Consider the following 115343-nt stretch of genomic DNA (forward strand, 5'->3'; position numbering starts at 1 on the left):
GCGCCGACGATGGCGAAACCCTATCCTCGACTCGTGGACGAAGCCTTCGACCTGGTTCGCCAGGAAATCATGACCCGTGCGGCCGAGTACGACATCGACCCCACCCTCTCCCGCGTCCAGCGCGTCCTCGAGATGCTCGGCGACCCGCAGAAGGCCTACCGCACCATCCACATCACGGGGACCAACGGCAAGTCCTCCACGGCGCGGATGACCGAGCGGCTGGTCCGCGAGCACGGCCTCCGCACCGGCCGGTTCACGTCCCCGCACCTGACCAGCGTCACGGAGCGCATCGCCGTCGACGGCGAGCCGCTCAGCCCCGAGCGCTTCGTCGAGGTCTGGGAGGACGTGGCCCCGTACGTGGGCGTCGCCGACCGCGAGTCGGAGGAGGCGGGCGGCCCCCGGCTCAGCTTCTTCGAGGTCCTCACCGTCATGGCGTACGCGGCGTTCGCGGACGCGCCGGTCGACGTCGCGATCGTTGAGGTCGGCCTGGGCGGCACGTGGGACTCCACGAACGTGGTCGACGGCGACGTCGCCGTTATCACCCCGGTCGCCGCGGACCACGAGCGCTGGCTCGGCTCCACCATCACCGAGATCGCCACCGAGAAGGCCGGCATCATCAAGGAGGGCGCCACCGCGGTCGTCGCGAGCCAGCGCGAGGACGCCGAGGTGGCGATCGTCGAGCGTGCCGCGAAGGTGGGCGCGCGCCTGATCCGTGAGGACTACGAGCTCGAGGTCGCGGGCCGTCGCGTCGCGGTGGGCGGCCAGATGATGGACCTGCGCACGCCCGCGGGCCTCTACACCGAGATCTACCTGCCCCTGCACGGAGAGCACCAGGCGCACAACGCGCTGCTGGCGCTCGCGGCGACGGAGGCCATGATCAGCGGCGGTGCCGCGCTGAGCGGGGAGATCGTCGAGGCGGCATTCGGGGACGTGACGTCGCCAGGCCGGCTGGAGGTCGTGCGGTCGAGCCCCACGGTGCTGGTCGACGCCGCGCACAACGTGCACGGAGCGGAGGCGCTCGTGGCGGGTCTGGACGAGGCGTTCGACTTCCACCGGCTCGTGGGAGTCGTCGCCATCATGGGTGACAAGGACGTGGAGGGCCTGCTCGCCACCATCGAGCCGGTGCTCGCCGAGATCGTCGTGACGCGGAACTCGTCGGAGCGCAGCGCGGACCCGCTGGACGTCGCCGAGGTGGCGCGGGAGATCTTCGGCGAGGAGCGGGTGCACACCACGGAGCGGCTCGACGAGGCGCTCCAGGTCGCGGCCGACCTGGCCGAGTCGGGGGACACCGTGGGTGTCGGCACGGGCACGGGAGTGCTCGTGACGGGTTCGGTGATCACCGTCGCGGACGCCCGGATCCTCCTGGGCCGCCCCGCGCGGTAGTTCTGCGGCACGGACGCCGGAAGGGTTCTGCGATCCGCTCTCGTGGTGTTGTATGGAGTCTCATGAGGCCGGCGCACGCGTCCAGCAACGGGGCTGACCGCCGACGCCTGCCGCTGAGGAGATGTCTGCCGTGAAGAAGCTGCTGAACAACCCCGCGGACGCTGTCGCCGACTCTCTGGCGGGCTTCGCTCTCGCGCACGCCGACCTGGTCGACGTCCACCGTGACCCGGTGTACGTCTCCCGCAAGGACGGCGCCGTCAACGGCAAGGTCGGCCTCGTGAGCGGGGGTGGTTCGGGTCACGAGCCGCTGCACGCGGGCTTCGTCGGCGACGGGATGCTCGACGCCGCGGTGCCCGGCGCCGTGTTCACCTCGCCCACCCCGGACCAGATCCTGCCCGCGCTGCAGGCGGCCGACGGCGGCGCGGGCGTCCTCGCGATCGTCAAGAACTACACGGGCGACGTCCTCAACTTCGAGACGGCCGTGGAGCTCGCCGAGGCGGAGGACCTCCAGGTCGAGAGCGTCCTGGTGAACGACGACGTCGCGGTCGAGGACTCCCTGTACACGGCGGGCCGTCGTGGCGTGGCGGGCACCCTTGCGGTCGAGAAGATCGCCGGCGCCGCCGCGGCCCGCGGAGCCGACCTCGCGGCCGTGGCGGACGTGGCGCGCAAGGTGGTCGCGAACGTGCGCTCCATGGGTGTGGCGCTCGCTGCCTGCACGGTGCCGCACTCCGGGCGTCCCAGCTTCGACCTGGCCGACGACGAGATCGAGATCGGCATCGGCATCCACGGGGAGCCAGGCCGCCACCGCGTCCCGATGGCCTCGGCCGACGAGATCACGCAGGCGCTCCTCGACCCGGTGGCCGACGACCTGACGCTGGTCCCGGGCGACCGAGTGTTGCTGTTCGTCAACGGTATGGGCGGATCGCCCTTGTCGGAGCTCTACGTGGTCTATGGTCGGGCGCGTCGTCTCCTCGAGGGGCGTGGTGTGACGGTGTCGCGCTCGCTCGTCGGCAGCTATGTGACGTCGCTCGAGATGCAAGGCGCGTCGATCACCGTCCTGCGGCTGGACGACGAGCTCGAGGCGTTGTGGGACGCGCCCGTGCACACGGCCGCCCTGCGGTGGTGACTGCGGCAGCACGCCGCGCCGGAGGTACATGAGCAAGGAAGGTTCCGCGACATGACGTTGGACGCCGACTGGGCCGAGCGCTGGGTGCGCCGGACCGCCGAGGCCGTCGAGGCCGCGAAGGACGAGCTCACCGAGCTGGACCGGCAGATCGGCGACGGTGACCACGGGGAGAACCTCCACCGCGGGTTCCAGGCGGTCGTGGCCCGGCTCGACGCGGCGGCGGTCGAGGTCTCGGGCCTCGACACCTCGGACCGTCCGGTCGGTGACGTGCTGAAGATCGTCGCGACCACCCTCATGTCGACCGTCGGTGGCGCCTCCGGCCCGCTCTACGGGACGGCGTTCCTCCGTGCGTCGAAGGTGTCCGGGCGCCCGCAGCTCGATCCGTCGTCCGTGGTGGCGCTCCTGGAGGCTGCCCTCGAGGGCGTCGCGTCGCGGGGCAAGGCCCAGGTGGGGGAGAAGACGATGGTGGACGCCTGGCAGCCCGCCGTCGACGCCGCCGAGCGCGCGGCCCAGGACGGCGGCGACGAGATCGCGGTGCTCCGGGCCGCAGCCGAGGCCGCCGACAAGGCCGCCCACGACACCATCCCGCTCGTCGCCACCAAGGGCCGCGCCTCCTACCTCGGTGAGCGCAGTGCCGGGCACGAGGACCCGGGCGCGCGCTCGACGGCGCTGCTTCTCGGCGCGGCCATGGCCGCGGCCCTCGCAGGTCCGGACGGCGGCGCCGACGGGGCTGCCGCATGAGCGCGCCGGTCGCGCTCGTCCTTGTCTCCCACTCCACCGACCTCGCCCGAGGCGTTGCCGAGCTCGCCGGGCAGATGGCGCCCGACGTGGTGATCCGCACCGCCGCGGGCGGCCCCGACGGCGGTCTGGGCACCTCTGTCGAGGTGGTCCAGGAGGCCATCCGAGCGGCGCTGGACGACGCCGGCCGCGCCGGGGTCGTGGTGCTCGCCGACCTGGGATCGTCGATCCTCACCGTCGAGACGGTGCTCGAGCTCGACGAGGACCTGGCCGACGTGGTGCGCCTCGCGAGCGCGCCGTTCGTCGAGGGCGCGGTCGCCGCTGCGGTCACCGCACACGGCGGGGCGTCCCTGGCGGCGGTGCTGGGTTCGGCGGAGGACGCGGCCCGTTCGTTCGCCGGTTCAGGACGTGAGCCGGGGTCCGGTCGTGAGCCAGGGTCGACGGCGTCCGCCGCCCAGGGGAGCGCGGGAGCCGGGAACGCGCCGGGAGAGTCGACCACACCGCCGCCCTGGCCTCACGCCGGTCCGGGCATCGCTGCGGACCGGCGTGGGGACCCCGGGCAGTCGGCCACCGTGACCGGGCGGGTGATCGTGCGCAACCCGCTGGGACTGCACGCGCGGCCCGCCGCGCTCGTGTCCCGCAAGGTGGCCGAGCTGGGCGCCCGCGTCAGGGTCGACGGCGTGGACGCCTCGAGCGTGCTGCAGCTCATGGCCCTCGGCGCAACGGAGGGGCGCGAGCTCCTCGTGGAGGCCGAGGGGCCGGGCGCCGACGAGGCGGTCCGGGCCGTGGTGGGGATGATCGAGGGCGGCTTCGGCGAGGTCTGAGACAGGCATCACACAATATTGCACTTGATGGAAAAATTCATCGAATGCAAGATTGATGGATGACCCTCCCCGTGCCAGCTGATGCTCCCGACCCCGACGACGTCGGGCTTCGGGAACGCAAGAAGCGGGCGCGGCGCGCTCTCCTCGTCGACACCGCACAGCGCCTCGTCGCCGACCATGGCCTGGACGCCGTCACCGTCGAGCTGATCGGCGCGGAGGCGGGCGTCTCCACCCGCACCTTCTTCAACTACTTCGAGTCCAAGGACGACGCCGTGCTCGGCGTCGAGGACTCGGGGATCGACCCAGCGGTCGCGCAGGCCTTCTCCGCCGGCGGGCCCTCCGGCCTCCTGCTCACCGACCTGCAGGTTCTCGTCGCAGCCCTGCTGCAGCGGTTCGCGGCCAACCGTGAGCGCACCGTCCGGGCGCTCCGCCTCATGGAGGCAGAGCCGCGGCTGCTGCAGCGGCACCTGGTCTGGATGGACCGGCACAAGTCCGAGCTGCACGCGCTCTTCGACGGGCGGCGCCCCGTGGCGCCCTTCAGCGCCGACAACGAGCTCCTCACGATGCTCGTCCTCACCCTCGTCCGGACCGCCATCACGGCCTGGGAGCGGTCCGGCTACCACGGCGACGTGGACGCCCACCTCTCCGAGGCCGTCGCCCAGCTGATCCACGTCGTCGCCTCGGACATCGCGCCCTCCGGCGTCGGCCCTTCCGACGCCACCTCCGCAGAAAGGTTCCACGCATGAGCCACGCCGACCCCACGGCGCCCGACAAGCCGTTGGTGGTGCTGACCCAGCGCACCGTCTGGCTGATCTTCGGCGCGCTGATGGCCAGCATGTTCCTGTCGTCGCTCGACCAGACGATCGTGGGCACCGCGATGCCGACCATCGTGGGCGAGCTGCACGGCGTGGAGCACCAGGGGTGGGTGATCACCGCCTACATCCTCGCGATCGCGGTGGCGATGCCGCTCTACGGCAAGTTCGGTGACCTCTGGGGCCGCCGCTGGCCGTTCCTCGTCGCCGTCACGCTGTTCACCGTCGCGTCGGCGGGCGCCGGGTTCGCGCAGTCGTTCGAGGCGCTCGTCGCCTGGCGTGCCGTGCAGGGCCTGGGCGGCGGCGGCCTGATGATCCTCTCGCAGGCGATCATCGCCGACATCGTGCCCGCCAAGGAGCGCGGCAAGTACATGGGCCCCATGGGTGCGCTGTTCGGTCTCTCGGCCGTGATCGGGCCGCTGATGGGCGGCTGGCTCACCGAGGGCCCGGGCTGGCGCTGGACCTTCTGGGTGAACGTGCCCGTCGGCATCGCGGCGATCCTCGTGGCGTGGTTCGCCCTGCGTCTGCCCAACCACCGCTCGAACCGACCGGTGGACTGGTTCGGCATCCTCTTCATGATGCTCGGCACCTCAGGCATCGTGCTGCTCACGTCGTGGGAGTCGCTCGGCAACGACGGCTACGACTGGTCCGACCCGAGCCTCCTCGGCCTCGCGGCCGGGACCGCTGCCGCCGTCGGGGCGTTCGTCGTGACCGAGAACCTGGTGGCGGAGCCGCTGATCCCGCTGCGCCTGTTCAAGAACCGGACGTTCACCATCACGACGCTCATCGGCCTGGTGCTCGGCATGGGCATGTTCTCGGCGATGGCGATGCTGCCCACGTTCCTGCAGATGTCGACGGGCGCGGGAGTCACCGAGTCCGGCTACCTCATGCTCCCGATGATGGCCGGCGTCATGCTGACGTCGATCGGGTCCGGTATCGCCATCACGAAGAACGGCCGCTACCGGATCTACCCGATCGCCGGTCTCGCGGTCACGGCCCTCGGGATGATGTGGCTGACGACCATCACCAGCGGGATGTCGATGTGGCTCTTCGGCGCCATGATCTTCGTCCTCGGTGCAGGCATGGGCCTCGTGATGCAGACGATCGTGCTCGCCGTGCAGAACTCGGTGGACCCGCACGAGCTCGGCACCGCGACGTCGTCGAACAACTTCTTCCGCGAGATCGGCGCGGCCGTGGGTACGGCGCTCTTCACCACGATCTTCACGTCGCGGCTCACCGACAACTTCACGGAGTTCGCCGCCTCCAGCGGCGCGCAGGGCGGCGGGACGCCCGCGTTCGAGGGCGCGAGCCTCACCCCGGACGCCGTCCAGGCCCTGCCCGAGCCGTTCCGGACGGGTGTGGTCGACGCGTTCACCGACGCCCTCGCCCCCGCCTTCTGGTACCTGGTCCCGCTCGTCCTCGTCGGATTCGTGCTCGCCCTGTTCCTCAAGGAGATCAAGCTCTCCGGTGAGGCCGGCATGGTCGCGCGCGGCGAGGCGGTGGCGGCGCCGTCGACGGGCGAGACCCTGGTGGTGCCTGATGACGCGTCCGACCTCACCGACTCGACCGGTGAACCAGATATCGTGAAGCGGTGAGCAAGGACCAGCCCCAGCCCGGCGACAGCATCAAGCCCCGCAAACCAGCCATCGTGCAGTTCACCTCGACGGTGCTGACGTGCGAGTCGCTCCTCGTCGTGTTCGCCACGCTCGTGGCGTTCGGGCTGCGTGACTCGCCCTACGGGCGCGGCCCGCTCCAGTTCGACTCGGCCGTCGCGATCTGGGTCGCGGGCGGCACGCTCGCCCTGGTGCTGCTCGTCCTCTCCCGGATGACGAGCGGCACGGGCGGGTACGTCGCGGGCTCGGTGGCGCAGCTGCCCGTGCTGGGACTCGGCCTCGTGGTGCCGATGATGTTCTTCGTCGGAGGTGTGTTCGTGGTGCTGTGGATCGCCGCGCTGCGGCTCGGCCGCAGGATCGACCGGGAGCGTGCGGAGTACGACGCGGCGCACCCCGAGACGGCCCCGAACATCGAGTAGCAGGGCCGCCCCGGGGGCCGGGCGTCCGGCCGCCGTCATGCGCACGGCTAGGCTTGTGAGCATGACCGACGTCGCAGAGAAGACCCTGCCCGCCGACCCGACGACCCTCCCGGTGCTCGAGCGCACGCTCGTCCTGGTGAAGCCTGACGGCGTGCGCCGCGGCCTGTCCGGCGAGATCCTGCGCCGCATCGAGGCCAAGGGCTACACGCTGCGGGCCGTCCGGCTGATGGACGCCACGCCGGAGCTGCTCGCGGCGCACTACGCCGAGCACGAGGGCAAGCCCTTCTTCCAGCCCCTCGTGGACTTCATGCTCTCGGGCCCGGTCCTTGCCGTGGTGGCCGAGGGCCAGAACGTGATCGCGGGCTTCCGCTCGCTCGCCGGCGCCACGGACCCGACGGTCGCGGCGCCCGGCACCATCCGCGGTGACCTGGGCCGCGACTGGGGCACCAAGGTGGTGCAGAACCTGGTGCACGGCTCGGACTCGACCGAGTCGTCCGCCCGCGAGATCGGGCTCTGGTTCCCCGAGCTCTGACCTCGCTGGGCCGGAGAGTCCGCTTCGAGAACGTCATCAGGTGCCGCTACCACGCCGGTAGCGGCACCTGATGACGTTCTCGAAGCGGACCGGGAGCGGCCGAACAGCCCGCAGGGTCCCGCGAGAACGGCGTGGCGCCGGTTAGGCTCTCCCGGTGCACCTCAAGACGCTCACGCTCCGGGGCTTCAAGTCCTTCGCGTCGGCGACCACCCTGAACTTCGAGCCTGGCATCACCTGCGTGGTGGGCCCCAACGGCTCGGGCAAGTCGAACGTGGTCGACGCGCTCTCCTGGGTCATGGGCGAGCAGGGAGCGAAGTCGCTGCGCGGCGGCAAGATGGACGACGTCATCTTCGCCGGCACCTCCGGGCGTGCCCCCCTCGGTCGCGCCGAGGTCTCGCTGACGATCGACAACACCGACGGTGCGCTGCCGATCGACTACACCGAGGTGACGATCAGCCGCACGCTCTTCCGCAGCGGCGGGTCCGAGTACGCGATCAACGGCAACAACTGCCGCCTGCTCGACATCCAGGAGCTCCTGTCCGACTCCGGCATCGGCCGCGAGATGCACGTCGTCGTCGGCCAGGGCCAGCTCGACGCGGTGCTCCGGGCCACGCCCGAGGAACGCCGCGGCTTCATCGAGGAGGCCGCGGGCGTCCTCAAGCACCGCAAGCGCAAGGAGAAGGCGCTCCGCAAGCTCGACTCGATGCAGGGCAACCTCGCGCGCCTCGCGGACCTCACCGCAGAGCTGCGCCGCCAGCTCGGCCCTCTGGGCCGGCAGGCCGAGGCGGCCCGCAAGGCCCAGACGGTGCAGCGCGACCTGCGCGACGCGAAGGCACGCCTCCTCGCCGACGACCTGGCCCAGCTCCAGGCGCAGATGGAGCAGGAGCGCGCCGACGAGGCGGGCCTGCGCCGTCGCCAGGCGGAGGCCGAGGCGGCGCTGGCCGAGGCCCGCGGCGCGCTGGCCCGGCTCGAGGCCGAGGCCACCGCCGCGTCCAGCCAGCTCTCCCGCGCCGGTGACACCTGGTTCGCCCTGTCCCAGACGCGCGAGCGGCTGCGCAGCCTCCAGTCCCTGGCCGACGAGCGGGCACGGCTCCTCGGCACCGCCGAGCCGCAGCACCGTGGGCAGGACCCCGACGACCTCGACGCCCAGGCGGCACGCGCCCGCGCGAGCGAGGAGGAGCTCGCCTCCGAGGTGGAGATCGCCCGCGAGCTGGTCGAGACGGCCGTCGAGATGCGCTCCGAGGCGGAGGCAGCCGCGCAGGCGGCCGAGCGCTCCCACGCGTCGCTGCTCCGGGCCGCCGCCGACCGCCGGGAGGGCCTCGCGCGCCTGGCCGGTCAGGTCGCGGCGCGCCGCAGCAAGGTCGAGGCGGCCGAGGCGGAGCTGGACCGGCTCCGGGAGGCGGTCCTCGACGCGGAGCACCGCGCCGAGGAGTCGTCGCGCGAGTTCGTCGCGCTGGAGACGCAGGTGGTGGGGGTCCGCGAGGGCGAGGAGGGCCTGGACGCGGCGCACGAGGCCGCCGTCGAGGAGCTGCAGCTCGCGCGCCTCGCCGTGCAGGCGCTCGACGAGCGGCAGTCCCTGGCCGAGCGCGACCGCTCCGCGGCGGTCGCGCGGGTGGAGACCCTCCAGCTGAGCCTGGACCGCAAGGACGGTGCGGGCACGCTCCTGGCGGCGAACCAGCCGGGCGTGCTCGGCTCCGTCGCGGCGCTGCTGGGCATCGAGCCGGGCTTCGAGGACGCGGTGGCCGCGGCCCTCGGCCCGCTCGCGGACGCGGTGGCGGTCGCGGGTCTCGACGAGGCCGTCGACGCCCTGCGCCTCCTCCGCGACGAGGACGCGGGCCGCGCGAGCCTGGTGGTGGGCAGCGAGGGCGGCGGCGGCGCGCGCCCCGCGGGCGCACCGGACCGGCTCCCGGCCGGGGCCCGGTGGGCGACGGACGTGCTCACGGTGTCGGGCCCGGCGGCGGGCCCGCTGCGTTCGATCCTGAGCGACGTCGTCGTGGTGGACGATCTGGCCCACGCGCGCGCCCTGGTGCGCGAGCACCCGGGCATCGTGGCTGCGACCCGCGCGGGCGACCTGCTGGGCGGACGGCGGGCCTGGGGCGGCTCGGCCGCCGCGCCGAGCGTGCTGCACCTGCAGGCGGCCCTGGACGCGGCGCGCGCGGCGCTCGAGGACGCGGATGGCCGCCTCACGCAGACGGCGGCCGAGCTCGTGACGGCTCGCGAGAAGCTTCAGCAGGCGCAGGCCCGCAACGACGAGACGCTCGAGCAGCTCAACGCCAACGACGCGGCCCTGTCGGCCGTGGCCGAGCAGCTCGGCAGCCTGGGCGCGTCCGCCCGGGCGGCCCGGGCCGAGGCCGACCGGCACCGTGCCGCCCTGGAGCAGGCGGAGTCGCGGCGCGAGGAGGACGAGCTCGAGCTTGCTGCGCTGGTGGAGCGGCTGGACTACGCCGAGGAGGAGCCGGAGCAGGCGCAGGACGCCCTGGACCAGGTCCAGGCGGAGCGGGACGAGGCGATGGCAGCGGCGAGCGCCGCCCGCGGCCGCGAGACCGAGGCCCGGCTCGCCCTGCGCACGGCGGAGGAGCGGGCGCGTGCCGTGTCCGGCCGGGCGCAGTCCCTGGCCCGGGCGGCCGCGCAGGAGCGCGAGGCGCGCGCGCAGGCGGCGGCCCGGGAGGAGTCCCGCCGACGGGACGCCGAGCGTGCGGTCCTGGTGCGCCAGGGCGCCGCGATGGCGCTGGAGGCCATCGCCCGCTCGCTGGACCGGGCGGCCGCGGAGAAGTCCGAGTGGGAGGAGACGCGCGCTGCCGGCAACGAGCAGCTCACCGCGGTGCGCGCGTCCGTGGAGACGCTCGCCCAGGAGCTGCGCGACCTGACCGACGTGGCCCACCGCGACGAGGTGGCGCGGGCCCAGCAGCAGCTGCGCCTCGAGCAGCTTCAGGCCCGCGCCGTCGAGGAGCTGCGGATCGACCCGGAGGTGCTGGTCGAGGAGTACGGTCCGCACCAGCCCGTGCCGGTCTACGACGCGGAGGCCGCCCCGCCGGTCCGGCCGCTGCGCAAGGTCCTCAAGCGCGACGACGAGGGCAACCCGATCGAGTGGGAGCCCGACCCGGAGGCGCCGGAGGGCGCGGACGCAGCGGCGGGCGAGGACGCAGCCGAGGGCGCGGAGGCGACGCCGGGTACCCCGGCCGTCCCGGCCCCCTCGCGGGTCGGCCAGTGGCAGGACGCCCCCGCGACGACCGTGCCGTACGTGCGCGACGAGCAGGAGAAGCGTCTCCGGCAGGCCGAGCGGGCGCTGTCCCGCCTGGGCGCCGTGAACCCGCTCGCGCTCGAGGAGTTCGCGGCCCTGGAGGAGCGGCACACGTTCCTGGTGGAGCAGCTGGCCGACCTGAAGAAGTCCCGCCAGGACCTGCTCGGGATCGTCAAGGACATCGACGACCGCGTGGAGCAGGTCTTCGCCGAGGCGTTCCGCGACACGGCCGACAAGTTCCTCGAGGTCTTCCCGCGGCTCTTCCCCGGCGGCGAGGGCAAGTTGGTGCTCACCGACCCGTCGGACCTGCTGACCACGGGCATCGAGGTCGAGGCGCGTCCGGCGGGCAAGAAGGTGAAGCGGCTGTCGCTGCTGTCCGGCGGGGAGCGGTCGCTCACGGCGGTCGCGTTCCTGGTGTCGATCTTCAAGGCGCGGCCCAGCCCGTTCTACGTCATGGACGAGGTCGAGGCCGCCCTCGACGACGTGAACCTCGGCCGCCTGATCGAGATCTTCAAGGAGCTCCAGCGCGACTCGCAGCTCATCGTCATCACGCACCAGAAGCGCACCATGGAGGTCGCGGACGCGTTGTACGGGGTCACGATGCGTGGCGACGGCGTGACGACGGTGATCAGCCAGCGGCTCGGGGAGCGCGAGACCGCCGAGGTCTGAGCGGTGCCACGGGTGATCTTGCGCACAGTGCAACGCATCCTGTCCCTGTATGCGGCTTATGTACCGCGCGTCACCGAACCTGCCTCGGCGTGTCGTTGCGGTTTTCCCAGGCGTTCCGGGGGTTGCCACGGGACAATCGCTGCATGCTTTGGTCTCTCGTCCTCCTTGTGGTCTGCCTCCTCCTCGCCGCCTCTGTCTTCCTCGTCGCGGGTGTCATGGCCAACCCTGGCGGCGTGACCACCGTGGCGTCGCCCCGGGAACGGATCCGTGCCGGGCTGCGGCACCTCCGGGCGCAACGCGAGGCCCGGATCCCCGGTCGCGGCCGTGCCACCGCCGTGGCGCACCACGCCGTCGGGGCGCCCACCGTCTGGGTGGGCCGTCAGGCGTCGCCCGCGGGCCACAACCCGCGGCCTGCGGCTCCCGCCAGGCCGCCCCGGGCGTCCCGGACGTCCGAGCGCCCGGTGGACATGGACATGGAGGCGTTCTTCGCCGCGACCATCGAGGCCAAGCCCGCCTACGTGGATCCCGCGGAGCTGACGGACGCGCTCCAGCGCGCCCGCGCCCAGGCCTCGCGCACGCTCCACGTGCCCCTCGGCACGATCTCCCGCCCGCGCTGACCTCGTTCTGACCCCGCTCTGCCGGCGCGGGAGCGTCTGGGAGAATCCTTCTCGTGAACGACATCCCCTGGATCGAGATCATCACCGGCCTCGTGGTCGCCGCGGGCGGCGGCGGCGCGGTCGCATACCTCCGCGCCCGACGCCGGTCGCGCACGCCCGGCGACGAGGGCGCAGGCACGCGGCCCACCGCGGGCGGGGGCGCCGGCACCATCGAGGCCGAGCGCCCGGAGGCGCCCGCGGAGGCCGAGGCCGGGCCGACGGCGCCGGGAGAGGTCACCGCTCCGCCGCCCTCACCCCACGATGCGTCCTCGCTGCGCTCCGACGCCTCGCAGGGACCCCGAGGTTCGGGCACCCTCGCCCCCGAGGTGGAGCGGCCGGAGCCGGCCGCCGGACGGATGGTGCGCCTGCGCGACCGTCTGGCGCGATCCGGATCGCCCCTGGGGGCGCGGCTGCTGTCGGTCCTGTCGCGGGACACGCTCACGGAAGACGACTGGGACGAGATCGAGGAGGTCCTGCTCCTCGCCGACGTGGGCCCCGGGCCCACCACCGAGCTGCTGGACGCGCTGCGCACGCGGGTGCGTGTCCTCGGCGTGCGGGAGCCCGGCGCGGTCCGCGACCTGGTCCGCGAGGAGCTGGTGCGGCTCGTCGACCCCACGCTGGACCGCTCGCTGCACGTCGGACCGCGGACGGCGGAGGACGGCACGCCGCTTCCCGCCGTGGTGCTCGTCGTGGGCGTGAACGGCACCGGGAAGACCACGACGGTCGGCAAGCTGGCGCGCGTCCTGGTGGCGGAGGGGCGCACGGTGGTCCTGGGCGCGGCCGACACGTTCCGCGCCGCCGCCGCCGACCAGCTCCAGACGTGGGGCGCCCGCGTGGGCGTGCCCACGGTGCGGTCGGACCGGGACGGGGCGGACCCGGCGTCGGTGGCGTTCGAGGCGGTCTCGCGCGGCCGCGACGAGGGTACGGACGTGGTCCTGGTGGACACCGCCGGCCGGCTGCAGAACAAGGCTGGCCTCATGGACGAGCTCGGCAAGATCGTGCGCGTGTCGAGCAAGGTCGCCGCGCCCAGCGAGGTGCTGCTCGTCCTCGACGCGACCACGGGGCAGAACGGGCTCACGCAGGCCCGGGTCTTCGGCGAGGTGGCGGGGGTGACCGGTATCGTCCTGACCAAGCTGGACGGCACCGCCAAGGGCGGCATCGTGGTGCAGGTCCAGCGTCAGCTCGGGGTGCCCGTGAAGCTCGTGGGCCTGGGCGAGGGGCCGGACGACCTGGCGCCGTTCGACGCGGAGCAGTTCGTCGACGGGATCCTCGGCTGAGCCGGAGGTGCAGTGCAGGGTGGGGGCCGAGGGACGAGGCACGCGCCCGGAGCGGAGCCGCAGGCTTGGCAGAGCAAGGACATCGGCTGAGCCGGAGGTGCAGCGCAGGGTGGGGGCCGAGGGACGAGGCACGCGCCCGGAGCGGAGCCGCAGGCTCGGCCGAGCAAGGGCATCGGCTGAGCCGGAGGCTCGTGTAACCCTGTCCCGAATTGCCCGGGATGGACGCTTCGTGACGGCGGAGCGAAAAGCATGTGAAGTTACACCCGGGTCGCGGCACGGCAACGATCGGGTCACGATGCGAGATGACATTTCACCCAACGGTGACATGAAACGCAAGGTTTACATGCTTACGCCCTACGTCACACGTCCGTAACATCAGGGCATGCCCAGCGTAACGGCGCGCCGCGAACGTTGACCCGGGCCAGCCGCAGTGGCAGGTCCGGGGAGAGAGGCAATCAGGATGGAAGAGTTCGCACTGGACAGTGGCAACACTGCCTGGATGCTCATGGCCTCCTCGCTCGTGCTGCTGATGACGCCGGGCCTGGCGTTCTTCTACGGCGGCATGGTGCGTGGCAAGAGCGTCCTCAACATGATGATGATGAGCTTCAGCTCGATCGGCATCGCCGGTCTCATCTGGGCCCTCTACGGATACTCGATGACGTTCGGCGCCGACATCGGCGGCATCATCGGCAACCCGCTCGACTACTTCGGTCTGGCCATGGACGACTCCGAGTCGCTCATGGCGGCGACCGGCGTCCCCGCCCTCGTGGCGGCCGGGTTCCAGGGCACGTTCGCGATCATCACCGTCGCGCTCATCTCGGGTGCCATCGCGGACCGTGCCAAGTTCGGCACGTGGGTCGTCTTCGCGATCATCTGGGTCACGCTGGTCTACATCCCCATGGCGCACATGGTCTGGGGCGGCGGCCTCCTGGGCCCCGAGGGCATCACGAGCGGCCTGTCGGCACCGATCGACTTCGCCGGCGGCACCGTGGTCCACATCAACGCCGGCGCTGCCGCTCTCGCGCTGGTGCTGGTGCTCGGCAAGCGCAAGGGCTTCGGCAAGGAGCCGATGCGCCCGCACAACCTGCCGTTCGTGATGCTCGGCGCCGCGCTCCTGTGGTTCGGCTGGTTCGGCTTCAACGCGGGCTCCGAGTTCGCCGCCGACGGCACCGCCGGCCGCGCGTGGATCAACACGACCGTGGCGACCTGCGTCGCGCTGCTCGCCTGGATCGCCACCGAGAAGTTCCGCGACGGTGCGGCCACCTCCCTGGGTGCCGCCTCCGGCGTGGTTGCCGGCCTGGTCGCCATCACGCCCGCGGCCGCCTCGGTCGACGTCTACGGCTCCATCGCGATCGGCCTCGTCGCCGGCGTGCTGTGCTCGCTCGCCGTGGGTCTCAAGTTCAAGTTCGGCTACGACGACTCGCTCGACGTCGTGGGCGTGCACCTGGTCGGCGGCCTCGTCGGCACGGTCCTCATCGGCTTCTTCGCCACCGACCAGTACAACACCTGGTGGGCGGACGGCGGCATGGAGGGCCTCTTCTACGGTGGCGGCTTCACCCAGCTCATCACCCAGGTCGTGGTCGCGGTCGTCGCCGTCGCCTTCTCGTTCATCGTCACCTACCTGATCGCCCTGCTGCTCAAGGCGACCATGGGCTGGCGCGTCACGGAGGAGCAGGAGGTCGGCGGCATCGACCTGGCCGTCCACGGCGAGTCCGCGTACGAGGGCCTCGGGTCCACCGGTTCCACCATCACCGAGGTGCGCTGACCCTCGTGGTGGCGCCCGACTGTAAGGAGGTACGCGCATGAAGCTCGTCACTGGGGTCATTCAGCCCCACCGTCTGGACGACGTGAAGTCGGCTCTGGAGGCTGCCGGCGTCCGTGGGATGACCGTCAGCGAGGCCAGCGGCTACGGCCGGCAGAAGGGCCACACCGAGGTGTACCGCGGTGCGGAGTACACGGTCGACCTGGTCCCGAAGGTCCGCATCGAGGTTCTCGTGGCCGACGCCGACGCCGGCACGGTCACGGAGGCCATCATCGGCGCCGCGCAGACCGGCAAGATCGGTGACGGCAAGGTGTGGGTCGTGCCGGTCGAGGACGTGGCACGCGTCCGCACCGGCGAGCACGGCGATGCCGCGCTGTAGCCAGAGGGCATGACCGACCACCCGCTGCCTGACGGCGCGGGGGACGGCTCGAAGGCCCCGCACCCCACCCCTGGGGTGCGGGGCCTTCGTGACGACCTCCTCGCGACCGCGGCAGGACTCACCGGCCCCGGGCGCTCCGGCGTGGCCCGCCGCTCGACGCTGGCGTCGCTGGCGATCGAGCGCCTCGGCGTGCTGTACGCCGAGGCCACCGACGGCGTCGACCCGCAGGGCATCGCGCTGGCCGCCGTCGGCAGCCTCGGCCGGGGCGAGCTCGGGCCGCTGAGCGACCTCGACCTCGTCCTGGTGCACGACGGCCGCACCCACCGTCCCGAGGAGCTCCAGGCGGTCGCCGAGCGGCTCTGGTACCCGATCTGGGACGCGGGCCTGGACCTCGACCACGCAGTGCGCTCCCTGAGCCAGGCGCGCCAGGTCGCCACGAAGGACCTCCCGGCGGCGATCGGCTGGCTGGCGGTCCGGCCGGTGGCGGGGGACGCCGTCGTCGTGCACCGTGCCGCCTCGGCGGTGCTCACGGACTGGCGGGCCGCGGCGCGCCGTCGGCTGCCGGAGCTGCTGTCGTCGACCCGGGAGCGGGCCGCCCGCTCGGGCGAGCTCGCCTACCTGATCGAGCCCGACCTCAAGGAGGCCCGCGGGGGCATCCGCGACGCCGTGGTGCTCTCCGCGCTGGCGGCGACCTGGCTCACGGACCGCCCGCACGGGCGCGTCGACCAGGCCTACAGCCACCTGCTCGACGTCCGTGACACCCTCCACGTGGTGACCCGCCGTCGCTCCACCCGGCTGCTGCTCGCCGACCTCGACGAGGTGGCGGTGCAGTGCGGCCACGACGACCCGGACGAGCTCCTCGCGGCGCTCGCCGAGTCCGGCCGCGAGATCTCGTACGCGCTGGACATGACGGTGCGCCGCGCCCGGCAGGCCCTCCAGCGTCCGCTGACGTCCGGGCGGCCGCTCCTCGTGCGGGGTCGCCGCACGCCGCCACGGCTGCGGTCGGTGGGGGAGGGCCTCGTGGAGCACGACGGCGAGCTGGTGCTCGGCGTGGGCGCCCGGCCCGCCGACGACCCGCTGCTCTCCCTCCGCGCCGCCGCGACGGCCGCCCGCACCGGCCTGGCGCTCTCGCCCGTGACGATCCACAGCCTGGCGGAGTGCCCGCCGCTGCCCGAGCCGTGGCCGCCCGCGGCCCGCGCGCACCTGCTCGCCCTCCTCGGCTCGGGGGCCGCGCAGGTGCCGGTCTGGGAGGCGCTCGATCTCGCGGGCGTCGTCACGACCTGGATCCCGGAGTGGGCGGGGGTGCGCAACCGGCCGCAGCGCGCGGCGATCCACCGCCACACCGTGGACCGGCACCTCGTGGAGACGGCGTCGCGCGCGTCGCGCCTGCGCCGGGTGGCCGCACGGGAGAGCCCCGTAGGGGCCGACCTGCTCCTGCTCGCCTCGATCCTGCACGACATCGGCAAGGTCCGCGGGGCCGCCGACCACTCCGCCGAGGGCGCGCGCATCGCCCCGGTGGTGCTGCGGCGCATGGGCTTCGACCGCTCGGTGGTCGACGACGTCACGCGCCTGGTGCGCCACCACCTCACCCTCGCGGCGCTCGCGGTGGGGAAGGACCCCGCGGACCCTGCCACGCTCGCGACCCTGCTGGACGCGGTGGACCGGCGGCGGGACCTGCTCGAGGTGCTGCGGGTCCTGACCGAGGCGGACTCGAGCTCGCTGGGGCCCACGGGCTGGACCGCGTGGCGGGCACGGCTCGTGGACGACCTCACAGAGCGGGCGCGGGCAGCCCTCTCGTAGCCTCGACTACGCTTGACCCGTGTTCAACTCCCTGTCGGACCGGCTCACCTCGACGTTCAAGAACCTGCGCAGCAGGGGGCGGCTCTCCGAGGCGGACATCGATGCCACCGTGCGCGAGATCCGCCGCGCGCTGCTCGACGCCGACGTGGCGGTCTCCGTGGTCCGCGAGTTCACCGCCGCGGTGCGCGAGCGCGCGCTGTCGGCGGAGGTCTCGGCTGCCCTGAACCCTGCCCAGCAGGTCGTCAAGATCGTCAACGACGAGCTGGTCGAGATCCTGGGCGGCCAGACGCGCCCGCTCACGCTGGCCAAGGTGCCGCCCACGGTCATCATGCTCGCGGGCCTCCAGGGCGCCGGAAAGACCACGCTCGCCGGCAAGCTCGCGCTCGCCCTGCGCGAGCAGGGGCACACGCCGCTCCTCGTCGCCGCCGACCTGCAGCGACCCAACGCCGTCAACCAGCTGTCGGTCGTGGCCGACCGCGCCGGTGTGCCGGTGTTCGCGCCGCACCCCGGCAACACGAGCGAGGCTGACGACCCCGCGGCCGACGCCGTCCTGGTCGGCGACCCGGTCGCCGTGGCCCGCGACGGCGTGGCCGCCGCGAAGGCCCGCCAGCACGACGTCGTGATCGTCGACACCGCCGGCCGCCTCGGTATCGACGAGGTCCTCATGCGCCAGGCGGGCGACATCCGCGCGGCGATCCAGCCGGACGAGGTCCTCTTCGTCATCGACGCGATGATCGGCCAGGACGCCGTGAACACGGCCAAGGCGTTCGCCGACGGCGTCGACTTCACCGGCGTGGTGCTCTCCAAGCTCGACGGTGACGCCCGCGGTGGCGCGGCGCTGTCGGTCGCGAAGGTGACCGGGCGTCCCATCATGTTCGCGTCCACCGGCGAGAAGCTGACGGACTTCGAGGTCTTCCATCCCGACCGCATGGCCTCCCGCATCCTCGACATGGGTGACGTGCTCACCTTGATCGAGCAGGCGGAGCGCGCGTTCGACTCCGACGAGGCCGCGAAGATGGCCGAGAAGGTGGCCTCCGGCCAGGACTTCACGCTGGCCGACTTCCTCGTGCAGATGCAGCAGCTCAAGAACATGGGCTCGATGAAGAAGATGCTCGGCATGCTGCCGGGCATGGGTCAGATGCGCGAGGCGATCGACCAGTTCGACGAGCGCGAGGTCGACCGCATCGAGGCCGTCATCAGGTCCATGACGCCGGCCGAGCGCGACAACCCGAAGATCATCAACGGCTCCCGCCGTGCGCGCATCGCCAAGGGTTCCGGCACCACGACCACCGCGGTGAACCAGCTCCTCGAGCGGTTCGACAACGCGCAGAAGATGATGCGTCAGATGTCGCGCGGCGGCGGCCCAGGCGGCATGCCCGCCATGCCCGGCATGCCGGGGATGGGCGTGGGCAAGAAGTCCCGCGGCAAGCAGGCGCCCGTCAAGAAGGTCAAGGGCAAGTCGGGCAACCCGGCCAAGCGCGCGGCGCAGGAGCGCGAGGCGCTCCAGAAGGCGCTGGGCGGCCCGGCGGACGGTCCGACGTCGGCCCCCGGCTCGGCTTTCGGCGGCCTCGGCGCTGCCGCGAAGCCCGACGAGGCGCCCGACCTGAGCACCCTCGAGCTGCCCCCGGGCCTCGAGAAGTTCCTGGGCCGGTAAGGTCCGATCGCCGGCAGCAGGTATCTTCCTGGGCATCCGGGAAGATGAAGGAGAGGCATTGTCCGCGCTCGAAGGTCCGTCCGTGCATGTCCGCGGCCACATCCTGCTGGGCGACGACCGTGAGGTGGGTGAGCTCTGGGTCCGCGAGGGCAGGGTGAGCCTCACCCGGCCGTCTGCCCAGGGCACCTACATGCGCGTGCTCGACGGCTGGGTGCTCCCCGGCCTCGTGGACGTCCACTGCCACATCGGGCTCGACGCCGACGGCGCCGTCGGGCCCGAGGTCGCCCAGAAGCAGGCCGAGGCCGACCGGGACTCCGGCGTGCTCCTCGTGCGCGACGCGGGCTCGCCCGCAGACACCGGCTGGGTCCAGCAGCGCGGCGACCTGCCGCACCTCTTGCGCGCCGGGGCGCACCTGGCCCTGCCCAAGCGCTACCTGCGGAACTACGGCCTCGAGCTGGAGGACCCGTCGCAGCTTCCCGCCGCCGTGCGGGAGCAGGCTCGCCGGGGCGACGGCTGGGTCAAGCTCGTGGGCGACTGGATCGACCGGTCCCTCGGGGCGGACGGCGACCTGCGGCCGCTGTGGCCGGACGACGTGCTGGCCGAGGCGGTGGCGGTGGCGCACGCCGAGGCCGCCCGGGTCACGGTGCACGCGTTCGCGGAGGAGACGATCCCCGGGCTGCTCGCCGCCGGGGTGGACTGCATCGAGCACGGCACCGGCATGACCGCGGAGCACATGGCCCAGGCCGCCGCCGCGGGCGTGCCCGTGACGCCCACCCTGCTCCAGGTGGACCAGTTCGAGGCGATCGCCGCGCAGGCCGAGGGCAAGTACCCCCGGTACGCGGCGCGGATGCGGCGCATGCACGCCCGCCGCCACGAGCACGTCCGGAACCTGTTCGACGCCGGCGTCCCGCTCCTCGTGGGCACGGACGCCGGCGGCACCATCGCGCACGGCCGCGTCGCCGACGAGTGCGCCGAGCTGGTCGCAGCCGGGATCCCGGCCGCGGACGTGGTCGCGATGGCGTCGTGGCGGGCGCGGGACTACCTCGGGTTCGGGGGAGTGGTCGAGGGGTCGTCGGCCGACTTCGTGGTGTACCCGGCGGACCCGCGCGAGGACATCGGCGTCCTGCGGCACCCGAGCGCCGTGGTGCTCCGCGGCGAGGTCTACGACTAGTCGCTCCGGAGCCGCCGGGCTCAGCCGCTGCGGGCGCTCGTTCCTCGCGTCCTCGCGTCTTCGCACCGTTCCGGCGGCCCGGGACCGGTTGCCTCCCGGTGTGAGGTATCACTGGTTGGTGGGGCGTCGGGGCGTCTGGCACAATAGCCGGGTACTCGGCGTGCCCAGGCCCCTCTCTCCTGCGTTCGCCGTGTCCTGACCCCATCCACCTGCCCAACCCCACGGGCCTGGTGTGCGGGTCGCCAAACCAAGAACCAGGAGAGACCACCCAAGTGGCCACCAAGATTCGTCTCAAGCGCCTCGGCAAGATCCGCGCGCCGTACTACCGCATCGTCGTCGCCGACTCGCGCACCAAGCGCGACGGCCGCGTGATCGAGGAGATCGGCAAGTACCACCCCACTGAGGAGCCCTCGTTCATCGAGATCACCTCGGAGCGCGCCCAGTACTGGCTCGGTGTCGGCGCGCAGCCCACCGAGCAGGTGCTGAACCTCCTCAAGATCACCGGTGACTGGCAGAAGTTCAAGGGCCTGCCGGGCGCCGAGGGCACCCTGCGCGTCAAGGGCGAGAAGGTCGACACGGCGTCCGCCGTCGAGGCCGTCGCGCTCGAGGCCGAGAAGGTCAAGGCCAGGGCTGCCGAGAAGGCTGCTGCTGCTCCCGCCGAGCAGCCGGCCGCCGAGGGCGACGAGGCCTGATGCTCGCGGACGCCCTCGAGCACCTGGTGCGCGGCATCGTCGACCACCCGGACGACGTCCGGGTGGCCGGCAAGACGCTGCGCAGGGGAGACCTGCTCGAGGTCCGCGTGCACCCCGAGGACCTGGGCCGAGTCATCGGCCGAGGTGGTCGGACGGCACGTGCTCTGCGCACCGTCGTCGGTGCGCTGGCGACGGACGGCCCCGTGCGGATCGACGTCGTGGACGTCGACCGGCGCTGAGCCGAGGCGACACACACTGAGGCGAGGCCCGGTCCGCGACGGACCGGGCCTCGCTCGCTCACCGAGGAGAGACATGCAGCTCACCGTGGCCCGCGTGGGCAAGCCGCACGGTCTCAAGGGCGAGATCGCCCTGGACCTGCGCACGGACGACCCCGAGACCCGCCTGGCGGTGGGGGAGGTCCTGGCGACCGAACCTCCCGGTGCCGGGCCGCTCACGGTGACCCGCACACGCGTGCACCAGGGCCGCTGGCTCGTCACGTTCGCCGAGGTCGTGGGCCGCGAGGCGGCCGAGGCCCTGCGCGGCGTGGAGCTCGTCATCGAGGCTGACGCCTCCGACGAGGAGGACGCCTGGTACCCGCACGAGCTCGCGGGGCTGCGCGCGGAGCTGACGGACGGGACGGTGGTGGGCACCGTCGTGGCGCTCGAGCACATGCCCGCGCACGACGCGCTGCTGATCAAGGAGACCGGCGGCGAGCGCACGCTCGTGCCCTTCGTCCGGGCGATGGTGCCCGTGGTCGACGTCGCCGGCGGCCGGGTCGTCCTCGACCCGCCCGGAGGCCTGCTGGCCCGGGACGCGGAGAACGCGATCATCGACCACCCGGAGCCCTCGCCCTCGCCGGGGCCTGCGCCCGCCGACGGCGAGCCGGACGAGGACTGACGTGCGCGTCGACGTCGTCTCGATCTTTCCCGGCTACCTCGCGGCGCTCGACCTGTCCCTGGTGGGCAAGGCCCGCCAGTCGGGCCTGCTGGACCTGCGGGTGCACGACCTGCGTGACTGGACCACCGACCGGCACCGCACCGTCGACGACACCCCGTTCGGGGGCGGCGCGGGCATGGTCATGCGCCCGGACGTGTGGGGCACGGCGCTGGACAGCATCCTGTCCGCCGCGCCCGACGACGCCGCGGTCGCCCCGGGCGGTGAGCCGGCCCCGGGCGGCGCGCACCTGATCGTCCCGACGCCGTCGGGCGAGGTGTTCACGCAGCGCCACGCCGAGGCCCTCGCCACGGAGGACCACCTGGTGGTGGCCTGCGGGCGGTACGAGGGGATCGACGCGCGCGTCGCCGAGCACTACCGTGCGGCAGGCGTGGCCGTGAGCGAGCTGTCGATCGGCGACTACGTGCTCAACGGCGGTGAGGTCGCGGCGCTCGTGATGATCGAGGCCGTGGCGCGGCTGATCCCCGGGATGGTGGGCAACCCCGCGTCGCTGGTCGAGGAGTCGCACGGTGCGGCCGGGCTGCTCGAGTACCCCGTCTACACCAAGCCTCCGGCGTGGGCCGGGCTCGAGATCCCCGAGGTGCTGCTGTCGGGGCACCACGCCCGGATCGAGCGCTGGCGGCGCGACCGCGCCCTGGAGCGCACGGCGGAGCGACGTCCCGACATGGTCGCGGCGCTCGACGTCACGGCGCTCGACAAGCACGACCTGGCGCAGCTCCGCGAGCTGGGCTGGGTGGTCGAGGACGGGCGGCTGGTGCGTCGCTGACGCCGCCACGCCGTGTCGGGGCGGGCGCCACGTCGTGCGTCACAACGACCGCGGGCAGGCGCGGCGCCCGCACTGTGGCAGAATGGTGCGTCGGTGCGTCGCCGGTCAGGTCTCTGCCACAGGGGACGACCGGGCGGAGCCTGCAGGCCAGGACCGCCCCGACCGCGCACACGACGTACCGCACTTCTTCTGACAGCACCGGTCCGCTCCCCGTGAGACGGCCCACGAGATCGTGCCTGACCTGTGGCAGGCCCGGAGAGAACAATGCAGACGCTCGACATGGTCAACGCAGCCTCGCTGCGCAGCGATATCCCGGACTTCCGCGCGGGCGACACCCTGAAGGTCAACGTCAAGGTCGTCGAGGGCAACCGCTCCCGCATCCAGGCGTTCCAGGGCGTCGTCATCCGTATCCACGGTGGTGGCATCGGCGAGACCTTCACGGTCCGCAAGGTCAGCTTCGGCGTCGGCGTGGAGCGCACCTTCCCGATGCACGCCCCCACGATCGACTCTGTCGAGGTCATGACGCGCGGTGACGTCCGCCGCGCCAAGCTGTACTACCTGCGCGCGCTGCGCGGCAAGAAGGCGAAGATCAAGGAGAAGCGCGACACCGTGCGCTGACCCCGGTCGCACCCGGCTGTGCCCGACGCCCGGCCGCCCCTTCGGGGACGGCCGGGCGTCGTCGTGCCCCGGCCTGACCCCGGGTGGGGGACATTCGTGGCGAACCGCACCGAGATGGAAGAGTGGGGGTGTGACGAGCTCTGACACCCGTGAACGGGAGACGCGTACCGGCCCCCTGGCGATGCTGCGTGAGGTGGCGATCATCGTGGTGAGCGCGCTGGTGCTGTCGTGGCTGATCAAGTCGTTCCTGGTGCAGGCGTTCTTCATCCCGAGCCCGTCGATGGCACAGACGCTGGTCGAGGGCGACAGGGTCATGGTGTCGAAGCTGACGCCGGGGCCGTTCGAGCTGCGGCACGGCGACATCGTGGTGTTCGTCGACCCGGGCGGCTGGCTCGAGCCGCCCCTTCCTGTGGACCGCGGCGCGGTGGGTGATGCGGTGACGGACGGCCTCACGTTCGTCGGCCTGCTGCCCCAGGACTCGGGGGACCACCTGATCAAGCGGGTCGTCGGCCTGCCGGGCGACCAGGTCGTGTGCTGCGACGCCGACGGGCGGGTGAGCGTCAACGGCGTGCCGGTCGACGAGACGGCGTACATCGCCCCCGGCTCGCGGCCGAGCCAGGACCCGTTCGACGAGACCGTGCCCGACGGGATGCTGTGGGTGATGGGCGACAACCGCCAGGGCTCCAAGGACTCCCGGTACAACGGGCAGAGCCCGGGCGGTGCCTTCGTGCCGGTGGAGAACGTGGTCGGGGCCGCCTTCACGACGGTGTGGCCGTTCGACCGGGCCACCTGGCACACCAACCCCGAGGACGTGTTCGTGGACGTCCCGGCCGCAGGCGCCGCGGCCGCCGCGGCGCGTCGGGAGGACGCCGCGCCGTGACGTAGGGTCGTTTCGCTGCGTACCCACCGAGGTGGAAGAGTGGGTGCGTGATGAACTCCGACCGTACGGCGAACACCGCTCCGACCGATGGGAACCCCTTGACCGACGTAGATCCTTGGGGTGCCGTTCCCTCGGAGCAGCCCGCGGCCGGCCGCGGCCGGCGCCGTGAGCGGGAGCCGCGTTCGGGCACCCTGGCGATGCTGCGCGAGGCGGCCATCATCGTGGTGAGCGCGCTGGTGCTGTCGTGGCTGATCAAGTCGTTCCTGGTGCAGGCGTTCTTCATCCCCAGCGCGTCGATGGAGCAGACCCTGGTCGAGGGCGACCGGGTGATGGTGTCGCGGCTGACGCCGGGGCCGTTCGACCTGCGGCACGGCGACATCGTCGTGTTCAAGGACCCGGGCGGCTGGCTGCCGCCGTACGTCGCCCCCGACCGTGGGCCGGCGGGCAACGCGATCACGACCGGGCTGACGTTCGTCGGCCTGCTGCCGCAGGACACGGGCGAGCACCTGATCAAGCGGGTCGTGGGGCTGCCCGGTGACCAGGTCGTGTGCTGCGACGCCGAGGGGCGCGTGAGCATCAACGGCGCACCCATCGACGAGACCGAGTACATCGCCCCCGGTTCGTCCCCCAGCCAGGACCCGTTCGACCAGACGGTGCCCGACGGGATGCTCTGGGTGATGGGCGACAACCGCCAGAACTCGAAGGACTCCCGCTACAACGGCAGCAAGGAGGGCGGCGGGTTCGTCCCCGTCGAGAACGTGGTCGGGGTCGCCTTCGCCACGGTCTGGCCGTTCGACCGGGCCACTTGGCACAACAACCCCGAGGACGTCTACGTGGACGTCCCCGACGCGGGCGCCACCGGGACGGCCATGGCCCGCAGGGAGGACGCGGCGCTGTGACGCAGGTCGTGCCCGACGCCGCCCCGCGGACCCGCAGTGCGGCCGCCCCCCGCAGTGCAGCCGTCCCCCGCAGCGCGGCCGCCCCGCGCAAGGCGCCGACGCTCCGCCAGGAGCGGTCTCTCCTCGCCTCCGGAGCCCGCCTGGTGGCGGGTATGGACGAGGTGGGCCGGGGTGCGCTGGCCGGCCCGGTGAGCGTCGGGGTGGTGGTGGTCGACGCCGCCACGCGTACCGCGCCGAAGGGCCTCACGGACTCGAAGCTCCTCACCCCGTCCGCCCGTGAGCAGCTCGTGCCGGCGCTCCGCCGCTGGGCCGTGGCGTACGCGGTCGGGCACGCCGAGGCGTCGGAGATCGACGAGCACGGCATCATCGGCGCCCTGCGCCTGGCCGGGCGCCGCGCGCTCGCCCAGGTGCGCGAGCTTGCCGGGCCGGTCGACATGGTGCTCCTCGACGGCTCCCACGACTGGCTGACGACCCCGGTCGCAGATCTATTCGAGGCGGCCTCCCTCGACGGCCCGGGCGGCGAGCCCGGCTTCGAGGTGGCGGACCACGTGCCCACGGCGATGGGCCCGTGGCCGGACCCGAGGGTCAGCACCCTCGTGAAGGCGGACCTGCGCTGCGCCTCCGTGGCGGCGGCGAGCGTGCTCGCCAAGGTCGAGCGTGACGGCATCCTCACGCGACTGGCCGCGGAGCACCCGGCCTTCGCCTGGGACCAGAACAAGGGCTACAGCGCGCCCGCCCACCTCGAGGCGCTGAGGGAGCACGGCACCACGCCGCTGCACCGCCGCTCGTGGAACCTGCCCGGCGTGGGCGTGCCCGGTGGGCTCGTCCTGGAACGGGGTCTGGAGCTCGGCCTGGTCCCCGGCCTGGACCTCGATCCGGCCGGGCCGTTCGAGGACGACGGTTTGCGTGCCGATGGGATGATAGCGACGTGAGCGCCGAAGACCTGGAGAACTACGAGACCGAGATGGAGCTCGCCCTCTATCGCGAGTACCGCGACGTGGTGGGCCTGTTCGCGTACGTGGTCGAGACCGAGCGTCGCTTCTACCTCGCCAACCAGGTGGACCTGCAGGTGCGGTCCGCGGCGGGCGAGGTGTACTTCGAGCTGCGGCTCGGCGACGCCTGGGTGTGGGACGTGTACCGGTCCGCCCGGTTCGTGAAGTCCGTGCGCGTCGTGACGTTCAAGGACGTCAACGTCGAGGAGCTGGCCAAGGCAGAGCTCGCGCTCTGAGCCGGGGCCACGGTCGGCCCCTCGCGGGCGAGCTCGCGGAAGGGCTCGACCTGTCGTCGTGACGGGTCCGGGCCCCTCCGAGCCCGACCACACCCACCCTTCTGCCCGGTCCGTGCACAGCCGCCCCGCGGGCGGCCCCGGCGCACCCTCCGGTTGACCCATGGTGGTCACGGAGGTGGACGATGCGCGCAAAGGACGGCGTCGGGAAGTACGGCGAGGCGGTGGCGGCCAGGCATGTGGCTGCTCGCGGCTGGCCGGTGCTCGACCGGAACTGGCGGGGCAAGGGCGGCGAGCTCGATCTCGTCGCGATCGACGGCGACCTGCTGGTCGTGATCGAGGTCAAGACGCGGTCGGGCACCGGGTTCGGTCATCCGGCCGAGGGGGTGACCGCCCGCAAGCTGGCACGCCTGAGAGTGCTCGCCGGCCAGTACCTGAGCCACCACCGGCTGCGCTGCGCCGACGGTGCCGACGTGCCCGTGCACTTCGCCGGGGTCCGGATCGACGTGGTGGCCGTGACCCTGCCCCGGGCGGGCGCGGCCGTCGTGGAGCACCTCGAGGGGGTGGTCTGAGTGGGTGTCGCCACCACGCTCGCGGTCTCGCTCGTGGGCCTCGCCGGCCACGTGGTCGAGGTCCAGGCGCACCTCGCCGCCTCCGTACCGGGGTTCACCCTCGTGGGGCTCCCCGACACGGCGCTGAGCGAGTCCCGCGACCGGGTCAAGGCAGCCGTGACGTCGACCGGGCTCTGCTGGCCGGTCAAGAAGATCACCGTGAACCTCTCGCCCGCGTCGCTGCGCAAGCAGGGCAGCGGCTACGACCTCGCCGTCGCGGTGGCGATCCTCGCGGGCGCCGGCGAGATCCCGTCGAGCGGTCTCGAGCGGACGATCCACCTCGGTGAGCTCGGCCTCGACGGTCGCCTCCAGCCCGTGCGCGGCGTGCTGCCCGCCGTGGCCGCTGCAGTCGCCGCGGGCTACCGGGACGTGGTGGTCGCCGCCGGCGACGTCGACGAGGCTCGGCTCGTGCCCGGCGCCCGGGTGTCGGGCGCGGCGAGCCTGGGCGAGGTCGTCGCGCTGCACGGCGGTCCGGCGGACCTGGTGCGTGACGTCGAGCCCGTGCTGCGGCTCCGGCCCCCGCGGGCTCCCCGCGGGGCGGGCGACCTGGCCGACGTGCTCGGCCAGGAACACGCCCGGTCCGCCCTGGAGATCGCGGCCGCAGGCGGGCACCACCTCCTGCTCGTCGGGCCGCCGGGTGCGGGCAAGACGATGCTCGGCGCCCGGCTCCCCGGGATCCTGCCGGACCTGACCGACAGGGAGGCCGTCGAGGTGACGGCCGTGCACTCGATCGCGGGGACGTTCGACCCCGGGCACGGGCTGATCCGGCGCCCGCCGTACGAGGACCCGCACCACACCGCGACGGCACCCGCCGTGGTGGGCGGCGGGTCGGGCGTGCCGCGCCCGGGTGCGGCGTCCCGGGCGCACCGGGGCGTACTGATGCTCGACGAGGCGCCGGAGTTCAATGCGAGGGTGCTCGACACCCTCCGCCAGCCGATCGAGCACGGGGAGCTGGTCATCCATCGTTCCGGGGGCGCCGCACGGTACCCGGCACGGTTCCAGATGGTGCTGACCGCGAACCCCTGCCCGTGCGGGCACGGGTCCGGCAAGGGGATCGGCTGCACGTGCAGCGCCCACGCCCGGCGCCGGTACTTCGCCCGTCTGTCAGGCCCGCTGCTCGACCGTGTGGACCTCCAGCTGACGGTGAACCCGGTCACCCGCGAGGCGCGGGCGGCCGGCCCAGGTGAGCCGTCCGCGGTGGTGGCGGCGCGGGTGGTCGGCGCGCGCGAGGCGGCGCGCGCCCGTCTCGCGGGTACCCAGTGGGTCACCAACGCGGAGGCGTCGGGCGGGTGGCTGCGCGACCTGCTCGGTGCGCGGGCGGACGTGCTGCGTGTGATCGACGACGCGCTCGAGAAGGGCACGCTCAGCCTCCGGGGGGCCGACCGGGTGCTGCGGGTCGCCTGGACCCTGGCAGACCTCGGCGGACGTGACGTGCCGACGGTAGACGATGTGGGCCGCGCCGTCGGTCTGCGGACGAGGGAGCACCATGGCTGACACGTTGTTCGACACGTTGCCGGACGAAGCCGGTGGCTGGGGGAGCGTCCCGACCCGGGGACCGGTCCGGACGGGCCCTGGTGGTGTCCGGCAGGGCGGCAGGAGCGAGGTACGGCTGCGGTTCGACGCGACCGACCCGGCGCTCGCTGCCGCTGCCTGGAGCCGGCTCGCTGAGCCGGGCGACGAGGCGGCGGGCGCCCTCGTTCAGCACCTGGGAGCGGTCGACGCGCTGGAGTGGGTCCTCGAGGCCGTCCGCGCGCCAGGACGGGCGGAGGCGACGCTCCGGCGGATCCTTGCCCGGGCGTCGTCCCCGGGTCGTCCCGCGCACGCGGCCGACCTGCCCGGCCGGATCCTGCCGGTGCCCGCCGGCGGGCCGGCGGCTGGCGGCAGGGGCCCGGTGCCCACCGGCGGAGCAGGCCTGGCTGCCGCCACGGCCGTCGAGCCCGCGGCGGTTGTCACCCCGGACGCCGTCGGCCGGCTTCTCGCCGGGGTGCGCCGTTGGTCCGGGCGCCTTCCCGGGCTCGATCCGGAGGGCGACCTGAAGGTCCTCGCGCGCTACGACGGGACGCTCCTGGTCCCGGGCGACCCGCGGTGGCCGGCGGGCCTCGACGACCTCGGAGCCATCTCCCCGTTCGCGCTGTGGGTGCGGGGGAGCGCCGACCTCGGCGCGCTCGTCGCCCGCTCGGTCGCCGTGGTGGGGTCCCGTGCCTGCACGGACTACGGCGCCCATGTGGGCGGGCGGCTCGCCGCAGGGCTGACCCACCGCGGTTTCACCGTGGTGTCGGGCGGCGCCTACGGCGTGGACACCGCCGTGCACCACGGTGCGCTCGCAGCGGGCGGACCGACGGTGGCCTTCCTCGCGGGCGGTGTCGACCGGCTCTACCCGGCAGGCAACTCCGACCTCTTGCGCCGCACGACCGAGGAAGGGGCGGTCGTCAGCGAGGTGCCGCCCGGCTCCGTCCCCGGCAAGCAGCGGTTCCTCAAGCGGAACCGGCTGATCGCCGCGGTGACCGGCGCGACGATCGTGGTCGAGGCGTCGGTGCGGTCCGGTGCGCTGTCCACGGCGAACCACGCCACGCGTCTCTTCCGGCCACTGGGCGTGGTACCGGGACCGGTGACGTCGATGGCGTCCGCGGGGTGTCACGAGCTGCTGCGCCAGGGTGCGGCGGTGTGCGTCACGGACGCCGCCGAGGCGGCCGAGCTGGCCGGGCACGCCGGGGTGGACGCCGCTCCCGAGCGCCAGGGTGAGACCCGGCCGGGAGACGACCTGGACCCGGCGGGGCGCGCGGTCCTCGACGCCCTCCCGGTACGCCAGGCCGCCGCCGCGGAGGCTGTGGCGAGGGTGGCGGGGCTGTCGGTCATGGAGACGCTCGGCGCGCTCGGGATCCTGGAGCTCCGCGGGCTGGCGGAGAACCAGGACGGCAGCTGGAGGTTGCGGAGATCCTGACATGAAGGACACGCCGGGCTGCCCTGACCGGGCACGACAGGGCGGCGAGGCAGACTGGCCGACGTGGACCATTCCCAGTCGTCCGGTGTGCCGCGTCTCCCGGCGGAGCTGGCCGACGCCGTCAGGCGCTTTGCCGTGCACCTGGACACACAGCGCGGTCACTCGGTGCACACGCGTCGCGCGTACGTGGCCGACGTGACGGACCTCCTGCGGTACGGGGTGCGCCACGGCTGCGGTGGGCTCGACGGCCTCGACCTCGCCGTCCTGCGCGGCTGGCTCGGTGCCCAGTCGGAACGAGGCCTTGCCCGGGCGACGCTCGCCCGGCGTGGGGCGTCCGCCCGGGCGTTCCTGCGCTGGGCGCACCGGACCGGCCTGGTGGCGACCGACCCGTCGGCCCGCCTCGCCAGCCCGAAGGTGCCGCGCACCCTGCCGACGGTCCTCGCGGTCGACGAGGCCGCACGGCTCCTCGACACCGCCCGGGAGGCCGCCGCCGAGGCCGACGACGTGACCCGGCCCTCGGCGTTGCGCGCCTGGGCCGCCGCCGAGCTCCTCTATGGAGCGGGGATCCGCGTGGGCGAGCTGGTCTCGGTGGACGTCGGCGACGTCGACGCCCGCGAACGCCTCGTCCGGGTCCTGGGCAAGGGTGGCAAGGAACGGGTGGTCCCCTTCGGGCTCCCTGCCGCGCGAGCCGTCGACGCGTGGCTGACGGTGGGCAGGCCGGCGCTCGTCTCCGGCATGAGCGGGCAGGCGCTGCTGATCGGCGAGCGCGGCGGGCGCTGGGGGCAGCGACAGGTGCGCGACGCGGTGCACCGGCTCGCGGCGCTGGCCGGCGTCGAGGACGTGGCACCGCACGCGCTGCGCCACTCGGCCGCCACGCACCTGCTCCAGGGCGGCTCGGACCTGCGTGCGGTGCAGGAGGTGCTCGGGCACGCCAACCTCGCCACGACGCAGCGGTACACCCACGTGGACGCGGACCGCCTCCAGCGCGTCTACGCCCAGGCCTTCCCACGCGCCTGAGGGCGCCCGCCCGTCAGCCTGTCGGCAGCAGCACGATGACCGGGCGGTCGAGGAGTGTCAGCGGGTCGAGATAGCGCTCGCCCTGTCGCACGCCCCAGTGCACGCAGGTCGCCGGTGCGCAGTGGCTCGTCCCGGGTCCGCCGACGAAACCACCGCCCTCGACCACGCCGACGGGCGTCCCGGCAGCCACGACGTCGCCCACCGCCACGACGGGGACCACCGGCTCGAGGCTCGACCGGAGGCCGTCCGGGTGCGTCACCACGAGCACGCCCCGGCCCGCGACCTGGCCGGCGAACGTGACGATCCCCGGGCCGGGCGAGACGACCGACGCGCCGGGTGCCGACAGGAGGTCGACTCCGCGATGGCCCGCGCTCCACCGCTCCGCCGGCGGGTCGAACCCCCGCACCAGGCCGTCCGGCGGGTCGACGCCGGGCACGGGGGACACGTAGCCGGTCTCCGCCGGCTCGGCCCGCGCGGCCGGCTCGGCCCGTGCGGCCGCGGCCCGCGCGGCCGGCTCGGCCCGTGCGCCAGGCTCCGTTCGTCCGGACGGTTCGCTCCGCGCCGCCGCCGGGGCGGGCGTCAGGAGCACGACGAGCAGCAGGACGGCGAGGGCCGCGACGCGGCGGCGGAGGACCTGGGTCATGCCGACGACGTTCCCGTACCCGGCCGTGCGCCGCCCGGTCGCGGCGGCCCGCTGTGCACGAGCCGCCCGGACCGCGCAGTGTGGTCGGCCTCGCGTGCGCGGTCCGCCGTCGAGCCGGCATGCCGCGCCCCGGCCGGCGCGGATGACATCATGTCGCGGTGACCTCCGCGCCCCGCCCCGCCCCCGCGACGATCCAGCTCGTCCTCATGCTCGTCCTGACGTTCACCACGGGGATCGTGGACGCGGTCGGCTTCCTGGGCCTCGACCGGGTGTTCACCGCCAACATGACCGGCAACGTCGTCATCCTCGGGATGGCGCTGGCGGGCGGTGACGACCTGCCGGTCCTCGGCCCGGCCCTCGCCCTCGGCGGCTTCTTCCTCGGTGCGATCGTGGGTGGCCGGCTGGTCAACAGCGGCCCCGCCGACTGGGTGCGGGCCTCGACCGTCGCCTTCGGCCTGACCGGCGTGCTCGCGACGGGGCTCGGAGTGGGCGCGCTCGTGAGTACACCCACGGAGGGCACCGTGTGGGCTTTCGTCGTCACAGGGGTGCTGGCGCTCGCGATGGGTATCCAGGCTGCGGCCGCGCGTCGGCTCGCGGTCAAGGACGTGACCACCGTGGTGGTCACCTCCACGCTCACGGGCCTCGCTGCCGACTCCCGCCTCGCCGGCGGTTCCGGGGCGAGCTGGCCGCGCCGCCTGCTCGCGGTGGCCCTGATCCTCCTGGGCGCCGCTGTCGGGGCCCTGCTCCTGGCCGTCGGCGGGGACGCGGGCATCGGCCTCGGCATGCTTGTGGCGGGTGTCCTCAGCCTCGTCGTGACGGTCACCGGCCACGTGCTGCACCACCGGTGAGGGCACAACGCAGGCGGTCCGGCGGTGCTACCCGGTTCGGGTAGACTTCAACCCGCGACCGGCGTGCGCTCTCTCCCTCGATCTTTCGGGGGACCCGCGCGACCGGCCGACGTCGCGCGTCACGCTCTCCCGCTCCGGCAGCGGTCCGGCGGCCCTCGGGTCTCCGGTGCCAGGCACGGGGTGACGCCAGGGGCACCCGTCCGGGTGCCGTCAACCGAGATCGCGACCCGGGCCCCGGCCCGAGTCGCCTGACTGTGCGCGGGGCCTGGGAGGATCCCGGACCGCGCCGGAAGGAAGTGCCATGGCCGTCGTGACCATGCGTCAGCTCCTCGAGAGCGGTGTCCACTTCGGACACCAGACCCGTCGTTGGAACCCGAAGATGAAGCGGTTCATCTTCACGGAGCGCAACGGCATCTACATCGTCGACCTCCAGCAGTCGCTGTCCTACATCGACAGCGCGTACGAGTTCGTCAAGGAGACCGTCGCCCACGGCGGCAGCATCCTCTTCGTCGGCACCAAGAAGCAGGCGCAGGAGCCCGTGGCCGAGCAGGCCGCCCGCGTCGGCATGCCGTACGTGAACCACCGCTGGCTGGGCGGCATGCTCACCAACTTCACCACCGTGCACAAGCGTCTCCAGCGCCTCAAGGAGCTCGAGGAGATCGACTTCGACGACGTGGCCGCCTCCGGCCTCACGAAGAAGGAGCTCCTGGTGCTGCGCCGCGAGAAGGACAAGCTCGCTCGCACGCTCGGCGGCATCCGCGACATGGCCAAGGTTCCCTCGGCCGTGTGGATCGTCGACACGAACAAGGAGCACCTCGCTGTCGACGAGGCGCGCAAGCTGAACATCCCGGTGGTCGCGATCCTCGACACCAACTGCGACCCCGACATGGTCGACTACGCGATCCCGGGCAACGACGACGCGATCCGCTCCGTCACGCTGCTCACCCGCGTGATCGCCGACGCCGCCGCCGAGGGCCTCATGCAGCGCCACTCCGGCAAGGCGACCGGCGCCGAGGCCACCCCCGAGGCGGAGCCGCTGGCCGAGTGGGAGCGCGAGCTCCTCGCCGGTGACACGACCGCGGCCCCGGCCGAGGCCGCCGCCACGGAGGCCGTCGAGGCCCCCGTCGCCGAGGCTGAGGTCGCTGAGGCTCCCGCCGCGGAGGCCGTCGAGGCTCCCGCCGCCGAGGCCACGGAGGCCGTCGAGGCCCCCGCCGCCGAGGTCGTCGAGACCGAGGCCGTCGAGGCCCCGGCCGAGAAGACCGCTGCGCCCGAGTCCGAGTGACGGCACGCGCGGGCCGGGTACACCCTCACGGGTGACCCGGCCCGCGCGCACCGCTCCCACGTACCAAGCAACCAGCACGGAGGACCAGAACCATGGCGAACTACACCGCCGCTGACATCAAGGCCCTGCGCGAGCGCACCGGCGCCGGCATGCTCGACGTCAAGAAGGCCCTGGACGAGGCCGACGGCGACGCCGAGAAGGCCGTAGCGATCATCCGCACCAAGGGTCTTGCCCGCGCCGCCAAGCGCGAGGGCAACACCACCTCCGAGGGCCTCGTGGCCGTCGAGGTCGCCGAGACCGCCTCCGGTCAGGCCGCCACGATGATCGAGCTCAACTCGGAGACCGACTTTGTCGCGAAGAACGACAAGTTCATCGCGCTGGCCGACTCGGTCCTCAAGGCCGTCGCCGCTGCCGGTGCGACCGACACGGACTCCGCGCTCGCCGCGCCGGCCGCCGACGGGACCGTCGCCGACCTGATCGCCACCCAGGGCGCGACCATGGGCGAGAAGATCGTCCTGCGCCGCGTCGCCCGCGTCGAGGGCCCGAAGGTCACGACGTACCTGCACAAGACGGCCAAGGACCTGCCCCCGACCATCGGTGTTCTCGTCGTGACCGACGAGGCCGGCGAGGCCGTGGCCAAGGACGTCGCGCAGCACGTCGCCGCGATGGCCCCGAAGTACCTCGCGCGCGAGGAGGTCCCCGCGGACATCGTCGCCAAGGAGCGCGAGATCGCCGAGGAGACCTCGCGCAACGAGGGCAAGCCCGAGGCCGCGCTGCCGAAGATCATCGAGGGCCGCCTGGGTGGCTTCTTCAAGGAGGTCGTCCTCCTGGAGCAGCCCCTGGCCAAGGACCCGAAGACCACGGTCGCCAAGCACGTCGCCGGGGTCAACGGCACGCTGTCGGCGTTCGTCCGCTTCCGCGTCGGCTCCTGAAATAGCACTGGTGGCCCGGCACGCGCGCTCGCGCGTGCCGGGCCCCCGCGTATCGACACAGGTGCACAACCTGGGAGATACGTGTGCGCGCGGCCTCGTCCGCCCCGGCCGCCCGACGCCGGAGCCTGCCTCGCGTACGGAAGGTGACCTACGGCGTCGTCCACCCTGGTGGCCGGTGCGGGAGGTGGCGGTCCGCCCAGGCGGGAGGACCGTCCGTCGGGCAAGATGCCGGGGAAGAACGTGAGCCCTGGCCGGATGGTGTGGACGACGGGACGAAGGGTGACGCAGCAGTGAGCGACGAGGTAGCGACGAACGGGACACACGCGGTGGACGACCTGGGGCGGCCTGCACGCAGGGTGCTCCTGAAGCTGTCGGGCGAGACCTTCGGCGGCGGGAGCGTAGGCCTTGACGCCGACGTGGTGCGCCGCGTGGCCAAGGAGATCGCCGCGGCAGTCCGGGAGGGCGTTCAGGTAGCGATCGTCGTGGGCGGCGGCAACTTCTTCCGCGGCGCCGAGCTGTCGCAGGCCGGCATGGACCGCGCCCGCGCCGACTACATGGGCATGCTGGGCACGGTGATGAACTGCCTGGCGCTGCAGGACTTCCTGGAGCAGGCCGGCGTCAAGACGCGGGTGCAGACCGCCATCACGATGGGCCAGGTCGCGGAGCCGTACATCCCGCTGCGGGCGATCCGCCACCTCGAGAAGGGCCGCGTCGTCATCTTCGGCGCCGGCGCCGGCATGCCGTACTTCTCGACGGACACCGTCTCCGTGCAGCGCGCGCTGGAGGTGCACTGCGAAGAGGTTCTCATGGGCAAGAACGGCGTGGACGGCGTGTACACGGCCGACCCGCGCAAGGACCCGTCGGCCCGCAAGCTCGACCGGCTGACCTACACGGAGGCCCTCGTGGGACGCCTCGGCGTCATGGACGACACGGCGATGGCGCTGTGCCGCGACAACGACGTGGCGATGCGCGTGTTCGGCCTGGAGGAGCAGGGGAACGTGACCCGAGCGCTGCTCGGAGACCAGATCGGCACGCTGCTCACCGCCGTCTGACGGTCCGACTGGCAGACTTCCGTATTGTGACCCCCGCACGACACGTACTAGGACAGGAGCACCGGTGATCGACGAGACCCTTCTCGAAGCCGAGGAGAAGATGGACAGGGCGATCGAGGTCGCCAAGGAGGACTTCGCGGGCATCCGTACCGGCCGCGCGAACGCCGGGATGTTCAGCAAGCTCACGGTCGACTACTACGGTGCGCCCACGCCGCTGCAGCAGCTCGCCTCCTTCAACATCCCCGACGCGCGCACGGTGCTCATCGTGCCGTTCGACAAGGGTTCGATGTCGGGCATCGAGAAGGCCCTCCGCGACTCGGACCTGGGTGTCAACCCGGGCAACGACGGCGTTGCCATCCGCGTGGTGCTGCCCTCCCTCACAGAGGAGCGCCGTCGCGACTACGTGAAGCTCGCCAAGACCAAGGCCGAGGAGGCGCGCGTCAGCGTCCGCAACGTCCGCCGCAAGGCCAAGGAAGAGCTCGACCGCATCGTCAAGGACGGCGAGGCGGGCGAGGACGAGGTGGGGCGCGCCGAGAAGGAGCTGGAGTCGCTCACCAAGAGCCACGTCGACGCGATCGACCAGCTGCTCGCGGCCAAGGAGAGCGAGCTGCTCGAGGTCTGATGGCCACCGTCGCCAATCGTCAGACGCCGAGCCGCGCGCCAGCCGACACCATGACTCCAGAACCGGATGCCGCCACAGGTGCGACACCCGCCGAACCGCGCGCCTCCCGTGCGGGCCGGAACCTTCCCGCCGCGATCGCGGTAGGCCTCGGCCTGCTCGGGATCGTGGGGGCGTCGCTGTACTTCCGTCCCGAGCCGTTCGTGGCGTTCGTGGTGATCGCCCTGTGGGCGGCGCTGTGGGAGCTCCGGCAGGCGTTCGCCCGGCGGGGCGTGCGGCTCCCCATGCTGCCGCTCATGATCGGCGCGGCGGGCATGGAGGTGTCGGCGTACTTCTCCGGCCCCGAGGCGGGTCCGGAGGCCCTGCTGGTCGCCTTCGTGCTGACGGTCGCGGCGTCCGTGGTGTGGCGTGCGCTGGACGGGTCGGGCACAGGCGCCGTCCGTGACGCCGCCGCGGCGGTGTTCGCGGCGGCCTACCTGCCGTTCATGGCGGGTTTCGTGGTGCTGATGCTGTCGCAGCCGGACGGCGAGATCCGCGTGGCGCTGTTCGTCATGCTCGCGGTGGCGGGCGACACCGGTGGGTACATCGCCGGCGTGCTCTTCGGCCGGCACCCGCTCGCGCCCACGGTCAGCCCGAAGAAGACCTGGGAGGGCCTCGGTGGCTCTGTGGCGCTGGCCACGGCGGTTGGTGTCGTCGGCGCGGTGTACGGGTTGAATGAGAGCCCCTGGGTAGGCGTGGCGCTCGGTGTCCTGAGCGCTGTGACCGCCACCATCGGCGATCTCGCGGAGTCGCTGCTGAAGCGCGACCTAGACTTGAAGGACATGGGCACGCTCCTGCCCGGGCACGGTGGTGTCCTCGACCGGCTGGACTCTCTCCTGCTGACCGCGCCCTTCGTCTATCTCGTGCTCTCGGTGGTGGCCTGACATGACAACCCGACCCGTGGTGCGCCCGTCCGACCAGACGGCGCCCCTCCCGCTCCAGATGGCGCCTCGCCGGCGCGGCAAGCCGCCGCGCCACTTCGCCGACCTCACGCCGGAGGAGCGGGTGGCGTCCGTCGTCGCCGCGGGGGAGAAGCCCTTCCGGGCCAAGCAGCTCGCCACGCACTACTTCATGCACTTCACGAGTGACCCCGCCCTCATGACGGACCTCCCGGCCTCGAGCCGCGAGGCTCTCGCCGAGACGCTGTTCCCGCCCCTGCTCCGGGCGACTCGGACGCTCGAGGCGGATGGCGGCACCACCGTCAAGACCCTCTGGCACCTGTTCGACGACGCCAAGGTCGAGTCGGTGCTCATGCGCTACCCGAACCGCACCACGCTCTGCGTGTCCAGCCAGGCAGGCTGCGGCATGGCGTGCCCGTTCTGCGCCACCGGCCAGCTGGGCCTGACCCGCAACCTGTCGACCGCGGAGATCGTGGAGCAGGTGCGGTCGGCGTTCCGCTCGCTCGCCGCGGGTGAGATCCCGGGTGGTCCGGCCCGGCTCAACAACCTCGTGTTCATGGGGATGGGCGAGCCGATGGCCAACTACAAGGCCGTCATGGAGACGGTGCGCACGCTCGTCGCGCCGCAGCCGGAGGGCCTCGGCATGAGCGCCCGCAACATCACCGTGTCCACGGTGGGTCTGGTCCCCGCCATGCGGAAGCTGGCCGACGAGGGCATCCCGGTGACGCTCGCGCTGTCCCTGCACGCCCCGGACGACGACCTGCGCAGCGAGCTGGTGCCGATCAACACCCGCTGGTCGGTCGACGAGACGCTCGACGCCGCGCGCCACTACTACGAGGTGACCGGTCGTCGCGTGTCCATCGAGTACGCCCTCATCAAGGACATGAACGATCATGCCTGGCGGGCTGACCTGCTGGGGACCAAGCTCAATGCGCGGGGCCGCGGCTGGGTGCACGTGAACCCGATCCCCCTCAACCCGACGCCGGGCTCGATCTGGACCGCCAGCGAGCGTCCGGTCGAAGACGAGTTTGTGGCACGATTGCGCGGGCACGGGATCCCGACGACGATCCGTGACACCCGCGGCAGCGACATCGACGGCGCGTGCGGGCAGCTGGCGGCCGAGGAGGACGACGACGAGTGAGCGGCATGTTCAACACCGTTTCGAAGGTGCGCACGGGCTATGACAAGGAAGAGGTCGACGACTTCTTCGAGCACGCCCGGCAGGCGTACGAGGGCCGCACGGCCGAGCGTCTGACGAGCGCCGACATCCAGGCCTCCACGTTCGACCTGGTACGCGGTGGGTACAACACGCACGAGGTCGACGCGGCGCTCGACCGGCTCGAGGCGGCGTTCATCCAGCGTCAGCGCGCCGAGTACGTCGCCGCCCACGGCCAGCAGGCGTGGATGAACGCCCTGGCGGAGCGTGCCCGCACGCTGTACGGGCGCCTCGGCCGGCCGGACGGCGACAAGTTCGCCCCGGCCGCCGCAGGCCAGCAGGGGTACGACAAGGACGACGTCGACGACCTGTGCGACCGTCTCGTGGCGTACTTCGACCGCCAGGAGCCGCTGACGGCCGGCGAGGTGCGGTCGGCCACCTTCGGTCGCGCCAAGGGCGCGGACGGTTACGCGGAGGCCCCGGTCGACGCGTTCTTCAGCCGCGCGGTGGAGGTCCTGCTCGGCGTCGAGTGACGCCCCAGGGTGCCCGACGCCGGGGCCTCGCCTTCCGTACGGAGGGTGAGGCCCCGGCGTCGTACCCCGAGGATCGGGAACCCCTGCGCTCTCAGGGGGCCGAGTCCGCCAGGACCTCCGTGCGGGCGAGGTAGTCCCGGATCGTGTCGCGGCTCCTGCTGAGGCACGCGATGCGGTCGTCGAGGCCGGCCAGCTCGGCGGCCAGGAGCTCGGCCACGGCACGGGGGCACGCCTCGTCGGGCGGTGCCGCCTCGGCGTCGAGCAGGACCTTGATCAGGCGGGTCGGCACGCCGGAGCGGATCAGGCTCGCGACCCGCTGCACGCGCTCCACGTGCTCCTCGTCGTAGCTGCGGTACCCGTTGCTCTCGCGGGACGCCTCCAGGAGGCCTTGCTGCTCGTAGTAGCGCACGAGGCGTGGGGTCACTCCCGCACGCCGGGCCACCTCGCCGATCTTCATGCCGCCCCTCCAGACTTTGACACTCGTGTCAGAGTCTAGGGTTGGCGCGCGGCGACGTCAGCAGGCTGCCGCGACGGGGTTGCCCGTGCCGGTGCTGAGGTACGCGTCCGAGACCCAGTGGCCCGGGCCGATCCTGTTCCAGAGGTTGGTGGAGCCCAGGTACCCGTCGATCCAGGTACCACGGGCGGTGCACTCGACCACCACCGTCGAGTACTGGCCCGCCTGGCCCACAGCGGAGTATCCCGTGCCCGGCCCGGAGCGGACGGTGAGCGGCCCGCCGCCCGTCCGGACGACGCCCCGCGGCCCGGAGCCGGACCAGAGGTACGTGACGTCCACCCAGGCGTTGTCCGTGAGCCGCAGCGCGTCCCAGAAGGTCCCGTCGGCGAGGTCGATGCCCGCGGGGTTGAGGACCGTGCGTCCGAACTGGTCCTTGCCGCCGTTGTAGCCGTGCTGGTAGGCGGCCTGCGCCTGGGGGCGTCCCTGCGGCAGGTCGGTCCAGCTCTGCCGGGAGGCGTTCCAGTAGTCGTCGGTCGTGTTCCACGGGCCTACGTCCCAGACGGGGGCGTAGGCGCAGCGGCTCGTGCTCGGGGCGCAGACCCGCACCGTGTACGGTCCGGAGCCCTTCGGCGACAGCGCCCGGCGCGACGGCAGCGCGGCGAAGTGGTCGCGATCCGTGATCACGTGGCCGTTCGCCGTGGTGCCGCCGACCAGCCCTTCGCGCGTCCCGTAGACGCGGTAGGTCGGTGGAGCGGCGAGGACGCCCACGGGATCCTCGCCGTCGGCGGCCGCGGGCGGCGCCACCGTCGAGGTGACCGCAAAGGCGACCGCCGCGGCCACGACCGCGGGCAGGCTGCGTGAACGACGGTGTTCGCGAGCGTGCGTAGATGTCATCCTCTGACGGTACGAACGGATATTTCACCCGTGTCGAAGGTTGACGTCTTGGCTGGCCAGGCGGCGTGTCGCCGCCTGACGTCAGAGCATCACGTCTGCGGACGACGCCAGTCGTCGCTCGTCAGGTGGGAACCGGCCATGGGGCCCATCCGGAGCATGCCCCCGTCGACGGCCCACGAGGCGCCGGTGACGTAGGCCGCGGCGGGGCTGCAGAGGAACGCGATGACGGCTGCCACCTCGCGGGCGTGCCCCGGCCGGCCGAGCGGGACCCCGGGGCGCCGGACCTGCTCGGGGTCCTCGTCCTCCTGGCCGGTCATGGCGGTCGCGATCTCGCCCGGGGCGACGGCGTTGACCGTGATGCCGTGCTCGCCCAGCTCGAGCGCGGCGACCTGCGTGAGCAGCCCCAGACCCGCCTTGGCGGCGCAGTACGCGGCCGAGCCGACGCGCGGCTGGTGCTCGTGCACGCTCGTGACGTTCACGATCCTGCCCCCGCGGCCGCCGGCCACCATGTGCCGCGCGGCGGCCTGCAGGAGGAGGAACGGCCCGTCGAGGTCGGTCGCGATCACGGAGCGCCACTCGGCGAGGTCCAGGTCGAGGAGCGGCGCCGACGAGCCGGTCCCGGCCACGTTGGCCAGGGCGTCGACCCGGCCGAAGGTCGACGCCAGGTCGTCGACGACGGCAGGGACGGCCGCCGTGTCCGTGACGTCGAGCCGGCGCAGCTCCGTGCGGGCGCCGTGCCCTCGCGCCTCGCGTGCCGTGTCCTGGGCCTTGGACTCGTCGGCGTACCAGCAGAGACCCACGTCGAACCCGGCCTCGGCGAGGGCGACGACGGTGGCTCGGCCGATGCCGGACTCGGAGCCGGTGACGATGGCAGCGGGGCGGGAGGTGCCCGTGCGGGCGGGGGAGTCGGTGTCCATGGCACCCAGGGTCCGCCGCACCGTCGCAGAACTGCGGAAGGCCGTCCGGCGCGCCCCAGCACGCCGGACGGCCTCCCGTGGAGGACGAGGGCTACGGGACGGCCACCACGCACGACCCGGAGGTCGGCAGCGAGGTCGCAGACGAGGGGCGCGAGGCCTGCATGCCCCACGTCACGCTCTGGCCCGGGGCCAGGGTGGCGTTCCACGACTGGCTCGCCTGGGTGACGGTCTGGCCGCTCACCGTCGAGGTGCCCGGCCACGAGTTGACGTGCGAGTGACCCGACGGGAGCGTGACCGACGAGCGCCAGGCGAGGACCGTCATGGTGCTGGTGTTCTTCACCGTGACGTTGACGGTGTAGCCGCCGGTCCACGTGCTCCCCGCGGCGATCGTGGTGGTGCAGACGGTGGTCCCGCCCCCACCGCCCCCGCCGCCGCCGTCAGATCCTGTGGTGGCCGAGACGACTGTCGAGTACGGCGAGGTGCCGACGTTGTTGACGGCCCGGACCCGGTAGAAGTACTGCGTGCCGGCGGTCAGGCCCGAGTCGGTGAAGGTGGTGCCGCTCGGCGTGCCGACGCGCGTGAACGTCACCGAGTTGTTCACCGCGCGCTCGACCTGGTAGCTGGTCGCGTGGAGCGCGGAGGCCCAGGAGAGCGACACGGACGACGTCGTCGTGCCGGTGACAGCCACGGAGGTAGGAGTCACGGGCGGCGACGTGGGCGTGGGGCTCGGGTTGCCGCCGCCGCCGGAGGTGACCGACGCCGAGAACGAGTTCACCGTGAGGCCGACCCCGCCGATCCACGGCTCGAAGCCCGCCTGCACGCTCGTGAGGTACCAGCTCGCGTTCCCGTACTGCGAGCCGCGGGTGAGGGTGTCGTCCACGAAGTCCATGACGTCGAAGGACAGGGAGCCGATCGGGGAGCCGGAGATGTAGGACACCACGTTGTTGCCACCGTTGTTGCCCGTCCAGACCTCCCACGTGCGGCCGGCGATCGACGTCGAGCCGGTGCGCGAGCCGATCGGCTGGATCGACCCCTGCTTGTTGAACCAGATCATGATCTCGGTGTCCTGCACGCCGGAGACGTTCGTGTCGGCGTTGAGCCAGATGTCGTACGACGCGTTGTACGTCCCGCTGCCCGGGTACGTGTAGCTGATGCTGCTCGGCGCCGTGCCGATCGTGCTGATCTGCTTCGGCAGCGGCGAGCCCGGGCTGCAGTTCGAGTAGTGGCAGCCCAGGAAGATCGACGGGTACGAGACCGGCGCTCCCGACGTGCTGCCCACGCCGTCCTGCTGCGTGATCGAGAAGCCGCTCGACGTCGTGTTGATGCACTGCGTGGCGGTGGTGCCCCAGCGGTTGTTCTGGATCACGTAGTTGCCGGCGACGACGGTGCCGTACTGCTCGCAGATCGTGGCGGCGCTCGCGGGGGCCGCCGTCACCACTGCCGCGGCGAAGGCGGCGGCGAGCGTGGCGAGAGCGGCGGCGAAGGCGGTGACGAGCCGGGCGGGCCGGCGTCTGTGGAGGGTAGTCGGGGTCATGGCACTCCTTCGTGCGGACGGGAGGGGAGCCGGGGGGCTCCGTCGACGAAGGTAGGCCGGGTGGTGCGGCCGGGTCAGGGGGAAGAATCGATTAGGACGCTACTCCGCGCCCGGACCCCTGGCGGCGAGGTAGTCGTCCCGGAGCCGCTTCGGTGCGCGGTCCAGCCACGCGTCCACGACCAGCTCCTCGAGCTCCTCCGGCGAGATCGCGTCGAGCAGCAGCAGGACCGCGGGGTACCCGTCGAGGTGCGAGACGGTGAAGAAGACGTCCGGGTTCGCGGCGATCAGCGCCTGCTTCTCGCCCTCGTCGGCCACCCGGACGCCGAGGATCGCCCCGACCGGCGCCGCAGCGCCCAGCTCGGCCCGGTCCTTGGTGCGCAGCGGCCGGTCCCAGACGAACCCCTTGTCGCGGACGCACCACATCGGCGATCCCCAGGAGACCTTCTCGGTCACCTCGGGCAGGGCGAGGGCGAGCCGTCGGACGTCGTCGAACGTGGCCATGGTCCGACAGTAGCCACAGCGGCCGCGCGACGACACAGCGGGGCTCCGGCGTGGCGTCAGTCGCACTCCCCGCAGCGCCCGGAGGGGAGCAGCTCCAGGTAGCAGGACGTGCACACGCCCCGCTCCCGCTCGGCGGGCTTCCGGGTGCCGCCGTCGGAGACCTCGTAGGCGACGGGCAGCTCCTCCCGCGTGAGGACGCCGTCGACCCGGTGCGCCACGTACGACTTGTAGAACTCGGCGGTCGACGCCGCCCCCTGGGCAGGGGCCACGGCGATGTAGCTGCTCGACGGCGGGATCCAGATGACAGACCGGTCGGGGCGGCCGGCGATGTCTCGCATCCGCGGCCGGTTCTCCAGGGGCGCCTGGAAGGCCTCCAGCGCGTCCTCGAAGGAGGTGAAGTAGCGCCGCCGGCTGCCGCTCAGCACCCGGCGGCAGGACTTGCACAGCTCCAGCTGGTCGACCTCCGCCGAGGTGGCGGGCCGCATCGTGGCGATCTTCTGCTCGGTCTGGTGCTGGCAGTCGTCCGAGTGCAGCATCTTCGATCCCGGGACGACGTACAGCTCGTCGAGTGAGACGCCCTCGGGGAGTTCCGTAGTCATGCGGGGGAGTATTCCGGGACCCACTGACATGCCCGCCGCGCGGGCCTCCGCGCGGGCCTCCTCGCGCCGGCGAGCGCGAGGAGACACGTTCGCCGAGTCCTTACTCCTGGTCGTCGCCCCGCTTGCTGAACGATCCGGGCGCGGCCGGCGGGGCCGGCGTCGCCACCCGGCGCTGCGGCTGGGCGGACCCCCGCGTGCCGGAGGACCCGACGGCCGCGGCCCGGTCCTCCTCGGTGTAGAACGCGGCAGGGGCGGGCGCCGAGCCCGGCGCCGCCGCCGCGTACCGCATCCGGGCGGTCCCGCGCGACGTGGCGGCCATGGCCGCGCCGACGTTCCCCGCGTCGTACGTCAGGGACCGGTCCCGCCGCACGCCGAGCGACGCGCCCACCTCGATCGCGTCCTGGTTCGCCCCCATGTACAGGAACGCCCAGCCGTCCTTGGTCTCCTTCTCGGTGACGAGCGCCTTGATGGCGGCGTTCGTGTACTCCTTGGACGCGTTCTCGTACCCGTCGGTCATGATGCCGACCAGCACGGTCGCGGGGCGCTCCTCGTCGGACATCGCCGCGAGCCGCTCGCTCGTGGTGTGCACGAGCCGGGCGATGGAGTCGAGCAGGGCGGTGGTGCCGCGCGGCTCCAGCACGAGGGACGGCACGTCCTCGACGGGCTTGTCCGCGTAGACCTCCTCGTACCGGTCGTCGAACTGGGCCAGCGTCACGGTGCAGCGTCCCGGCGTGGCCTTCTGCTCGGCCATGAACAGGTCGAACCCCTGGATCGTGGCTTCCTTCATGGCCTGCATCGACCCGGACCGGTCGAGCAGCATCGCGATGTGGGTGAAGCTCGTGTCTGCCATGGTGGCCACCTTCCGTGTGGTTGTGATCAGGTGCGACGCCGGAACCGCAACGGCTCCACCGTGGGCCCCTGCGGCGGCTCCTGCCCCCGCTCGCGGTCGTACCGCGCGCGGGCGAGACCCTCGGACGTCACGCGCCCGTCGTGGCTCCCGTACGGCGCCAGGGCCGCGGTGCGCCCCACGCGTGGCGGCACCGTGTTCGGCGCCACCCCGGCGGCCTCCGCGACCGCCCGTACGGACGCCCCGGCCAGCAGCGCCTCGGCCATGGCCTCGTCGAGCGCCCCGTCGAGCAGTGCCCGAGCGCGGGCGAGATGCTCGACGGCGGCGTCGGCCTCCGCCAGTGCCGCCGCCTCGAGCGCGGCCCGGGCACGGTCGAGGTGCGGTCGGTCCGGAAGCTCTCGTGACGACGTCATACGAGCAGCCTATGCGCAGTTACTGCACACGCGCAATAGGTGCACACCAGAAGGCTCGGCGCGCACCAGCGGGACGGCACCTACTCGTCGTCCTCCCACCCGAGGTTGCGGGCGATCTTCTCCAGGGTCGTCAGCAGGTGCGCATAGTCGTCGCCGCTCACGCCGCCCGTCGTACGCTCGCGGATCTGCCCCACGGCGCCCGCCTGGACCCGCTGCGTGGTCTCACGGCCCGCGGCGGTGAGGCCCAGGCCGTCGGGCGCGTGCTCCACGAGCCCTCTCCGGACGAGCACGTCCAGGTCCGGGGCGCTGGTCTCGTCGCCGCTCAGGAACGGAGCCAGCGCGACGTCCAGGTCAGCCGGAGTGCGCGCCCCGTGGCCGGTGGCGTTCAGCAGCTGCCACTGGCGCCGGGTGAGCCCGGCGTCCGCGGCCGCGGCCTCGAACTGCGCGTCGATGAGCCGGTCCACGGTCTTGAGCCAGTAACCGAGCGGGCGCATGGCGGGCATAGAGCCTCCTGTCGTCGCGGCAGTGCCTTCCCGAGTCACCCTAGGCGCCGACACCCAGCCTCACCAGCCGCTTCGTCGCGCGGGTGAGGGCCACGTACAGGTCGCGCTCACCGCCCGGCCGTGCGGACGCGATCAGGTCGGGATCCACCACCACGACCGTGTCGAACTCCAGCCCGCGGGCCTGCGGGGCGGGCACGAGCCGCGCGCCGGCCCGCTCCACGAGGTCCGCGAGACGGGCGGCGGCACCCTCCGCGCACACCACCCCGACGAGGTCCTCGGGGTGGGCCTCGGCCTCCTCGTCGAGCACGCTGCGGAGCGTCGTGGCCGCCTCGTCCGCCGCGCAGGCAAGCACCCGGGGCGGCTCTCCGTGCCGCAGCGACCGGCTGAGCTCCTGGGCCGGCGCGATGTGCGCGAGGAGCGCCCGGGTGGCCTCGAGGATCTCCGTCGTCGTCCGGTAGTTGACGCTGAGCGTCCGCACTTCGTACCGCTCGCCCACGTGCGGGGCGACGGCCTCGTCCCAGCCACCGGCCTCGGTGGCCGGCCCGGCCTGGGCGAAGTCGCCCACGACGGTCAGCGACCGGGCGGGGCAGCGTCGCAGGACCGCCCGCCACTGCAGGGGCGTGAGCTCCTGGGCCTCGTCCACCACCACGTGCCCGAACGTCCGGGCGGGCGGTCCGTCCACGAGCTCGGCGGCCTCGTCGAGCAACGGGGCGTCGGCGACGGTCCACGTGCCGCGCCAGCGGATCACCTCGGCGTCGTCGGCCGACAACCCGGGCGCCCGTGGCTCCTCCAGGAAGTCGCGCACCAGGTCCGTCGCGTCCAGTCGGGGCCACAGACCCTCGACGGCGCGGTCGAACGCGGGGTCGGTCTCGAGCTCGTCCCGGAGGGCGTCCGGGTCGAACTCCTCGGAGAGGTCTGAGCGCGGTGTGTCGTCCAGCCCGAGGGCGCGCAGGTCGGCGGCCGCGGCCCGGTCGAAGTCCATGCCGGTCATCTGCGAGACCTCCGCCTCCAGGCGGGCGAGCTGGTCCACGGCCTGGGCCTCGACCGCCCGGACGAGCATCTCGGCCAGGTGCTCCTTGAACACCGCCCGGGCGCGGTTGTGCGCCAGCCCGCTCCCGGTCGCGCGCTCGCGGGCGTCGGCCACCACCTGCTCGCCGAGCACCACGGGGTCGCCACCCACGGGCACGCTCAGACCTCCGGACGGTGCCTGACGGGCGCGCACCATCCCGGCCAGGGCCTCCGCCAGGGCCGGCCGGCCCTTGATCCGCACCTCGTGGTGCCCGGCGTCGCCTCCCGCCCCGTCCGCTCCGACCTCACGACGGGCGGGGCTCGCCGCGGCCAGGTTGCCGAGCGCGAGGTCGCCGACCGTCGCGAGGAGCACGTCGTTCTCGCCCAGCGAGGGCAGCACGTGCGCGATGTAGTCGAGGAACCTCGCGTTGGGCCCCACCACGAGGACGCCCTGGTCGGCCACCCCGGGGAACGCGTAGAGCACGTACGCGGCGCGGTGCAGGGCCACGACCGTCTTTGCCGTGCCGGGCCCGCCCTGCACGACGGTCACGCCGCGGTGCTCCGACCGGACGATCGCGTCCTGCTCCGCCTGGAGCGTCGCCGCGGCGTCGCGCATCTGCCCGGTGCGGGCCGCGGCCAGCGCCTCGACGAGGGGCCCGTCGCCGACGACGTCGTCCCCGCCCGGGTCGGACCCGTCGAGCACCTCGTCGCTCACCTCGCGGACGGTCCGCGCGTCGAGCCGCAGGTGCCGGCGGCGGCGGAGGCCCAGAGGCTCGGCGGGGGTGGCGGCGTAGAAGGGCCGTGCCGCGTCGGCGCGCCAGTCGACGAGGAGAGGATCGGGGCGGTCGGGGTGCTGCAGGCCGAGACGACCTACGTGCAGCGCGGTGCCGCCCGTGGTGTCGACCCGCCCGAAGCAGAGCCCGTGCTCCGCATCCTCCAGACGGCGAAGCCGCTGAGTCAGCCGGGCGACGGTCGCCTCCCGCGCATGGAGCTCGGCAGGGCCGTCGGAGGGCTCGCGGAGCGCGGAGCCGAGGGCGGTGCGGGCACCCTCGCGGGCGTGGTCGAGGGTGGCGTACATGCGGTCCACGTGGGTCTGCTCGGCGGCGGTCTGGCGGGTGAGCGGGCTCGTCGTGGGGTCCGTGCGGTGCGGCAAGAGGGCTGCTCCTTCGAAGGCGGCCTTCTACCCTAGGGGACATGGCGGACGAGCGGCGCGTGACACGCCGTCGGGCAGCGTGTGCCCCGGCCGCCGTCAGACCGACTGCCGGACCGGCGCCGACGCCTCGTAGTCCGCGGTGACGCGGGCCGTGACCTCGAGGTCGCCGGGGGAGAGCTCGAGCTGGGGTCCGGCGTCGGCCGCCATGGCGAACATGCGCCGCTCGGGGTGGCCGACGCCGGGGCCGCCCACGCCGGGGCGCAGACCGTCCTCGAACACGGCGACCGGCCGCACCTCGCCCAGTCCCAGGGCGGCGGCGTAGGCCTGCGCCCGCTCGGCCGTCTCCCGGGCGGCCTCGGTGCGAACCTCGGCGAGGAGGGTGTCACGCGTCTCCTCCGTGAGGTCCCACTCGACGCCCCCGAGGTCCACACCGTCGGTGTCGAGCACGTCGGTGATCCACGCGGAGAGGGCGTCGAAGTCGGCGAACACGACGGAGAGCCCCGCCGAAGCGCGGAAGCGCCGCACCTTCTGCTCGCCCTGGTGCGCCTCGGGCTTCACCCAGTCCTCGAACGAGAACGCGTGCACCGACGAGGCGTCCCACCGCGTCGCCGCGCCCGACGACGCGTGCTCCCGCGCCTGGTCCACCAGGCGGGAGTGCACGCGCCCCGCGGCGTCGGCCACCTCGGACCGGTCCGCCCCGGAGAAGGTCACCGACAGCCGGACGGTGCCGAGCTCGGCGGGGTGCGTGCGACGTGCGTGGCCTTCCACGCTGATGCGGGTCATGAGCCAGGAGTACCACGACGGCCGGTGCGGCGCGCGCACCGGACGCCGTCGTCGATCGCCGGGCGGTGGGTCGGACGGAACTCTCGTTCTGGTACGTTCTGCGCATTACCACAGGAGGAGACGCAGTGACGACTGACGCCGCAGCGGCACAGGCCGCGCCGGTTGAAGACCATGCCCCCGCTGTCGAGACGGACGTGCCCAGCCAGGCCGCCGCACCTCTGGCCGCGACGAACGACCCCGAGCCCGCGGACGCCGCACCGCGCACCCAGACGCTCGAGTCGCACGCCGCCGCGCGGCTGCACCAGCTCCTGGAGTCGGGCGTGGAGAAGCTGCCCGGCGAGGTGAGCAGCACCGTCTCGCGCGTGGCTGTCGCGCTCGCGATGTTCGGCAGCGAGATGACCAAGAAGGAGAAGCCGCCGACGGCGCTCGCGGCGGAGGCCGTGGGCCTCTTCAAGAGCCTGGACGGCGACGAGCCGGAGAAGCAGCGGGCCGCCCTCGAGACCGCGCTCGGTACCGTCGCGAACAAGATCGTCGGCGAGGACCAGCGCAGCCAGGCCCTCGAGGTGGCCGAGGAGGCCATCGGCCTCTGGAAGAAGGTGACGTCCACCGGTGCCGGCCTCGCGTCGTCCGACGGGGCCATGTCGCTGCGCGCGCTCTCCGGCCTCCTGCGGAAGGACGGGCGCGACGAGGACGCCGACGAGACCGAGTCGGAGGCACGCCGCCTCGAGGCGTGACCGACCTGGGAGGATGACGCCATGCGTAGCGTCACCATCCTCGGATCCACGGGCTCCATCGGCACCCAGGCCATCGACGTCGTCCTCCGCAACCCGGACCGCTTCCGGGTCGAGGCGCTGAGCGCCGGCGGCTCGGACCTCGCGGGCCTTGCCCGCCAGGCGACGGCGCTCCGGGTGAGCGCCGTCGCGGTGGCCGACGCCGGAGCCCGCCCCACGCTGCTCGCCCACCTCGCGGACGCCGGCGCCTCGGGCATCGAGGTGCTCGCCGGGCCCGACGCCGCCACCGAGCTGGCCGGCCGGGGGAGCGACGTGGTGCTCAACGGCATCACCGGCTCGGTGGGCCTGCGCCCCACGCTCGCCGCCCTCGGGGCAGGCTCCACGCTCGCGCTCGCGAACAAGGAGTCCCTCGTGGTGGGCGGCGCGCTCGTCAAGGCGGCCTGGACACGGCCCGACCAGGTGGTCCCCGTGGACTCCGAGCACTCCGCGATCGCGCAGGCGCTGCGTTCCGGGCAGCGGGCCGAGGTGCGCAAGCTCGTCGTGACCGCCAGCGGCGGGCCGTTCCGCGGGCGCTCGCGGGCCGAGCTGCGCGACGTGACTCCCGCCCAGGCGCTCAAGCACCCCAACTTCTCGATGGGCCGCGTCATCACCACGAACTCCGCGACCCTGGTCAACAAGGGTCTCGAGGTGATCGAGGCGCACCTCCTCTTCGACGTGCCGTTCTCCGCGATCGACGTGGTGGTGCACCCGCAGCAGATGATCCACTCCATGGTCGAGTTCGTGGACGGGTCCACCATCGCCCAGGCGGGCCCGCCGCGGATGCTCGTGCCCATCGCCCTCGGCCTGTCGTGGCCGGAGCGGCTCGCCGACGTCGACGTGGCGGTCGACTGGACGCAGGCCGCCAGCTGGGAGTTCGCGCCCCTCGACGACGAGGCGTTCCCGGCGGTGCGCCTCGCCCGCCAGGTCGGCGAGGCCGGCGGGACGTTCCCGGCCGTCTACAACGCGGCGAACGAGGTGTGCGTCGACGCGTTCCACGACGGCGCCATCGGGTTCCTGGACATCGTGGACACCGTCGCGGCCGTCGTGGAGGAGCACGGGGGCGGGGACGCGTCGAGCGTCGAGGGCGTGCTGGAGGCGGACGCGTGGGCGCGGGCACGCGCGGCGGAGGTCCTGACGGCCTCGTCGCCTTCGCCGAGATAGGGGGGTGTCCGGCGAGACAGGCCTCGGGAGGGGGCAGCGGGCGTCCCGGTGCGTGACGTAGTCTCGGCGCGTGAGCACGCTCCTCCCGTGGATTGTCGGCGGCGCCATCTTCGCGGTGGGCCTTCTCGTCTCGATCGGCCTGCACGAGGTGGGCCACATGGTGCCTGCCAAGAAGTTCGGTGTGCGCGTGAGCCAGTACATGGTGGGCTTCGGGCCCACCGTCTGGTCGCGCACCAAGGGTGAGACCGAGTACGGCATCAAGGCCATTCCGCTCGGCGGGTTCGTGCGGCTCGTCGGCATGATGCCGCCCGCCCGGGCCGACGCGCCGCGCGCGCGGGGGTTCTGGGGCGACATGATCGACGACGCCCGGGAGGCCTCGGTCTCGGAGGTGCGGCGCGGCGAGGAGCACCGCGCGTTCTACAACCTCTCGACGCCGAAGAAGATCGTCGTCATGCTCGGCGGGCCGGTGGTGAACCTGGTGATCGCCGTGGTGATCCTGGGTGCCATCCTCGTCGGCTACGGCGCCATGCAGACCTCCACCACGGTGGCCCAGCTCTCGGAGTGCGTGCCGGCCTCGGTCTCGAGCGAGGGGTGCGACGAAGGGGCGCTCCCCGCGCCCGCGGTGGCGGCCGGGCTCCAGGTCGGCGACACCGTCGTAGAGCTCGACGGCCAGGCCGTGACGAGCTGGCCGCACCTCATCGAGCTCATCAACGGCGCGGCGGGTCGTGAGGTGCCGCTCGTCGTGGAGCGGGAGGGCGAGCGGGTGGCGCTCGACGTCACGCCCGCGCGGATCGAGCGGGCGGTCACCGACGAGCAGGGACTCGCGGTCGAGGGCGAGGACGGCGAGGTCCTCACCGAGCCGGGCGGGTTCGTCGGGTTCGCGCCGCTCCGTGAGCGGGTCCGCCAGCCGATCGGGGCGGTCTTCCCCCTCGTCGGCGAGGGCGTCCTCCAGACCGCCACGATGCTGCTGACCTTCCCGGTGCGCGTCTACGACGCCGCGTACCAGGCCTTCACCGACGAGCCGCGGTCCCAGGACTCGGTGATCAGCGTCGTGGGGGTCACCGTGCTCGCGGGCGAGGCGATGAGCCTCGCGGACACGGTCCAGGACGGCATCATCTTCGTCCTGAGCCTCCTGGCGAGCGTCAACATCGCGCTCTTCGTCTTCAACCTCATCCCGCTCCTGCCGCTCGACGGCGGGCACGTCGTCAACGCGCTCTACGAGGGGGCCAAGCGGACGGTCGCCCGGGTGCGGAGCCTGCCCCGGCCCGGCCCGGCCGACGTCGCCCGCATGACGCCGGTCACCTATGTGGTCTTCGTCGCCCTCGTGGGTGTGGGCGCGGTGCTGATCCTGGCCGACCTGATCGACCCGGTCCGGCTCGTGTAGCGGCGCCGTCAGGCGTGGAGGATTCGGGGAGATAGCGGCGGGCTCGTCGGCGGACCGGGCGCACGCGCGTCCGCCCGTGCGAGGGCGGGCACGAATCGGTGGATACTTGATCTCGTGAGCGTTCCTATCAGTCTTGGCATGCCCGCTGCGCCGGCACCCGTCCTCGCACCGCGCCGCCAGTCGCGCAAGATCCGCGTCGGCAAGGTCGAGGTGGGCGGTGACGCGCCCATCAGCGTCCAGTCGATGACCACCACTCCCACGACGGACATCAACGCCACCCTCCAGCAGATCGCCGAGCTCACCACCGCGGGCTGCGACATCGTCCGCGTCGCGGTGCCGACGACGGACGACGCGGAGGCGCTGCCCATCATCGCGCGGAAGTCGCAGATCCCCGTGATCGCCGACATCCACTTCCAGCCCAAGTACGTGTTCGCCGCGATCGACGCCGGCTGCGCCGCCGTCCGCGTGAACCCGGGCAACATCCGGAAGTTCGACGACCAGGTCAAGGAGATCTCCCGGGCCGCGAAGGACGCGGGCGTCTCCCTGCGCATCGGCGTGAACGCCGGCTCGCTCGACCCGCGCCTGCTCGCCAAGTACGGCAAGGCCACGGCCGAGGCGCTCGTCGAGTCGGCGGTGTGGGAGGCGAGCCTCTTCGAGGAACACGACTTCCACGACTTCAAGATCTCGGTGAAGCACAACGACCCGGTCATCATGGTGCGCGCGTACGAGATGCTCGCCGAGCGCGGCGACTGGCCGCTGCACCTCGGTGTGACCGAGGCGGGCCCGGCGTTCCAGGGCACCATCAAGTCGGCCACCGCGTTCGGGGCTCTCCTGAGCAAGGGCATCGGCGACACGATCCGCGTCTCCCTCTCGGCCCCGCCGGTCGAGGAGGTCAAGGTCGGCAACCAGATCCTCCAGGCGCTGAACCTGCGCCCGCGCAAGCTCGAGATCGTGTCCTGCCCGTCGTGCGGCCGCGCCCAGGTGGACGTCTACACGCTGGCGGAGAAGGTCACGGCGGGTCTCGAGGGCATGGAGGTGCCGCTCCGCGTCGCCGTCATGGGCTGCGTCGTCAACGGCCCGGGCGAGGCCCGCGAGGCAGACCTCGGCGTCGCGTCCGGCAACGGCAAGGGTCAGATCTTCGTCCGTGGCGAGGTCATCAAGACCGTTCCCGAGGCCATGATCGTGGAGACGCTGATCGAGGAGGCCCTCCGCCTGGCCGAGTCCATGCCGGCGCCCGAGAACGACGCCCAGGCCGGCTCGCCGGTCGTGACGGTCGGCTGAGGCAGGGCCCGTGGCTCCGTGGCGCACCCCGGTCCACAGGGACGGGGCACGCCCGGACCGGGGGAACGAAACCGACCAAGGGCACGCTTCGCCCGGGACGGCCACGGCGGTCGGTGACGCGCCGCGCCCGGGGCGAGCCGACGGCGCCGGCCAGGAGGCGCGGGCGCTGAGCCAGCAGGACCTCCCCGAGGCGCTGGCCGTCTGCGGCCAGGACCCCGTCACTTCCGTCCTGGCCGCGACCCGGCTCGAGATCGCCGCGCGGGCGGGGTTCAGCGCCGCAGGCGGGCAGGCGTGGGGCTTCCCCGCCTCGGGCCGGCTCGAGGCCGTGTGCTGGGCGGGGGCCAACCTCGTCCCCGTGGTGCCGGACCCGGCCGTGCGGCCCGAGGCCGTCGCCGCCTTCGCGGCGCTCGCCCGCGTCCATGGGCGGCGGTCGTCGTCGGTGGTGGGGGAGCAGGCCGCAGCGCTCGGCCTCTGGGACCACCTGTCCGCGTACTGGCCGTCGGCCCGGGAGATCCGCGCGGACCAGCCGTCCCTCGCCATCGACCGCGACCCCGACGTGGCGCCCGAGCCGTCGGTCCGGCCGTCCCGGCTCGACGAGCTCGAGATCGTGCTGCCCGCCTGCGTGCGCATGTTCACCGAGGAGGTGGGCTACTCGCCGGTGGCGACCGGCGGCTCCGCGTACGCCGAGCGCGTGCGTTCCCTCGTGGCCGAGGGCCGCTCCTACATCCGCACGGTCGGCGCACCGGGCCGCCGTCAGGCCGTGGCCTTCAAGGCCGAGATCGGCGCGCTCACGGCGGGTGTCGCCCAGGTGCAGGGCGTCTGGGTGGACCCTGCCTACCGGGGCCGCGGCTGGTCCGAGTCCGGCATGGCGTCCGTGGTGGTCCAGGCGCGCCGGGCGTTCGCGCCCGTGGTGTCGCTCTACGTCAACGCGTACAACGACCGCGCGATCGCGGCGTACCGGAGGGTCGGGTTCGAGCAGGTCGGCACCTTCGCGACGATCCTCTTCTGAGCACTACTTGAGGAGCCGCGACATCCGGCGGTCCGCGAGGACCTGCCCGCCGGTCTGGCAGGTGGGGCAGTACTGCATCGACCGGTCCGCGAAGCTGACCTCACGCACCGTGTCACCGCACACGGGGCACGGCAGCCCCGCCCGCCCGTGGACGCGCATCCCCGCCCGCTTGGCGTCCTTCAGCTCGGCAGCAGGCTTGCCCGACGACGCCGCGATCGCCTCCCCGAGGATGTCGCCGATCGCCTGGTGCAGCCGGGCGGTGTCCTCCGGCGTGAAGGTGCGCGTGAGCTTGTACGGGCTGAACCGCGCCGCGTGCAGGATCTCGTCCGAGTAGGCGTTGCCGATGCCCGCGATGGCGCTCTGGTCGCGCAGCAGGCCCTTGACCTGCTGGTTCTTCGCGGCGAGGAGCGACGCGAGCACCTCGGCGGTGAAGTCGGGGCCGAGCGGGTCCGGGCCGAGGGTCGCGATCATCGGCACGTCCTGGGGATCGCGGACCACGTGGACGGCCAGGCGTTTGCGGGTGCCGGCCTCGGTCAGGTCGAACCCGGAGCCGTCGTCGAACCTGACCCGGAGCGCGAGGGACGGCGCCTTCGCCGGGCCGCTGCGGCCGGGACGCACGGGCGCCGCGGACTGGTGCTCCGACCAGCGCACCCAGCCGCCGCGCGACAGGTGGAAGACCAGGTGCAGCTCGGTGTCACGGACGGGGGCCGCCACCGCGGCCAGGTCGCCCGCTTCGGCGTCCAGGCTGCCCATCGGCTCCGGCGGGGCGGCGTCCGGCGGGCGGACCGGCCGCACGACGACGTCGAGCCACTTGCCGTGCCGGGCCGTGCCCAGCACCTTGGCACCCACCAGCGCCGTGACGGGCGGGTCGAACGTCTTCAGCGCGGCGATCGACGCCACCTGGACGTCGGCGACGAGGCAACCGGTCGCGCGGTCGCGCAGGAAGTCGGTGAGGGCCTGCACCTCCGGCAGCTCGGGCATGCAGTCATGCTGCCTGCCCGGACCGTTCCTGACAACGGCTGTGGAAAACCGGGCGAGCCGTCCGGCGCCCGCGGATAGGCTGTGCACCATGTCATCCCGTCCTCTCTCCTCCGGTCGCCGTGCCGATCTCCTGCGCATGTCGACCCTCTTCGTCCGCACCCTGCGCGAGGACCCGGTCGACGCCGAGGTCGCCAGCCACCGGCTGCTCGTGCGCGCCGGCTACATCCGCCGCGCCGCGCCGGGCATCTACACCTGGCTGCCGCTGGGCCTGCGTGTGCTCGCCAAGGTCGAGGCAGTGGTCCGCGAGGAGATGAACGCGTCCGGTGCACAGGAGGTGCACTTCCCGGCGCTGCTGCCCAAGGAGCCCTACGAGGCGACCGGCCGCTGGGAGGAGTACGGGCCCAACATCTTCCGGCTCAAGGACCGCAAGGACGGCGACTACCTGCTGGCCCCCACCCACGAGGAGATGTTCACCCTCCTCGTGAAGGACCTGTACTCCTCGTACAAGGACCTGCCGCTCGCCCTGTACCAGATCCAGACCAAGTACCGCGACGAGGCGCGCCCCCGTGCGGGCCTGATCCGCGGCCGCGAGTTCATCATGAAGGACGCGTACTCGTTCGACGTGACCGACGAGGGCCTCGCGGCGTCGTACCAGAAGCAGCGGGACGCCTACGAGCGGATCTTCACCCGGCTCGGGCTCGAGTACGTGATCGTCTCCGCCACGTCGGGCGCCATGGGCGGCTCGCGCTCGGAGGAGTTCCTGTCGCCGTCGCCCATCGGCGAGGACACGTTCGTCCGCTCGGCCGGGGGCTACGCCGCCAACGTCGAGGCCGTCGTGACCCCGGTGCCCGAGGCCGTTCCGTACGACGACGCGCCCGCGGCGCACGTCGAGGACACCCCCGACACCCCCACGATCGACACGCTCGTGGCGCTCGCGAACGCGAAGTACCCGCGCCCCGACCGCGAGTGGACCGCGGCCGACACCCTGAAGAACGTGGTCCTGGCCCTCGTCCACCCGGACGGGCGCCGCGAGCTCGTGGTCGTGGGCCTGCCCGGCGACCGCGACGTGGACCTCAAGCGTCTCGAGGCCGCCGTCGCGCCCGCCGAGGCCGAGCCCGCGGGCGACGCCGACTTCGCCGCGCACCCCGAGCTGGTCAAGGGCTATATCGGGCCCAAGGTGCTCGGGCCGCAGGGCGCGGTCGTGGAGACGGAGTCGGGCGACAAGGTCTCCGCGATCCGGTACCTGCTCGACCCGCGCGTGGTCACCGGCACCCGCTGGATCACCGGCGCCGACGAGCAGGGGCGCCACGTCTTCGACCTGGTCGCCGGGCGCGACTTCAGCGCCGACGGCACCATCGAGGCGGCCGAGGTGCGCGCCGGTGACCTCGCCCCCGACGGCTCCGGCCCGCTGGAGCTGGCGCGCGGCATCGAGATCGGCCACATCTTCCAGCTCGGTCGCAAGTACGCGCAGGCGCTCGGCCTCACGGTGCTCGACGAGAACGGCAAGCGGGTCGTCGTCACCATGGGCTCCTACGGCGTTGGCGTGACGCGCGCGCTGGCGGCTCTCGCCGAGGCGAACAACGACGAGAAGGGGCTCGCCTGGCCGGCGCACGTGGCACCGGCGCACGTGCACGTGGTCGCCACGGGCAAGAGCGCCGAGGTGTTCGAGGCCGCGGAGGCGATCGCCGGGGAGCTCGTGGACCTGGGCGTCGAGGTGCTTTACGACGACCGGCCCGGCAAGGTGGCGTCGCCCGGCGTGAAGTTCGCGGACGCGGAGCTGCTCGGCGTGCCGATCGTGGTGGTCGTGGGCCGCGGCCTCGCGGACGGTCTGGTCGAGGTGCGCCCTCGCGTCGGTGAGGCGCAGCAGGTGCCCGTCGCCGACGTGGTGCGTGTGGTCACCGAGAAGGTCGAGGCGCTGCTCGCCTGAGCCGACGGAGCAGCCGGAGCCCGCCGGGGCAGCCGGAGCCCGCCGGGCCGCCGCGGCTCAGGCAGCCGCGGGCTCCGGCTGCTCCGGAAGGCCGGGGAACGCCGCCGGGGCCGCGCCCCAGGCTGTGCTCGTGACGGCGGAGTCGATCAGCAGGTCGACGAGGATGCCCCGGGTGCCGGGCTCGGCCACGCCGACCAGCGTGGCGTAGTCGGTGGCGAGTCCGTCCTCGAGCTCCTGGACCAGGCCCGGGCCCGTCAGGTCCGCACCGGGGACCAGATAGGCCACCTCGCGCGGGTCCTGCTCCGTGCCGCTGGTTCCGGCGAGCACCGCCCAGTCCTGTGCCCGGTCGCGGTGGAGGGCCGCGCGCCGCGCCATCCCGTCCCGGACCGCAGCGTCGTCCTCCCGCGCGGCCCGCAGCTCCAGGGCGTACCCGGCGGCGTCCTCGGCGAGGACGATCGCGCTGAGGTTGTCGGCGCTCAGGCCGCCTGGCGGCGTCGTCGCGGCGTCGGAGGGCGTCGTCACGGAGTTGGCGCTCGTGCTCGGCGTGGCGCCGCCCGTCGTGGCCGCCGACGTCGTGGTGGTCGCCGGCTCCTCCCCGTCCGCGGGCGCCGGCGACGGCACCACCGGGGCGGGCACCGTGGCGGCGGGCACCCCGACGAGCGGCGCGAGCCGGGCCGCAGAGACCGTGTGCGAGGCGGAGACCGACGCCAGGAGGCGGGCGAGCGGCCCGTCCTCGGTGGTGTCGGCCGCGGTGCTGCTGCGGCCGGCCGCGCTCACGAGCGTGGCGACCACGTCCGCAGGGGCTGGCACGGGCGACGGCGTGGCCGACGGCGACACGGTGCTCTCGCCGAGCACGTCCGAGAGGCCGGAGTCGTAGACCCCGCCGAGCTGGGTCACCTGGGCGTCCGCGGCGCCGGACACCCGGTCCAGCTCCGCGACCGTCTCGGGGGGCAGGGAACCGGTGCTCGCGAGCGCGTCGGCCTGGTCGCGCACGAGGAGCGCGTCAGCAACGGCGGTGCGCCGCACGAGCTCGCCCGCGTCGGGGTCGGGCTCCGTCGGGGGCGGGCTCTCGAGCCGCAGCCCGCACCCTCCCAGCAGGAGAGCGACCACCACCAGGAGCGCGGCCACGGAGGGACCGCGACGGGACCGGCCGGCGGGCAGGGTGCGACGGTGCGGGTTCATCGTCGCTGATGATGCCACGTCCGGGGCGACGAGATGTGCCGGAACCGTGACGGTGAACGTCACGTTGTTCCGGGAGGGCTCGGGGCCGGTACTTCGTTAGGCTTGACCGGAGCACGCACGGGACCCCGGGCGTGCACCTCGGCACACCTGCGGCCTGCCGCGCGCTCCCCGGAGCGCCGATCGGCGGGCCGCGACAACAGCACATCGGTCGAACCGTTCCGGCTCGGACCGTACCCCCGGCGACGGGGAGCCCACGGGAGGCAGGCGATGGCACAGCACGCGGACGCGGTCCGGCAGGTGGTGGGACCGGTGGTGGAGGCCGAAGGGCTCTACCTGGAGGACGTCACGACGACGCGGGCGGGCAGCCGCTCGGTGGTGCGGATCACGCTGGACCTCCCGGAGGACGAGCTCGGCAGCCTGGACTCCGACAGGCTGGGGTCGGCCTCGCGCGCGGTCTCGGCGGCGCTCGAAGACGACGACGTGGTCCCGGGCGCCTACGTCCTGGAGATCTCGACGCCCGGGACGTCGCGGCCGCTCACGGAGCTGCGCCACTTCAAGCGTGCCCGCACGCGGCTGGTGACGCTGGAGCTCGCGGAGGGCGGTACCGTCACGGGTCGGCTCGTCGCCGTCGAGGACACCGACCTGGTGCTCGACGACGGCGCGCGCATCCCCGTGGAGGCCGTGGCCCGCGGGCAGGTCGAGGTCGAGATGAAGCGCCTGGAAGAGATCGAGGGCGACGACGACCTGGACGACGACGACCTCGACGAGGACGGCGACGACCTCGACGACCTCGACGACCTGGGCGCCGCCGCAGCGGATGCCGACGGGGCCGGGGTGCGCGAGAGTGCAGACGACGAAGACGACGCGACGCAGGCGCTGGATGCCGGCCGCAACAAGGAGGGCTGAGACGTGGACATCGACATGAGCGCGCTACGCATGCTGGAGCGCGAGAGGGACCTCAGCCTTGACGTGCTCGTCTCCGCCATCGAGCAGGCACTCCTCTCGGCGTACCACCGGACGCCGGGCGCGTACCCGCGGGCCCGCGTCGAGCTGGACCGCTCCACCGGTCACGTGACGGTGTGGGCGCGCGAGGAGCTGCCGGTCGCGGTGGACCCCGAGGACCCGGAGGGCCGCGTGCCGGTCGAGCTGGGGCCCGAGTTCGACCACACGCCCAAGGACTTCGGCCGGATCGCCACGGCGACGGCCCGCCAGGTGATCGTCCAGCGGCTCCGGGACGCGGAGGACGACCAGGTCCTCGGCATGTTCCGCGGCAAGGAGGGCGAGGTCCTCGCCGGCGTGATCCAGCAGGGTCGCGACCCTCGCATGGTGCTCGTCGAGGTGGGCGGCACGGAGGCGATCCTGCCCCCGCACGAGCAGGTGCCCACCGAGGAGTACGTGCACGGAGAGCGCCTGCGCGCCTACGTGGTCGAGGTGTCCCGCGGGATGAAGGGCCCTCAGATCACGCTGAGCCGGACGCACCCCAACCTCGTGCGGAAGCTGTTCGAGCTGGAGGTCCCCGAGATCGCGGACGGCTCGGTCGAGATCATGGCCGTGGCGCGCGAGGCGGGTCACCGCACCAAGGTCGCCGTGCGGTCCCGCGTCTCGGGGCTCAACGCGAAGGGTGCCTGCATCGGCCCCATGGGTGCTCGCGTGCGGGCCGTCATGGCCGAGCTCCACGGCGAGAAGATCGACATCGTCGACTACAGCGACGACCCGGCGAGCTTCGTGGGCAACGCACTGTCGCCCGCTCGGGTCTCGTCCGTCACGGTCGTCGACCCGGACGCCCGGGCTGCTCGTGCCGTGGTCCCGGACTACCAGCTGTCGCTCGCGATCGGCAAGGAGGGCCAGAACGCCCGCCTGGCCGCCAAGCTCACCGGCTGGCGCATCGACATCCGCTCCGACGAGGGCGCTGACGGCGCTCAGGGTGGTGACGGGAGCGACGCCCCCGGGGGTGCTTCGGACGCCCCCACCACCGGTCGCCGGTAACGGCCGGTGGGCACGCGCGGTAGACTGTCCGAGTCTGGGCCGCGTGCCCGTCCTTCGACTCACCCTGCTCCGGACCTCATGGGTCCTGTGCGGACGTGCGTCGGGTGCCGGGAACGCGACCAGCGGTCAGCTCTCGTGCGGCTGGTCCTGGATCGTTCTGCACCACAGCCTCGGCTCGTGGTCGACGACCGGGCCTGCCTGCCGGGGCGCGGTGCCTGGGTCCACCCGGCGACGCGCTGCCTGGAGCTCGCCGAGCGTCGCAAGGCCGTGCCGCGTGCACTACGCGTCACCGGCCTGCTCGACCTGGCGGGCGTCCGGGCGCACCTCGGACTGTGAGCACGACACCAGGCACGCCGGCCCTCGACAGGCCGGCACCGTCCCGACCGGAGCACGAGCCCCGGCCGCATCACGCGATTCGTCGACAAGGAAGCGGGTCAGAAGCCGATGGGCACCCGATGAGTCCCCAGCGATGAGTACTCGGTACTAATGGCGGTCCTCCCTGTCTTGGGTGGACCCGAGACAGGAGAGATGTGGCAAAGATCCGCGTTCACGAGCTGGCAAAGCAGCTCGGAGTGGAGAGCAAGACCCTGCTCGCCGAGCTGAAGTCAGCAGGTGAGTTTGTCCGTTCCGCGTCCTCGACGCTCGAGGCTCCGGTGGAGCGGACGATGCGAGACAAGTTCGCGAAGCCCCGCTCGGCCGGTGGCGACGGTGGTTCCTCGGGCGGCTCCGCGCCGTCGCAGGCCGCCAAGCCCGCCGCGGCCCGTCCGGCAGCACCCAAGCCTGCGGTGAAGCCCGCTGCTCCGGCCCCCGCGCCGGCTGCTGAGGCACCCGCTGCCGCGGCGCCCGCCGCGCCTGCTGCACAGGCTGCACCCGCTCCCGCTCCGGCGTCGGACACCCCGGCGCCTGCTCCCGAGGCGCGCGAGAGCGCGCCCGCCCCCGCCCGCCCGGCCGCCCCGCGTCCTGCGGGCGCGCCGACCCCCGGTCCGCGCCCGGCACCCGCGCCCCGCCCCGCTGCGGGCGGTCGCGAGGGTGGCCGCGACGGCGGCCGCGACAACCGTGCGCCCCGTCCGGGTGGCGGTCGTCCCGGTGGCGGTACGCCGCGCCCGGGCAACAACCCGTTCGCGCCGAGCCAGGGCATGCCCCGGCCCGGTCAGCGTCCTGACCGTGGCGCCCCCCGTGAGGGTGGAGCCCCCCGTGAGGGTGGCGGCGCCCCGCGTCCGGGCAACAACCCGTTCGCGCCGAGCCAGGGCATGCCCCGGCCCGGTCAGCGTCCGGACGCTCGTCCCGAGCGGTCCGACAGCGCTCCCGAGCGCACCGGCGGTCCCCGTCCGGGCGGTCCCCGTCCGCCCGCGGGCGGCGCTCCGCGTCCCGGCGGCGGCCCGCGCCCCAACCCCGGCATGATGCCGGGCCGTACGTCCATGCCGCGTCCCGGTGACCGCCCCGCGCCCGCTGCGGGTGGCGGTCGTGGCCGTCCTGGCGGCGGTGGCGGCGGTCGTCCCGGTGGCCCTGGTGGTCCTGGTGGCGGCGGCGCTCCCGGTGGCGGCGGCGGTTTCGCCGGTCGTCCCGGTGGTGGCGGTCGTGGTGGTGCCGGTCGCGGCGCCACGCAGGGTGCTTTCGGTCGCGCCGGCGGCAAGCCGGTCCGCGGACGGAAGTCGAAGCGCGCGAAGCGCCAGGAGTTCGAGCAGATGCAGGCGCCGTCGCTCGGCGGCGTGCAGGTGCCCCGTGGTAACGGGAACACCGTCGTCCGCCTGCGTCACGGCTCGTCGCTGAACGACTTCGCCGACAAGATCGACGCGAACCCCGCGTCGCTCGTCACCGTGCTCTTCCACCTGGGCGAGATGGCCACGGCCACGCAGTCGCTCGACGAGGACACGTTCGGCACGCTGGCCACCGAGCTCGGCTACATCATCGAGATGGTGTCGGCCGAGGAGGAGGACCGCGAGCTGCTCGGGGCCTTCGACATCGACCTGGAGGCCGAGGAGGCCGCCGAGTCCGACGAGGACCTCGTGGCGCGTCCGCCGGTCGTGACCGTCATGGGTCACGTCGACCACGGTAAGACGAAGCTCCTCGACGCGATCCGCAAGACGGACGTCGTCGCGGGCGAGCACGGCGGCATCACGCAGCACATCGGTGCCTACCAGGTCTCGCACGTGCACGAGGGCGTCGACCGCAAGATCACGTTCATCGACACCCCGGGTCACGAGGCGTTCACCGCCATGCGTGCTCGTGGTGCGCAGGTCACCGACATCGCGATCCTCGTGGTCGCGGCGGACGACGGCGTGATGCCGCAGACGGTCGAGGCGCTCAACCACGCCCAGGCCGCAGGCGTGCCGATCGTGGTCGCGGTGAACAAGATCGACAAGGAGGGGGCAAACCCCGCCAAGGTCCGTCAGCAGCTCACCGAGTACAACCTGGTGGCCGAGGAGTACGGCGGCGACACCATGTTCGTGGACGTCGCGGCGAAGCCCGGCATCGGCATCGACGCGCTTCTCGAGGCCGTCCTGCTCACCGCGGACGCGGCGCTCGACCTGCGGGCCGTCGCCGACAAGGACGCCCGAGGCGTGGCCATCGAGGCCAACCTCGACAAGGGCCGCGGTGCCGTCGCGACGGTGCTGGTCCAGTCCGGCACGCTGCACGTCGGTGACGCGATCGTCGCCGGCACGGCCCACGGCCGCGTGCGTGCGATGTTCGACGAGCACGGCAACGCGCTGACCGCGGCCACCCCGGCCCGGCCGGTGCAGGTGCTCGGTCTCGCGTCGGTGCCCAGCGCCGGTGACACGTTCCTCGTGGCACCGGACGAGCGCACCGCTCGCCAGATCGCCGAGAAGCGTCAGGCCGCCGAGCGTGCCGCCCTCCTGGCCAAGCGCCGCAAGCGCATCAGCCTCGAGGACTTCACCAAGGCGCTCGAGCAGGGCAAGGTCGAGACTCTCAACCTGGTCCTCAAGGGCGACGTGTCCGGTGCCGTCGAGGCACTGGAGGACGCGCTGCTCAAGATCGACGTCGGCGAAGAGGTCCAGCTGCGGGTCATCCACCGCGGCGTCGGTGCGATCACGCAGAACGACGTGAACCTGGCCACGGTCGACAACGCCGTGATCATCGCGTTCAACGTCAAGTACGGCGAGCGCGTCGAGGAGCTGGCCGACCGCGAGGGCGTCGACGTCAAGTTCTACTCGGTCATCTACCAGGCGATCGAGGACGTCGAGGCGTCCCTGCGCGGCATGCTCAAGCCGGAGTACGAGGAGGTCCAGCTCGGCTCGGCGGAGATCCGCCAGGTGTTCCGTTCCTCCAAGTTCGGCAACATCGCCGGCTCGATCGTCCGCTCGGGCACGATCCGCCGCAACACCAAGGCGCGTCTGCTGCGCAACGGCACCCTCGTGGGCGACAACCTCACGATCGAGTCGCTGCGTCGCGAGAAGGACGACGTCACCGAGGTCCGCGAGGGCTTCGAGTGCGGTATCGGCCTGGGGTCGTTCAACGACATCAACGAGGGCGACGTCATCGAGACCTTCGAGATGCGCGAGAAGCCTCGCGCCTGACGGTCTCGCCCGGGCCTCGTCGCCCGCGTGACTGACGCCGGACGGGTCGCCTCCCTCGGGAGGTGACCCGGTCCGGCGTCGGACACCTGGGCGACGAGCCCGTGGCAAGGAGAGGGAGAGAACATGGCGGACAACCCGCGGGCCCGCAAGCTCGCTGACCGCATCAAGGAGATCGTCGCCCAGATGCTCGACACGCGGATCAAGGATCCGCGGCTGGGCTTCCTCACGGTCACTGACGTGAAGGTGACCGGCGACCTGCAGAACGCCGCGGTCTTCTACACGGTGTACGGCTCCGACGAGGAGCGAGAGGGGACGGCCGCCGCGCTGAAGAGCGCGACGGGCATCATCCGTTCCGAGGTGGGCAAGCAGACGGGCATCCGGCTGACGCCCACCCTGGAGTTCCACCTGGACTCCATCCCCGACACGGCAGCCAACCTGGACGCCGCGCTCATCGAGGCCCGGCGTCGTGACGCCGAGCTGGAGGCGCTGCGCACCGGTGCCCGCTACGCCGGCGACGAGGACCCGTACCGCAAGCCGCGCGCGGCGGAGGACGAGGACGAGAGCTCGCCGGACGAGTGACTTCCCGGGCTGTGCCCGGAACGACGGACGGCCGTCTCCCCGTGGGGAGGCGGCCGTCCGTCGTGCGGGGATACTTGTCCCCATGAGCTCACCCGCTACGGAGGCGCGCGTTCGTCGCCCCACGGCCGCCGACGGGTTCGTCGTCGTCGACAAGCCCGCCGGCTGGACCAGCCACGACGTGGTCGGCCGGATGCGGCGCCTCGCCGGGACGCGCAAGGTCGGCCACGCGGGGACGCTGGACCCGATGGCCACGGGCGTGCTCGTGCTGGGCATCGGCAAGGCGACGCGCCTCCTCACGTACGTCGTGGGCGCCGACAAGGACTACGACGCGACGATCCGCCTCGGGGTCTCCACCACGACGGACGACGCCGAGGGAGAGGTCGTCTCTGCCGCCGGTGCGGTCGGGGTGCCCGACGACGCCCTGCGGGCGGCGGTCACCGACCTGACGGGCGCCATCCTGCAGGTGCCCACGTCGGTCTCGGCGATCAAGGTCGACGGCAAGCGGGCCTATGCGCGCGTCCGGGCGGGGGAGGAGGTCGAGCTGGCGGCCCGTCCCGTGACGGTCTCGCGCTTCGACGTCCGCTCCGCGACGGCGGGGACGGCCCCGGTGCCGGACGGCGGAGACGTCGCGGTGCTGGACCTGGACGTGACGGTGACCGTGTCGTCCGGGACCTACGTGCGCGCCCTGGCGCGCGACCTCGGCGCGGCGCTCGGGACGGGCGGGCACCTGACGATGCTGCGCCGTACGCGGGTGGGCGGATACCCGCTCGACGACGCGCGGACCCTGTCGGAGCTCGAGGCGCAGGCCGACCGGGACGGCGTGCTCAGCACGCTGCCGCTCGCCGACGCCGCGCGGGCCACGTTCCCCGTGCGCGACCTCTCCGAGGTCGAGGTGCGCGCCCTCGGGTACGGGCAGTGGATCTCGCCGTCCGGTCAGGCCGGGGTGCTGGCCGGGGTCTCACCGTCGGGTGACCTGGTGGCGCTGCTGGAGGACACGCGCAAGCAGGGTGAACCGGCGGCGAAGCCCGTCCTGGTGCTCGCTCCCGCGTGAGTCGGGCGGCGTGTCGCACGGCGCGCATGAGACTTGTCACCAGACCGACATATCCGGTTGGTACTTTGTGCCAATGGGGGTTCGGATCACGGCGGGATGCGACGACCTGGGCGCTGTGATGGCGTCTCTTCCGGCATTCGTGGGGAGGGACCTGAGCGTTGACATCGTGGAGGACGGCAGGGAGGGCACGGCGAGTACGGCCCCGCTCCTGTCGGCGCTGGTCCATGCCCTGCCGTGGTGGCCGCAGGACGCCGCGGAGCTCGGCATCGCCTTCGAGGACTCCTACCTGACCATGCGGGCGCTGCAGGGGCGGCTCGTCGTCAGGACGAAGTTTCCCGCGGTGCGGACCAGCCGTGCGGCCGAGCCGCTCGACCCGCTGCAGCTCGGCTGGCGGTGGTCGGGGCGCACGCACATCCAGCTCCTCGGGTCCACGCGCACGGAGGCGGAGCTGTCCCACTTCTCCGACGTCCTCGACGTCACGGTGCGCCGCTCGCTCGGTGAGGACCGGCTGACGGGCTTCATGTACGGGGCGCCCGAGGCGGCCTGATTCTCCGCTGGGGCCTCCGGCGTGGCACGCTGGACCAGCGCTCCTGGCCGCAGCCCGGAGCGATCCGCGTGGCGTACGAAGGAGCTCGACGAGTGCAGCTGTGGACGGACCTGGAACAGGTCCCCCCGGGGTTCGGCCCGTCGGTCGTGACGATCGGCAACTTCGACGGGGTCCATCGTGGCCATCGGGCCGTGCTGGGCCGGATCGTGCAGCTCGCGCGGTCCGACGACGCCAGGGCCGTCGCCGTGACCTTCCATCCCCACCCGGCCGCCGTGCACCGCCCGGACACCGCGCCCGAGCTCATCACGGGTCTGCAGGACCGCTTGGACCTCATGGCCGAGACGGGCCTCGACGCGGTCCTCCTCGTCGAGTACACGCTCGACTTCGCGGCCCAGACCCCCGACGAGTTCGTGACCCGCTACCTCGTGGACGGGCTGCGCGCCCGGACCGTCGTGGTGGGGCACGACGTGCGGTTCGGCAAGCAGAACGCCGGCACGCTGAGCACGATGGTCGAGCTCGGCGGGGACCACGGGTTCGAGGTCGTCGCGATCGAGGACGTGGGGGAGTGCGTGCCGCCGTCGGGCGCGGGCCAGCAGCGCTGGTCCTCCACGGCCGTGCGTGCGCTGCTCGCAGAGGGTGACGTTGCGCAGGCTGCCGACGTGCTCGGCCGCGCCCACCGCGTCCGCGGCACCGTGGTGCACGGGGACGCTCGCGGGCGCGAGCTCGGCTTCCCCACGGCGAACCTGGGCGGCATCACCGGCATGGTCCCGGCCGACGGCGTGTACGCGGGAAGGTTGCGGCGGCCCTCCCTCGCCGACGGCGAGGCGGACAAGGTGCTGCCGGCGGCGATCTCCATCGGCACCAACCCCACCTTCGACGGCGTGGAGCGCCGCGTCGAGGCCTATGTCCTCGACCGCACCGACCTCGACCTGTACGACGAGGAGGTGGTCCTCGAGTTCGTGGCCCACCTGCGTCCCACGCTGCGCTTCGACGGCATCGACGCTCTCATCACCACGATGCACGACGACGTCGCGCGGGCCCGGGTGATCCTCGGCGCCTGAGCCGACGCGCAGTGCCTGAGCCGACGTGCAGTGACGGCGTAAGGCTGGGTTATTCCCGATATGTCAAGAATGGTCCCGGGTGAAATTCTCGGGATCGTGTCCGGGCCCCCGAGCGCCAAGGCTCCCTTCTCGATGTGACACCCGTCATAGACGAGACACGCCGAAGGGAGCATCACCATGCCTGTCCAGGCCATGGGTCCCACCTACGCGGGCGGGGCGCAACCGATCACCGAGGGCGGGTACGACGTCCTCTACCTCCCGGACGTCAACAACGAGGCCCTCCAGCAGGCGGGCGAGTCCCCGGTCTTCTACTACGTCCCGAACCGCGTCCGCATGGCCCGCAAGGACGGTCCCGACACGGGGGACTTCCTGTTCAACCTGGTCAGGTTCGCCGGGACGGGTGGTGAGAGCGTCATCGGGTCGCCGGGCGAGGTGGCGGGCGGCGTCCTGACGTTCTCGGTCACCGGGGCTCTGCCCGAGGACGTGCGGCGCCAGACCGAGGCCCAGATCATCGCGCAGAACACCGGCAAGCGGGATGCCTTCTGGGGCATCCGCGGCGGGCCCAGGCCGCCGATCTTCCGGCCGGTGATCATCTCCGAGAGCACCACCACCGTCTCCAACGTGGCGCCGACCACGCGCGGGCTGCCCACCGCTGTGACCGCCACCCGGGGCGGCCGGGAGGTCACCACGTTCGACGCCTTCGGGATGCCGGGCCGTCGGGCCGGCGCGCGGCCGATGCCCTCGGCACGCTCCCTCCGGGCGACCCGGGACGACGTCGTCCCGGCCGGTCCCCCCAGCCCGGTGGCGACCGACGGCGCGCCCGTCCTGACGGAGGGCTCCGGGTCCAACCTCGACCCCTGGTACTGGCACATGCAGGGACAGGGGACGGGATCCGTCGACCCGACCGGGACGCACGGGTTCTCCGGCCTCATCGGCGCGTACCCGGCCGCGATCTGCTGGGAGGCGTTCCACGGGACCGCCTCGCCCCTCGTCGTGATCCAGAACTACCGGATGAAGGTCTGGTCGCCGGTGGTGACGCTCAAGATCACGGGCGACTGGGACAGGATCTCCGAGAGCTTCAAGTCGGCCGCCTCCGGCCGGTTCCTGTGGGTGTCGGCCGACATCAAGGCCGAGGTCAACAAGATGCGCATCAACGGCACGATCACCGTCGACATCAAGGTCGACACCACGCTGCCAGGGGCGGAGGAGATCGCGCGCCGCCTCGACGAGAAGAGCGACCTCGTCTACGAGAAGTTCATGGACGCGGCCAAGAGCATTATCTTCGAACCGCCGCGCCAGGAGGCGGAGCCCGCCGAGGCATCGAGCTCGGCCGGCGGCGCCCTCAGCCCCTGGGGTGCCGGGTTCTCGTTCAACTACCGGCGCGACGAGACGCACCTCAACCTCGAGTACAACGAGACGCGGCAGTTCGCGTACCTGCAGGACCACACGATCTCCAACTCGCTGACCGGCATGTACGACGAGATGAAGGCCGACCCGGACGCGGCACGCAAGTACTTCGTGTCGGTCTACCTCGACGACTGGCCCCGCCGGCTGGCGCGGGTGGTGCGGCCCGTGTGCGCCTGGGACGACGGCACCGTCGACTTCATGTCCGTGCAGGTCGGCTACCCCAGCACGACCGGCGACGTGCAGTGGGACGGCCACGCCTTCAGCGCGGACGAGGGCGGCGACGGCTCCTGGAAGTACCAGACCACGCAGAAGGTGGAGTCCGACGTCACGAACAAGCCCGAGGGGTGGACCAGCGACCTGACCTTCATCAAGCGCAAGGTGCACCTGGCCGAGCCGCCGAGCGAGGCCTCGGACCCGTACCGCCGGGTCCAGATCCAGCGCAACGTGGTCGACCTCGACCCGGAGCCCTCGGGCACCCTGCTGAACGACACCACCGTCGAGGTCCGGGCGGACAGCGCCGGACGCCTGAGCGTGGGCCCGATCGAGCTCGGCGTGGTCCTCACGGACAACACGCAGAAGGTCGAGGCGATCTTCGAGGCGGTCGACGACGCCACGGGTGAGCCGGCCGGCCTGGGCCAGGTCCGGTTCGGCTGGGACCAGTCGGACTACGACACCGACCGCATCTGGACCGCGTTCACCGGTGACCCCGCCTTCCGGCCCTTCTACCGGTACAAGGTCCAGGTCACGGTCAAGGGCACGCTGTTCGAGCCGGGCCGGTCCTGGGAGGGGCCGTGGGTGCGGGCCAGCGGCAACGGTCCCCTCGTGGTCGAGGTGCCCCGACCTGACGCCCCCGGGGTCGTCACCCGGTACGTGCCCGACGCCCGGGTGACCCGCCTGCTCGAGGCGGGCCCGGCGTCGTCGGGCAGCGGGACGGAGCCCGTGGCCTCCGCCGCGCCCGAGGTGCCGGAGCTCGTCCCGGCGGGCGCCGGCGCCCGCTCGGCGCCGGTCGCGAACGGGCACCGGACCTATCACGACTACACAGTCTGACGGCGGCTGCCATGTCCATCGTCCAGGACACGGGTGCCGTGTCGTCCGTGGCGGGCGCCGTCCTGGTACCCGTCACGGACGGGGCCGGACGTCCCGTCGTGTCGGCGACGTTCGTGCTCGCGCGCCCGCCGCGGCCCGACGAGCGGCTCGGTCCGCTCGTGGTGCGCGGTGTGCTCGCCGTCGAGCTGGCACTCACGCTGCCCGAGCGGTCCCCGCTCGTCGCGACCACGACCTTCCAGGTCGTCCGCGAGGGGGAGGTGCTCGGGGAGCGCACCGTCTCCGGCCCGTTCGCGCACGGCGCGGTCGACGCCGTCGTGACGGGGCCCCTGGCCGCCGAGCTCCTCGACGGGATCCTCGGCGGACCCACCGGGATCGGCCTGCGCGCCGAGGCCTGTACCGCGGTCCCGCCCGGTGGCCGCTCCGCGGGCCATACAGCGACCGCCGGGATGGACCTGCTGTCCCGGGCGATCTCGCGCGAGCCCGAGGCGTACGTCCACCTCGTCTGCGAGGACGGCGGCGCCCTGCACGACGTGCTGCCCGTCCGCCGGAGCGCCCCGGCGCGCGGGGCGGGAGCGCGCCGGCTGCCGCGGGTCGCGCGTGGCAAGGAGGTGATGTCGCTCTCGGCGGCCCTGGGTCGCCCGACCGCCTCGGTCACACCGCTGTCGGCGGCCGCTCACCTCGGCGCCGTCGTCACCCCCGTGCTCGTCACCGAGGCCCTCGGGCTGCCCCCGCGGCTGCGCACGGGCCCCGACGTCGTCGACCCGGCGGCTCCCGTGTGGCCGGACCTGAGCCGTGCGGGCCACCTCTGGTACGCCCCTGCGCTGACCGTCATGACCCCCGACCCTGCGGCAGGCCATGAGGGCGCGCCGTTCGGCTTCACCGTCGCGACCGAGCCGGGCCACTCGCTCGACGGCGTCCCGGCGCTCGGGGCCACCGTGGACGTCACCCTGGTCGCGGGACCGTCCCCCGAGACCGTCGCGGCGGCCAAGGCCGCGGGCGGCACCCTGCACGCGGTCACGCTGACCGCGCCGCTGGTCCAGCTCGAGATCCCGTTCCGGGACGAGGGCGGCGTCACCCGGGTGGAACGGATCCCGGCCACGAGCACCGACGCGACGGAGGTCACGGAAGGGACCGTCGTCCGCGCTCGGTTCCGCCTCCTCGACGCCTGGGCCCGGCTCGCCTACGGCGCGCTCTCGACGCCCGGCTTCCAGACGTCGCCTGCCGTCGTGTCGCTCACCGGGACCTTCGACGGGTGGCGGCAGCGGACCACGCAGCCCGTCCTCGGCACGGCGAACCTGTGGGCGATCGACGCCCCCGCCGTCACGGTACGGCGGCCGCGGACAGGCGCTCGCGCGGCCCGCCGCGGGCCGGCAGGGCGCGCGCCGGGGGCGAGCCTGGCCCTGGCGATCCTTCCGCCGGCCGTCCTGGCCGGGTCGGTGGGGCCCGCCTGGCAGATCCGTCCCGACCTGCTGGACCGGCTCACCCGGCGCGAGCGGGAGCGGGCGCGCCTCACGGTGCGCCGCACCGTGGAGGCGTCGTTCCCGTGCGCGACCCTCGGCGAGCTGTACCGCGAGGTGGCCGACGACGGCACCACCCGTGCCGTCGGGTGCCGTCCGGCCCTGCAGCTGGGACAGACGGAGCACCGCACGTACGAGCCGCTGCCCGTCGCGGCGGCGCTCGGTCACGCCCAGGTGCTCCGCAGCCTCCGGAGCCCGGGCCGGTTCCTCGTCGTACCGGAGCGGTACGGGGTGGGCCGGTTCGCCGCCGACGACGACCGTCCCTACCGGCCGCGCCTGCTGGTGCACAGCACGATCGACACCGACGACCTGTCCCAGGTGCGGTGCGTGATCGCGGCGGGCCTCGAGCCCGACCTACCGCCCTCGGTCCGCTCGGCGATCCTCGCCGAGCTGCGCGAGCACCACCCGGACCCGGTCCTGGAGCTCCCGCCGTCCGCGGGCGTGGAACCCGCGGTGCGCTGGGCGGTCCCGTCCGAGACGGACGTCGTGGAGCTCGCGACCGCCGACGGCTACGAGGTCACGGTGTCCTGCGGCATCGCCCTCTTCCTCGCCCTGCGCTCGCTCCTCGAGCGCGGTGGCGTCGTCGGGGTGGCCACCCTCGAGCTGCCCGGAGGCCTGCTGGTCTCGAGCCGCCTGGTGCTCGCCGCCGGTTCCATCACCGGGCCGTACGACGGCGGCGTGGTCGAGCAGACGGCCGGGCCGGGGACCGTGACGCTCACCAACCGCGCCGGGGTCGGCGTCGCCGTCAGCGGCCTGGCCCGCGACGGGGCGGTCGTGGCGCCCGTGTCGGCGGTGCTCGTCCCCGGCGGGACCGTCGAGGTCGCCGTGCCGGACGCGGGACCGTTCGACGTCGAGTACCGGTGCGACACGGGCCGCGAGGCGTTCGACGAGATTCCCGCATACATCGACGACCTCGAGGTCGGGATCACGTTCGTGGCCACCGAGGCGGCGCTCGCGGGCGTCGCCGGCCTGCAGGTGAGCACGTCGTTCATCGGCCGGGACGACCCGGACGACCTCGAGCTCACCGCCACGACCCCACAGGCGCGGCGCGACTACGTGCTGCCGCTCACGACGTTCGCCGGCGACCCCACGCTCGTGCTGCGCGTGACGGCGGTCGGCACGGACGGCACACGGACCACCTCGGACCCGGTCACCTGGCCGATCCGCGCCCGCGGGACGGTCGTGCCGATCGGCCCGGCGCTCCCGGCCGGGACCTAGAGAGCAGCACTGGACAAGGAGGACGATCATGACCGGATACTCGCTCCACATCGGGCTCAACCACGTCGATCCCGCGGCCTACAACGGCTGGGACGGCGCACTGAACGGTTGCATCAACGACGCGAACGCGATGGTGGCGCTCGCACAGCAGGCGGGATTCACGCCCACACGGCTCCTCGACGGGCAGGCGACGTCGCAGGCGGTGGTCGGGGAGCTCGCGCTCCTCGCCCAGCGCGCCGTGGCGGGCGACCTGTGCCTGGTCACCTACTCGGGCCACGGCGGCCACGTCGACGACGCGAGCGGCGACGACGAGGACGGCCAGGACGAGACGTGGGTCCTGTTCGACCGTCAGGTCCTCGACGACGAGCTCGCTCAGATGTGGGCGCAGTTCCGCCCCGGCGTCCGGATCCTCGTGCTCTCCGACTCGTGCCACTCGGGCACGGTGGCCAAGAGCACCGTCGCCCAGGCGAGCCGGGACAGCCTCGCGCAGGTCTGCGCGCGGACGCGCGACGTACCCGACGTGACGGCCACCCGGCCCAAGCACATGCCGTACGCCGTGCAGTCCGCCGACAACGAACGGCGGCGCGGTACGTACCAGTTCGTGCAGGCGCTCGCCGGTACCCGGTCCACCGCGATCACGCAGGCCTCGGTGATCCTGATCTCCGGCTGTCAGGACAACCAGCTGTCGTACGACGGCGACGTGAACGGCCAGTTCACGGGGACGTTGCTGCGGGTGTGGCAGTCGGGGGCCTTCAGCGGCGACCACAAGGCGTTCCACTCCGCGATCGTGGCGCAGATGCCGCCCGACCAGACGCCGAACCTCTACCTGACGGGAGCCAACGACCTGGCGTTCCTCGGGCAGCGGCCGTTCACCGTGTCGCCGGCGGGCCCTGCTCCCTCCAGCCAGGGCACACCGCCGAACCCCGTCGTGGTGCCGCCGAGCGCGCGTCCGACGCTGCGACAGGGGGCAGTCGGTCCCGACGTGGCCTACCTCCAGGAGCGCCTCAACGCGCACGGCGCGAGCCTGTCGATCGACGCCTCGTTCGGGCCGGCCACCACGCGCGCGGTCGCCGGCTTCCAGTCGGCGCAGGGCCTGGTGGCTGACGGCGTCGTCGGTCCGGCCTCGTGGAACGCGCTCGAGACGGCGCCCGTGGGTGGGACGTCCGGGGGGTACACGCCGGCGCCCGCTCCGTACACGCCGGCGCCTGCTCCTGCGCCCGCTCCGGCGCCGTACACGCCCGCGCCGGCGCCGGCTCCCGCGCCGGTGACGGTCACCACGGCCCCCCGGCCGACCGTCCGGCGGGGGTCGTCGGGCGAGCACGTGCGGTACCTGCAGCACAGGCTGTCCCAGCAGGGCTACTCGGTGTCCGCCGACGGGAGCTTCGGGCCCGGGACGGAGTCCGCCGTGCGGTCCTTCCAGCGTTCGTTCGGGCTGTTCGCGGACGGCGTCGTCGGGCCCAGGACCTGGGAGCTGCTCGGCTGAGGACCGGTGCGGGGCTCGCGCGAAGGCGCGGGTCCCGCACCCGTGCGCGGGGACGATCCTGGCCCGCCGTGCGTTGGGCCCGGCGTGGACCACCTGATACTCGAGCTGACCGATCTCGCCGTGGGCTACGGGGACAACGCCGTCAGCCCACCCGTGACGCTGGACGTCGGGCCGGGTGAGCTCGTCGCCGTGATCGGCGCCAACGGCACCGGCAAGTCGACCCTCCTGCGGACGGTGCTCGGGCTGCAGGAGCCGCTCGGCGGCGTCGTGCGGGCCTTCGGCCGCGAGGTGGACGAGCGGGAGAAGGGCTTTCGGGCCCGGGTCGCGGGCGTGCTCGACGACGACGCGTTCTTCCCCGGGGTGACGGTGCGGGAGCACCTGGTGCTGGTGGCGCGCGGGCACGGCGTACCGGGTGCTGGCGCGGTGGTGGACGACGTGCTCGGCCGGCTCGGCCTGGCCGACCACGCGGACGCGGTGCCGTACGCGCTGTCGTCGGGACAGCGCCGCCGGTTCCTGCTGGCCGGCGCGTTCGTGCGGCCGCGCGACCTCCTCGTGCTCGACGAGCCCGAGCAGCGTCTCGACCTCCGGATGCGGGGCGAGCTCGCGGGCTTCCTGCGCGCGGAGTCCGACGCCGGCACCGCCGTGCTCTTCGCCACCCACGACGACCGCCTGCTCGCCGCGACCGGTGCCAGGGCGCTCCTGATCTCCGAGGACGGGGTCCGCGTGCTCGAGCCCGCCGAGGCCCAGGCGGCGCTCGAGGCGGTGCGATGAGCGAGGACGCAGCTCCTCGCCTGGGCGGCGGGGCTGTCACCGACGCGGACGAGCAGCTCAGCGGGACGGAGCTGCGCCGGCTGACCACCCGGGTGCGGCTGGCCCGTGCCGGGGTGACCCCGGGCGAGCTGTTCACGGACCTGGCCGGCACGGTGATCTCCGTGGCGATCGCCGCCGGGATGCTCGTCGGGATCGCCGGCTGGACGCGGGACCTCCTGGACACGGGCCCCGGAACGCTCGGTCCCGGGCTGGTCCAGGGCCTCGGGCTCGCCGCACTCCTGGTCTCGGGCGCGGGCCTGGCGCTGCGCCTGGGCCCGGCCGGCGTCGGGGCGGCGGGGGTGCGCTGGTGGGTCCCGACCACGGCCGACCGGAGCGGGCTGGTCCGGCCGTCGGTCGCCATGACGCTGCTCGCCTGGACCGCCGGCGGCGGGCTGGGCGGAGGAGTGCTCGCCGGCGTGGCGGGGGCCGACGTCGCGACGGGGCTCGCGACCACGGCGCTCGGCGCGGCGGTCGGGCTGCTCGTCGTGGCGTCGGCGGGGATGCTCCAGGCGGGGAGGGCTCCTGAGCCGGGGGAGCGCGGCGGCCCGGCGTCGGGCGCACCCCGGTGGAACCGCGCCTCCGTGCGGAACCGCGCCTCCGTGCGGGACCGCGTCGCGGTCCTGCTCGACCTGTTGCTCGCCGCCGTGCCGGCGGCCGGGGTGGTGGTCCTCCTGACCGGCTCGGCCGACCTGGGGACGTGGGCCGCCCCGTGGTGGGTCTCGGCGGTCGTGGCGGTCACGGGGGCCGTCCTCGCGGTCCTGTGGACCGCGCGGCTGGAGCGGGTCGGCGCGCCCGAGCTCCGGGCACGGGCCGCGGTCGCGGACCAGCTGCTCGGGGCGGTCCTCTCGGCCGACACCCGAGGGCTCGGCCGCGCCCTGTCCACGGGACCGAGGCCGGGGCGCCGTCGTCGGCTCCTCGGGACGGCCGCGGGGGCCGTGCGCGGGCCGCGGTCGGCGCTCCTCGCCGCGGACCTGCTCCTCGTGCTGCGCGCGCCCGCGACCCTGGCCGGGATCGTCGCGCTCGCGGCGCTCGGCGTGGTCGCGGTGCAGGTGCCGCTGCTGGCCGACGGGCTGGGTCTCTGGGCCGTGCTCGCGGGGCTCGGCTACGGGGCGGGGACCGCCGCGTCGGCGGGCGCCCGGGGTGCGTCGGACGCGCCGCGGGTCGACGCTCTCCTGCCGGTCGGTGCGCGGACGGTGCGGGCCGTGCGGGTGGTGGTGCCCGCCGTCGTCGCGTCGCTCGTGCTGGCGGCCGCCGGCCTGGCGCTCGGGGACCCCCGGTGGTTCCCGGTGCTGCTCGGGGCGGCGGTGGTGCTCGGCACCGCGGCCGTGCGCGCCGCGTACCGGCAGCCGCCGGACTGGTCCGCGCCGCTGCTCGCCACGCCGATGGGCGCCGTGCCGGTCGGGGCGGTCGCCCACGCGGCCGACGGGCCGGACCTGGCGCTGGTCGGGACGATCCCGCTCCTCGTCGCTGCGGTGACGAGCCCGTCGTGGACCGTCGCGGCGGTGCAGCTCGCCGTGGCCGTGCTGGGTGTGGCGCTCGTCCTGCCCCGGCGGGGAAAACGGCTGGTAAAGTAGGAGAGCCGTCTGAACGGCCGCGGATCGAGAGCGCACCGGTGAACGAGTCCTGGTGCACCGCGCAACGACACCTGAGGAGAGCCAATGCCGCTCGACACTGCCACCAAGCAGCGCATCATGTCCGAGTTCGCGACCCGCGAGGGCGACACCGGTTCGCCCGAGGTGCAGATCGCGATGCTGACCCAGCGCATCAAGGACCTGACCGAGCACCTCAAGGAGCACAAGCACGACCACCACAGCCGTCGTGGTCTGCTGCTCCTGGTCGGTCAGCGTCGTCGCCTCCTGGGTTACCTCCAGAAGATCGACATCGCGCGCTACCGCACGCTGATCGAGCGTCTCGGTCTGCGTCGCTGACAATGTCGCCTACCAGCCCGGTCCCCCTGCGGGGGCCGGGCTGGTCTGGTGAGATGTACGAGTAACAACCAGTCCGCGCCGCCGGAACCTCGTCCGGTCCTCGGTAGTGGCCTCCCGACCTGCTCAGAGCACGCGTCGGTGGGCCTCGATCGAAGACCGTCGGGTCCGGATGGCGCACCAGACAGAAGGAGGGCACCCGTGGAGGGTCCCGAGATCCAGTTCGCCGAGGCCGTTATCGACAACGGCCGCTTCGGCAAGCGCACCGTCCGTTTTGAGACCGGGCGCCTCGCCCGGCAGGCCGCGGGTTCCGTGGCCGCCTACCTCGACGGCGAGACCATGCTGCTGTCGGCCACGACGGCCGGCAAGCACCCCAAGGAGCAGTTCGACTTCTTCCCCCTGACGGTGGACGTCGAGGAGCGCATGTACGCCGCGGGCCGTATCCCCGGCTCGTTCTTCCGCCGCGAGGGCCGTCCCTCGACCGAGGCGATCCTGGCCTGCCGCCTGATCGACCGCCCGCTGCGCCCCCTGTTCGTCAAGGGCCTGCGCAACGAGGTCCAGGTCGTCATCACCGTGCTGTCGATCCACCCGGACGACGCGTACGACACGCTGGCCATCAACGCCGCCTCGGCGTCGACCCAGATCTCCGGCCTGCCGTTCTCCGGCCCGGTCGGTGCCGTCCGCATCGCCCTCATCGACGGCCAGTGGGTCGCGTTCCCCAAGTACTCCGACAAGGAGCGTGCCGTCTTCGACATGGTCGTCGCCGGCCGTGTCGTGGGTGACGACGTCGCGATCGCGATGATCGAGGCCGAGGCCTCGAACAACTCGTGGAAGCTCATCAAGGAGGAGGGCGTCGCCGCCCCCACCGAGGAGGTCGTGGCCCAGGGTATCGAGGCCGCGAAGCCGTTCCTCAAGGCCCTGTGCGAGGCGCAGGCTGCGCTCGCCGCGCAGTCGGCCAAGCCGGTCCAGGAGTTCCCGGTGTTCCCGGACTACCAGCCGGACGCGTTCGACGCGGTCGAGGCCGAGGTGGCCGCCGACCTGCGCGAGGCCCTGGCCATCGGCGACAAGCAGACCCGCGAGAACCGTCTCGACGAGATCAAGGCCGCCATGGTCGGCCGTCTCCAGGACGGCTTCGACGGCCGCGAGAAGGAGCTGTCGGCGGCGTACCGCTCGCTGCAGAAGAAGCTCGTGCGCCAGCGCGTCCTCACGGACGGCGTCCGCATCGACGGCCGCGGTCTGGCCGACATCCGCACGCTCTCGGCCGAGGTCGAGGTGCTCCCGCGTGTGCACGGCTCCGCCCTGTTCGAGCGTGGCGAGACCCAGATCATGGGCGTCACCACGCTGAACATGCTCCGCATGGAGCAGCAGATCGACTCGCTCGGTCCGGAGACGCGCAAGCGCTACATGCACAACTACAACTTCCCGCCGTACTCGACCGGTGAGACCGGCCGCGTGGGCTCGCCCAAGCGCCGCGAGATCGGTCACGGTGCGCTCGCCGAGCGTGCCCTGGTGCCGGTGCTGCCGTCGCGCGAGGACTTCCCCTACGCGATCCGCCAGGTCTCGGAGGCGCTGGGCTCCAACGGCTCCACGTCGATGGGCTCGGTCTGCGCCTCGACGCTGTCGCTGCTCAACGCCGGTGTGCCCCTGAAGGCGCCCGTCGCGGGCATCGCCATGGGCCTGATCTCGGACACGGTGGACGGTGAGACCCGCTACGCGGCGCTCACCGACATCCTCGGTGCCGAGGACGCGTTCGGCGACATGGACTTCAAGGTCGCCGGCACGCGCGAGTTCGTCACGGCCATCCAGCTCGACACCAAGCTCGAGGGCATCCCCGCCTCGGTGCTGACGGCCGCGCTGCTGCAGGCCCGTGACGCCCGCCTGACGATCCTCGACGTCATCGCCGAGGCCATCGACACGCCGGACGAGATGTCACCGAACGCCCCGCGCGTTATCACGGTGAAGGTCCCGACCGACAAGATCGGCGAGGTCATCGGCCCGAAGGGCAAGATGATCAACCAGATCCAGGAGGAGACGGGCGCGGACATCTCCATCGAGGACGACGGCACCGTGTACATCGGTGCTGTCGACGGCCCGTCGGCCGAGGCCGCCCGCGCGGCGATCAACGCGATCGCCAACCCGCACGTCCCCGAGATCGGTGAGCGTTTCGTCGGCACGGTCGTCAAGACCACGTCGTTCGGCGCGTTCATCTCGCTCGCCCCGGGGCGTGACGGTCTGCTGCACATCAGCCAGATCCGCAAGCTCGTGGGCGGCAAGCGCGTCGAGAACGTCGACGACGTGCTGTCCATCGGCCAGAAGGTCCAGGTCGAGATCGGTGAGATCGACCCGCGCGGCAAGCTCTCGCTCGTCGCCGTGACCGAGGAGTCCGAGGGTGCCGAGGGCGACGCGCCCACGGACTCGGACGCGGCCGAGGCCGTCGCCACGGAGCCGGCGGAAGCCTGACGTGACCTGGCACCTTCCGCTCGTCGCTGACGGCGAGCCCGGTGCCGAGCTGACCGCCGGGCAGGATGGTGCGACGATCCGTCGCACCATCCTGCCCGGCGGTGTCCGCGTGCTCACCGAGCAGATGCCGGGCCAGCGCTCGGCGACGGTGGGCGCGTGGGTCGGCGTCGGTTCCCGGGACGAGACAGACGGACATTTCGGCTCCACGCACTTCCTGGAGCACCTGCTCTTCAAGGGCACCACGCGCCGCACGGCGATGGACATCGCCGAGGCGTTCGACGCCGTCGGTGGCGAGGCCAACGCCGCGACCGGCAAGGAGCACACGTGCTACTACGCGCGCGTGCTCGACACGGACCTGCCCATGGCGATCGACGTCATCTCGGACATGGTCACCTCCGCCCGTCTCGACGCGGACGAGCTGGAGACCGAGCGCGGGGTCATCCTCGAAGAGCTCGCCATGAACGACGACGACCCGGGCGACGTGGCGCACGAGGAGTTCTCCGCCGCCGTCCTCGGCAAGCACCCGCTCGGGCGACCGATCGGCGGCACGCCGGACACGATCAGGGACGTCCCGCGCGAGGCCGTGCTGGAGCACTACCGCTGGCACTACCGCCCGGAGACCCTCGTGGTCACCGCAGCGGGCGGCGTGGACCACGAGACGCTCGTGGACCAGGTGACGGAGGCGCTGACCGCCGGCGGCTGGTCGCTCGACGAGCCGGTCGCGCCGCGTGCCCGCCGGTCCGACGTCGAGGACCTCGACGGCGTCCCCACCGAGGGCGTGGCCCTCACGATCCGCCGCACGGTGGAGCAGGCGAACATCGTCATCGGCTCCACCGGGCTCTCCGCGACGGACGACCGCAGGTTCGCGCTCTCCGTGCTGAACGCCGCTCTCGGCGGCGGCATGTCGTCCCGCCTGTTCCAGGAGATCCGCGAGAAGCGGGGCCTGGCCTACACGACGTACTCGTTCGCGTCGGGCCACGGCGGCGTGGGCACGTTCGGCCTGTACGCGGGCTGCGCGCCGGCCAAGGTGGACCAGGTGACCGACCTGCTGGTATCCGAGCTGGAGCGGCTCGCCGCCGACGGCATCACGGGCGCCGAGCTCGACCGCTCGATCGGTCAGCTCTCCGGCGGGCTGGTCCTCGGTCTCGAGGACTCAGGCTCGCGGATGAGCCGGCTCGGCAAGGCGGAGCTCGTCTACGGCGAGCTGCTGTCCGTGGCGGAGTCGCTCGAGCGCATCAAGGCCGTGACCGCCGACGACGTCCGCGCCCTCGCCGAGGACCTGGCCGCCAGGCCGCGGTCCGTGGTACGTGTGGGCCCGTTCGGCGACTGAGCCGGAGGTGCAGCGCAGGGTGGGTCCGCAGCGGAGCAAGGACCCGCCCGGAGCGGAACCGCGGGCTCAGTCGCACAACGAAAGAGCCTGAGCTGGAAGTGCAGCGCAGGGTGGGTCCGCAGCGGAGCAAGGACCCGCCCGGAGCGGAACCGCAGGCTCAGTCGCACAACGAAAGAGACTGAGCTCGATCTGAGAGAAAGGTCGATCGTGACTGACATCAAGGTCGCCGTGCTCGGCGCCTCCGGGCGCATGGGCGCCCAGACCTGCGGCGCGGTCGAGGCGGCGCCGGGTCTCGAGCTCGTCGCGCGGCTCGCCCGCGACGACGAGCTCGACGCCGGCACGCTCGCGGGCGCGGACGTCGCGGTGGACTTCACCGTGCCGTCCGTGACCGAGGCCAACGTGCACGCCCTAATCGACGCCGGGGTGCACGCGGTGGTCGGCACCACCGGCTGGGACGACGCCTCCCGGGGGCGCGTCGTCGAGCACCTGGACCGGGTGAACGCCGAGCGGGCCGCCGCCGGAAAGGCGGGGCTCGGCGTGCTGATCGCCCCGAACTTCGGCCTCTCGGCGGTGCTGGCGATGACGTTCGCCGCCAAGGCGGCGCGCTACTTCGAGTCCGCGGAGGTGGTGGAGCTCCATCACCCCGACAAGGTGGACGCGCCGTCGGGCACCGCCCGGCACACGGCCGCGGCGATCGCCCGCGCTCGCGCGGAGGCGGGCCTCGGCCCGTCGCCCGACGCCACGGAGTCCGGCTGGGAGGCCCGCGGCGCCGACGTCGACGGCGTGCGGGTGCACGCCGTCCGGCTCCGGGGCCTCGTGGCGCACGAGGAGATCCTCTTCGGGAACGAGGGGGAGCAGCTCGTGATCCGGCAGGACTCGTTCGACCGGGCGTCGTTCATGCCGGGCGTCGTCCTCGCGGTGCGTTCGGTGGCGGGCCGGCCTGGCCTGACAGTCGGTCTCGAGCACGTCCTGGACCTGTCGTGACCACCGAGCCGGCGTCGTCGGGCCGACGCCGGATGCCGCGCGGCCTGCCCGGCGCGGTCGCCGTCACGGCGCTGCTCGCGCTCTACGTGTGGCAGATCGCGGGCCGGGGCATCGCGATGATCCGCACCGGCGAGCCAGTGCTGATCGCGATCGGGCTGGCCGTGCTCGTGATCCCGCTGCTGGTCATCGGCCTGATCGCCCGCGAGTACCGCCTCGCGAGCGCCGTCCAGCGCATGGCCGACGAGCTCGCCGCGGAGGGTGACCTGCCCGTCGACGACCTGCCGCGCTCGCCCGGCGGCCGGATCGACCGCGCGGCCGCCGACGCCGCGTTCGAGCCTCGTCGCGCCGCCGTCGAACAGCGACCCGACGACTGGCGCGCCTGGTACCACCTCGCCTTCGCGTACGACGCCTCGGGCGACCGGCGTCGCGCGCGGGCCGCGCTGCGCCAGGCCTCCGCTCTCCACCGGACGTCGTAGGCGAGGGCGGCTGGGGGTCCGCCGTGAGACGGACGACCGCCAGGGTTCACGCTGCCGTGACACGCCCGTGACACGATGCTGCGACCATCCGGGGATGGGGATCCTGACGGAGTACTTCGCGGCGCCGACCGACGAGGCCGCCGCGACCGTGCTCTCTGCCCCCGGTGGGCCGTCCGCGCCGGACCGGACCGCCGGCGGGCCGCGCTTCGACACGGTCGAGCTGCCGTCCGTCGACCCGTTCGTCATGCTGGGCACGCTCGCCGAGATGCTCTGCGGGCTGCCGTACGGCGAGATCACCGCGAACCCGCGGCACGGGGCCCTGGTGGGCAGCGGAGGCGACGAGGGTCCGTGGGTCGTGACGGTGTCGGAGGTGCTCACCGCCGACCTCGCCGCGTCGCAGCCCAACCGGCTCGCCGAGATGGTCCGCGCCTGGACCCGCACCCACGCCGTCAACGCCCCGCCGCACCGCCTGGTCGCCGGCATGGTGGCCCTGTCCGCGCTCGCGAGCCGCGCGGTGGTGAACCGCGAGTCGCTCTACTGCTGGACGTGCCTGTCGGACTGACCCCACCCACAGTGCCCGGGCGGCAGCTCAGAGCTGGGCGGACCAGCGACGCTCGGTCACCTCGCGCACGCCCGTGGCGAGCGTCCGGACGGTCCCGTCGAAACCGAGGCCCGCGGAGCCGTAGAAGTCCTCGCGGGCGGTGTCGCCCTCGAGCACCCAGGTCTTGACCTGCTCGGCGCCGTCGGTCCGCAGCCGGTCCACCGCTGCGGACAGCAGCCGCGAGCCGTGACCGGCGCGCTGAAAGGCCGGCTCGACCTCGAGCGAGAGGATCTGGCTCGGAGCCACGGCGGCGAAGCCCACGATCCGCGGCCCGTCGAGGGCGACGAACAGCGCGAAGCCCGGACCCGGCGTCGACTGGAGGCTCGCGGCCCAGCGCTCCTGCATCTTGCCGGTGTCGAGGGCGTCGATGACGCCGTCGCCGAGGATCCCGGCGTGCCGCCAGGCGGCGACCTGGACGCGCGCCATCGCCTCGTCGTCGCCGGCGACGGCGGGGCGGACGGACACGTCGGCGGTCTCGCGGAACAGGGTCACCCTCCGACCCTACCGGCCGCGGATCGCCCGCCACGACGCCGCAGAGGAGCGCCGCGGGCGCTCGTGGGGACGCTCGCGGCCTTGCCGTCAGCCCCAGCCCAGCGCGCGCAGCCCCGCCGCCGTGGCGGCCGCAAGCACCACCACCAGGACGAACGGCGCACGCAGCGCGAGCGCGAGAGCGGCGACGGCGAGGGCCGGGACGCGGGCGTCGACGGTCAGCGACTGCCCGTCGCCCACCGTCTGCACCACCACGAGGGACACGAGCAGAGCCACCGTCACCAGGGACGTTGTGCGGGTGACCCTCTCGGACTCGAGCCACTTCTGGGGCACCAGGTGCCCGGCGAGCTTGAGGGCGAAGCAGAGCAGCGACGCGACGAGCACCGTCGCCCACAGGACGGCGTCGGTCATCGCGCGGCCTCCTTCTGGTCGGCGGTGTCGCCGGTCTCCTCATCGGCCGCCACGGCGGGCGAGAGCTGCCCCACGAGCACCGCGACCGTCGCGGCCGCGAGGACCGGGATCCCCGCCGGGACCACCGGGATCAGAGCCGCGCTCGCCACGACGGCGAGCGCGGCCACGACCTGCGCCCGGCGCGGGGCGAGGCGCGGCCACACGAGCGCGAGGAACGCGGCGGCGGCCGCGGCGTCGAGGCCCCAGGCGCGCGGGTCGCCGAGCGCGTCACCGGCGAGCGCGCCGAGGAGCACGAACGCGTTCCACAGCACGTATACGCCCACGCCCGTGACCCAGAACCCCACGCGGGAGGAGGCGGGGTCGGGCTGGGCGGCGGCCACCGCCGTCGACTCGTCGATGGTGAGCTGCGCCGCCGCGAGGCGCCGCCACCCGCGAGCATTCAGCAGGGGAGACACCACCGCGCCGTAGAGCGCGTTGCGGAGCCCGAGCAGGCTCGCCGTCGCGACGGCGGCCACCGGGCCGCCGGCCGCCCCCACCACGCCGACGAGCGCGAACTGCGACCCGCCGGAGAACATCAGCAGGCTGAGCGCCATGGTGGGGAGCAGGCCGACCCCGGCGGCGACCGACAGGGCACCGAACGAGATGCCGTACAGGCCCGTCGCCAGGGACACGCTCAGGCCCTGGCGGACGGCGGCGCGCGTGGCCGGGTCGGGGGAGAGCACGTTCACGGCCCGACCCTACGTCGGCCTCCGGTGGTCAGAGCGCCACGTACACGGTCTCCTGGTACTCCTCGAGCCCGGCCTCCCCGCCCTCGCGACCGAGGCCGGAGTGCTTGAGCCCGCCGAAGGGGGCGCTCGCGTCGGACACGAGGCCGCGGTTGATGCCGATCATCCCGGCCTCGACCTCGTCCATGACGCGCGTCGCCCGGGAGAGGGACGTCGTGAACGCGTAGGCGGCTAGGCCGAACTCGGTGTCGTTCGCCAGCTCGAGGGCCTCGTCGTCGGACCCGAAGGCGACGATCGGCGCCACCGGGCCGAAGATCTCCTCCCGCACGGCGCGGGCCTGGGGGTCCACCCCGGTGATGACCGTCGGGTTCCAGAAGTGGCCGGGGCCCTCCGGACGGTCACCGCCGACGAGCACCTGAGCACCGCGGTCCGTCGCGTCCGCCACGAGCTCGGCGACCTTCTCGACCGCGGACGCCTGGATGAGCGGCCCCACCTGGGTGCCCGGCGCGAACCCGGGGCCCACCTGGAGGTTCTCGAATGCGGCGGCGAGGCGGCGCCCGAACTCCCGCGCGACGTCGACGTGCACCAGGAAGCGGTTCGCGGCCACGCAGCTCTGGCCGGCGTTGCGGAGCTTGGCCACGAGCGCACCCTCGACGGCAGCGTCGAGGTCCGCGTCCGCGAAGACGACGAACGGCGCGTTCCCGCCGAGCTCCATGGAGCAGTTGAGGACCTGCTGCGCGGCCTGCTCCAGCAGGAGGCTGCCCACGGGCGTGGAGCCGGTGAACGAGAGCTTGCGGAGGCGCGGGTCGGTGAGCAGGGGAGAGGTGACCGAGCCGGCCGACGAGCTCGGGATGACGTTGACCACGCCCGTCGGCAGGCCGCGCTCGGCCAGCTCCTCGCGGAAGATCTCCGCGACGAACATCGTGGTCATCGGCGTGAGCCGGGCCGGCTTGATCACGACGGGGCACCCGGCGGCGAGCGCCGGCCCGATCTTCCGGGTCGCCATCGCGATGGGGAAGTTCCAGGGCGTGATGAGGAGGGCGGGTCCCACGGGCCGGCGGTGGACGAGCTGCCGGTTGGCGCCCGACGGCGCGGTGCGCGACAGGCCGTCGGAGCGCACCGCCTGCTCGGCGTACCAGCGGAGGAACTCCGCGCCGTAGGTCACCTCGGCGCGGGCCTCCGCCAGGGGCTTCCCGGCCTCGGCGGTGATCAGGGCCGCCAGGTCGTCGGTGCGGGCGATGATGCGTTCGAACACCGCGCGGAGGAGCTCCGACCGCTCACGGGGCGCGGTGGCGCGCCAGGCGGGGGCGGCGTCGTGGGCCGCGGCGAGCGCCCGGAGCGCGTCGTCGGGCGTGGCGTCCGCCACGTCGAACAGGGCCCTCTCGGTGGCGGGGTCGTGGACCTCGAAGGTGGCTCCGTCGGTGGCGGGGCCCCAGTGGCCGTCCACGAGCACGCCGGTGGGCAGGTGGGCCACAAGGGTCGGGGGTAGCATCGTTGCCGTCATACCGATCAGTATGTCGTGAAACCCATGCTGCTCGCTGCCCCGTCTTTTGCGGGGTCCGGGTGCTGGCTGTGCCCGCGGTGGCGGGCCGCCAGACGGTACCGTGGACCCATGGTCCTTCCTGTCGCCTCCCCTGGAGCCCCTGTGCGCCCCTTCGGCGCGGTGCTCACCGCCATGGTCACGCCGATGACGCCGGACGGCGTCGTCGACCTTGATGCTGCGGTTCGGGTCGCGAAGAAGCTGGTCGACGACGGGAACGACGGCCTGGTGCTGTCCGGCACCACCGGCGAGTCGCCGACCACGCACGCGCCGGAGAAGCAGGAGCTGGTCGCCGCGGTGGTCGAGGCCGTGGGTGACCGCGCCGTCGTCGTCGCGGGCGCCGGCTCGAACGACACCGACCACGCTGTCCGGATGGCCGTCCAGGCCGCCGAGGCGGGGGCCGACGGCCTGCTGGTCGTGTCGCCGTACTACTCGCGCCCCAGCCAGGAGGGCCTGTACCGGCACTTCGCGACCGTCGCGGACGCCACCGACCTGCCCGTCATGCTGTACGACGTCCCGGGTCGCACCTGCGTCCGGATCGCCCCCGGCACGTGGGAGCGCATCGCCGCGCACCCGCAGGTGGTCGCGAACAAGGACGCCACGGGCGACGTCTACGCGGCGACGAAGCTCGCCGCCGCGACCGGCCTCGCCTGGTACTCCGGCGACGACGCGCTGCTGCTGCCGTTCCTGGCGCACGGCGGAGCCGGTATCGTGTCCGTGTCGGCCCACGTCGTGGGCCGCACCTTCGCCGAGGTGGTGCGCCGGTTCGACGCCGGGGACCACGTCGGCGCCCTCGCGGTCTTCCGCACCGCGATCCCCGTCATCGACGCCGTCAACGGCGCCGGCTTCCAGGCCGTCATGGCCAAGGCCGCGCTCCAGGTCCAGGGCGTCATCGAGCACCGAACCCTGCGTCTGCCTTACGTGGAGGCGAGCGACGACGAGGTCGCCGCCGTCCGCGAGGCGCTCGCGCAGGCCGGGGTGCTCAGCCCGGCCACCGCGGGCGCGGCCCGCGTCGGGCAATGAGACTTTGTAGGAACGAGGCCTTGGAGGCCAAGTGAGCCACCCTCACCCTGAACTATCCCTTCCGCCCGCGCTGCCGCCCGGCGGCCTGCGTGTGGTCGCCCTCGGCGGCCTCGGCGAGGTGGGGCGCAACATGGCAGTCCTCGAGCACGAGGGCCGCCTGCTGATCATCGACTGCGGCGTCCTCTTCCCCGAGGACAACCAGCCCGGCGTGGACCTGATCCTGCCGGACTTCGACTACATCAAGGACCGTCTCGCCGACATCGAGGCGATCGTCCTGACGCACGGGCACGAGGACCACATCGGTGCCGTCCCGTACCTCCTGCGCCTGCGGCGCGACATCCCGATCGTGGGCTCCCAGCTGACCCTCGCGTTCATCGAGGCCAAGCTCAAGGAGCACCGCATCACCCCGCTGACCCTCGCGGTCAAGGAGGGGCAGGTCGAGAAGCTCGGCATCTTCGAGTGCGAGTTCGTGGCCGTGAACCACTCCATCCCGGACGCGCTCGCCGTCGCGGTCACCACCGCTGCCGGCACCGTGCTGCACACGGGCGACTTCAAGATGGACCAGCTCCCGCTCGACGGGCGCATCACCGACCTGCGTGCGTTCGCGCGCCTGGGCGAGAAGGGAGTCGACCTGTTCATGGTCGACTCCACGAACGCCGAGGTGCCGGGCTTCGTCACGCCCGAGGTCGAGATCGGGCCCGTGCTGGACACGGTGTTCGGGCAGTCGGACAAGCGGATCATCGTGGCGTCGTTCTCGTCGCACGTGCACCGCGTCCAGCAGGTCCTCAACGCCGCGCACAACCACGGCCGCCGGGTCGCCTTCGTGGGCCGGTCGATGATCCGCAACATGGGCATCGCCGCCGAGCTGGGGTACCTGAACATCCCCGAGGGCGTGCTGATCGACGTCAAGAAGGCCGGCAACCTGCCCGACGACCGGATCGTCTACATGTCGACCGGCTCCCAGGGCGAGCCCATGGCAGCGCTGTCGCGCATGGCCAACGGCGACCACCAGGTCCAGGTGAGCCACGGCGACACGGTGATCCTCGCGTCGTCCCTCATCCCGGGCAACGAGAACGCGGTCTTCCGCATCATCAACGGGCTCACCCGCCTCGGTGCGCGCGTGGTGCACGGCGGCAACGCCAAGGTGCACGTGTCGGGCCACGCCTCGGCCGGCGAGCTCATGTACTGCTACAACATCATCAAGCCGCGCAACGTCATGCCGGTGCACGGCGAGGTGCGCCACCTCGTCGCCAACGCGGCCATCGCGGTCAAGACCGGTGTGCCGGCCGACCGCGTGGTGCTGGCCGAGGACGGCGTGGTCGTGGACCTCGTCGACGGGCGCGCGTCGGTCGTCGGCGCGGTGCCGTGCGGCTACGTCTACGTGGACGGTTCCTCGGTGGGCGAGATCACGGAGGTCGAGCTCAAGGACCGCCAGATCCTCGGCGAGGAGGGCTTCGTGTCCGTCTACGCCGTGATCGACACCGCGACGGGGAAGGTCCTCGCCGGGCCCCAGATCCTGGCGCGCGGCATGGCTGAGGACGCCAAGGTGTTCGACGGCGTGCTGCCGGAGCTCACCACGGCCCTCGAGAACGCCATCGCCGGCGGGGCCACGGACACGCACCAGCTCCAGCAGGTCATGCGCCGGACCGTGGGCCGCTTCGTGGCCACGCGTCTGCGTCGCAAGCCGATGATCGTCCCGGTGGTCGTGGAGGCCTGACCCTCTCCCGCTGTGGGTACGCGTATGGCCGCCTCTCCGCCCGGAGAGGCGGCCATACGCGTACCCACAGGGGCCTTGAAGGTGGTGCCCAGATGTCCGGTACGCTGCGGTTTTCGTCGAACGAGAGCCCGTGATGACCGACCTGCACCTCCTCCCGGCCACGGAGCCGTCCGTCCCGGAGCGCCTGCCGCCGATCCCCTCCGGGCTGGCACTCGCGACCCAGGTCATCGCCTGCACCTGGATCGCACTGGCATGGCTGTCCCTCGTCGCGTCGTTGGACCCCTACGCGGGGACGTTCCACCTGCTCGTCAGCCTCTCGTTCCTGCCGGTCGAGATCTCGGCGGTCGTCGTCGTCGGGTTCTGGCTCACCGAGAGCCGGCGCCTCGCCGAGCGCATGTCGCCCGGCTACCGCCATCGCAAGCACATCGCGTTCCTCTGGCTCGGCTGGGTGCTGCCGATCGTCGAGCTCTGGTACCCGTACCTGGGGGTCCGGGACGTCCATCGGGCCACCGTCGGACCGACGGCGCGAGGTTGCGGCCTCTGGTGGACGTCCTACCTCGTCCTTCGGCTCTCGATGGGCGCCGTCGGGCTCGCCGACCTGTACCTCGCGGAGAAGGGCGGCCCCGTCCTTCGACTGAGTGTTCTGCCGTGGTTCGAGCTTGGGAGCGCCTCAGCCACCCTGCTGGCCGGGATCCTCTGGATCCGCATCGTCCGGCAGGTCACCGAGACGCAACGGAGGCGGGTCGCCGCGATTGAGGCAGCCCAGCGCTCCCACCTCGCCCCCTGACCCCTCCCGCTGTGGGTGGGCGGGTCAGCTCCGCAGCAGCGGCGGGCCGACGGCGGAGAGGGCGTCCGCGTAGCGTCGCTCCCGCGTCGCGTCGTCGCCCGGCAGCAGGCCCACGAGCTCCAGGGAGACCAGGCCGTGGACCAGCCCCCACAGGCCCACGGCGGCGTCCTCGACGCGCTCGGGCGGGGCGCCGTCGAGCACCCGCGCGACGGCGGCCCGCAAGACGCCGAACGTGGGCAGCTCGGTCGCGGGCACCGGCCGGGCGTGGCCGTCGTCGTCCGTGCCCGACCGCGCCCCGCCGGGACCGGTCCCGCCCGCAGGCTCTCCTGCCGCGGGGCCGGGCGGCACGGCCCTGGCGAACATGACCCGGTAGAAGTGCGGGTCGGCGAGCGCGCTCCGGCGGTAGGAGAGCCCGAGCCCGGCCAGGTCGGCGACGGGGTCGGCGGTACGGGGCGCCGCCGCGAGGTGCGTGGCGAACCGGCGGAATCCCTCCGCGCTGACGGCGGCCACCAGGTCCTCGCGCGACCCGAAGAGCGAGTAGACCGCGGAGGCGCTCGTCCCGGCCTCCGTGGCGACGGCCCGCACGGTGACTGCCCCCTCGCCGCTCGCCGAGATGACGCGCGAGGCGACCTCGAGCAGGCGGGTGCGGAGGGCGTCGTCGTGCAGGCGCGGGCGGGGCATGCGACGAGTCTAGGGCCTTGACGCCGGTTCGCGAACGGTGTTCTATAACACTGTTACGGAATCGGGGGCCGGTGGTCCGGCCGAACGAGGGAGAGACCATGCTCGAGCTGACCGACGCCGCCCGCACCACCGCCGGCGTCGTCCTGCTGACCGTCGTGGGCATCGAGTCGGGCGGGTGGTTCCTGCTCCAGGTGGTGCGCGGCGCCGTGCCCGCCACCGATTTCCAGAAGGCGTTCTATCGCGCCGGGCATGCGCACGCCGGCGTTCTCGTGATCCTCGGGCTCGTCAGCCTGATCCTGACGGAGGCCACCGACCTGGCGGGGTTCTGGCGCTGGCTCGCCGGGACCGGCGTGCTCGTCGCTGCGATCCTGCTGCCCGCCGGCTTCTTCTTCTCGGCGATGGGTGCCGGCCGGACCCGGCCGGGCAGTGCCGCGGTGCTCTTCCCCGTCGGGGCGGCCGTCCTCGCCGCCGGGGTGGTGACGCTCGGGGTGGGCCTGCTGACGGCCTGACGCGGTGCGCGTCCGCGGGTGAAATGTGCGATATCGTGCCAGTTCCCCGATGGAGAGGTCGCCGTGTCCGTTCACGACCCGTTCCGAGTGCCCTCCTCCTCGCACGCGGCGAGTGTGCCGGTTCCTGTGCCCACGCCCCCGTGGGAGCTGCCCGGCCCGCTCGGAGGGCCGGTCCTGGCGGGCCCCGCGCCCGCGGCCGGCCTCGCGTCGGGCTCCATCGTGCTCGCGTGGCTCGTGACGGGTGGGCTCGTGCTGCTGGCGGTCGCGGGTGGGTACTCGGAAGACACGTGGGTCGAGGCGGCGCAGCGGGGCGAGTCCTACATCGGCGCGGGGTTCACCCCTTTCCTCGGCGTCTCCTTGATCATCGCGCCCCTCGTCGTGGCCGCCTACGTGGTGGCGTGCCTGTGGCTCCAGGCGAGCCGCGCCTTCGTCGCGGTACGGAACCCGTCCGCACGGCGGCGTCGGTCCACAGGGTGGATCTGGTTCGCCTGGTTCGTGCCGGTGGTCCAGATCTGGTTCCCCTACGAGGTGGTCCGCGACGTGGAGCGCGCCACGGTGCGTGGACGACGTGCCTTCGGGGCGGTCGCGTGGTGGCTCTGCTGGTTGATGGGGCTGCTGCTCATCTGGTCGGGGTACCAGTGGACCGGGGGGTTCCTCGGTGCGGACCCCCTGACCGACTCGGCGAGCTCGATCCACGAGAACTACACGGTTCTGGCCGGCTTCGCCGTGATCGCCTGCGCTCTCTGGACCCGCATCGTGGTCGGGGTGCGCAACGGCCAGCGTGCGATGGTCGCCGGGCTGCTCCGCGGCTAGAGGAGGACACACCGGGCCCGCCTCCGGCGCTCGCCCGGGACCCGCCGGTACGGTGGGGGCATCATGGCGACCCGCACGACAGCACCGCGCGCGACCAAGCAGACCGGTGGGAAGCGTTCCCCGAGCAGCCGGACCTCGCGTCCGGCTGCTCGGGCGGCAGCCCCCGCACCGTCCCGGCCCCCGTGGCCGGTCCGCGCGGTCCGCGGTGCCTGGCTCGGCGTCGCGCACGCCGTGGGCGGCGCCACCCGGACGATCAGCCGAGGAGCCCAGGACCTGGACCCGGAGCACCGCAGGGACGGCATCGCGTTCTTCCTCCTCGGGCTCGCGGTGGTGGTCGCCGCGCGGGAGTGGTGGGGGATCGAGGGCGCCTTCGGCGACGGCGTGCACGCGGTCGTCGCGGGCACGCTCGGTCTCGCGGGCGTGGCGCTGCCCGTGCTGTTCGTGTGGCTCGCGCTGCGGCTGATGCGGCACCCCGAGCGCACGCAGGCGAACGGGCGCGTCACGATCGGCGTCACGCTGCTGACCGTCGCCGTGTGCGCGCTGGTCCACGTGGCGAACGGGCTGCCCAACCTCGCGGAGGGGTTCGACGAGGTCCGTGCGGCGGGCGGCGTGATCGGCTACCTGACGGCGACGCCGGTGGTCGCCGGTCTCACCGAGTGGTTCGCCGTGCCGCTCTTCGTGCTGCTGGGCTTCTTCGCCCTGCTCGTCGTGACTGCCACGCCGGTGCACCGTATCCCCGAGCGTCTGCGCGGCGTCTACGACCGCCTCACGGGCAACCACGGGGCCGAGGACGGAGAGGTCGACGCGGACGGCCTGCCGCTGGCCGACGGCGTGTCCCGGCACGACGGCACGGACAGCGCCCGCACCGCGTCCCGTACGGGCCGGAAGCGGCGGACCCGCGCCGAGAAGGAGGCCGAGCGCGCCGAGCGTGCCGCCCTCGAGGGGTTCGCCGGCGACGAGGCGTTCGAGAAGGCAGCCCTCCTGGAGCGCGAGCTCGCCGAGAGCGCGGCGCGCGGCGACAAGGCCACCACGCAGGTGATCCCGCTCGGTGCGGGCACCGGGCCGGTTCCGGCCGCCCCCTCGGCCACCGGCAAGGACGGGCCGGGAGCGGCAGGTGCGCGACCGGCGTCGGGCCCCCGGCTGCCGCAGGAGACGTCCGCGGTCCCGCGGGGCGTCCAGCCCATGCTGGAGGGCGACACGGTGTACGTGCTGCCCGACGAGGGGCTGCTGGTGCAGGGCCCGCCGCACAAGACGCGGTCCGCGGCGAACGACCGCGTGGTCGAGGCGCTGACGGGCGTGTTCCAGCAGTTCGAGGTCGACGCCAGCGTCACAGGCTTCACGCGTGGCCCCACCGTGACCCGGTACGAGGTCGAGGTGGGCGCCAAGACGAAGGTCGAGCGCATCACGTCCCTCGCCAACAACATCGCGTACGCGGTGGCGAGCGCGGACGTGCGGATCCTCTCGCCCATCCCGGGCAAGTCGGCGATCGGCATCGAGATCCCCAACGCCGACCGCGAGACGGTGGTGCTGGGCGACGTGCTGCGTTCGTCCGCGGCGCGGCGCACCGAGCACCCCATGATCATGGGCGTGGGCAAGGACGTCGAGGGCGGCTACGTCGTGGCGAACCTCGCCAAGATGCCGCACATCCTCGTGGCGGGCGCCACCGGCGCGGGCAAGTCGAGCTTCATCAACTCGCTGATCACCTCCATCCTCATGCGGTCCACGCCGGAGCAGGTGCGGCTCGTCCTGGTGGACCCCAAGCGCGTGGAGCTCACGATCTACGAGGGCATCCCGCACCTCATCACGCCCATCATCACGAACCCCAAGAAGGCCGCCGAGGCCCTGGACTGGGTGGTCCGCGAGATGGACGCGCGCTACGACGACCTCGCGGCCTTCGGCTACAAGCACGTCGACGACTTCAACGCTGCCGTGCGGTCGGGCAAGGTGAAGCCCATCCCGGGCTCCGAGCGCAAGATCGCCCCCTACCCGTACCTGCTCGTCGTGGTGGACGAGCTCGCCGACCTCATGATGGTGGCCCCCCGTGACGTGGAGGCCTCGATCCAGCGGATCACCCAGCTCGCCCGCGCGGCCGGCATCCACCTGGTCCTGGCGACGCAGCGGCCCTCGGTCGACGTCGTCACCGGCCTCATCAAGGCCAACGTGCCGTCGCGGCTCGCGTTCGCGACGTCGTCCCTCGCCGACTCCCGCGTGGTCCTCGACCAGCCCGGGGCGGAGAAGCTCATCGGTCAGGGTGACGCGCTGTTCCTGCCCATGGGCGCCGCCAAGCCCATGCGCGTGCAGGGCGCGTGGGTCACGGAGTCCGAGGTGCATGCCGTCGTGGACCACGTGAAGGCGCAGCTCAAGCCCATGTACCGGCCCGACGTGACGGTGACGACCACCAAGAAGCAGATCGACGACGACATCGGCGACGACCTCGACCTCCTCCTCCAGGCGGCGGAGCTCGTGGTCACCACGCAGTTCGGCTCCACGTCGATGCTGCAGCGCAAGCTGCGCGTCGGCTTCGCCAAGGCGGGGCGCCTGATGGACCTGCTGGAGTCGCGCGAGATCGTCGGCCCGTCCGAGGGTTCCAAGGCGCGCGACGTGATGGTCCGGCCCGAGGACCTGCCGTCGGCGCTCGCCATGATCCGCGGCGACGGCCCGCAGCTCTTCGACCAGTCCGAAGGGTCCGACGACGGCGTGGCCGGCACGTCGCCCGGGGCGCAGGGCGCCTCGGCCCCCGACGGGTCCGGCGACCCGTACGCGGACGGGACCGAGGGCCACCTGCCGCCCGCGGCGAAGGACTACTACGACGACGCGGACGACCTGCGCTGAGCTGCCGGCGGGACGGCTGGGTGGCCGGTCACGGGCGCCGTACGACCAGCGGTGCCTCACCGGTAGGCGTGGGAGGGGCGACGAGCTCGAGCGCCTGCGGCCCGGCAGCCGTGCGGACCAGCTCCTGCCGCTCGTGCAGCTGAGCCTCGGAGAGACGACCGGCCGCGGGGTCGGCCGGCGCGCCGGCGATCGTACGGAGCCGGTGCCCGGCCGCCAGGTCCACCGTCGTGGCGGTCCAGCCCACGCCTGTGACCCGCGCGGGGCCGTGCGGCTCCTGCGTGACGGTGGCGGTGAGCAGCAGCCCCGAGGTGGACCGCAGCCCGCAGCAGCCCGGGTTCTGGTTCGAGAGGAGGTTGCCCAGTCCGTAGGCCACCCACAGGCCCAGGCCGTCCCGTCCGCCGGGCAGGAGCTCGACCGGCTGGGGTACGTGCGCGTGGTGGCCCAGGACGAGATCCACCTGGCCCGACGCCGCGAGGCGCACAGCGACGTCGCGCTGGTGGGCGGTGGGCTCCTGCGTGTACTCCGCGCCGTCGTGCACGCTCACGACCACGACGTCGGCCCCGGCGGCCCGTGCGGCGGCCGTCTGGGCGACGACCCGGTCGACGTCGATCAGGTCCACCGCCCAGGGCGCCTCGGCCGGCATCGGAAGGCCGTTGAGGCCGTACGTGACGGCGAGGTGCGCCACCGTGATCCAGCGACCGCTGCGGTGCAGGTCGTACAGCTGCGGCAGGGACTGCTCCTCGGCCGTGCGGGCCGTCCCGGCGTGGCCCATCCCCGCCGCGTCGAGCGCGTCGAGCGTCGAGACCACGCCTCGGAACCCCCGGTCCACGGAGTGGTTCGACGCCGTGGAGCAGCCGTCCCAGCCCTGCTCGCGCAGGTCGGCGACCAGTTCGGCCGGCGCCCCGAACAGCGGGTATCCGGTGGCGGCCGAGCCGGGCGGCGCGACAGGTACCTCCAGGTGGCACAGCGCGAGGTCCGCGCCACCCACCCACGCGTCGATGCCGGCCAGGAGCGGCGAGTAGTCCACGCGGCCGCCCCGCGCGGCCGACGCGTTCACCGGCCCGTGGGGAAGCACGTCGCCGCCCGCCAGGATCGTGAAGGTCGCGGGCATCGCGGTCGGGGCGGGAGGTGTCTCCTCCGGGATCTCTCGGGGGAGGGGTGGGGGCGTGCCGGGCCGCGGGGTGGGCGCGGACCCGGCCGGCGGCGAGGGGGTCACCGCGGACGAGGCGAGCTCCGGCGTCGGCGCGGGGGCGGGGTCCGGTGCCGGAACGCCGACCAGCCAGGCGAGCACGACGAAGAGGGACAGGGAGGTCCCGGCGCCGTTGCGCACCCGTTGGGCAGAATATCGGATATGGCCCACTTCTCAAGGGTAGTCCCGTGGCGGAGTGGCCCGGCGGACGCAGGGCCCGGCACCGGGCGGAGGTGAGGGTGAATCCTCGGCGCGGATAGGCTGGGGACATGGTCAACCCCCCACCGTCCCCCTGGAACATCGCGAACGCGGTCACGATGGTCCGCATCGCGCTCGTCCCGGTGTTCGCGTGGGCGCTGCTCGCCGAGGGCGGCGACAGCGTCACCTGGCGGCTCGTCGCCACCGGCATCTTCGTGGTCGCCGCGCTGAGCGACAAGGTGGACGGCTACCTCGCCCGCAGCCGCGGGCTCATCACCGATCTCGGCAAGCTGCTCGACCCGATCGCCGACAAGCTGCTCATCGGTGCCGCCCTGGTGCTGCTGTGGGTGCCGCTGGACGAGCTGCCCTGGTGGGTGCCGGTGGTCATCCTCGTCCGTGAGCTGGGGATCACCGCGATGCGCATGGCGGTGCTCAAGTACGCCGTCATGCCGGCGTCCCGCGGGGGCAAGCTCAAGACCGTGCTGCAGGCCGTGGCGATCTCCGGCTTCCTGCTGCCGCGCGAGGACCTGCCCTGGCTGACCGTCGTCTCGTGGGTGATCATGGGTGCCGCCGTCGCGGTGACCGTCGTGACGGGTGCCGACTACGCGTACCAGGGCTGGCGCCTGCGGCGGGACGCCAAGCGCGCCGCCGCGATCGCCCAGGCGGCGAGGGCTGCCGGGACCGCCGGGGCGGCCGGGACCGCGTCATGACCGCCGCCGAGGTCCTGACGGCTGCGGGCGCCCGCGGCTGGACCGTGGGGGTCGCGGAGTCGCTCACGGGCGGGCTGGTGACCGCCACCCTCGTGTCGGTGCCTGGGGCGTCGGCGGTGCTGCGGGGCGGTGTGGTCGCGTACGCGACCGACCTCAAGGCCGGGCTGCTGGGCGTGGACGCCGACCTGCTCAACGAGTACGGGGCGGTGGATCCCCGGGTCGCCGCACAGATGGCGACGGGCGTGCGCGTGGCGACCGGGGCCGACGTCGGCCTCGCGACCACAGGTGTGGCCGGACCCGACCCGCAGGACGGCAAGGAGCCGGGCCTCGTCTACGTCGCGGTGAGCACGCCCGACTCCGAGGAGGTGCGCCGGCTGCGGCTCGGGGGAGAGCGCAGCGAGGTGATCGGCGCGGCGGCGCGCGGGGTCCTGGAGCTCGCGCTCGAGGTTCTCGCCCGGATTCCGGGGCAGGACGCCGCGACCGCCGACCCCGGTGCAACGGAAGTTACGGTTGGGTGAATCTTCTTGGTCAATTCTTGCATAGGCCTTGACTTGGGGCAGTTCGGGAACAAGGCTCGTTCTACTGACGTTGGACGCGATGTGATAGCCAACAGGCCCACGGGTCGTACCGGACGCCAGTACTCCCCGGGTGCGGGGTACGGTAGGACGACCGCCGTAGCACGCGGGGGTCGTACCACTGGACGCAAGGCCCGCACGTCGGCACCGGCCCGCCCGGCCGGTCCGGAAGCGGTGGGAAACGGGACAGGCACGGGAAGGGGGCGCGAGATGGTCGTACTGCGACGAGAGATCGGTGACGTGCTGCGTGATGCGCGGCAGCGTCAGGGACGCACCCTGCGCGAGGTGTCTTCGGCGGCACGCGTGTCCCTGGGGTATCTGAGCGAGGTGGAACGCGGGCAGAAGGAAGCATCGTCGGAACTTCTGGCTTCGATCTGCGACGCGCTGGATGTCCCCATGTCGTTGGTTCTCCGCGAGGTGAGCGACCGGATCGCGGTCGCAGAGGGATTCCAGATCCCCGACACCATCCCTGCGGACTTCGTCTCCGGGCTGCTGGCCCGTGGCGACCGCGCCGGCCTGCGGCGCGAGACAGAGCGGGCCGACCTGGCACCGGTCGGCTGATCCCGGCTCCCTGAGCCGCACGAGCTACGGCGGGCGCTCCACCACCGGGTGGGACGCCCGCCGCTCGTCTGCCCGCTTCGTCTGCCCGCTGATCAGGGACGACGCTGGGGGAGGGTCGGGGTTGGCCCCCACGGGAAAGTGGGGGGCGCTCCGGATTCTGCTCTGAGCCGGTTGTCCGCCACGATGGTCCCCATGCCAGCCGTCCTGTCCGACCCCGTCAGTCCCAGCGACCCCTCGACCGGGTCCACCGCCGGACCCTTCGCCGGGTCGATCTCCGGGTCCATCGCCGCGACGGCGCCCCCGGCGGACGCCCGGAACGCCACGATCGTCGGCAGGGTCGGCGCGGCCGCTCTGGTGCCCATGATCGCGGCCCATGTCGTCGGCGCGGGCGTGGTCGATCCGGTGGTCGACCCGATCAGCTGGTACGCCTTCGTGCCGTGGGGCGGCGAGCTGATCCTGGTGGGCGGGCTGCTGCTCGCCTTCCTCGGACTGGTTCTCACGGTTCGCATGTACCGGTGCGGTCTCGCCTCCGGGCCCGTCCCGGCTGCCGCCATGGTCGTGTACGCGGTCGCGATGGTGCTGGTGGGGGTCTTCCCCACCGACCCCCCGGAGATGGGTGCCACCCTGTCGGCCACGATCCACCGGGTCAGCGCGGCGACCGCCTTCGTGGTGCTGCCGCTCGTGGGCCTCAGCCTGGCGCGCACGATCGTCCGGCCGCTCACCCCGTTCCCGCGCCTCCTGCGCAGCTCGGCCTACGTCCTCGGGGCCCTCGTGGGGGCCTTCCTGGCGATCCACCTCCCGCTGGCCATGGTGGGCTCCGGGATCGTCGCCTTCGGGCTCCTCGAGCGGATCGGCTTCATCATCATGATCGGCTTCCTGTTCCTCATCGGGGCCACGATCGACGGGGAGGCTCCGGGTGTGGGGGCGGGGGGACCGCTGGCCGCAGGCACGCTGGCCGCCGAGATAGGCGTGAGTCCCGCGAGACGGGCGTGAGCCCGTCGGGCCTGCTGGTCACGGCCGGGCTTGGCAGGACGGGCACCAGAACACCGGCCGCTCGAACGGCTGCTCGTTCGCGACGCCCACCGCTATCGGGGTGCCGCAGCGTCGGCACGGGCTGCGGAGCCGGCCGTGGACGTGGTGGCGCACACCCTGCATCCCCTGGGTACGGGCCACCGCGACGGCCCGCAGCATGAGCTGGTGGGCGGTGAGGAGCAGGGCGCGGCGGGCAAGGTCGTCGAGGTCGCCGGCGGGGGTCCACGGCCACAGCCGTCGCGCGAACAGCGACTCCGCCATCCAGATCGTGCCCATCCCGGCGACGGTGCGCTGGTCGAGCAGCGCGTCGCAGAGCGGCCGGAGCGGGTCGCGGACCAGGCGTTCGGCGCCCTCGGTCACGCCCGGCGGGTCGCCCGCCTCGAACTCGGCGTCCATCACGTCGGGTCCGAGGCCGTCGATCAGGCGCTCCTCGTCCCTGGTCCGGACGAGGTCCATCATCCCGAGGTGCCAGCCCAGGCACGTCCACCGCTCCGTCGCGAGGACGGCACGCACGGCGGGGTTGCGGCCGGCAGCCTCCCGGGTCCCTGTGCGGTGCACCCGCCAGTACCCTTCCATGCGCAGGTGGGTGTGCAGCGTGCGGCCGTCGTCGAGCCGCGTGAAGAGGTGCTTGCCGTACGCGGTGGTCCCGGTCGCGGTGGCGCCCACGAGGTGCGCGCCGCCCACGCTCGGCCACCGGAGCTCGGCCCGCACCAGCGGTGCGCCCGCCAGCGCTGCCGTCAGCCGCTCGGCGGTCAGGCGGAGGACGTCACCCTCGGGCATGGCCAGGGCGCACGACGGCGGAGGTGGTCACCTCCCGAGCCTACGGCGCCCCTCCCTCAGCGGAGCCGGAGACCGCGCGGGGTGACGCCGAACCCGGCCGTCACGAGGGCGGCGGCGGTCGCCGCCGGACCGGGCACGTCGCGGTCGGCCGTCCGGGCGGTGGCCTCCAGGACGGGCACGCCGTCGACCCTCTGCACCAGGACCTTGCCCAGCCGCCCTGCCCGGGCGGCGTCGGAGAGCGCGGCGGCGGCGGACCCCACGGCCCGGCCCGCGTGCCCGAACGACAGCACGCTCCGCCCGCCGCGCTCGACGTACAGCACGAGGTCGCCGTCGACGAGCACGACGACGGCTCCCGCCTTGCGGCCGGGCCGGTGGCCGTCGGACCCGGAGGGGCTGGTGGCAAGGCGGGCGGAGCCTTCGGCCGGGGACGCGTCCGTGCCGGTACTTGTGCTGGGGCCGGGACGCGGTCCCGTTTCGGGGCCGGGGCCGGGGCCGGGGCCGGGGCCGGAGCCGCCGCTCGCGGCCGAGGCGGACGTGGCGGGCCAGGCGAGCGCCGCGCCGTAGGGGTTGGCCGGGTCGAGCGCAGCGAGCACGACGACGCTCCGGCCGGGGGCGCCCGGGGCTCCCAGGCCGTTCCCCAGGCCGTCAGGCCTGGCCAGATCCGTGGCGGCGGCCGTCTCTACCGCCCGCGTCCGGTCCTGCGCGTCGAGTCGGAGCCGGTCCACGGCCCCCGGAAGTGCGAACTGCGACCCGCCGAGGTGCTCCACGAAGTATCCGCGCCGGACGACTCCGCGTTCCTCGAGCTCCGACAGCACCCGGTACACGTCGCGGAAGCCACCGGTCACCCCTTCGGCGGCGGCTGCGGTGCGCGTGAGCACGCCGTGCCGGTCGAGGAGCACCTGGGCGAGCGCGTGGGCGCGCAGCGTCGGGTTGGTCTCCCGGACCGGCAGGGCCGACCAGCGCCCGCCTCCACCGAGCTGGGCGCCACCGGCCCCGCCGTTCAGGGCGAGGGCGGACGTGGGCCGGCCGGGTGCGAGCGCGAACCGGGACCGCCGCACGGGGCGCGCCCGTCCCGGGGTGCGGGGGGCGCGGTGCGCCCCGCCGCCCACGCCGAGACGCTCCCGCAGCGCACCCAGCCCGTCGTTGGAGACCCAGCCCGCCCAGACGAGGTCCCACAGCGCGTCCAGGACCGCGGCCGACGGCGCCCCGACCTGCTCGGCCACCCGGGGCAGGAAGAACCCGCCGGAGCCGGTGAGCAGGTCGAGGACGGCCCGGTGCAGGTCGGAGTCGATCGGGCCGCCTTCCTCGACCGGCTCCTGGGCGGGCAGGGTCAGGGGCGCCGAGTCGGCGAGGTGCAAGGAGACCAGCCCGTCGCCGCCCCCCGACCCGGGGAGCCGCTGATGGCCGCACCACAGCACCTCGCCCGCGACGGTGAGCTCGTCGAGGAGGGCGGGGGAGTAGTCCGCCACGCGGGCGGGCAGCACGAGCGTCTCGAGCGCCGAGGCGGGCACGGCCGCGCCGGCGAGCTGCTCGATCGTCTGCAGCAGGCCGTCCGTGCCCCGCAGCGCGGCCGAGCCCACGCCGGCGCCCTGCCAGCGCGGCAGGAAGACGCCCAGCGCCTCGGGCTCGACCGGCTCCACCTCCGCGCGCAGCGCGGCGAGGGACCGCCGGCGCAGGACCCGAAGGACCCCGGGGTCGCACCACTCGTCGCCGACGCCGCCGAGGGAGTCGGGACGCAACCGCCCCCGCACGAGCACCCCCGCCGCCTCCAGCCGTGCCAGGGCATGGGACACCACGGCGATGCCCAGACCGAACCGCCGGGCCACGTCCGCCGCGGGGAACGGGCCGTGCGTGCGGGCGTGGCGCCGCAGGAGGTCGCCCAGCGGGTCGGGGACGGGCTCGGTGAACGTCTCCGGCACTCCCGTGGGCAGCGCGGCGCCGAGGGCGTCACGGAGCCGCCCGGCGTCCTCGACCACGGCCCACTGCTCGACGCCGGCGACCCGGACCCGCAGGACCCGACGCGACCGTTCCAGCTCCGACAACCAGCCCGCCGTGTCCCCGTCCTCGACCGACCGGGCGGCCAGCGCCCCGGCCGGGTGCGGGCCGGTACGGCGCAACAGGTCCCAGAGCCCCTCCGCGTCGCGGGCACGCCGGTCCGGCGCGAGGCCCTGCAGCTCGGCCTCCGTGCGCTCGACGGCCTCCGGGTCCAGGAGATCGGCGAGGTCGGCCGCGCCCTGGTCGCCGAGCAGCTCGGCCAGCAGCTCCGGGTCGAGCGACAGGGCGGCGGCCCGCCGCTCGGCCAGCGGGGCGTCGCCGTCGTACAGGAACTGGGCCGTGTAGCCGAACAGCAGGGCCTGGGCGAACGGTGACGGCGACGGGGTGGTCACCTCCACGACCCGCACCGTCCCCGACGTGACCTCGCGCATGAGCTCCGCCAGAGCCGCCACGTCGAAGTCGTCCTGCAGGCACTCGCGGGCCGCCTCCAGCACGATCGGGAACTCCGGGTACTGGGACGCGACCTCCAGGAGCTGGGCCGACCGCTGCCGCTGCTGCCACAGCGGCTGCCGCCGGTCCGGGCGCCGGCGGGGGAGCAGGAGCGCGCGCGCCGCCGCCTCGCGGAACCGGGCGGCGAACATCACCGAGCCACCCAGCTCGTCCCGCACGGAGGTCAGCACCTCGTCCGGGTCCAGCAGCAGGTCCTCCAGCGTCACGCTGCCCGGGGTGGGCTCGGCCCGACCGTCAGGCCCGTCCGGAGCGCCGTCGTGCCCGTGCCCGCTCAGCGGCACCGCGAACGGGTCCTCCCACGACGCGCCGGTGTCGGGGAGGCGCAGCACGATCCCGTCGTCGGCATGCATCGCCGCCACGTCCACGCCGTACCGCTCCCGCAGCCGGGCGCCGATCACGAGCGCCCACGGGGCGTGCACCCGGGCGCCGAGCGGCGAGTGGATCACCACGCGCCAGTCGCCCAGCTCGTCCCGGAACCGCTCCACCACGACCGTCCGGTCGTCGGGGACCCGGCCCGTCGCCGTCCGCTGCTCCGTCAGGTACGTCGCGAGGTTCTCCGCCGCCCACTCGTCCAGACCCGCGGCGCGGAGGCGCTCGCGGCCGGACGCCTGGTCCGACGACAGCACGGCGTCCGCCTCCCGGACGAACGCCCCCACCGCCCGTCCCAGCTCGGCCGGACGGCCGGGCTGGTCACCCTTCCAGAAGGGCAGGCGGCCGGGAAGACCGGGCGCCGGGGTGACGAGCACGCGGTCCGGGGTGATGTCCTCGATGCGCCACGTGCTTGATCCCAGCGTGAAGGTGTCGCCCACGCGGGACTCGTAGACCATCTCCTCGTCCAGCTCGCCCACGCGCTTGCCGCCGCGGAGCCGGCCACCGCCCGGGGTGACGTCGCCGAGCGGGCCCGCCGGTCCGCCGTCGGTCACAGGCTCTCCCGCCAGGAAGACGCCGAACTGGCCGCGGTCCGGGATGGTGCCGCCGCTCGTGGCGGCGAGGCGCAGGGCGCCCGGGCGGCCGTGGAGCGTGCCCGTGGTGCGGTCCCAGGTGATGCGTGCGCGCAGCTCGGCGAAGTCCTCGCTGGGATAGCGTCCGGCGAGCATGTCCAGCACCGCGCGCCAGGTGCCGTCGCCCAGGCCGCTGAAGGGGCCGGCGCGGCGGACGAGGGCCAGGAGGTCGGCCTCCGCCCAGTCGTCCACCGCGAGGGCCGCCACGACCTGCTGGGCGAGGACGTCGAGCGGGTTGGTGGGCACGCGCAGGTGCTCGATCGACCCCTCGCGCATCCGCTGGGCGATGACCGTCGCAGGCACCAGATCGCCCCGGAACATCGGGAACACCACGCCCTTGGAGACCGCTCCCACCTGGTGGCCCGCTCGGCCGATCCGCTGCAGGCCGCTCGCCACCGACGGCGGCGCGCCGACCTGGACCACGAGGTCGACCGCGCCCATGTCGATCCCGAGCTCCAGCGACGACGTCGCCACGACGGCGGGGAGGCGGCCCTCCTTCAGCTCGTTCTCCGTGCGGGTGCGCTCGGCACGGCTCATCGAGCCGTGGTGCGCCCTCGCCAGCACGGTGGCGCCGGGCTCCTGCGCCGGGACGGCCTCGGGCAGGCCGCGGACGCCCTCCAGGCCGCGGCCGCCTTCTGGCAGGCCGCGGGCGGGCGGGCCGGCCACCCCGGCCGACGTGCCCGACTGACCGGGGACGAGCGCCGCCCAGGACCCGCTCGGGTCGGGCAGGTCGATGCCCTGCCGGAGTGCCCACACCTCGTTCATCCGCGCGGTGAGCCGCTCCGCGCCGCGGCGGGAGTTGGTGAACACGAGGGTCGAGGTGTGGTCGGCCACGAGGTCGACCACCCGCTCCTCCACGTGCGGCCACACCGAGGCGCGACGCAGCGGGCTCGTCGCCGCGCCGGACAGGTCGGGGAAGCCCGCCTCGTCGTCGCCCGTGGCCTCGCCGGCGCCGCGGACAGCCGTGGGGCCCTCCGGCGTGGCCGCGCCCAGGTCCGCCAGGTCGGGGACCGGCACCACCACCGAGATGTCCCACCGCTTCGTGGCCGGCGGCTGCACCACCGTCACCGGGCGGCCGCCCTGGTGCGGCGGGCGGTGACCCCCGAGGAACTCCGCCACGGCCTCTACCGGGCGGACGGTGGCCGAGAGGCCGATCCGCTGCGCCGGGCGCTCCAGCAGCTCGTCCAGCCGCTCCAGGCTCAGGGCGAGGTGGGCCCCGCGCTTGGTGCCCGCCACCGCGTGGATCTCGTCCACGATCACCGTCTCGACCCCGGCGAGGCCCGCCCGCGCCTGCGAGGTCAGCACCAGGAACAGCGACTCCGGCGTGGTGATCAGGATGTCCGTGGGGCGGGTGGCGAACGCCCGGCGCTCGCTCGCCGGCGTGTCTCCCGTCCGGGAGCCCACCGACACGTCCTGCACCTCGAGACCCTCCCGGGCCGCTGCCTGCCGGATCCCCGCCAGGGGGGAGCGGAGGTTGCGCTGCACGTCCGCCGCCAGCGCCTTCAGGGGGGAGACGTACAGGACGCGGCACCGGCGCTCGCGGGCGGGCGGCGGCTGCGTGGAGAGCCGGTCGACGGCCCAGAGGAAGGCCGCCAGCGTCTTGCCCGAGCCGGTGGGCGCCACGACGAGCGCGTGGTCGCCGCGCGCCACCGCGTCCCACGCGCCGCGCTGGGCGGCGGTGGGCTCGGGGAACGCACCGGTGAACCACGCGCGGGTGGCGGGCCCGAACCGGTCGAGCGGATCGCTGGAGGGCATGGGCTCATTCTGTCCGTCGCCACCGACATAGGCTGGGCCGGTGCGCAATCGCGAGTTCTGGCTGCTGGTCGACGAGGTCTTCGGGCCTGCCTACGGACGCACGCTGACGCGCGAGCTGGTGGTCCCGCGGCTCGGGCACCGCACGCCGGAGCAGGCGCTCGAGGAGGGGGTCGAGCCGCGCGACGTCTGGCACGCGCTGTGCGACGCGCTCGACGTGCCCGACGAGCAGCGGTGGGGCAAGGACCAGCACCGGCAGGCACCGCCGCCACGTCGGTAGAACCTCCCGGGACATGCCGGTGTGTCTGGCTTGCATCGAACAAGCGTTCGCCTAGACTCTGACCACAGGCACGGATTTCGGAACTCTGTCGACAGGCAGCGGCCGGAGAAGGCGTTCGTGTCAGTGGCTCCGCGTACGGTCGGCAACGACGTACAGAGCCCTCCATCACGGCGCGCAGGCCGCGCCCCAGAACGCAAAGGTGAGCGACATGCCCGCACCGGCAGACCGCGAGAAGGCCCTCGAAGCGGCCCTCGCCCAGATCGACCGCAACTTCGGCAAGGGCTCGGTCATGCGCCTCGGTGACGAGACGCGCGCGCCCGTCGAGGTGATCCCGACCGGCTCGATCGCTCTCGACATCGCGCTGGGCATCGGTGGCCTGCCGCGTGGTCGCGTCGTCGAGATCTACGGCCCGGAGTCCTCCGGCAAGACGACGTTGGCGCTGCACGCGGTCGCCAGCGCCCAGCGCGGCGGCGGCATCGCGGCCTTCATCGACGCCGAGCACGCGCTCGACCCCGAGTACGCCAAGAAGCTCGGCGTGGACACCGACGCCCTGCTGGTGTCGCAGCCGGACACGGGTGAGCAGGCGCTCGAGATCACGGACATGCTGATCCGCTCCGGCGCGCTGGACATCATCGTCATCGACTCCGTCGCGGCCCTCGTGCCCAAGGCCGAGATCGAGGGCGAGATGGGTGACAGCCACGTGGGCCTCCAGGCGCGCCTCATGTCCCAGGCGCTGCGCAAGCTCACCGGTGCGCTCAGCTCGACGAACACTACGGCGATCTTCATCAACCAGCTCCGCGAGAAGATCGGTGTGTTCTTCGGTTCGCCGGAGACCACGACCGGTGGCAAGGCCCTGAAGTTCTACGCCTCGGTGCGCATGGACATCCGCCGCATCGAGACCCTGAAGGAGGGCACGGACGCGGTGGGCAACCGCACCCGCGTCAAGGTCGTCAAGAACAAGATGGCCCCGCCCTTCAAGCAGGCGGAGTTCGACATCCTGTACGGGGTGGGCATCTCCCGTGAGGGCGGTCTCATCGACATGGGTGTGGAGCACGGCTTCGTGCGCAAGTCCGGCTCGTGGTTCACCTACGACGGCGACCAGCTGGGCCAGGGCAAGGAGAACGCGCGGTCGTTCCTGCGCGACAACCCGGACCTCGCTGCCGAGCTCGAGAAGCGCATCAAGGAGAAGCTCGGCGTGGGTGCCCGGGTGGACGCGCCGGCGGAGGACGCATCTGCCGCGGCTCCGGGCGCCGTGCCCGGCGTCCCGGTGACGTCGGCCACCGACGCCGAAGCCACAGGCACCGTCGCGGCCACGAGCCCGACCGGCAAGACTGCAGCGACCGCGAAGGCCACCACCACGCGCTCACGGGCCAAGGCTCCGGCCAAGGCCGAGTCGGCGCCGTTCTGACGGTGCATTACGGTGGGCGCACGCCCGGTCCCGGCGTGGGGAAGCGTCGGGGCCGGGCGGACGTCGAGGACGACGGCGGGAAGCGCGAGCGCGTGCCCCGCAAGACGGTCGCGGAACAGCTCGACGAGGGTGCGATCACGCTCGACGAGGCGTCGGACCGGGCTCGCGAGACCCTGCTGCGCATCCTGACCGCCGCCCCGAAGTCACGGCGCGAGCTGGAGCAGAACCTGGCCCGCAAGGGCTTCCCGGAGCACGTCGTCACGCCGGTCCTCGACCGGTTCGGCGAGGTGGGCCTGGTCGACGACGTGTCGTACGCCGACACGCTCGTCCGCACGCGGCACGCCGAGAAGGGCATGGCGCGGCGTGCCATCGCCTCGGAGCTCAAGCGCCGGGGCATCGACGAGGACGTGGCCTCCGATGCGCTGGACCAGCTCGACCCCGACGAAGAGCGGGAGGCGGGCGCCCGGTTGGCCACCAAGCTGGTGGGCCGCACGCGCGGCCTCCAGCGAGACGCCCGGGTACGCCGGGCGGTCGGCGCGCTGGCCCGGAAGGGCTACTCGCCCGGTCTCGCGTTCGAGCTCGTCCGCGAGGCGCTGTCGGCGGAGGGCGAGGAGACCGACGACCTCGAGGGCGCGGGCCTGGACTGAAGGCGAACGACCTCACGGAGGGCCCGTCTCGGGTAGAGACGGGCCCTCCGTGTTCGTCGTGCACCGGGCTGGGCCGGCCGCGCACATCACTTCGGTAGCTCGTCGTCGATTCGGCACTTCGAACTGCCGATCCGACGACGAACTGCCGAGTCGATGTGCGCGCGCCCGGCCTCAGCGAGCCGCAGGCGCCACCGGCGCCGCGAGCGGGTTGCCGATCCCCGCACCGGCTGCTGTCCGGCCGGAGGTCCGGCTGGACAGCGACCGCGAGAGCCACTGCGCGAGGACGGACAGCCCGTAGTTCAACAGGATGAACACGACTGCGGCGACTGTCAGGGTCTGCATCGGGTTCTGCTCGCCCGACGCGAGGACCTGCGCGGCACGGAGCAGCTCGGGGTAGGTGATGATCTGCCCCAGCGCGGAGTCCTTGAGGACCACGACGAGCTGCGACACGAGCGCCGGCAGCATCGCCACGAGAGCTTGCGGAAGCTGGACGGAGCGCAGCACCTGCCCCCGGTCGAGCCCGATCGCCAGGCCCGCCTCGCCCTGGCCGCGCGGGAGGTTCCGCACACCGGAGCGCACCAGCTCGGCGATGACGGACCCGTTGTAGAGCACGAGCGCGATCACCACCGCGGTGAACGGCCGGTCCTCGATCCACGGCATCTGCCGCGAGAACAGCAGCCACAGGAAGATCATCATGAGCAGCACCGGCACGGCGCGGAAGAACTCGACGACGACGCCCGACAGCGCGCGCACCACGACGTTGTGCGAGAGCCGGCCCATCCCGAAGAGGATGCCGAAGGCGACCGCGCCGACGGTCGCGAACGCGGCTGCCCGCAGCGTGTTGATCAGGCCGGGCAGGTAGTAGTGCTGCCAGGCCCGGGCGTCGAGCGCAGCGATCCAGAGGCGGCTGTCGAGCTGGCCCTTGGTGTGGAGCACGGACAGGATCCATGCGATCAGCGCCAGGGCGGCCACGGCTCCGAGGACGTTGCCGACGAGGATGTTCCGGCGGGCGCGCGGCCCGGGAGCGTCGAACAGCACGGAGGTCATCGCTTCACCGCCAGTCGGTCGGACAGCCAGGTGGTCGCCAGGCCGATGGGGATCACCAGGATCACGTAGCCCATCGCGAAGATGAAGAAGATCGCGTAGAGGTGGTTGGGGCTGAACTCGATCATGACCTTCATCGTCGAGGCGGTCTCGGTGGCCACGGACCCTGCCGCCGCCACCGTGGAGTTCTTCAGGAGCGCGATGAGCGTGTTGCCGAGCGGGGCGACCGACCCGCGGAACGCCTGCGGCAGGATCACCAGCCGGGCGGCCGCGAGGAAGGGCAGCCCGATCGCCCGGGCCGCCTCGGCCTGGCCCACCGGAACGGTGTTCACGCCGGACCGGATTGCCTCGCACACGAAGGCCGCGTGGTAGACGGCGAGGCCCACGACGGCGAGCCAGAAGAAGTTGGCGTTGAAGTCAGGAGCCAGCGTGACGGTGAGCTGGGTCCAGACCACGAGCACCATGAACGTGATGATGATCGTGAGCGGGGTGTTGCGGAAGATCGTCACGTACGACGTCCCGGTCAGCCGCAGGGACGCGACGGGGGAGATCCGCATCAGGGCCAGGAGCGTGCCGACGGCGAGGGCGATCAGCCCCGCCCAGAACGTCAGCTGGATGTTGACCCAGAACGCACCGACCACGTCGTACCGGGAGAACAGCTCCGTGAATCCGGCCAGATAGTCGTCCACGGTCACCTTTCGAAGGGGAGAACGGTCGCGAGCCGGGCGCGAGGCCCGGCCGGGCCGCCCGACGCCGGGCTGTCACCTCCCGGAAGAGGCGACAGCCCGGCGCGGGTCGTCAGAGGAACGTCAGGCGCAGTCGTCCGGCGTCGGCGGGTTGAGGTCCGCGTTCGGCGTGTAGCCGGTGCCCTCGGTGTTCTTCGTGACGAGCTCCTCCCAGGTGCCGTCGTCGATCATCTTGGTGATGGCCTCGTTGATCGCCTCGCACTGGTCGCTGCCCTTGGGCAGGCCCACGCCGTAGTTCTCCTCGGAGAACGGGTTGCCCACGACCTTGAGCTTGCCGGCGTTGGCCTCGGTGGCTGCCAGGCCGGCGAGGATGATGTCGTCGGTCGTGACGGCGTCGACCTGGCCGGCGACGAGCGCGGTCACGCACTCGGCGTAGCCGGGGCGCTCGAGGAGGTTCACGCCCGCGGCGTGGTTGTCCTTGATCTTCTGCGCCGAGGTGGAGCCGGTGACGGAGCAGAGGTTCTTGCCCTCGAGCGTCTCGGGGCCGGTGATGTCGGTGTTGTCGACCGAGACCAGGAGGTCCTGGCCGGCGATGAAGTACGGCCCGGCGAAGTCGATGACCTCCTTGCGGGCGTCCGTGATGGAGTACGTCGCGAAGATCATGTCGACGTCGCCGTTCTGCAGCATCGTCTCGCGGTTCGCCGAGATGGACTCGACGAACTCGATCTGGTCCTCGCCGTAGCCGAGCTCGCCGGCGACGTAGCGCGCGACGTCGACGTCGAAGCCGGTGAACTCGGCGCCGTCCTGGTAGCCCAGGCCGGGCTGGTCGAACTTGATGCCGATCTTGATGCTCTCGCCGCCGCCTCCGGCGGTGGCATCGTCTGTCGCGCCGCCGGTGGGCTCGCCGCCGACCTCGGCACCGCCGCAGGCGGAGAGTGCCAGTGCGGAGCCTGCCGCGAGGGCCAGCATCCGGGTGGTGTGCTTGCGCATGAGTTCCCCTTCGATGTGCGTACTTCTCGGTGGAATCTGTGGGTCGAGTGGGTCAGTGCGTGAGGATCTTCGACAGGAAGTCGCGGGCGCGGTCGCTCTTGGGCGCCGTGAAGAACTCCTCCGGGTGGGCCTGCTCGACGAGCAGCCCGTCGGCCATGAAGACGACGCGGTCCGCGGCCTTGCGGGCGAAGCCCATCTCGTGGGTGACGACGATCATGGTCATCCCCTCCCGCGCCAGTGCCACCATCACGTCGAGGACCTCGTTGACCATCTCCGGGTCGAGGGCCGACGTGGGCTCGTCGAACAGCATGACCTTAGGGTTCATCGCGAGGGCACGCGCGATGGCGACGCGCTGCTGCTGGCCGCCCGACAGCTGCGCCGGCATCTTGTGCGCCTGGTTGCCCACGCCGACCCGGTCGAGAAGGGTCCGTGCCTGGTCCTCGGCGGCCTTCTTGGACAGCCCGCGCACCTTGCGGGGTCCCAGGGTCACGTTGTCGAGGACCGTCTTGTGGGCGAAGAGGTTGAACGACTGGAACACCATGCCGACGTCGGCACGCAGCCGGGCCAGGCCCTTGCCCTCGGCGGGCATCGGCTGGCCGTCGATGGTGATGGTGCCGTCGTCGATGGTCTCCAGGCGGTTGATCGCCCGGCAGAGCGTCGACTTGCCGGAGCCCGACGGCCCGATCACGACGAGCACCTCGCCCTTGCGGACGGTCAGGTCGATGTCGCGCAGCACATGGAGCGCACCGAAGTGCTTGTTCACCCCGGAGAGCTCCACCAGGGGCTCGCCGAGCTCGCGGGTCGCGGTCGCGGTGGCCGACGCCGGAGCGTCGGTCACGCTGTCCGGCTGCGGTTCGTCCGTGGTCGCCTCGTGGTCCATCCCTTGAACCTAACGACCGGATGTTTCGAGGGCCAACGTGGACGGTCATCCAGGCACAACGTTTCGGTAACAGATGCCCGGATTATGCCCGCTCAGAGGACCCGTAGAATTGCGTCGATGTCCGCTCCCACGCTCTCGCCCCAGAACTCGCCCCAGGACTCGATCGAGCCCGAGGCGGAGCGCACCTACGTGGTGCGCACGCTCGGCTGCCAGATGAACGTGCACGACTCCGAGCACATGGCCGGCATGCTCGAGCAGGCGGGCTATACGCGGGCGTCCACGGAGGACGAGGCGGCGAGCAGCGCGGACGTCGTCGTGATCAACACGTGCGCCGTGCGCGAGAACGCGGCCACCCGCCTCTACGGCAACCTGGGCCAGCTCGCGAGCATCAAGGCGCGGCGTCCCGGCATGCAGATCGCGGTGGGCGGCTGCCTGGCGCAGAAGGACCGCGGCGACATCGTGGCGAAGGCGCCCTGGGTCGACGTCGTGTTCGGCACCCACAACCTCGACGCCCTGCCGGTGCTGCTGGAGCGCGCCCGGCACAACGAGGCGGCACAGGTCGAGATCGCCGAGTCGCTGCAGGTCTTCCCGTCCACGCTGCCGACCAAGCGCGAGAGCGTCTACGCCGGCTGGGTCAGCATCAGCGTGGGCTGCAACAACACGTGCACCTTCTGCATCGTGCCGCACCTGCGCGGCAAGGAGCGCGACCGCCGTCCGGGCGAGATCCTCGCCGAGGTCGAGGCGCTCGTCGCGGCCGGCGCCATCGAGGTGACGCTGCTCGGCCAGAACGTGAACTCGTACGGCGTCGAGTTCGGCGACCGCGGCGCGTTCGCCAAGCTGCTCCGCGCGTGCGGGCGGATCGAGGGCCTGGAGCGCGTGCGTTTCACGTCGCCGCACCCCGCCGCCTTCACGGACGACGTCATCGTCGCCATGGCCGAGACGCCCAACGTGATGCCGCAGCTGCACATGCCGCTCCAGTCCGGGTCCGACCGCGTGCTGCGCGTGATGCGCCGCTCCTACCGGTCCGACAAGTTCCTCGGCATCCTCGACCGCGTCCGCGCCGCCATGCCCGACGCGTCGATCACGACAGACATCATCGTGGGCTTCCCGGGTGAGACCGAGGAGGACTTCCTCGAGACCATGCGCGTGGTGGAGGCGTCCCGGTTCAGCTCGGCGTTCATCTTCCAGTACTCCCAGCGCCCGGGGACGCCCGCCGCCACCATGGAGGGTCAGCTCTCCAAGGAGGTCGTGCAGGAGCGGTTCGAGCGCCTGCTCGCCCTCCAGGAGCGCATCTCGGGCGAGGAGTCGGCGCTGCAGGTGGGACGCACCGTCGAGGTCCTGGTCGCCGAGGGCTCGGGGCGCAAGGACGGCGCCACGCACCGCCTCTCCGGTCGCGCTGCCGACAACCGCCTGGTCCACTTCGCGGTCCCGTCGCGGCCGGGCGAGGCGGCGGGCTCGCTCCCGGAGCAGCCGGTGTCGCTGGACGACCCGCGCCTCGCCGACGTGGTGCCGGCCGACGTCCCGCGCCCGGGCGACGTCGTGACTGTCACCGTCACGACGTCGGCCCCCCACTTCCTCGTCTCGGACTCGGCGCTGACCGGTGGGTTCGAGGTGCGCCGCACCCGGTCGGGTGACGCCTGGGCCGCGCGCGAGAAGGCCCGTCTCGGCGGCGGGGACGACGACCACGGGCACGCGCACGGCACCGCAGCGCCGGGCCCGGTCGTGCTGGGCCTGCCGACGCTGCGTCGCTGATACCTGCCGTCGCCGGCGCCCGTCGCCGACGCGACAGTGGTTCCCTACTTCTGGTCGTCGTCCGACGCGTCGTCGTGCCCGTCCAGGTCGGGCTCGTCGTCCTCGTGGGTGGCGTCGGAGGGCGCCAGCGAGGCGACCGTCGAGAAGAACTGGCTCGCCGTCACGAGCCCGCACGACACCGTCTGGGCGAGCTGGTCGTCCGTGGCCCCGTGCTCGAAGTCGACAGACACCTCGGCGTACAGGGCAAGCCCGCTCGACTCCTCGCGGGTGTAGACCTTGGGCCAGATGCGCTCGCGGTTCCAGTCGTTCGCGGCCTGCAGCACGGCCAGACGCGACTCGGGCGGCAGCGTGCCCGCCCAGCGACCCCGCACCTGCAGGATCTCGTCGTGCTCGCCGAGCAGCAGGAACCAGAACCGGTTGCCGTCCCAGGTTCCGGTGACGTCCCCGTCGTCGTCGATCCGGAAGCGGTAGCCGCGGCGCGCGAGGTCGTCCCCCACGCGCTGCGTCGTCAGCGCCCGCGGGCGCTCGATGTCGGCGCCGGTGAGCGTGCGCGTGCGGCCCGCGAGAGGCACACGGCGCTGTACCGGCAGCCTCGGGTTCAGGAGACGGGCGAGCCAGCCGCCACGACCCTGCCCGCCGCGCTGCGCGCTCACTGGGCCGCCCTCAGCGGGTCCGGGTACGTCTCGTCCAGGTGCTCGAAGAACATGGAGCCCGTGGTGAGCCCGCACTGCAGCAGCTGGTCGAGCTGGTCGTCGGTGACGCCGTGCTCGAGGTCGACGGTCACCTCCGTGTACACCAGCACCGCGCCGTTGTCGCGGACCCGGACGTACGTCTTGGGCCAGATGCGCTCGGCGTTCCACTCGTTGCACAGCTCGAGGATCTCCTCGAGGCGCTCGATCGTCAGGTCGCGGTGCCACTGGCCTCGGACCTGCAGGACCTCGCTGCCGTCCCCGACGATCAGGAAGTAGAACAGCCAGCCGTGCCACAGCCCGCCGACGTCACCCTCGGAGTCCACGAAGTAGCTGAACCCGTTCTCGGACAGCCATTCCACGACCCGTTCGCGCGTCAGCGGTGTGGGGATGGTCGACGGATCGTCCATCCCGCCCGTCAGCTCACGCAGGAGAACACCCTCGACCTGGGCACGGAGCTCGTCATCGTCGAGGTCCCGGCGCGGGCCGCCGGGAGCCTGGGGGCTGTTGCCCGCCTGGTCGCCGTCGTCCGCCGAATCCCGGCGGCGTGACCCGAAGAACCTCACTCGCCCACAGTACCCGCCCCGTGCCCCAGGAACCTAAGGTCACGCGCTCAGCGAACGCGTCCGGCGGGCGAAAGCCGAGGTGAGGGCCGTGGGAGAGCCCGTAGATCGCCCGCGACCGGGGTGCCGTCGGCGTACGGTTGCACCGTGCTCCGCGCTGTCATCGTCCCCGCGACTCCTCTGCTCGTCCCCGGCGCCGCGGGCGTCGCCGAGGTCCTCGGCGACGTGCGGTCCGCGGTCCGCGAAGCGCTTGCCGAGCTGGTCGCCGGCGGCCGCGTCCCCCTGGTCCTCGCGCACGGCCGCGCCACGCGGCACGGTCTCCTCCGCCCGTCCCTCGCGGCGGCCGGCATCGGGGACACCTGGCTGCCCGACGCCGTCCTGGGGTCCCCGCGACGATCCGCGGCGGAGCCCGGAGTGTCGTGGGGGGAGGGCGCCGTCCTGGGGTCCCCGCGACGATCCGCGGCGGAGCCCGGAGTGTCGTGGGGGGAGGGCGCCGTCCGCTCGCCCTGGGAGCACCGCGTCGCCTTCGGAGGGCTCGCCCCGGAGGACGTCGCCGGCGTGCCGGCCTCGGTCGCGCTGCTGGCGCTCGCGGACGTGCTGGGCGCCCGCGCCGCGGAGGTCCGCACCCTGGAGCTCCCGTCGGACCGGACGAGCGCACTACCTCGGCGGGCTGACCCTGCCGAGATAGTCACCCCGTCCGACGAAGTGACTACCTCGGCGGGGGCAGGGGAGCTGGCGGCGGAGGTCACCGCGATCCTCCGGGCCGCCGACGGCCTCGTCGTCGCCGGGGGAGGAGTTCCCGGCGGCCTCGACGCCGGCCCGGGCACGCTGGCCCCGGGCGTCGCCGCGGCGCTCGCGTCGGTGGGCGCGGGCTGGGCCGCCGAGGTGCTCGTCCTTCCGCAGACCGGCGACCACCTGCCGCCCGAGTACCGGGTGACGCTGCTGCGGGACTGAGAGAATCACCCGGTGATCATCGTCGCCGTCGTGGGTCCCACGGCCACCGGGAAGTCGGACCTCGCGCTGGACCTCGCGGAGGCGCTGAGCCCCGGCCGCACGGCCGCCGGCCCCGCGCGAGCGCCGGCCGAGATCGTCAACGCCGACGCGTACCAGCTCTACCGCGGCATGGATGTCGGCACGGCGAAGGTGCCGGTGGCGGAGCGCCGGGGGATCGCCCACCACCAGCTCGACGTGCTCGACCCGCTCGAGGACTCGTCGGTGGCGCGCTACCAGGCGGACGGGCGGGCCGACCTCGCGGCGATCGAGCACCGGGGTGCGCGGGCCGTCGTGGTCGGCGGGTCCGGCCTGTACGTACGCTCCCTGCTCGACCAGATGGACTTCCCGGGCACGGACCCGGACGTCCGCGCGCAGCTGGAGGCACGCGCCGAGGCCGAGGGCCGCCGCGCCCTGCACACCGAGCTGGAGCGCCTCGACCCACAGGCCGCGGAGAGCATCGGCCCGCAGAACACCCGGCGGATCGTGCGCGCGCTGGAGGTCATCGCGATCACCGGCCGTCCCTACACCGCCAACCTGCCCCGCCAGGAGTATGTGCGGCCCGCCGTCCAGGTCGGCCTCGACTGCGACCGGCCCACCCTCGACGCCCGGGTCGCCGGCCGCGTGGAACGCATGTGGGGCGAGGGCCTGGTGGACGAGGTGCGGTCGCTCGCGAGCCCGGAGCAGGGCGGCACCGGCACGGGCCTCGGCGTCACCGCCGCGCGCGCCGTCGGGTACGCGGAGCTGCTCGCCTGGTGGCGCGGCGAGACCACCGAGGCGGAGGCGCGGGACGCCGTCGTCGCGAACACGCGCCGCCTGGCCCGCAAGCAGATGGGCTGGTTCGGGCGCGACCCGCGCGTGCACTGGCTCGACGCCCAGTCGCCCACCCTGCTCGACGACGCCCTCGCCGTGGTCGCCGCCGCCGACGCGGGCACGCTCCCGGTCCGCGGGACGGCCTCGGACGACCAGCCGGTCCGCCGTAGTCTGGGGTCATGACGCAGACCGAGCCCGCGACCCCCGCCGCCCGGGGCCGCACCCGCGCGACCCCGTCCGGCCTGCGGTTCGTCAAGGGTCACGGGACCCGCAACGACTTCGTCCTGATCGCCGACACGCGCGGCGAGCTCGACCTCACGCCGGACCTGGTACGTCGCCTCGCCGACCGCCGCGGCGGCGTGGGAGGCGACGGCGTCATCCGCCTCGTCCCCACAGCGTCCCTCGCCCAGGCGGGCGAGTCGGTGGCCGACGACGTCCTCGCCGCGGACCCGACCGCCATCTGGTTCATGGACTACCGCAACGCGGACGGCTCGGTCGCCGAGATGTGCGGCAACGGCGTCCGGGTCTTCACGGCCTTCGCCGAGAGCCTCGGGCTGGTCAACCTCGCCGGCGGCGCCTCCTTCGCCCTCGGCACCCGCGCCGGCATCAAGCGCGTCCGCAAGGAGGCCGACGGCTGGTACGCCGTCGACATGGGCCCCTGGTTCCTGCCCGGCGGGCAGGACGCCGCGAACGGCGGCTTCGACGCCGCCGTGCACGTGACCGGCTGGGACGCTCCCCGCCCGGCGCTCAGCGTCGACCTGGGCAACCCGCACACCGTCGTCGCGCTCTC

General features: G+C 73.2%; 107 protein-coding genes (1 of these 107 running past the window's edge). 79 read left to right on the forward strand and 28 right to left on the reverse strand.

Annotated features, from left to right (window positions below):
* Positions 1-9: 9 nt before the first annotated feature.
* The 29 genes from D1350_RS06540 to D1350_RS06680 all read left to right on the forward strand — a co-directional run bounded on the left by D1350_RS06540 (position 10) and on the right by D1350_RS06680 (position 30659).
* A complete protein-coding gene (locus D1350_RS06540) occupies positions 10-1383 on the forward strand; it encodes a bifunctional folylpolyglutamate synthase/dihydrofolate synthase (protein ID WP_125775123.1) in 1374 nt (457 codons plus the stop codon).
* 130 nt (positions 1384-1513) lie between these two features.
* A complete protein-coding gene (dhaK, locus tag D1350_RS06545; RefSeq protein WP_125775125.1) occupies positions 1514-2509 on the forward strand; it encodes a dihydroxyacetone kinase subunit DhaK in 996 nt (331 codons plus the stop codon).
* Between the two features lie 51 nt (positions 2510-2560).
* A complete protein-coding gene (gene dhaL, locus D1350_RS06550; RefSeq protein ID WP_125775127.1) occupies positions 2561-3250 on the forward strand; it encodes a dihydroxyacetone kinase subunit DhaL in 690 nt (229 codons plus the stop codon).
* Positions 3247-4071 carry a dihydroxyacetone kinase phosphoryl donor subunit DhaM gene (gene dhaM, locus D1350_RS06555; RefSeq protein WP_125775129.1) on the forward strand — a complete coding sequence of 275 codons (825 nt, stop codon included), beginning with the start codon at positions 3247-3249 and terminating at the stop codon, positions 4069-4071. The genes dhaL and dhaM overlap by 4 nt, the downstream gene beginning before the upstream one ends.
* A 59-nt stretch (positions 4072-4130) precedes the next feature.
* Complete coding sequence (locus D1350_RS06560; RefSeq protein WP_125775131.1) at positions 4131-4817, forward strand: TetR/AcrR family transcriptional regulator; 687 nt, start codon at positions 4131-4133, stop codon at positions 4815-4817.
* Entirely contained in the window at positions 4814-6478 is a 1665-nt protein-coding gene (locus tag D1350_RS06565; protein WP_125775133.1) for an MDR family MFS transporter, read from the forward strand. Before D1350_RS06560 ends, D1350_RS06565 begins: the two co-directional genes overlap by 4 nt.
* A complete protein-coding gene (locus D1350_RS06570) occupies positions 6475-6915 on the forward strand; it encodes a DUF4233 domain-containing protein (RefSeq protein WP_125775135.1) in 441 nt (146 codons plus the stop codon). The genes D1350_RS06565 and D1350_RS06570 overlap by 4 nt, the downstream gene beginning before the upstream one ends.
* A gap of 61 nt (positions 6916-6976) precedes the next feature.
* Positions 6977-7447 carry a nucleoside-diphosphate kinase gene (ndk, locus tag D1350_RS06575; RefSeq protein ID WP_125775137.1) on the forward strand — a complete coding sequence of 157 codons (471 nt, stop codon included), beginning with the start codon at positions 6977-6979 and terminating at the stop codon, positions 7445-7447.
* Between the two features lie 154 nt (positions 7448-7601).
* Positions 7602-11357, forward strand: a complete 3756-nt coding sequence (smc, locus tag D1350_RS06580; RefSeq protein ID WP_125775139.1) for a chromosome segregation protein SMC — start codon at positions 7602-7604, stop codon at positions 11355-11357.
* Positions 11358-11500: 143 nt separating this feature from the next.
* On the forward strand, positions 11501-11974 hold the full coding sequence (locus D1350_RS06585; protein WP_125775142.1) for a hypothetical protein: 474 nt from the start codon (positions 11501-11503) through the stop codon (positions 11972-11974).
* A 53-nt stretch (positions 11975-12027) separates the two neighbouring features.
* Entirely contained in the window at positions 12028-13290 is a 1263-nt protein-coding gene (gene ftsY / locus D1350_RS06590; protein ID WP_125775144.1) for a signal recognition particle-docking protein FtsY, read from the forward strand.
* Between the two features lie 460 nt (positions 13291-13750).
* Positions 13751-15055: an ammonium transporter gene (locus tag D1350_RS06595; RefSeq protein ID WP_125775146.1), complete on the forward strand. Its 1305-nt coding sequence runs from the start codon at positions 13751-13753 to the stop codon at positions 15053-15055.
* 37 nt (positions 15056-15092) lie between these two features.
* Entirely contained in the window at positions 15093-15431 is a 339-nt protein-coding gene (locus D1350_RS06600) for a P-II family nitrogen regulator (RefSeq protein WP_125775148.1), read from the forward strand.
* 9 nt (positions 15432-15440) lie between these two features.
* The gene (locus D1350_RS06605) at positions 15441-17231 is read left to right on the forward strand and encodes a [protein-PII] uridylyltransferase (protein WP_125775150.1); all 1791 of its coding nucleotides are present in this window, start codon (positions 15441-15443) and stop codon (positions 17229-17231) included.
* A 19-nt stretch (positions 17232-17250) separates the two neighbouring features.
* The gene (gene ffh / locus D1350_RS06610; protein WP_125775152.1) at positions 17251-18885 is read left to right on the forward strand and encodes a signal recognition particle protein; all 1635 of its coding nucleotides are present in this window, start codon (positions 17251-17253) and stop codon (positions 18883-18885) included.
* A 58-nt stretch (positions 18886-18943) separates the two neighbouring features.
* Entirely contained in the window at positions 18944-20056 is a 1113-nt protein-coding gene (locus tag D1350_RS06615; RefSeq protein WP_125775154.1) for an amidohydrolase family protein, read from the forward strand.
* A gap of 272 nt (positions 20057-20328) precedes the next feature.
* Positions 20329-20748, forward strand: a complete 420-nt coding sequence (rpsP, locus tag D1350_RS06620; protein ID WP_125775156.1) for a 30S ribosomal protein S16 — start codon at positions 20329-20331, stop codon at positions 20746-20748.
* A complete protein-coding gene (locus D1350_RS06625) occupies positions 20748-20987 on the forward strand; it encodes an RNA-binding protein (protein ID WP_125775158.1) in 240 nt (79 codons plus the stop codon). The genes rpsP and D1350_RS06625 overlap by 1 nt, the downstream gene beginning before the upstream one ends.
* A 73-nt stretch (positions 20988-21060) precedes the next feature.
* The gene (rimM, locus tag D1350_RS06630; protein WP_125775160.1) at positions 21061-21645 is read left to right on the forward strand and encodes a ribosome maturation factor RimM; all 585 of its coding nucleotides are present in this window, start codon (positions 21061-21063) and stop codon (positions 21643-21645) included.
* Position 21646: 1 nt separating this feature from the next.
* Positions 21647-22468 carry a tRNA (guanosine(37)-N1)-methyltransferase TrmD gene (gene trmD / locus D1350_RS06635; protein WP_125775162.1) on the forward strand — a complete coding sequence of 274 codons (822 nt, stop codon included), beginning with the start codon at positions 21647-21649 and terminating at the stop codon, positions 22466-22468.
* A gap of 264 nt (positions 22469-22732) precedes the next feature.
* The gene (rplS, locus tag D1350_RS06640) at positions 22733-23086 is read left to right on the forward strand and encodes a 50S ribosomal protein L19 (RefSeq protein WP_125775164.1); all 354 of its coding nucleotides are present in this window, start codon (positions 22733-22735) and stop codon (positions 23084-23086) included.
* Between the two features lie 130 nt (positions 23087-23216).
* Positions 23217-23966 carry a signal peptidase I gene (gene lepB, locus D1350_RS06645; RefSeq protein ID WP_240643925.1) on the forward strand — a complete coding sequence of 250 codons (750 nt, stop codon included), beginning with the start codon at positions 23217-23219 and terminating at the stop codon, positions 23964-23966.
* 98 nt (positions 23967-24064) lie between these two features.
* Positions 24065-24865, forward strand: coding sequence for a signal peptidase I (gene lepB, locus D1350_RS06650; protein WP_240643926.1), 801 nt, complete (start codon positions 24065-24067; stop codon positions 24863-24865).
* Positions 24862-25797 (forward strand): ribonuclease HII, encoded by a 936-nt coding sequence (locus D1350_RS06655; RefSeq protein ID WP_240643927.1) that lies wholly within the window; start codon positions 24862-24864, stop codon positions 25795-25797. Before lepB (D1350_RS06650) ends, D1350_RS06655 begins: the two co-directional genes overlap by 4 nt.
* Positions 25794-26093 carry a DUF2469 domain-containing protein gene (locus tag D1350_RS06660; protein ID WP_020016858.1) on the forward strand — a complete coding sequence of 100 codons (300 nt, stop codon included), beginning with the start codon at positions 25794-25796 and terminating at the stop codon, positions 26091-26093. The genes D1350_RS06655 and D1350_RS06660 overlap by 4 nt, the downstream gene beginning before the upstream one ends.
* 182 nt (positions 26094-26275) lie before the next feature.
* Positions 26276-26662: a YraN family protein gene (locus tag D1350_RS06665; protein WP_125775166.1), complete on the forward strand. Its 387-nt coding sequence runs from the start codon at positions 26276-26278 to the stop codon at positions 26660-26662.
* On the forward strand, positions 26663-28195 hold the full coding sequence (locus tag D1350_RS06670; RefSeq protein WP_125775168.1) for a YifB family Mg chelatase-like AAA ATPase: 1533 nt from the start codon (positions 26663-26665) through the stop codon (positions 28193-28195).
* Complete coding sequence (gene dprA / locus D1350_RS06675) at positions 28188-29642, forward strand: DNA-processing protein DprA (protein WP_125775170.1); 1455 nt, start codon at positions 28188-28190, stop codon at positions 29640-29642. The genes D1350_RS06670 and dprA overlap by 8 nt, the downstream gene beginning before the upstream one ends.
* A 63-nt stretch (positions 29643-29705) precedes the next feature.
* Positions 29706-30659, forward strand: a complete 954-nt coding sequence (locus D1350_RS06680; RefSeq protein WP_240643928.1) for a tyrosine recombinase XerC — start codon at positions 29706-29708, stop codon at positions 30657-30659.
* A gap of 13 nt (positions 30660-30672) precedes the next feature.
* On the opposite strand, the gene D1350_RS06685 is transcribed toward D1350_RS06680, so the two are convergent.
* Positions 30673-31302: a peptidoglycan DD-metalloendopeptidase family protein gene (locus D1350_RS06685; RefSeq protein WP_164545054.1), complete on the reverse strand. Its 630-nt coding sequence runs from the start codon at positions 31300-31302 to the stop codon at positions 30673-30675.
* A gap of 206 nt (positions 31303-31508) precedes the next feature.
* On the opposite strand from D1350_RS06685, the gene D1350_RS06690 reads away from it, so the two are divergent.
* From D1350_RS06690 to D1350_RS06725, 8 genes are all read left to right on the forward strand, one after another.
* Positions 31509-32150: a YoaK family protein gene (locus tag D1350_RS06690; RefSeq protein ID WP_125775396.1), complete on the forward strand. Its 642-nt coding sequence runs from the start codon at positions 31509-31511 to the stop codon at positions 32148-32150.
* Between the two features lie 301 nt (positions 32151-32451).
* On the forward strand, positions 32452-33432 hold the full coding sequence (gene rpsB, locus D1350_RS06695; RefSeq protein ID WP_125775174.1) for a 30S ribosomal protein S2: 981 nt from the start codon (positions 32452-32454) through the stop codon (positions 33430-33432).
* Between the two features lie 92 nt (positions 33433-33524).
* The gene (gene tsf, locus D1350_RS06700; RefSeq protein WP_125775176.1) at positions 33525-34364 is read left to right on the forward strand and encodes a translation elongation factor Ts; all 840 of its coding nucleotides are present in this window, start codon (positions 33525-33527) and stop codon (positions 34362-34364) included.
* A 290-nt stretch (positions 34365-34654) separates the two neighbouring features.
* Positions 34655-35416 carry a UMP kinase gene (gene pyrH, locus D1350_RS06705; RefSeq protein WP_170180912.1) on the forward strand — a complete coding sequence of 254 codons (762 nt, stop codon included), beginning with the start codon at positions 34655-34657 and terminating at the stop codon, positions 35414-35416.
* A gap of 64 nt (positions 35417-35480) precedes the next feature.
* Positions 35481-36038, forward strand: coding sequence for a ribosome recycling factor (frr, locus tag D1350_RS06710; RefSeq protein WP_125775178.1), 558 nt, complete (start codon positions 35481-35483; stop codon positions 36036-36038).
* Between the two features lie 50 nt (positions 36039-36088).
* Entirely contained in the window at positions 36089-36958 is an 870-nt protein-coding gene (locus tag D1350_RS06715) for a phosphatidate cytidylyltransferase (protein WP_125775180.1), read from the forward strand.
* Between the two features lies 1 nt (position 36959).
* Positions 36960-38114: a dual-specificity RNA methyltransferase RlmN gene (rlmN, locus tag D1350_RS06720; protein ID WP_125775182.1), complete on the forward strand. Its 1155-nt coding sequence runs from the start codon at positions 36960-36962 to the stop codon at positions 38112-38114.
* 5 nt (positions 38115-38119) lie between these two features.
* Positions 38120-38662, forward strand: a complete 543-nt coding sequence (locus D1350_RS06725) for a DivIVA domain-containing protein (protein WP_125775184.1) — start codon at positions 38120-38122, stop codon at positions 38660-38662.
* A 91-nt stretch (positions 38663-38753) separates the two neighbouring features.
* On the opposite strand, the gene D1350_RS06730 is transcribed toward D1350_RS06725, so the two are convergent.
* The 11 genes from D1350_RS06730 to D1350_RS06780 all read right to left on the reverse strand — a co-directional run bounded on the left by D1350_RS06730 (position 38754) and on the right by D1350_RS06780 (position 48268).
* The gene (locus D1350_RS06730; protein ID WP_125775186.1) at positions 38754-39119 is read right to left on the reverse strand and encodes a MerR family transcriptional regulator; all 366 of its coding nucleotides are present in this window, start codon (positions 39117-39119) and stop codon (positions 38754-38756) included.
* A 57-nt stretch (positions 39120-39176) separates the two neighbouring features.
* Positions 39177-40010: a hypothetical protein gene (locus tag D1350_RS06735; RefSeq protein ID WP_206074447.1), complete on the reverse strand. Its 834-nt coding sequence runs from the start codon at positions 40008-40010 to the stop codon at positions 39177-39179.
* Between the two features lie 89 nt (positions 40011-40099).
* Positions 40100-40927 (reverse strand): SDR family oxidoreductase, encoded by an 828-nt coding sequence (locus tag D1350_RS06740; RefSeq protein WP_125775188.1) that lies wholly within the window; start codon positions 40925-40927, stop codon positions 40100-40102.
* Positions 40928-41018: 91 nt separating this feature from the next.
* Positions 41019-42461 carry a GH12 family glycosyl hydrolase domain-containing protein gene (locus D1350_RS24720; RefSeq protein WP_125775190.1) on the reverse strand — a complete coding sequence of 481 codons (1443 nt, stop codon included), beginning with the start codon at positions 42459-42461 and terminating at the stop codon, positions 41019-41021.
* Positions 42462-42560: 99 nt separating this feature from the next.
* Positions 42561-42962 (reverse strand): MmcQ/YjbR family DNA-binding protein, encoded by a 402-nt coding sequence (locus D1350_RS06750; RefSeq protein ID WP_125775192.1) that lies wholly within the window; start codon positions 42960-42962, stop codon positions 42561-42563.
* 56 nt (positions 42963-43018) lie between these two features.
* Positions 43019-43561: a hypothetical protein gene (locus tag D1350_RS06755; protein WP_125775194.1), complete on the reverse strand. Its 543-nt coding sequence runs from the start codon at positions 43559-43561 to the stop codon at positions 43019-43021.
* Between the two features lie 100 nt (positions 43562-43661).
* The gene (locus D1350_RS06760) at positions 43662-44411 is read right to left on the reverse strand and encodes a VWA domain-containing protein (RefSeq protein ID WP_206074448.1); all 750 of its coding nucleotides are present in this window, start codon (positions 44409-44411) and stop codon (positions 43662-43664) included.
* Between the two features lie 26 nt (positions 44412-44437).
* On the reverse strand, positions 44438-44821 hold the full coding sequence (locus tag D1350_RS06765; RefSeq protein WP_125775196.1) for a hypothetical protein: 384 nt from the start codon (positions 44819-44821) through the stop codon (positions 44438-44440).
* An 80-nt stretch (positions 44822-44901) separates the two neighbouring features.
* Positions 44902-45324 (reverse strand): MarR family winged helix-turn-helix transcriptional regulator, encoded by a 423-nt coding sequence (locus tag D1350_RS06770; RefSeq protein ID WP_125775198.1) that lies wholly within the window; start codon positions 45322-45324, stop codon positions 44902-44904.
* 40 nt (positions 45325-45364) lie between these two features.
* Positions 45365-47485, reverse strand: a complete 2121-nt coding sequence (locus D1350_RS06775) for a HelD family protein (protein WP_240643930.1) — start codon at positions 47483-47485, stop codon at positions 45365-45367.
* A gap of 96 nt (positions 47486-47581) precedes the next feature.
* Positions 47582-48268 (reverse strand): SIMPL domain-containing protein, encoded by a 687-nt coding sequence (locus D1350_RS06780; protein ID WP_125775200.1) that lies wholly within the window; start codon positions 48266-48268, stop codon positions 47582-47584.
* A 125-nt stretch (positions 48269-48393) separates the two neighbouring features.
* On the opposite strand from D1350_RS06780, the gene D1350_RS06785 reads away from it, so the two are divergent.
* From D1350_RS06785 to D1350_RS06805, 5 genes are all read left to right on the forward strand, one after another.
* Positions 48394-49002, forward strand: a complete 609-nt coding sequence (locus D1350_RS06785) for a hypothetical protein (protein ID WP_125775202.1) — start codon at positions 48394-48396, stop codon at positions 49000-49002.
* Positions 49003-49023: 21 nt separating this feature from the next.
* Positions 49024-50199 carry a 1-deoxy-D-xylulose-5-phosphate reductoisomerase gene (gene dxr / locus D1350_RS06790; protein ID WP_125775204.1) on the forward strand — a complete coding sequence of 392 codons (1176 nt, stop codon included), beginning with the start codon at positions 49024-49026 and terminating at the stop codon, positions 50197-50199.
* A 70-nt stretch (positions 50200-50269) separates the two neighbouring features.
* The gene (locus D1350_RS06795; RefSeq protein WP_164545055.1) at positions 50270-51583 is read left to right on the forward strand and encodes a M50 family metallopeptidase; all 1314 of its coding nucleotides are present in this window, start codon (positions 50270-50272) and stop codon (positions 51581-51583) included.
* A 138-nt stretch (positions 51584-51721) separates the two neighbouring features.
* The gene (gene ispG / locus D1350_RS06800; protein ID WP_206074449.1) at positions 51722-52864 is read left to right on the forward strand and encodes a flavodoxin-dependent (E)-4-hydroxy-3-methylbut-2-enyl-diphosphate synthase; all 1143 of its coding nucleotides are present in this window, start codon (positions 51722-51724) and stop codon (positions 52862-52864) included.
* Positions 52865-52874: 10 nt separating this feature from the next.
* Positions 52875-53873, forward strand: coding sequence for a GNAT family N-acetyltransferase (locus D1350_RS06805; protein WP_125775208.1), 999 nt, complete (start codon positions 52875-52877; stop codon positions 53871-53873).
* 3 nt (positions 53874-53876) lie between these two features.
* On the opposite strand, the gene D1350_RS06810 is transcribed toward D1350_RS06805, so the two are convergent.
* Positions 53877-54854 carry an Fpg/Nei family DNA glycosylase gene (locus tag D1350_RS06810; RefSeq protein WP_125775210.1) on the reverse strand — a complete coding sequence of 326 codons (978 nt, stop codon included), beginning with the start codon at positions 54852-54854 and terminating at the stop codon, positions 53877-53879.
* An 88-nt stretch (positions 54855-54942) separates the two neighbouring features.
* Between D1350_RS06810 and D1350_RS06815 the strand changes: the two genes are divergently transcribed.
* Positions 54943-56781, forward strand: a complete 1839-nt coding sequence (locus D1350_RS06815) for a proline--tRNA ligase (protein ID WP_240643931.1) — start codon at positions 54943-54945, stop codon at positions 56779-56781.
* 57 nt (positions 56782-56838) lie between these two features.
* On the opposite strand, the gene D1350_RS06820 is transcribed toward D1350_RS06815, so the two are convergent.
* The gene (locus tag D1350_RS06820) at positions 56839-57963 is read right to left on the reverse strand and encodes a DUF4439 domain-containing protein (protein ID WP_125775212.1); all 1125 of its coding nucleotides are present in this window, start codon (positions 57961-57963) and stop codon (positions 56839-56841) included.
* 267 nt (positions 57964-58230) lie between these two features.
* Between D1350_RS06820 and D1350_RS06825 the strand changes: the two genes are divergently transcribed.
* The 19 genes from D1350_RS06825 (at position 58231) to D1350_RS06915 (ending at position 81942) form a co-directional block, all read left to right on the forward strand.
* On the forward strand, positions 58231-58869 hold the full coding sequence (locus D1350_RS06825; RefSeq protein ID WP_125775214.1) for a ribosome maturation factor RimP: 639 nt from the start codon (positions 58231-58233) through the stop codon (positions 58867-58869).
* Between the two features lie 3 nt (positions 58870-58872).
* Entirely contained in the window at positions 58873-59949 is a 1077-nt protein-coding gene (gene nusA, locus D1350_RS06830; RefSeq protein ID WP_125775216.1) for a transcription termination factor NusA, read from the forward strand.
* Positions 59950-60027: 78 nt separating this feature from the next.
* Positions 60028-60285 carry a YlxR family protein gene (locus D1350_RS06835; protein WP_125775218.1) on the forward strand — a complete coding sequence of 86 codons (258 nt, stop codon included), beginning with the start codon at positions 60028-60030 and terminating at the stop codon, positions 60283-60285.
* Positions 60286-60479: 194 nt separating this feature from the next.
* Entirely contained in the window at positions 60480-63485 is a 3006-nt protein-coding gene (gene infB, locus D1350_RS06840; RefSeq protein ID WP_125775220.1) for a translation initiation factor IF-2, read from the forward strand.
* 123 nt (positions 63486-63608) lie between these two features.
* Positions 63609-64064, forward strand: coding sequence for a 30S ribosome-binding factor RbfA (gene rbfA, locus D1350_RS06845; RefSeq protein WP_125775222.1), 456 nt, complete (start codon positions 63609-63611; stop codon positions 64062-64064).
* 82 nt (positions 64065-64146) lie between these two features.
* Entirely contained in the window at positions 64147-65115 is a 969-nt protein-coding gene (gene truB, locus D1350_RS06850; protein WP_125775224.1) for a tRNA pseudouridine(55) synthase TruB, read from the forward strand.
* Positions 65116-65281: 166 nt separating this feature from the next.
* A complete protein-coding gene (locus D1350_RS06855; protein ID WP_125775226.1) occupies positions 65282-65662 on the forward strand; it encodes a hypothetical protein in 381 nt (126 codons plus the stop codon).
* 92 nt (positions 65663-65754) lie between these two features.
* The gene (locus tag D1350_RS06860; protein WP_125775228.1) at positions 65755-66723 is read left to right on the forward strand and encodes a bifunctional riboflavin kinase/FAD synthetase; all 969 of its coding nucleotides are present in this window, start codon (positions 65755-65757) and stop codon (positions 66721-66723) included.
* Positions 66724-66900: 177 nt separating this feature from the next.
* Positions 66901-69177 carry a hypothetical protein gene (locus tag D1350_RS06865; protein ID WP_125775230.1) on the forward strand — a complete coding sequence of 759 codons (2277 nt, stop codon included), beginning with the start codon at positions 66901-66903 and terminating at the stop codon, positions 69175-69177.
* An 11-nt stretch (positions 69178-69188) separates the two neighbouring features.
* Complete coding sequence (locus D1350_RS06870) at positions 69189-71912, forward strand: hypothetical protein (RefSeq protein WP_125775232.1); 2724 nt, start codon at positions 69189-69191, stop codon at positions 71910-71912.
* Between the two features lie 28 nt (positions 71913-71940).
* The gene (locus tag D1350_RS24325) at positions 71941-73395 is read left to right on the forward strand and encodes a peptidoglycan-binding protein (protein WP_164545056.1); all 1455 of its coding nucleotides are present in this window, start codon (positions 71941-71943) and stop codon (positions 73393-73395) included.
* Between the two features lie 84 nt (positions 73396-73479).
* On the forward strand, positions 73480-74166 hold the full coding sequence (locus D1350_RS06880) for an ABC transporter ATP-binding protein (protein ID WP_164545057.1): 687 nt from the start codon (positions 73480-73482) through the stop codon (positions 74164-74166).
* Positions 74163-75779: a DUF6297 family protein gene (locus tag D1350_RS06885; protein ID WP_125775233.1), complete on the forward strand. Its 1617-nt coding sequence runs from the start codon at positions 74163-74165 to the stop codon at positions 75777-75779. Before D1350_RS06880 ends, D1350_RS06885 begins: the two co-directional genes overlap by 4 nt.
* An 84-nt stretch (positions 75780-75863) precedes the next feature.
* Positions 75864-76133, forward strand: coding sequence for a 30S ribosomal protein S15 (gene rpsO, locus D1350_RS06890; RefSeq protein WP_125775234.1), 270 nt, complete (start codon positions 75864-75866; stop codon positions 76131-76133).
* Between the two features lie 198 nt (positions 76134-76331).
* Complete coding sequence (locus tag D1350_RS06895; RefSeq protein ID WP_125775235.1) at positions 76332-78590, forward strand: polyribonucleotide nucleotidyltransferase; 2259 nt, start codon at positions 76332-76334, stop codon at positions 78588-78590.
* Position 78591: 1 nt separating this feature from the next.
* Positions 78592-79920 carry a M16 family metallopeptidase gene (locus tag D1350_RS06900; protein ID WP_125775236.1) on the forward strand — a complete coding sequence of 443 codons (1329 nt, stop codon included), beginning with the start codon at positions 78592-78594 and terminating at the stop codon, positions 79918-79920.
* A gap of 207 nt (positions 79921-80127) precedes the next feature.
* The gene (dapB, locus tag D1350_RS06905; RefSeq protein WP_125775237.1) at positions 80128-80904 is read left to right on the forward strand and encodes a 4-hydroxy-tetrahydrodipicolinate reductase; all 777 of its coding nucleotides are present in this window, start codon (positions 80128-80130) and stop codon (positions 80902-80904) included.
* A 32-nt stretch (positions 80905-80936) separates the two neighbouring features.
* Positions 80937-81380 carry a hypothetical protein gene (locus D1350_RS06910; RefSeq protein WP_125775402.1) on the forward strand — a complete coding sequence of 148 codons (444 nt, stop codon included), beginning with the start codon at positions 80937-80939 and terminating at the stop codon, positions 81378-81380.
* Between the two features lie 94 nt (positions 81381-81474).
* Entirely contained in the window at positions 81475-81942 is a 468-nt protein-coding gene (locus tag D1350_RS06915; RefSeq protein ID WP_125775238.1) for a hypothetical protein, read from the forward strand.
* Positions 81943-81969: 27 nt separating this feature from the next.
* Here the strand turns inward: D1350_RS06915 and D1350_RS06920 are convergent, their stop codons facing one another.
* The 4 genes from D1350_RS06920 to D1350_RS06935 all read right to left on the reverse strand — a co-directional run bounded on the left by D1350_RS06920 (position 81970) and on the right by D1350_RS06935 (position 85110).
* Complete coding sequence (locus D1350_RS06920; RefSeq protein WP_125775239.1) at positions 81970-82473, reverse strand: GNAT family N-acetyltransferase; 504 nt, start codon at positions 82471-82473, stop codon at positions 81970-81972.
* A gap of 87 nt (positions 82474-82560) precedes the next feature.
* Positions 82561-82881 carry an AzlD domain-containing protein gene (locus D1350_RS06925; RefSeq protein ID WP_125775240.1) on the reverse strand — a complete coding sequence of 107 codons (321 nt, stop codon included), beginning with the start codon at positions 82879-82881 and terminating at the stop codon, positions 82561-82563.
* On the reverse strand, positions 82878-83609 hold the full coding sequence (locus D1350_RS06930; protein WP_125775241.1) for an AzlC family ABC transporter permease: 732 nt from the start codon (positions 83607-83609) through the stop codon (positions 82878-82880). The genes D1350_RS06925 and D1350_RS06930 overlap by 4 nt, the downstream gene beginning before the upstream one ends.
* 28 nt (positions 83610-83637) lie before the next feature.
* Complete coding sequence (locus tag D1350_RS06935; RefSeq protein ID WP_125775242.1) at positions 83638-85110, reverse strand: NAD-dependent succinate-semialdehyde dehydrogenase; 1473 nt, start codon at positions 85108-85110, stop codon at positions 83638-83640.
* A 108-nt stretch (positions 85111-85218) separates the two neighbouring features.
* Between D1350_RS06935 and dapA the strand changes: the two genes are divergently transcribed.
* The 3 genes from dapA to D1350_RS06950 all read left to right on the forward strand — a co-directional run bounded on the left by dapA (position 85219) and on the right by D1350_RS06950 (position 88673).
* Complete coding sequence (dapA, locus tag D1350_RS06940; protein WP_125775243.1) at positions 85219-86169, forward strand: 4-hydroxy-tetrahydrodipicolinate synthase; 951 nt, start codon at positions 85219-85221, stop codon at positions 86167-86169.
* 31 nt (positions 86170-86200) lie between these two features.
* Positions 86201-87886: a ribonuclease J gene (locus D1350_RS06945; RefSeq protein WP_125775244.1), complete on the forward strand. Its 1686-nt coding sequence runs from the start codon at positions 86201-86203 to the stop codon at positions 87884-87886.
* A gap of 133 nt (positions 87887-88019) precedes the next feature.
* Entirely contained in the window at positions 88020-88673 is a 654-nt protein-coding gene (locus tag D1350_RS06950) for a DUF4328 domain-containing protein (RefSeq protein ID WP_125775245.1), read from the forward strand.
* 24 nt (positions 88674-88697) lie between these two features.
* On the opposite strand, the gene D1350_RS06955 is transcribed toward D1350_RS06950, so the two are convergent.
* On the reverse strand, positions 88698-89354 hold the full coding sequence (locus D1350_RS06955; protein ID WP_125775246.1) for a TetR/AcrR family transcriptional regulator: 657 nt from the start codon (positions 89352-89354) through the stop codon (positions 88698-88700).
* A 98-nt stretch (positions 89355-89452) separates the two neighbouring features.
* On the opposite strand from D1350_RS06955, the gene D1350_RS06960 reads away from it, so the two are divergent.
* The 3 genes from D1350_RS06960 (at position 89453) to D1350_RS06970 (ending at position 93508) form a co-directional block, all read left to right on the forward strand.
* Positions 89453-89863 (forward strand): hypothetical protein, encoded by a 411-nt coding sequence (locus D1350_RS06960; protein WP_125775247.1) that lies wholly within the window; start codon positions 89453-89455, stop codon positions 89861-89863.
* Positions 89864-89989: 126 nt separating this feature from the next.
* Complete coding sequence (locus D1350_RS06965) at positions 89990-90676, forward strand: DUF4328 domain-containing protein (RefSeq protein WP_164545058.1); 687 nt, start codon at positions 89990-89992, stop codon at positions 90674-90676.
* A gap of 63 nt (positions 90677-90739) precedes the next feature.
* The gene (locus tag D1350_RS06970) at positions 90740-93508 is read left to right on the forward strand and encodes an FtsK/SpoIIIE family DNA translocase (protein ID WP_125775249.1); all 2769 of its coding nucleotides are present in this window, start codon (positions 90740-90742) and stop codon (positions 93506-93508) included.
* A 28-nt stretch (positions 93509-93536) separates the two neighbouring features.
* On the opposite strand, the gene D1350_RS06975 is transcribed toward D1350_RS06970, so the two are convergent.
* Entirely contained in the window at positions 93537-94868 is a 1332-nt protein-coding gene (locus D1350_RS06975; RefSeq protein WP_240643932.1) for a CapA family protein, read from the reverse strand.
* Positions 94869-94966: 98 nt separating this feature from the next.
* Here D1350_RS06975 and pgsA point away from each other — a divergent pair, with 98 nt between their 5' ends.
* The 4 genes from pgsA to D1350_RS06995 all read left to right on the forward strand — a co-directional run bounded on the left by pgsA (position 94967) and on the right by D1350_RS06995 (position 97734).
* Positions 94967-95605, forward strand: a complete 639-nt coding sequence (gene pgsA / locus D1350_RS06980) for a CDP-diacylglycerol--glycerol-3-phosphate 3-phosphatidyltransferase (protein WP_125775250.1) — start codon at positions 94967-94969, stop codon at positions 95603-95605.
* The gene (locus D1350_RS06985) at positions 95602-96123 is read left to right on the forward strand and encodes a CinA family protein (protein ID WP_125775251.1); all 522 of its coding nucleotides are present in this window, start codon (positions 95602-95604) and stop codon (positions 96121-96123) included. The genes pgsA and D1350_RS06985 overlap by 4 nt, the downstream gene beginning before the upstream one ends.
* A 267-nt stretch (positions 96124-96390) precedes the next feature.
* Positions 96391-96741: a helix-turn-helix domain-containing protein gene (locus tag D1350_RS06990; protein WP_125775252.1), complete on the forward strand. Its 351-nt coding sequence runs from the start codon at positions 96391-96393 to the stop codon at positions 96739-96741.
* Positions 96742-96933: 192 nt separating this feature from the next.
* A complete protein-coding gene (locus D1350_RS06995) occupies positions 96934-97734 on the forward strand; it encodes a DUF998 domain-containing protein (protein ID WP_164545059.1) in 801 nt (266 codons plus the stop codon).
* Between the two features lie 18 nt (positions 97735-97752).
* Here the strand turns inward: D1350_RS06995 and D1350_RS07000 are convergent, their stop codons facing one another.
* Both D1350_RS07000 and D1350_RS07005 read right to left on the reverse strand, forming a co-directional pair.
* Positions 97753-98553, reverse strand: a complete 801-nt coding sequence (locus D1350_RS07000) for a DNA-formamidopyrimidine glycosylase family protein (protein ID WP_125775254.1) — start codon at positions 98551-98553, stop codon at positions 97753-97755.
* A gap of 56 nt (positions 98554-98609) precedes the next feature.
* Entirely contained in the window at positions 98610-103814 is a 5205-nt protein-coding gene (locus D1350_RS07005) for an Lhr family helicase (RefSeq protein WP_125775255.1), read from the reverse strand.
* Positions 103815-103854: 40 nt separating this feature from the next.
* On the opposite strand from D1350_RS07005, the gene D1350_RS07010 reads away from it, so the two are divergent.
* From D1350_RS07010 to D1350_RS07020, 3 genes are all read left to right on the forward strand, one after another.
* Positions 103855-104091 carry a DUF3046 domain-containing protein gene (locus D1350_RS07010; protein ID WP_125775256.1) on the forward strand — a complete coding sequence of 79 codons (237 nt, stop codon included), beginning with the start codon at positions 103855-103857 and terminating at the stop codon, positions 104089-104091.
* A gap of 208 nt (positions 104092-104299) precedes the next feature.
* The gene (gene recA, locus D1350_RS07015) at positions 104300-105499 is read left to right on the forward strand and encodes a recombinase RecA (RefSeq protein ID WP_125775257.1); all 1200 of its coding nucleotides are present in this window, start codon (positions 104300-104302) and stop codon (positions 105497-105499) included.
* A 35-nt stretch (positions 105500-105534) separates the two neighbouring features.
* Positions 105535-106146, forward strand: coding sequence for a regulatory protein RecX (locus D1350_RS07020; RefSeq protein ID WP_240643933.1), 612 nt, complete (start codon positions 105535-105537; stop codon positions 106144-106146).
* Positions 106147-106317: 171 nt separating this feature from the next.
* Here D1350_RS07020 and D1350_RS07025 read toward each other — a convergent pair whose 3' ends face one another.
* The 4 genes from D1350_RS07025 to D1350_RS07040 form a co-directional block, all read right to left on the reverse strand.
* Complete coding sequence (locus D1350_RS07025) at positions 106318-107193, reverse strand: amino acid ABC transporter permease (protein WP_125775259.1); 876 nt, start codon at positions 107191-107193, stop codon at positions 106318-106320.
* Positions 107190-107879 (reverse strand): amino acid ABC transporter permease, encoded by a 690-nt coding sequence (locus tag D1350_RS07030; protein WP_125775404.1) that lies wholly within the window; start codon positions 107877-107879, stop codon positions 107190-107192. The genes D1350_RS07025 and D1350_RS07030 overlap by 4 nt, the downstream gene beginning before the upstream one ends.
* 120 nt (positions 107880-107999) lie before the next feature.
* Entirely contained in the window at positions 108000-108866 is an 867-nt protein-coding gene (locus tag D1350_RS07035) for a glutamate ABC transporter substrate-binding protein (RefSeq protein ID WP_125775260.1), read from the reverse strand.
* Between the two features lie 52 nt (positions 108867-108918).
* Complete coding sequence (locus tag D1350_RS07040) at positions 108919-109746, reverse strand: amino acid ABC transporter ATP-binding protein (protein WP_125775261.1); 828 nt, start codon at positions 109744-109746, stop codon at positions 108919-108921.
* 117 nt (positions 109747-109863) lie between these two features.
* On the opposite strand from D1350_RS07040, the gene miaB reads away from it, so the two are divergent.
* The gene (miaB, locus tag D1350_RS07045; RefSeq protein ID WP_125775262.1) at positions 109864-111498 is read left to right on the forward strand and encodes a tRNA (N6-isopentenyl adenosine(37)-C2)-methylthiotransferase MiaB; all 1635 of its coding nucleotides are present in this window, start codon (positions 109864-109866) and stop codon (positions 111496-111498) included.
* A gap of 44 nt (positions 111499-111542) precedes the next feature.
* Here the strand turns inward: miaB and D1350_RS07050 are convergent, their stop codons facing one another.
* Positions 111543-112151, reverse strand: coding sequence for a type III secretion system chaperone family protein (locus tag D1350_RS07050; protein WP_125775263.1), 609 nt, complete (start codon positions 112149-112151; stop codon positions 111543-111545).
* A complete protein-coding gene (locus D1350_RS07055) occupies positions 112148-112753 on the reverse strand; it encodes a type III secretion system chaperone family protein (protein WP_240643934.1) in 606 nt (201 codons plus the stop codon). The genes D1350_RS07050 and D1350_RS07055 overlap by 4 nt, the downstream gene beginning before the upstream one ends.
* Positions 112754-112897: 144 nt before the next feature.
* On the opposite strand from D1350_RS07055, the gene D1350_RS07060 reads away from it, so the two are divergent.
* The 3 genes in view from D1350_RS07060 to dapF are tightly spaced (at most 12 nt apart) and all read left to right on the forward strand, a layout consistent with a single transcriptional unit that may run on beyond the window.
* A complete protein-coding gene (locus D1350_RS07060) occupies positions 112898-113704 on the forward strand; it encodes a hypothetical protein (protein ID WP_125775264.1) in 807 nt (268 codons plus the stop codon).
* Positions 113705-113716: 12 nt separating this feature from the next.
* Positions 113717-114736, forward strand: coding sequence for a tRNA (adenosine(37)-N6)-dimethylallyltransferase MiaA (gene miaA, locus D1350_RS07065; protein ID WP_125775265.1), 1020 nt, complete (start codon positions 113717-113719; stop codon positions 114734-114736).
* On the forward strand, positions 114733-115343 hold the 5' portion of the coding sequence (gene dapF, locus D1350_RS07070; RefSeq protein ID WP_125775266.1) for a diaminopimelate epimerase. The gene runs 367 nt beyond the window's last position; the window shows 611 of its 978 coding nt (coding positions 1-611); its start codon is at positions 114733-114735; the stop codon falls past the right edge of the window. Before miaA ends, dapF begins: the two co-directional genes overlap by 4 nt.

Origin of the sequence: Antribacter gilvus, assembly GCF_003946865.1 — a bacterium.
Taxonomy (GTDB): Bacteria; Actinomycetota; Actinomycetes; order Actinomycetales; family Cellulomonadaceae; genus Antribacter; species Antribacter gilvus.

Coding starts and splice junctions, on each gene's coding strand:
- D1350_RS06600 (WP_125775148.1), top strand. CDS start 15,093: ATGAAGCTCGTCACTGGGGTCATTCAGCCCCACCGTCTGGACGACGTG.
- recA (WP_125775257.1), top strand. CDS start 104,300: ATGCCCGCACCGGCAGACCGCGAGAAGGCCCTCGAAGCGGCCCTCGCC.
- D1350_RS06540 (WP_125775123.1), top strand. CDS start 10: ATGGCGAAACCCTATCCTCGACTCGTGGACGAAGCCTTCGACCTGGTT.
- D1350_RS24325 (WP_164545056.1), top strand. CDS start 71,941: ATGACCGGATACTCGCTCCACATCGGGCTCAACCACGTCGATCCCGCG.
- D1350_RS06715 (WP_125775180.1), top strand. CDS start 36,089: ATGACTCCAGAACCGGATGCCGCCACAGGTGCGACACCCGCCGAACCG.
- D1350_RS06595 (WP_125775146.1), top strand. CDS start 13,751: ATGGAAGAGTTCGCACTGGACAGTGGCAACACTGCCTGGATGCTCATG.
- D1350_RS06780 (WP_125775200.1), bottom strand. CDS start 48,268: ATGACCCGCATCAGCGTGGAAGGCCACGCACGTCGCACGCACCCCGCC.
- D1350_RS06735 (WP_206074447.1), bottom strand. CDS start 40,010: ATGACATCTACGCACGCTCGCGAACACCGTCGTTCACGCAGCCTGCCC.
- rimM (WP_125775160.1), top strand. CDS start 21,061: ATGCAGCTCACCGTGGCCCGCGTGGGCAAGCCGCACGGTCTCAAGGGC.
- D1350_RS06665 (WP_125775166.1), top strand. CDS start 26,276: ATGCGCGCAAAGGACGGCGTCGGGAAGTACGGCGAGGCGGTGGCGGCC.
- D1350_RS07035 (WP_125775260.1), bottom strand. CDS start 108,866: ATGCGCAAGCACACCACCCGGATGCTGGCCCTCGCGGCAGGCTCCGCA.
- D1350_RS06910 (WP_125775402.1), top strand. CDS start 80,937: ATGCCGCGCGGCCTGCCCGGCGCGGTCGCCGTCACGGCGCTGCTCGCG.
- rlmN (WP_125775182.1), top strand. CDS start 36,960: ATGACAACCCGACCCGTGGTGCGCCCGTCCGACCAGACGGCGCCCCTC.
- D1350_RS07025 (WP_125775259.1), bottom strand. CDS start 107,193: ATGACCTCCGTGCTGTTCGACGCTCCCGGGCCGCGCGCCCGCCGGAAC.
- D1350_RS06915 (WP_125775238.1), top strand. CDS start 81,475: ATGGGGATCCTGACGGAGTACTTCGCGGCGCCGACCGACGAGGCCGCC.
- D1350_RS06765 (WP_125775196.1), bottom strand. CDS start 44,821: ATGACGTCGTCACGAGAGCTTCCGGACCGACCGCACCTCGACCGTGCC.
- D1350_RS06810 (WP_125775210.1), bottom strand. CDS start 54,854: ATGCCCGAGCTGCCGGAGGTGCAGGCCCTCACCGACTTCCTGCGCGAC.
- D1350_RS06755 (WP_125775194.1), bottom strand. CDS start 43,561: ATGACTACGGAACTCCCCGAGGGCGTCTCACTCGACGAGCTGTACGTC.
- D1350_RS06690 (WP_125775396.1), top strand. CDS start 31,509: ATGCTCGTCCTGACGTTCACCACGGGGATCGTGGACGCGGTCGGCTTC.
- truB (WP_125775224.1), top strand. CDS start 64,147: ATGAGCTCACCCGCTACGGAGGCGCGCGTTCGTCGCCCCACGGCCGCC.
- D1350_RS06625 (WP_125775158.1), top strand. CDS start 20,748: ATGCTCGCGGACGCCCTCGAGCACCTGGTGCGCGGCATCGTCGACCAC.
- rpsB (WP_125775174.1), top strand. CDS start 32,452: ATGGCCGTCGTGACCATGCGTCAGCTCCTCGAGAGCGGTGTCCACTTC.
- tsf (WP_125775176.1), top strand. CDS start 33,525: ATGGCGAACTACACCGCCGCTGACATCAAGGCCCTGCGCGAGCGCACC.
- dprA (WP_125775170.1), top strand. CDS start 28,188: ATGGCTGACACGTTGTTCGACACGTTGCCGGACGAAGCCGGTGGCTGG.
- D1350_RS06605 (WP_125775150.1), top strand. CDS start 15,441: ATGACCGACCACCCGCTGCCTGACGGCGCGGGGGACGGCTCGAAGGCC.
- D1350_RS07000 (WP_125775254.1), bottom strand. CDS start 98,553: ATGCCCGAGGGTGACGTCCTCCGCCTGACCGCCGAGCGGCTGACGGCA.
- D1350_RS06685 (WP_164545054.1), bottom strand. CDS start 31,302: ATGACCCAGGTCCTCCGCCGCCGCGTCGCGGCCCTCGCCGTCCTGCTG.
- D1350_RS06725 (WP_125775184.1), top strand. CDS start 38,120: ATGTTCAACACCGTTTCGAAGGTGCGCACGGGCTATGACAAGGAAGAG.
- D1350_RS06960 (WP_125775247.1), top strand. CDS start 89,453: ATGCTCGAGCTGACCGACGCCGCCCGCACCACCGCCGGCGTCGTCCTG.
- dapA (WP_125775243.1), top strand. CDS start 85,219: ATGGTCCTTCCTGTCGCCTCCCCTGGAGCCCCTGTGCGCCCCTTCGGC.
- D1350_RS06760 (WP_206074448.1), bottom strand. CDS start 44,411: ATGGCAGACACGAGCTTCACCCACATCGCGATGCTGCTCGACCGGTCC.
- D1350_RS06935 (WP_125775242.1), bottom strand. CDS start 85,110: ATGACGGCAACGATGCTACCCCCGACCCTTGTGGCCCACCTGCCCACC.
- D1350_RS24720 (WP_125775190.1), bottom strand. CDS start 42,461: ATGACCCCGACTACCCTCCACAGACGCCGGCCCGCCCGGCTCGTCACC.
- D1350_RS06955 (WP_125775246.1), bottom strand. CDS start 89,354: ATGCCCCGCCCGCGCCTGCACGACGACGCCCTCCGCACCCGCCTGCTC.
- D1350_RS06970 (WP_125775249.1), top strand. CDS start 90,740: ATGGCGACCCGCACGACAGCACCGCGCGCGACCAAGCAGACCGGTGGG.
- D1350_RS07040 (WP_125775261.1), bottom strand. CDS start 109,746: ATGGACCACGAGGCGACCACGGACGAACCGCAGCCGGACAGCGTGACC.
- D1350_RS06925 (WP_125775240.1), bottom strand. CDS start 82,881: ATGACCGACGCCGTCCTGTGGGCGACGGTGCTCGTCGCGTCGCTGCTC.
- D1350_RS06825 (WP_125775214.1), top strand. CDS start 58,231: ATGGCACAGCACGCGGACGCGGTCCGGCAGGTGGTGGGACCGGTGGTG.
- D1350_RS06820 (WP_125775212.1), bottom strand. CDS start 57,963: ATGAACCCGCACCGTCGCACCCTGCCCGCCGGCCGGTCCCGTCGCGGT.
- dhaM (WP_125775129.1), top strand. CDS start 3,247: ATGAGCGCGCCGGTCGCGCTCGTCCTTGTCTCCCACTCCACCGACCTC.
- D1350_RS06770 (WP_125775198.1), bottom strand. CDS start 45,324: ATGCCCGCCATGCGCCCGCTCGGTTACTGGCTCAAGACCGTGGACCGG.
- D1350_RS06870 (WP_125775232.1), top strand. CDS start 69,189: ATGTCCATCGTCCAGGACACGGGTGCCGTGTCGTCCGTGGCGGGCGCC.
- D1350_RS06750 (WP_125775192.1), bottom strand. CDS start 42,962: ATGGCCACGTTCGACGACGTCCGACGGCTCGCCCTCGCCCTGCCCGAG.
- ndk (WP_125775137.1), top strand. CDS start 6,977: ATGACCGACGTCGCAGAGAAGACCCTGCCCGCCGACCCGACGACCCTC.
- D1350_RS07005 (WP_125775255.1), bottom strand. CDS start 103,814: ATGCCCTCCAGCGATCCGCTCGACCGGTTCGGGCCCGCCACCCGCGCG.
- D1350_RS06585 (WP_125775142.1), top strand. CDS start 11,501: ATGCTTTGGTCTCTCGTCCTCCTTGTGGTCTGCCTCCTCCTCGCCGCC.
- ispG (WP_206074449.1), top strand. CDS start 51,722: ATGCCCGCTGCGCCGGCACCCGTCCTCGCACCGCGCCGCCAGTCGCGC.
- D1350_RS06835 (WP_125775218.1), top strand. CDS start 60,028: ATGGGTCCTGTGCGGACGTGCGTCGGGTGCCGGGAACGCGACCAGCGG.
- D1350_RS06950 (WP_125775245.1), top strand. CDS start 88,020: ATGACCGACCTGCACCTCCTCCCGGCCACGGAGCCGTCCGTCCCGGAG.
- D1350_RS06985 (WP_125775251.1), top strand. CDS start 95,602: ATGACCGCCGCCGAGGTCCTGACGGCTGCGGGCGCCCGCGGCTGGACC.
- dxr (WP_125775204.1), top strand. CDS start 49,024: ATGCGTAGCGTCACCATCCTCGGATCCACGGGCTCCATCGGCACCCAG.
- D1350_RS06565 (WP_125775133.1), top strand. CDS start 4,814: ATGAGCCACGCCGACCCCACGGCGCCCGACAAGCCGTTGGTGGTGCTG.
- D1350_RS06815 (WP_240643931.1), top strand. CDS start 54,943: ATGTCATCCCGTCCTCTCTCCTCCGGTCGCCGTGCCGATCTCCTGCGC.
- D1350_RS06995 (WP_164545059.1), top strand. CDS start 96,934: ATGCCAGCCGTCCTGTCCGACCCCGTCAGTCCCAGCGACCCCTCGACC.
- D1350_RS06740 (WP_125775188.1), bottom strand. CDS start 40,927: ATGGACACCGACTCCCCCGCCCGCACGGGCACCTCCCGCCCCGCTGCC.
- D1350_RS06560 (WP_125775131.1), top strand. CDS start 4,131: ATGACCCTCCCCGTGCCAGCTGATGCTCCCGACCCCGACGACGTCGGG.
- D1350_RS06885 (WP_125775233.1), top strand. CDS start 74,163: ATGAGCGAGGACGCAGCTCCTCGCCTGGGCGGCGGGGCTGTCACCGAC.
- rbfA (WP_125775222.1), top strand. CDS start 63,609: ATGGCGGACAACCCGCGGGCCCGCAAGCTCGCTGACCGCATCAAGGAG.
- miaB (WP_125775262.1), top strand. CDS start 109,864: ATGTCCGCTCCCACGCTCTCGCCCCAGAACTCGCCCCAGGACTCGATC.
- D1350_RS06990 (WP_125775252.1), top strand. CDS start 96,391: ATGGTCGTACTGCGACGAGAGATCGGTGACGTGCTGCGTGATGCGCGG.
- rpsO (WP_125775234.1), top strand. CDS start 75,864: ATGCCGCTCGACACTGCCACCAAGCAGCGCATCATGTCCGAGTTCGCG.
- rplS (WP_125775164.1), top strand. CDS start 22,733: ATGCAGACGCTCGACATGGTCAACGCAGCCTCGCTGCGCAGCGATATC.
- pgsA (WP_125775250.1), top strand. CDS start 94,967: ATGGTCAACCCCCCACCGTCCCCCTGGAACATCGCGAACGCGGTCACG.
- dhaL (WP_125775127.1), top strand. CDS start 2,561: ATGACGTTGGACGCCGACTGGGCCGAGCGCTGGGTGCGCCGGACCGCC.
- D1350_RS06730 (WP_125775186.1), bottom strand. CDS start 39,119: ATGAAGATCGGCGAGGTGGCCCGGCGTGCGGGAGTGACCCCACGCCTC.
- D1350_RS06865 (WP_125775230.1), top strand. CDS start 66,901: ATGCCTGTCCAGGCCATGGGTCCCACCTACGCGGGCGGGGCGCAACCG.